Source organism: Sphaerisporangium sp. NPDC005288 (assembly GCF_040607475.1).
In the GTDB taxonomy this organism is placed as follows: domain Bacteria; phylum Actinomycetota; class Actinomycetes; order Streptosporangiales; family Streptosporangiaceae; genus Sphaerisporangium; species Sphaerisporangium rhizosphaerae.
Genome location: NZ_JBEXGT010000031.1, coordinates 1 through 113,723 on the forward strand (window position 1 = coordinate 1; position 113,723 = coordinate 113,723).

General features: G+C 71.6%; 100 protein-coding genes, 1 tRNA gene and 1 riboswitch (1 of these 102 running past the window's edge). Of the genes, 46 read left to right on the top strand and 55 right to left on the bottom strand.

The features are described from left to right. The 3 genes from ABZU32_RS26455 to ABZU32_RS26465 form a co-directional block, all read right to left on the bottom strand. Positions 1 to 605: PHB depolymerase family esterase (locus tag ABZU32_RS26455; RefSeq protein ID WP_354926116.1), on the bottom strand; the 605-nt coding region annotated here is incomplete at its 3' end. Positions 606 to 653: 48 nt separating this feature from the next. Continuing rightward, positions 654 to 1,775, bottom strand: a complete 1,122-nt coding sequence (locus ABZU32_RS26460; RefSeq protein WP_354926118.1) for a cellulose binding domain-containing protein — start codon at positions 1,773 to 1,775, stop codon at positions 654 to 656. A gap of 624 nt (positions 1,776 to 2,399) precedes the next feature. Further along, on the bottom strand, positions 2,400 to 3,473 hold the full coding sequence (locus tag ABZU32_RS26465) for a PLP-dependent cysteine synthase family protein (protein ID WP_354926120.1): 1,074 nt from the start codon (positions 3,471 to 3,473) through the stop codon (positions 2,400 to 2,402). Positions 3,474 to 3,759: 286 nt separating this feature from the next. On the opposite strand from ABZU32_RS26465, the gene ABZU32_RS26470 reads away from it, so the two are divergent. Together ABZU32_RS26470 and ABZU32_RS26475 are read left to right on the top strand one after the other, a co-directional pair. Then, entirely contained in the window at positions 3,760 to 4,356 is a 597-nt protein-coding gene (locus ABZU32_RS26470; RefSeq protein ID WP_354851880.1) for a sigma-70 family RNA polymerase sigma factor, read from the top strand. Positions 4,357 to 4,464: 108 nt separating this feature from the next. Continuing rightward, positions 4,465 to 4,848, top strand: coding sequence for a RidA family protein (locus ABZU32_RS26475; protein ID WP_354926122.1), 384 nt, complete (start codon positions 4,465 to 4,467; stop codon positions 4,846 to 4,848). 125 nt (positions 4,849 to 4,973) lie between these two features. Here the strand turns inward: ABZU32_RS26475 and ABZU32_RS26480 are convergent, their stop codons facing one another. After that, entirely contained in the window at positions 4,974 to 5,810 is an 837-nt protein-coding gene (locus ABZU32_RS26480) for a DMT family transporter (protein WP_354926124.1), read from the bottom strand. A gap of 84 nt (positions 5,811 to 5,894) precedes the next feature. On the opposite strand from ABZU32_RS26480, the gene ABZU32_RS26485 reads away from it, so the two are divergent. The 3 genes from ABZU32_RS26485 (at position 5,895) to ABZU32_RS26495 (ending at position 7,873) form a co-directional block, all read left to right on the top strand. Then, complete coding sequence (locus tag ABZU32_RS26485; RefSeq protein ID WP_354926126.1) at positions 5,895 to 6,476, top strand: XRE family transcriptional regulator; 582 nt, start codon at positions 5,895 to 5,897, stop codon at positions 6,474 to 6,476. Between the two features lie 174 nt (positions 6,477 to 6,650). Further along, positions 6,651 to 6,956, top strand: coding sequence for a hypothetical protein (locus tag ABZU32_RS26490; protein ID WP_354851888.1), 306 nt, complete (start codon positions 6,651 to 6,653; stop codon positions 6,954 to 6,956). Positions 6,957 to 7,108: 152 nt separating this feature from the next. Next, positions 7,109 to 7,873 carry a polysaccharide deacetylase family protein gene (locus tag ABZU32_RS26495; RefSeq protein ID WP_354926128.1) on the top strand — a complete coding sequence of 255 codons (765 nt, stop codon included), beginning with the start codon at positions 7,109 to 7,111 and terminating at the stop codon, positions 7,871 to 7,873. A 6-nt stretch (positions 7,874 to 7,879) separates the two neighbouring features. Here the strand turns inward: ABZU32_RS26495 and typA are convergent, their stop codons facing one another. Next, positions 7,880 to 9,733, bottom strand: coding sequence for a translational GTPase TypA (gene typA, locus ABZU32_RS26500; RefSeq protein ID WP_354851892.1), 1,854 nt, complete (start codon positions 9,731 to 9,733; stop codon positions 7,880 to 7,882). 509 nt (positions 9,734 to 10,242) lie between these two features. Between typA and ABZU32_RS26505 the strand changes: the two genes are divergently transcribed. After that, on the top strand, positions 10,243 to 10,998 hold the full coding sequence (locus ABZU32_RS26505) for an alpha/beta fold hydrolase (protein ID WP_354926130.1): 756 nt from the start codon (positions 10,243 to 10,245) through the stop codon (positions 10,996 to 10,998). Then, positions 10,995 to 12,122, top strand: coding sequence for an acetate kinase (locus ABZU32_RS26510; RefSeq protein WP_354926132.1), 1,128 nt, complete (start codon positions 10,995 to 10,997; stop codon positions 12,120 to 12,122). Before ABZU32_RS26505 ends, ABZU32_RS26510 begins: the two co-directional genes overlap by 4 nt. Positions 12,123 to 12,354: 232 nt before the next feature. Here ABZU32_RS26510 and ABZU32_RS26515 read toward each other — a convergent pair whose 3' ends face one another. After that, the gene (locus ABZU32_RS26515; RefSeq protein WP_354926134.1) at positions 12,355 to 13,791 is read right to left on the bottom strand and encodes an aldehyde dehydrogenase; all 1,437 of its coding nucleotides are present in this window, start codon (positions 13,789 to 13,791) and stop codon (positions 12,355 to 12,357) included. Between the two features lie 421 nt (positions 13,792 to 14,212). Between ABZU32_RS26515 and ABZU32_RS26520 the strand changes: the two genes are divergently transcribed. Further along, a complete protein-coding gene (locus ABZU32_RS26520; RefSeq protein WP_354851899.1) occupies positions 14,213 to 15,112 on the top strand; it encodes a hypothetical protein in 900 nt (299 codons plus the stop codon). A 246-nt stretch (positions 15,113 to 15,358) separates the two neighbouring features. On the opposite strand, the gene ABZU32_RS26525 is transcribed toward ABZU32_RS26520, so the two are convergent. Next, positions 15,359 to 16,696: a GH1 family beta-glucosidase gene (locus ABZU32_RS26525; protein ID WP_354926136.1), complete on the bottom strand. Its 1,338-nt coding sequence runs from the start codon at positions 16,694 to 16,696 to the stop codon at positions 15,359 to 15,361. Between the two features lie 70 nt (positions 16,697 to 16,766). On the opposite strand from ABZU32_RS26525, the gene ABZU32_RS26530 reads away from it, so the two are divergent. Next, entirely contained in the window at positions 16,767 to 17,423 is a 657-nt protein-coding gene (locus ABZU32_RS26530) for a TetR family transcriptional regulator (protein WP_354851902.1), read from the top strand. Positions 17,424 to 17,513: 90 nt separating this feature from the next. Then, complete coding sequence (locus ABZU32_RS26535; RefSeq protein WP_354926138.1) at positions 17,514 to 17,942, top strand: MerR family transcriptional regulator; 429 nt, start codon at positions 17,514 to 17,516, stop codon at positions 17,940 to 17,942. A gap of 233 nt (positions 17,943 to 18,175) precedes the next feature. On the opposite strand, the gene ABZU32_RS26540 is transcribed toward ABZU32_RS26535, so the two are convergent. The 4 genes from ABZU32_RS26540 to ABZU32_RS26555 all read right to left on the bottom strand — a co-directional run bounded on the left by ABZU32_RS26540 (position 18,176) and on the right by ABZU32_RS26555 (position 22,974). Further along, complete coding sequence (locus ABZU32_RS26540; protein ID WP_354926140.1) at positions 18,176 to 18,658, bottom strand: hypothetical protein; 483 nt, start codon at positions 18,656 to 18,658, stop codon at positions 18,176 to 18,178. A gap of 466 nt (positions 18,659 to 19,124) precedes the next feature. Further along, complete coding sequence (locus tag ABZU32_RS26545) at positions 19,125 to 21,275, bottom strand: ATP-binding cassette domain-containing protein (RefSeq protein ID WP_354926142.1); 2,151 nt, start codon at positions 21,273 to 21,275, stop codon at positions 19,125 to 19,127. Positions 21,276 to 21,367: 92 nt separating this feature from the next. After that, complete coding sequence (locus ABZU32_RS26550) at positions 21,368 to 21,547, bottom strand: hypothetical protein (protein WP_354851907.1); 180 nt, start codon at positions 21,545 to 21,547, stop codon at positions 21,368 to 21,370. A gap of 803 nt (positions 21,548 to 22,350) precedes the next feature. Further along, complete coding sequence (locus tag ABZU32_RS26555; protein WP_354926144.1) at positions 22,351 to 22,974, bottom strand: pentapeptide repeat-containing protein; 624 nt, start codon at positions 22,972 to 22,974, stop codon at positions 22,351 to 22,353. A 186-nt stretch (positions 22,975 to 23,160) separates the two neighbouring features. Between ABZU32_RS26555 and ABZU32_RS26560 the strand changes: the two genes are divergently transcribed. From ABZU32_RS26560 to ABZU32_RS26575, 4 genes are all read left to right on the top strand, one after another. Further along, positions 23,161 to 24,453 (top strand): extracellular solute-binding protein, encoded by a 1,293-nt coding sequence (locus tag ABZU32_RS26560; protein ID WP_354926146.1) that lies wholly within the window; start codon positions 23,161 to 23,163, stop codon positions 24,451 to 24,453. Positions 24,454 to 24,525: 72 nt separating this feature from the next. Further along, complete coding sequence (locus ABZU32_RS26565) at positions 24,526 to 25,413, top strand: sugar ABC transporter permease (RefSeq protein WP_354851913.1); 888 nt, start codon at positions 24,526 to 24,528, stop codon at positions 25,411 to 25,413. Continuing rightward, positions 25,410 to 26,285 carry a carbohydrate ABC transporter permease gene (locus ABZU32_RS26570; protein ID WP_354926148.1) on the top strand — a complete coding sequence of 292 codons (876 nt, stop codon included), beginning with the start codon at positions 25,410 to 25,412 and terminating at the stop codon, positions 26,283 to 26,285. Before ABZU32_RS26565 ends, ABZU32_RS26570 begins: the two co-directional genes overlap by 4 nt. A gap of 93 nt (positions 26,286 to 26,378) precedes the next feature. Next, positions 26,379 to 27,695, top strand: coding sequence for an MATE family efflux transporter (locus ABZU32_RS26575; RefSeq protein WP_354926151.1), 1,317 nt, complete (start codon positions 26,379 to 26,381; stop codon positions 27,693 to 27,695). A 67-nt stretch (positions 27,696 to 27,762) separates the two neighbouring features. Here ABZU32_RS26575 and ABZU32_RS26580 read toward each other — a convergent pair whose 3' ends face one another. After that, a complete protein-coding gene (locus ABZU32_RS26580) occupies positions 27,763 to 28,752 on the bottom strand; it encodes an ArsR family transcriptional regulator (protein ID WP_354926153.1) in 990 nt (329 codons plus the stop codon). Positions 28,753 to 28,852: 100 nt separating this feature from the next. On the opposite strand from ABZU32_RS26580, the gene ABZU32_RS26585 reads away from it, so the two are divergent. Beyond that, entirely contained in the window at positions 28,853 to 30,451 is a 1,599-nt protein-coding gene (locus ABZU32_RS26585) for an MFS transporter (RefSeq protein WP_354926155.1), read from the top strand. Here the strand turns inward: ABZU32_RS26585 and ABZU32_RS26590 are convergent. From ABZU32_RS26590 to ABZU32_RS26600, 3 genes are all read right to left on the bottom strand, one after another. Beyond that, the gene (locus tag ABZU32_RS26590) at positions 30,429 to 30,863 is read right to left on the bottom strand and encodes a nuclear transport factor 2 family protein (protein ID WP_354926157.1); all 435 of its coding nucleotides are present in this window, start codon (positions 30,861 to 30,863) and stop codon (positions 30,429 to 30,431) included. The genes ABZU32_RS26585 and ABZU32_RS26590 overlap by 23 nt on opposite strands. Positions 30,864 to 31,006: 143 nt before the next feature. Next, complete coding sequence (locus ABZU32_RS26595) at positions 31,007 to 31,978, bottom strand: zinc-binding dehydrogenase (RefSeq protein ID WP_354926159.1); 972 nt, start codon at positions 31,976 to 31,978, stop codon at positions 31,007 to 31,009. Positions 31,979 to 32,034: 56 nt separating this feature from the next. Next, positions 32,035 to 33,240: an MFS transporter gene (locus ABZU32_RS26600; protein WP_354926161.1), complete on the bottom strand. Its 1,206-nt coding sequence runs from the start codon at positions 33,238 to 33,240 to the stop codon at positions 32,035 to 32,037. Between the two features lie 70 nt (positions 33,241 to 33,310). Between ABZU32_RS26600 and ABZU32_RS26605 the strand changes: the two genes are divergently transcribed. Continuing rightward, the gene (locus ABZU32_RS26605; RefSeq protein WP_354851926.1) at positions 33,311 to 33,802 is read left to right on the top strand and encodes a MarR family transcriptional regulator; all 492 of its coding nucleotides are present in this window, start codon (positions 33,311 to 33,313) and stop codon (positions 33,800 to 33,802) included. 84 nt (positions 33,803 to 33,886) lie between these two features. Here ABZU32_RS26605 and ABZU32_RS26610 read toward each other — a convergent pair whose 3' ends face one another. Continuing rightward, positions 33,887 to 34,144 (bottom strand): ATP-binding protein, encoded by a 258-nt coding sequence (locus tag ABZU32_RS26610; protein WP_354926163.1) that lies wholly within the window; start codon positions 34,142 to 34,144, stop codon positions 33,887 to 33,889. Between the two features lie 18 nt (positions 34,145 to 34,162). Between ABZU32_RS26610 and ABZU32_RS26615 the strand changes: the two genes are divergently transcribed. Beyond that, positions 34,163 to 34,351 (top strand): DUF397 domain-containing protein, encoded by a 189-nt coding sequence (locus ABZU32_RS26615; RefSeq protein ID WP_354926165.1) that lies wholly within the window; start codon positions 34,163 to 34,165, stop codon positions 34,349 to 34,351. Positions 34,352 to 34,581: 230 nt separating this feature from the next. On the opposite strand, the gene ABZU32_RS26620 is transcribed toward ABZU32_RS26615, so the two are convergent. The 3 genes from ABZU32_RS26620 to ABZU32_RS26630 form a co-directional block, all read right to left on the bottom strand. After that, positions 34,582 to 34,941, bottom strand: a complete 360-nt coding sequence (locus tag ABZU32_RS26620; RefSeq protein WP_354926167.1) for a hypothetical protein — start codon at positions 34,939 to 34,941, stop codon at positions 34,582 to 34,584. Between the two features lie 479 nt (positions 34,942 to 35,420). Then, a complete protein-coding gene (locus ABZU32_RS26625; protein ID WP_354926169.1) occupies positions 35,421 to 36,533 on the bottom strand; it encodes a LacI family DNA-binding transcriptional regulator in 1,113 nt (370 codons plus the stop codon). Positions 36,534 to 36,817: 284 nt separating this feature from the next. After that, positions 36,818 to 37,600 carry an IclR family transcriptional regulator gene (locus ABZU32_RS26630; protein WP_354926171.1) on the bottom strand — a complete coding sequence of 261 codons (783 nt, stop codon included), beginning with the start codon at positions 37,598 to 37,600 and terminating at the stop codon, positions 36,818 to 36,820. A gap of 534 nt (positions 37,601 to 38,134) precedes the next feature. On the opposite strand from ABZU32_RS26630, the gene ABZU32_RS26635 reads away from it, so the two are divergent. Together ABZU32_RS26635 and ABZU32_RS26640 are read left to right on the top strand one after the other, a co-directional pair. Next, positions 38,135 to 39,598, top strand: a complete 1,464-nt coding sequence (locus tag ABZU32_RS26635; protein ID WP_354926173.1) for a benzaldehyde dehydrogenase — start codon at positions 38,135 to 38,137, stop codon at positions 39,596 to 39,598. A gap of 361 nt (positions 39,599 to 39,959) precedes the next feature. Next, positions 39,960 to 41,153 (top strand): MFS transporter, encoded by a 1,194-nt coding sequence (locus tag ABZU32_RS26640; protein ID WP_354926175.1) that lies wholly within the window; start codon positions 39,960 to 39,962, stop codon positions 41,151 to 41,153. On the opposite strand, the gene ABZU32_RS26645 is transcribed toward ABZU32_RS26640, so the two are convergent. Then, positions 41,104 to 42,357 (bottom strand): ABC transporter substrate-binding protein, encoded by a 1,254-nt coding sequence (locus ABZU32_RS26645; RefSeq protein ID WP_354926177.1) that lies wholly within the window; start codon positions 42,355 to 42,357, stop codon positions 41,104 to 41,106. The genes ABZU32_RS26640 and ABZU32_RS26645 overlap by 50 nt on opposite strands. Positions 42,358 to 42,618: 261 nt before the next feature. Between ABZU32_RS26645 and ABZU32_RS26650 the strand changes: the two genes are divergently transcribed. Next, a complete protein-coding gene (locus tag ABZU32_RS26650) occupies positions 42,619 to 44,058 on the top strand; it encodes a glycerophosphodiester phosphodiesterase (RefSeq protein WP_354926180.1) in 1,440 nt (479 codons plus the stop codon). On the opposite strand, the gene ABZU32_RS26655 is transcribed toward ABZU32_RS26650, so the two are convergent. Together ABZU32_RS26655 and ABZU32_RS26660 are read right to left on the bottom strand one after the other, a co-directional pair. Next, entirely contained in the window at positions 43,991 to 44,500 is a 510-nt protein-coding gene (locus tag ABZU32_RS26655; protein ID WP_354851953.1) for a cysteine dioxygenase family protein, read from the bottom strand. The two genes, ABZU32_RS26650 and ABZU32_RS26655, sit on opposite strands and share 68 nt — an antisense overlap. Beyond that, a complete protein-coding gene (locus ABZU32_RS26660; RefSeq protein ID WP_354926182.1) occupies positions 44,497 to 45,396 on the bottom strand; it encodes an amidohydrolase in 900 nt (299 codons plus the stop codon). The genes ABZU32_RS26655 and ABZU32_RS26660 overlap by 4 nt, the downstream gene beginning before the upstream one ends. 202 nt (positions 45,397 to 45,598) lie before the next feature. On the opposite strand from ABZU32_RS26660, the gene ABZU32_RS26665 reads away from it, so the two are divergent. Next, positions 45,599 to 46,615 (top strand): LacI family DNA-binding transcriptional regulator, encoded by a 1,017-nt coding sequence (locus tag ABZU32_RS26665; RefSeq protein WP_354851956.1) that lies wholly within the window; start codon positions 45,599 to 45,601, stop codon positions 46,613 to 46,615. Between the two features lie 8 nt (positions 46,616 to 46,623). Here ABZU32_RS26665 and ABZU32_RS26670 read toward each other — a convergent pair whose 3' ends face one another. Continuing rightward, positions 46,624 to 47,001, bottom strand: a complete 378-nt coding sequence (locus tag ABZU32_RS26670) for a phage holin family protein (RefSeq protein WP_354851958.1) — start codon at positions 46,999 to 47,001, stop codon at positions 46,624 to 46,626. Between the two features lie 189 nt (positions 47,002 to 47,190). Between ABZU32_RS26670 and ABZU32_RS26675 the strand changes: the two genes are divergently transcribed. From ABZU32_RS26675 to ABZU32_RS26710, 8 genes are all read left to right on the top strand, one after another. Beyond that, complete coding sequence (locus tag ABZU32_RS26675; protein WP_354851960.1) at positions 47,191 to 47,466, top strand: hypothetical protein; 276 nt, start codon at positions 47,191 to 47,193, stop codon at positions 47,464 to 47,466. A gap of 30 nt (positions 47,467 to 47,496) precedes the next feature. After that, positions 47,497 to 47,895 carry an OsmC family protein gene (locus ABZU32_RS26680; protein ID WP_354851961.1) on the top strand — a complete coding sequence of 133 codons (399 nt, stop codon included), beginning with the start codon at positions 47,497 to 47,499 and terminating at the stop codon, positions 47,893 to 47,895. A 969-nt stretch (positions 47,896 to 48,864) separates the two neighbouring features. Beyond that, a riboswitch (cyclic di-AMP (ydaO/yuaA leader) is annotated at positions 48,865 to 49,012 on the top strand. Between the two features lie 336 nt (positions 49,013 to 49,348). Then, positions 49,349 to 49,924, top strand: coding sequence for a hypothetical protein (locus ABZU32_RS26685; protein ID WP_354851963.1), 576 nt, complete (start codon positions 49,349 to 49,351; stop codon positions 49,922 to 49,924). Between the two features lie 141 nt (positions 49,925 to 50,065). Further along, positions 50,066 to 50,142 (top strand) — tRNA-Lys (locus ABZU32_RS26690). Positions 50,143 to 50,300: 158 nt separating this feature from the next. Then, positions 50,301 to 51,899 (top strand): ABC transporter substrate-binding protein, encoded by a 1,599-nt coding sequence (locus ABZU32_RS26695; RefSeq protein ID WP_354926184.1) that lies wholly within the window; start codon positions 50,301 to 50,303, stop codon positions 51,897 to 51,899. Between the two features lie 11 nt (positions 51,900 to 51,910). Continuing rightward, positions 51,911 to 52,864 carry an ABC transporter permease gene (locus tag ABZU32_RS26700; RefSeq protein ID WP_354926186.1) on the top strand — a complete coding sequence of 318 codons (954 nt, stop codon included), beginning with the start codon at positions 51,911 to 51,913 and terminating at the stop codon, positions 52,862 to 52,864. Next, entirely contained in the window at positions 52,861 to 53,709 is an 849-nt protein-coding gene (locus tag ABZU32_RS26705; RefSeq protein ID WP_354926188.1) for an ABC transporter permease, read from the top strand. The genes ABZU32_RS26700 and ABZU32_RS26705 overlap by 4 nt, the downstream gene beginning before the upstream one ends. Continuing rightward, complete coding sequence (locus tag ABZU32_RS26710; protein WP_354926190.1) at positions 53,706 to 55,730, top strand: ABC transporter ATP-binding protein; 2,025 nt, start codon at positions 53,706 to 53,708, stop codon at positions 55,728 to 55,730. The genes ABZU32_RS26705 and ABZU32_RS26710 overlap by 4 nt, the downstream gene beginning before the upstream one ends. A 138-nt stretch (positions 55,731 to 55,868) precedes the next feature. Here ABZU32_RS26710 and ABZU32_RS26715 read toward each other — a convergent pair whose 3' ends face one another. From ABZU32_RS26715 to ABZU32_RS26745, 7 genes are all read right to left on the bottom strand, one after another. Beyond that, positions 55,869 to 58,943, bottom strand: a complete 3,075-nt coding sequence (locus ABZU32_RS26715; RefSeq protein WP_354926192.1) for a discoidin domain-containing protein — start codon at positions 58,941 to 58,943, stop codon at positions 55,869 to 55,871. A 24-nt stretch (positions 58,944 to 58,967) separates the two neighbouring features. Beyond that, positions 58,968 to 60,323 carry a beta-1,3-glucanase family protein gene (locus ABZU32_RS26720; protein ID WP_354926194.1) on the bottom strand — a complete coding sequence of 452 codons (1,356 nt, stop codon included), beginning with the start codon at positions 60,321 to 60,323 and terminating at the stop codon, positions 58,968 to 58,970. Between the two features lie 182 nt (positions 60,324 to 60,505). Then, on the bottom strand, positions 60,506 to 62,671 hold the full coding sequence (locus ABZU32_RS26725; protein WP_354926196.1) for a discoidin domain-containing protein: 2,166 nt from the start codon (positions 62,669 to 62,671) through the stop codon (positions 60,506 to 60,508). A gap of 114 nt (positions 62,672 to 62,785) precedes the next feature. After that, positions 62,786 to 63,922: an ROK family protein gene (locus tag ABZU32_RS26730; RefSeq protein WP_354851979.1), complete on the bottom strand. Its 1,137-nt coding sequence runs from the start codon at positions 63,920 to 63,922 to the stop codon at positions 62,786 to 62,788. 247 nt (positions 63,923 to 64,169) lie between these two features. After that, positions 64,170 to 67,217 carry a BTAD domain-containing putative transcriptional regulator gene (locus ABZU32_RS26735; protein WP_354926198.1) on the bottom strand — a complete coding sequence of 1,016 codons (3,048 nt, stop codon included), beginning with the start codon at positions 67,215 to 67,217 and terminating at the stop codon, positions 64,170 to 64,172. Positions 67,218 to 67,367: 150 nt separating this feature from the next. Then, positions 67,368 to 67,982: a hypothetical protein gene (locus tag ABZU32_RS26740; protein ID WP_354851983.1), complete on the bottom strand. Its 615-nt coding sequence runs from the start codon at positions 67,980 to 67,982 to the stop codon at positions 67,368 to 67,370. Next, entirely contained in the window at positions 67,979 to 68,257 is a 279-nt protein-coding gene (locus ABZU32_RS26745) for a hypothetical protein (RefSeq protein WP_354851985.1), read from the bottom strand. The genes ABZU32_RS26740 and ABZU32_RS26745 overlap by 4 nt, the downstream gene beginning before the upstream one ends. A 135-nt stretch (positions 68,258 to 68,392) precedes the next feature. Here ABZU32_RS26745 and ABZU32_RS26750 point away from each other — a divergent pair, with 135 nt between their 5' ends. Further along, positions 68,393 to 69,106, top strand: a complete 714-nt coding sequence (locus tag ABZU32_RS26750; RefSeq protein WP_354926200.1) for a hypothetical protein — start codon at positions 68,393 to 68,395, stop codon at positions 69,104 to 69,106. A gap of 112 nt (positions 69,107 to 69,218) precedes the next feature. On the opposite strand, the gene ABZU32_RS26755 is transcribed toward ABZU32_RS26750, so the two are convergent. The 3 genes from ABZU32_RS26755 to ABZU32_RS26765 all read right to left on the bottom strand — a co-directional run bounded on the left by ABZU32_RS26755 (position 69,219) and on the right by ABZU32_RS26765 (position 76,434). After that, positions 69,219 to 73,604, bottom strand: a complete 4,386-nt coding sequence (locus tag ABZU32_RS26755; RefSeq protein WP_354926202.1) for an FtsK/SpoIIIE domain-containing protein — start codon at positions 73,602 to 73,604, stop codon at positions 69,219 to 69,221. Positions 73,605 to 73,700: 96 nt separating this feature from the next. Next, positions 73,701 to 73,994, bottom strand: coding sequence for a WXG100 family type VII secretion target (locus ABZU32_RS26760; protein ID WP_354851990.1), 294 nt, complete (start codon positions 73,992 to 73,994; stop codon positions 73,701 to 73,703). A gap of 88 nt (positions 73,995 to 74,082) precedes the next feature. Continuing rightward, on the bottom strand, positions 74,083 to 76,434 hold the full coding sequence (locus ABZU32_RS26765; RefSeq protein ID WP_354926204.1) for a putative T7SS-secreted protein: 2,352 nt from the start codon (positions 76,432 to 76,434) through the stop codon (positions 74,083 to 74,085). Between the two features lie 194 nt (positions 76,435 to 76,628). Here ABZU32_RS26765 and ABZU32_RS26770 point away from each other — a divergent pair, with 194 nt between their 5' ends. Further along, positions 76,629 to 78,419, top strand: a complete 1,791-nt coding sequence (locus ABZU32_RS26770; RefSeq protein WP_354926206.1) for a hypothetical protein — start codon at positions 76,629 to 76,631, stop codon at positions 78,417 to 78,419. 223 nt (positions 78,420 to 78,642) lie between these two features. Here ABZU32_RS26770 and ABZU32_RS26775 read toward each other — a convergent pair whose 3' ends face one another. Next, the gene (locus ABZU32_RS26775; RefSeq protein WP_354926208.1) at positions 78,643 to 79,203 is read right to left on the bottom strand and encodes a sigma-70 family RNA polymerase sigma factor; all 561 of its coding nucleotides are present in this window, start codon (positions 79,201 to 79,203) and stop codon (positions 78,643 to 78,645) included. 170 nt (positions 79,204 to 79,373) lie between these two features. Here ABZU32_RS26775 and ABZU32_RS26780 point away from each other — a divergent pair, with 170 nt between their 5' ends. From ABZU32_RS26780 to ABZU32_RS26790, 3 genes are all read left to right on the top strand, one after another. Continuing rightward, positions 79,374 to 80,015, top strand: a complete 642-nt coding sequence (locus ABZU32_RS26780) for a class I SAM-dependent methyltransferase (protein ID WP_354926210.1) — start codon at positions 79,374 to 79,376, stop codon at positions 80,013 to 80,015. A gap of 243 nt (positions 80,016 to 80,258) precedes the next feature. Beyond that, positions 80,259 to 80,591, top strand: coding sequence for a PadR family transcriptional regulator (locus tag ABZU32_RS26785; RefSeq protein ID WP_354926212.1), 333 nt, complete (start codon positions 80,259 to 80,261; stop codon positions 80,589 to 80,591). A gap of 4 nt (positions 80,592 to 80,595) precedes the next feature. Further along, complete coding sequence (locus tag ABZU32_RS26790; RefSeq protein WP_354926214.1) at positions 80,596 to 81,165, top strand: DUF5313 family protein; 570 nt, start codon at positions 80,596 to 80,598, stop codon at positions 81,163 to 81,165. A gap of 169 nt (positions 81,166 to 81,334) precedes the next feature. Here the strand turns inward: ABZU32_RS26790 and ABZU32_RS26795 are convergent, their stop codons facing one another. The 4 genes from ABZU32_RS26795 to ABZU32_RS26810 form a co-directional block, all read right to left on the bottom strand. Beyond that, entirely contained in the window at positions 81,335 to 82,222 is an 888-nt protein-coding gene (locus ABZU32_RS26795) for an SAM-dependent methyltransferase (RefSeq protein WP_354926216.1), read from the bottom strand. 342 nt (positions 82,223 to 82,564) lie between these two features. Next, positions 82,565 to 83,134, bottom strand: coding sequence for an NAD(P)H-dependent oxidoreductase (locus tag ABZU32_RS26800; RefSeq protein ID WP_354926218.1), 570 nt, complete (start codon positions 83,132 to 83,134; stop codon positions 82,565 to 82,567). Between the two features lie 446 nt (positions 83,135 to 83,580). Next, complete coding sequence (locus ABZU32_RS26805) at positions 83,581 to 84,417, bottom strand: polysaccharide deacetylase family protein (protein ID WP_354926220.1); 837 nt, start codon at positions 84,415 to 84,417, stop codon at positions 83,581 to 83,583. Positions 84,418 to 84,562: 145 nt separating this feature from the next. Beyond that, positions 84,563 to 84,733, bottom strand: coding sequence for a hypothetical protein (locus ABZU32_RS26810; protein ID WP_354926222.1), 171 nt, complete (start codon positions 84,731 to 84,733; stop codon positions 84,563 to 84,565). A gap of 128 nt (positions 84,734 to 84,861) precedes the next feature. On the opposite strand from ABZU32_RS26810, the gene ABZU32_RS26815 reads away from it, so the two are divergent. After that, positions 84,862 to 85,911, top strand: a complete 1,050-nt coding sequence (locus ABZU32_RS26815) for an alpha/beta hydrolase-fold protein (protein WP_354926224.1) — start codon at positions 84,862 to 84,864, stop codon at positions 85,909 to 85,911. A 35-nt stretch (positions 85,912 to 85,946) separates the two neighbouring features. Here ABZU32_RS26815 and ABZU32_RS26820 read toward each other — a convergent pair whose 3' ends face one another. The 3 genes from ABZU32_RS26820 to ABZU32_RS26830 form a co-directional block, all read right to left on the bottom strand. Next, entirely contained in the window at positions 85,947 to 86,249 is a 303-nt protein-coding gene (locus ABZU32_RS26820) for an antibiotic biosynthesis monooxygenase (RefSeq protein ID WP_354852014.1), read from the bottom strand. A gap of 417 nt (positions 86,250 to 86,666) precedes the next feature. Continuing rightward, positions 86,667 to 87,248: a DinB family protein gene (locus ABZU32_RS26825; protein ID WP_354926225.1), complete on the bottom strand. Its 582-nt coding sequence runs from the start codon at positions 87,246 to 87,248 to the stop codon at positions 86,667 to 86,669. Positions 87,249 to 87,404: 156 nt separating this feature from the next. Beyond that, complete coding sequence (locus ABZU32_RS26830) at positions 87,405 to 88,259, bottom strand: metallophosphoesterase (RefSeq protein WP_354926268.1); 855 nt, start codon at positions 88,257 to 88,259, stop codon at positions 87,405 to 87,407. Between the two features lie 184 nt (positions 88,260 to 88,443). On the opposite strand from ABZU32_RS26830, the gene ABZU32_RS26835 reads away from it, so the two are divergent. The 6 genes from ABZU32_RS26835 to ABZU32_RS26860 all read left to right on the top strand — a co-directional run bounded on the left by ABZU32_RS26835 (position 88,444) and on the right by ABZU32_RS26860 (position 93,051). Beyond that, the gene (locus ABZU32_RS26835; RefSeq protein ID WP_354926227.1) at positions 88,444 to 90,090 is read left to right on the top strand and encodes an ABC-F family ATP-binding cassette domain-containing protein; all 1,647 of its coding nucleotides are present in this window, start codon (positions 88,444 to 88,446) and stop codon (positions 90,088 to 90,090) included. Between the two features lie 139 nt (positions 90,091 to 90,229). Further along, a complete protein-coding gene (locus ABZU32_RS26840; protein WP_354926229.1) occupies positions 90,230 to 91,219 on the top strand; it encodes an NlpC/P60 family protein in 990 nt (329 codons plus the stop codon). Between the two features lie 133 nt (positions 91,220 to 91,352). Further along, entirely contained in the window at positions 91,353 to 91,637 is a 285-nt protein-coding gene (locus ABZU32_RS26845) for a DUF6458 family protein (RefSeq protein ID WP_354852021.1), read from the top strand. 204 nt (positions 91,638 to 91,841) lie between these two features. Beyond that, positions 91,842 to 92,234, top strand: coding sequence for a ChaB family protein (locus ABZU32_RS26850; protein ID WP_354926231.1), 393 nt, complete (start codon positions 91,842 to 91,844; stop codon positions 92,232 to 92,234). A 92-nt stretch (positions 92,235 to 92,326) separates the two neighbouring features. Then, on the top strand, positions 92,327 to 92,785 hold the full coding sequence (locus ABZU32_RS26855) for a hypothetical protein (RefSeq protein ID WP_354926233.1): 459 nt from the start codon (positions 92,327 to 92,329) through the stop codon (positions 92,783 to 92,785). A gap of 2 nt (positions 92,786 to 92,787) precedes the next feature. Further along, positions 92,788 to 93,051: a DUF4235 domain-containing protein gene (locus ABZU32_RS26860; RefSeq protein WP_354926235.1), complete on the top strand. Its 264-nt coding sequence runs from the start codon at positions 92,788 to 92,790 to the stop codon at positions 93,049 to 93,051. A gap of 227 nt (positions 93,052 to 93,278) precedes the next feature. Here ABZU32_RS26860 and ABZU32_RS26865 read toward each other — a convergent pair whose 3' ends face one another. The 4 genes from ABZU32_RS26865 to ABZU32_RS26880 all read right to left on the bottom strand — a co-directional run bounded on the left by ABZU32_RS26865 (position 93,279) and on the right by ABZU32_RS26880 (position 96,863). Further along, on the bottom strand, positions 93,279 to 94,277 hold the full coding sequence (locus tag ABZU32_RS26865) for an SDR family oxidoreductase (protein WP_354926237.1): 999 nt from the start codon (positions 94,275 to 94,277) through the stop codon (positions 93,279 to 93,281). 11 nt (positions 94,278 to 94,288) lie between these two features. Next, complete coding sequence (locus ABZU32_RS26870) at positions 94,289 to 94,543, bottom strand: hypothetical protein (protein WP_354852029.1); 255 nt, start codon at positions 94,541 to 94,543, stop codon at positions 94,289 to 94,291. Between the two features lie 171 nt (positions 94,544 to 94,714). Then, a complete protein-coding gene (locus tag ABZU32_RS26875) occupies positions 94,715 to 95,611 on the bottom strand; it encodes a glycosyltransferase family 9 protein (protein ID WP_354852031.1) in 897 nt (298 codons plus the stop codon). A gap of 34 nt (positions 95,612 to 95,645) precedes the next feature. Next, on the bottom strand, positions 95,646 to 96,863 hold the full coding sequence (locus tag ABZU32_RS26880) for a glycosyltransferase (protein ID WP_354926240.1): 1,218 nt from the start codon (positions 96,861 to 96,863) through the stop codon (positions 95,646 to 95,648). Between the two features lie 411 nt (positions 96,864 to 97,274). Between ABZU32_RS26880 and ABZU32_RS26885 the strand changes: the two genes are divergently transcribed. Then, entirely contained in the window at positions 97,275 to 97,571 is a 297-nt protein-coding gene (locus ABZU32_RS26885; protein ID WP_354852034.1) for a BON domain-containing protein, read from the top strand. Beyond that, positions 97,568 to 98,299, top strand: a complete 732-nt coding sequence (locus tag ABZU32_RS26890) for a metallophosphoesterase (RefSeq protein WP_354926242.1) — start codon at positions 97,568 to 97,570, stop codon at positions 98,297 to 98,299. Before ABZU32_RS26885 ends, ABZU32_RS26890 begins: the two co-directional genes overlap by 4 nt. A gap of 208 nt (positions 98,300 to 98,507) precedes the next feature. Here the strand turns inward: ABZU32_RS26890 and ABZU32_RS26895 are convergent, their stop codons facing one another. The 4 genes from ABZU32_RS26895 to ABZU32_RS26910 form a co-directional block, all read right to left on the bottom strand. After that, positions 98,508 to 98,657: a GPGG-motif small membrane protein gene (locus tag ABZU32_RS26895; RefSeq protein WP_189166679.1), complete on the bottom strand. Its 150-nt coding sequence runs from the start codon at positions 98,655 to 98,657 to the stop codon at positions 98,508 to 98,510. A 176-nt stretch (positions 98,658 to 98,833) separates the two neighbouring features. Beyond that, the gene (locus ABZU32_RS26900; protein ID WP_354852038.1) at positions 98,834 to 99,379 is read right to left on the bottom strand and encodes a DUF6328 family protein; all 546 of its coding nucleotides are present in this window, start codon (positions 99,377 to 99,379) and stop codon (positions 98,834 to 98,836) included. Then, positions 99,376 to 99,624: a hypothetical protein gene (locus ABZU32_RS26905; RefSeq protein ID WP_354852040.1), complete on the bottom strand. Its 249-nt coding sequence runs from the start codon at positions 99,622 to 99,624 to the stop codon at positions 99,376 to 99,378. Before ABZU32_RS26905 ends, ABZU32_RS26900 begins: the two co-directional genes overlap by 4 nt. 32 nt (positions 99,625 to 99,656) lie before the next feature. Next, positions 99,657 to 100,214 (bottom strand): DUF1360 domain-containing protein, encoded by a 558-nt coding sequence (locus ABZU32_RS26910; RefSeq protein ID WP_354852042.1) that lies wholly within the window; start codon positions 100,212 to 100,214, stop codon positions 99,657 to 99,659. A gap of 102 nt (positions 100,215 to 100,316) precedes the next feature. Here ABZU32_RS26910 and ABZU32_RS26915 point away from each other — a divergent pair, with 102 nt between their 5' ends. Beyond that, positions 100,317 to 100,919, top strand: coding sequence for a hypothetical protein (locus ABZU32_RS26915; protein WP_354926244.1), 603 nt, complete (start codon positions 100,317 to 100,319; stop codon positions 100,917 to 100,919). Positions 100,920 to 100,991: 72 nt separating this feature from the next. Here the strand turns inward: ABZU32_RS26915 and ABZU32_RS26920 are convergent, their stop codons facing one another. Both ABZU32_RS26920 and ABZU32_RS26925 read right to left on the bottom strand, forming a co-directional pair. Continuing rightward, positions 100,992 to 102,299 carry an MFS transporter gene (locus ABZU32_RS26920; RefSeq protein WP_354926246.1) on the bottom strand — a complete coding sequence of 436 codons (1,308 nt, stop codon included), beginning with the start codon at positions 102,297 to 102,299 and terminating at the stop codon, positions 100,992 to 100,994. Beyond that, entirely contained in the window at positions 102,296 to 102,904 is a 609-nt protein-coding gene (locus tag ABZU32_RS26925; protein ID WP_354926248.1) for a helix-turn-helix domain-containing protein, read from the bottom strand. Before ABZU32_RS26925 ends, ABZU32_RS26920 begins: the two co-directional genes overlap by 4 nt. 155 nt (positions 102,905 to 103,059) lie before the next feature. Here ABZU32_RS26925 and ABZU32_RS26930 point away from each other — a divergent pair, with 155 nt between their 5' ends. Beyond that, a complete protein-coding gene (locus ABZU32_RS26930) occupies positions 103,060 to 103,551 on the top strand; it encodes a hypothetical protein (protein WP_354926250.1) in 492 nt (163 codons plus the stop codon). 120 nt (positions 103,552 to 103,671) lie between these two features. On the opposite strand, the gene ABZU32_RS26935 is transcribed toward ABZU32_RS26930, so the two are convergent. The 4 genes from ABZU32_RS26935 to ABZU32_RS26950 all read right to left on the bottom strand — a co-directional run bounded on the left by ABZU32_RS26935 (position 103,672) and on the right by ABZU32_RS26950 (position 112,614). Further along, positions 103,672 to 104,250, bottom strand: a complete 579-nt coding sequence (locus ABZU32_RS26935; RefSeq protein ID WP_354926252.1) for a hypothetical protein — start codon at positions 104,248 to 104,250, stop codon at positions 103,672 to 103,674. Next, complete coding sequence (locus ABZU32_RS26940) at positions 104,247 to 104,855, bottom strand: hypothetical protein (RefSeq protein WP_354926254.1); 609 nt, start codon at positions 104,853 to 104,855, stop codon at positions 104,247 to 104,249. The genes ABZU32_RS26935 and ABZU32_RS26940 overlap by 4 nt, the downstream gene beginning before the upstream one ends. A 500-nt stretch (positions 104,856 to 105,355) precedes the next feature. After that, a complete protein-coding gene (locus tag ABZU32_RS26945; protein ID WP_354926256.1) occupies positions 105,356 to 111,118 on the bottom strand; it encodes a ThuA domain-containing protein in 5,763 nt (1,920 codons plus the stop codon). Positions 111,119 to 111,330: 212 nt separating this feature from the next. Further along, complete coding sequence (locus ABZU32_RS26950) at positions 111,331 to 112,614, bottom strand: ROK family transcriptional regulator (RefSeq protein WP_354926258.1); 1,284 nt, start codon at positions 112,612 to 112,614, stop codon at positions 111,331 to 111,333. 238 nt (positions 112,615 to 112,852) lie between these two features. On the opposite strand from ABZU32_RS26950, the gene ABZU32_RS26955 reads away from it, so the two are divergent. Next, on the top strand, positions 112,853 to 113,723 hold the 5' portion of the coding sequence (locus tag ABZU32_RS26955; protein ID WP_354926260.1) for an ROK family protein. 416 nt of this gene lie beyond the right edge of the window; the window shows 871 of its 1,287 coding nt (coding positions 1–871); its start codon is at positions 112,853 to 112,855; its stop codon lies beyond the right edge, outside the window.

The window sequence follows — 113,723 nt, forward strand, 5'->3', positions numbered from 1 at the left end:
TGGGCGGTCTTGATGAGCTGGCCGCCGGAGCACTGGCTGTTCCACAGTGAGCCGTTGGTGGTGGCGAAGCAGCCGGCGGGGACGCCGGAGTAGGCGGAGGCGGCGGTGAAGACGTCGGGGTACTGGGCGGCCAGGACGTTGGTCATCATGGCGCCGGAGGAGAATCCGCTGACCGCGATGCGGCCGGGGTCGATGTTGTAGCGCTGGCGGGCGTAGGCGACCATCGACATGATGCCGGTGGAGTCGCTGCCGCCGTTGCGCTTGAGCGCCGCCGGGGTGGAGACGTCGAAGCACGAGCCGCTACGAGTGGCCTCGGGCAGGACGATGATGTAGCCGTAGCGGTCGGCCGCGGTGACGAAGTCGTGCCCGTTGCCGTTGAAGATGCCGCTGGCCGAGCCGCTGCAGTAGTGCACCAGCACCAGCAGCGCCGGCCGTGCGGCGACGTTGTTGGGCACGTAGATGTACATGTTCAGATTCGTCGGGTTGTCACCGAAACCGGTCACCCGGGTCAGCGACGCGGCCGAGGCGGGCCACATCGCCATGAGCATGCTCGCGAGCGCCAGAGGTAGGGCGGCGGCCAGCATGGCCAAGAGCTTTCGTTTCACGCTGTTCTCCTCCGTCGGAAGACGCCGATGGCTCCGTCGCGGCGTGGGTCAGTTCGCGGTGCAGGTCAGCACGGGCACGCTGTTGGCGCCGTTCCAGGTGCCGAGGAATCCGAACTGCGCGGTGGCGCCGGCGCCCAGCGAGCCGTTGTAGTCCACGTTGCGGGCGGTGACCTGCGATCCGCTGGCGCTGATCGTGGCGCTCCAGCTCTGGGTGACCGTCTGGCCGTTGCCGAACTGCCAGCCGACCGTCCACGACGAGATGGGCGCGCCGCCCGCCGTGACCGTCACCGCCGCCTGGAAGCCGCCGGTCCACTGCCCGGTGATGGAGTACGCGGCCGAACACGACTTCCCGCCCGGAGTCGGGGTGGGAGTGGGCGTCGGAGTCGGCGTCGGGGTCGGGGTCGGGGTCGGCGTGGGGGTCGGCGTGGGAGTGGGGGTCGGCGTCGGCGTCGGGGTGCCCTGGCTGATGCTGCCGGGGACCGACTGCAGCGCCGCGTACCAGGCGGCGGCCATCTTGTCGTAGCCGTTGGCGGTGGGGTGGATGCCGTCGATCAGGTCGCCGGTGGTGAGCTTGCTGTGCATGTCGACCAGGTGGACGTGCTTGCCGCTGCTGACCTTGCTCTGGACGATGCCGGGGATGGCCGCGTTGAAGGTGCGGACGGAGTTCTCCTGGCCGGAGTTCGACAGCGGGATGATCGTCGCGACGAACACCTCCGCGTTCGGCGCCCCCGAGGTGATGTGGTCGATCAGGGTGGACAGCCGCTGCGGGGCGCTGGACACGTTGTAGTTCTGCAGCACGTCGTTGGTGCCGATGTGCAGCAGAACCGTGCGCGGCGAGTAGTTGCGCAGCCAGCCCGCGATGTTGGCGTCGATCTGGTCGATGCGCCAGCCGGGGTGTCCCTCGTGGTCGTGGTCGCCGAGGTTGCCCGGCCCGTTGAACTGGGATCCGACGAAGTCGATCGTGTAGCGGCCGGAGGCCAGGCGCTGCCACAGCCCGATGCGGTATCCGCCCGGCACCTGAGTGCCTTCGGTGATCGAGTCACCCAGCGGCATCACCCGCACTCCGCCGTTGGACTCGGCGCTGGCGACGCCCATCCCGGTCGCCGTTCCCGTCGCCACCACGGCGACGGCCAGCAGCGCGGCGGTCAGCCATCGCTTCCATGCGTACATGCTTCGATCTCCCGACGTCAGCAGGTGAAGGTGGTTTGAGCCGGCAGGCCGTGCCGCCAGGGCGGTGGGTCGTGGTCGCCGCCGAGGCCCATGCCTCGGTAGAGGTGCCGGCCGATCGTCCGTCCGGCGCGGAACGGCCGTCGGGACCTCGGCGGTGCGACGGCCGATGGGTATGAGTCGAACTCAGGCGTTCTGGCCCAGGAGCACAAAGATCGCGAATGCGATGTTAGCGTTAACATCCGCTGGAGCGCGCCCCTTCTTCTCAGCCGGGGTGAGAGGTGTGGTGCGGCGGAGCCAATACGACGGGCCGGGGTCGCGTCAAGTGGCGGTGCCGCCGCCTCCACCCGCTGTGATGAGGCGTCATCGGGGCTTGCTGGCACTTGCCCGCCCGCGGCCGCACCGGCCGGGATGGACGGTGCTGAAAATTTCAGGCATGTGTCGGGCGCTGTCGCCGGCGGCGATCCTGCCCGCCATCCCCGTGAGGACCCGCCGGCGAAGGTCGTCGAAACTCACGGTGGCGCGGCATGGCGTCCGCACCGCACCCGGCTTTCCACGCGGAAGAACGGCCGGGACCATCCGGTCGCGTCCGCGTGACCGGGCGACGTCCGTCGGTGGGCGGTCGGGTCAGTGGGTGAGGAAGGACCGCAGGTCGGCGAGGGCGGGCTCGATGTCGACGCCGCGTTCGGCGAGCCAGTCGTCATCGTCGTAGGTGCACCGGTAGCGCTCGCCGCCGTCGCAGATGAGGGTGACCACGCTGCCCTGCTTGCCGTTCTCGCGCATGCTCCTGATGATCTGGACGGCGGCCGCCACGTTGGTCCCCGTGGACCCGCCGACGTGGCGGCCGGTGACCTCGCGGACCCACCGCATGGCGGCGATGGAGGTGGCGTCGGGCACCTGGATCATGCGGTCGATCACCGAGGGCAGGAACGACGGCTCGACGCGGGGCCGGCCGATGCCCTCGATCCCGGAGCCGGAGGCGATCATCCGGGAGTCGCCGGCGACCCAGGCCGGGTAGAAGGCCGACCCCTCCGGGTCGACGACGGCCAGGCGGGTGGCGTGGCGGCGGTAGCGGATGTAGCGGCCGATCGTGGCCGAGGTGCCGCCGGTGCCGGCGCCGACGACGATCCAGGACGGCTCCGGATGCCGTTCCAGGGACATCTGCTGGAAGATGCTCTCGGCGATGTTGTTGTTGCCCCGCCAGTCCGTGGCGCGCTCGGCGTAGGTGAACTGGTCCATGAAGTGGCCGCCGGTGTCCTGCGCCAGGCGGCGCGACTCCTCGTAGATGGCCCGGGCGTTGTCCACGAGTTGGCACTTGCCGCCGTAGAACTCGATCAGCGCGATCTTCTCGGGGGAGGTCGAGGCGGGCATCACCGCGATGAACGGCAAGCCGAGCATGCGGGAGAAGTACGCTTCGCTCACCGCCGTCGAGCCGCTGGAGGCCTCGATGACGGTGGTGTCCGGCCCGATCCAGCCGTTGGCGAGCCCGTACAGGAACAGCGAGCGGGCCAGACGGTGCTTGAGCGAGCCGGTCGGATGGACCGACTCGTCCTTGAGGTACAGGTCGATGCCCCATTGCGGCGGAAGGGGGAACACGTGCAGGTGGGTGTCGCAGCTGCGGTTGGCGTCGGCCTCGACCGTACGGATCGCTTCGGCCACCCACGCCCGGACTTCCGGATCATGCCTATCCACGTACTTCATGGGCATACGTTAACTTGTGGTGCCTCTATGTGACCCTTACCACACTTTCCCGTGATTTGTCCGTTGTCTGTTACTATAATGAGACTTGTCCGGCCTGGAGGTGTGTCGACGCCACTCCGAGCCAGCTACCGATGAACCCCAGCTGACCTGCTTGGACCCCTAACGTCACCCTTACGAGTGAACCGCAAGCATGTGATCAGCCGTCGTACGGAGTAAAGCGGTTAGAGAGCCTGCATGGGTTCATGTCGGATGGGTAACGGGGGACAGCAGGCATGAGGGGGATGAGATGATCTCGATGACCGAACAGCAGCGTCAGGCATGGTTCGAGCGCGATGTCATGCCCGTGACGAGCCAGCTTTACGCGTCGGCCATGCGCCTCACCCGCAACACGGCCGATGCCGAGGATCTGGTGCAGGAGACCGTCGCCAAGGCCTACACCTCCTACCACCAGTTCCGCCCTGGCACGAACCTGCGGGCGTGGCTGCATCGCATCCTGACCAACAATTTCATCAACGACTACCGCAAGCAGCAGCGCTCTCCCAAGCTGTCCGCGGCCGAGGACATCGAGGACTGGCAGCTCGCCGCCGCCGAGTCGCACATGTCCACCGGTCTGCGCTCGGCGGAGACCGAGGCGCTCGAACTGCTGCCCGACAGTGTCGTGATGAACGCTTTGCGCTCGCTGCCCGACGACTTCAAGGTCGCGGTCTATCTGGCCGACATCGAGGGTTTCGCCTACAAGGAGATCGCCGAGCGGATGGGCACTCCGATCGGCACGGTCATGTCCCGGCTGCACCGCGGACGCCGCCAGCTCAGGACGATGCTGGAGGGCTACGCGCACGAGGAGGGTGCGCTGCGCGCGCCCGCCCAGTTCCAGGCGGCCTGATCCAGGGACGACGTCCGAAGGCCGGCACGGCGTCCGCCGAGGCGGCCTTCACGCGTTTCGCTCCGCCCCTGGTGGACGTACGCCTCGCCGTCTGTCTACGGTCTCGCCATGAAGACTCGCAGATTGATCTCAAGTGGTTCCACGTTCGAGCAGGCGGTCGGGTACTCGCGGGCGGTGGTCGACGGCGACTGGGTGCACGTCGCGGGGACGACGGGGTTCGACTACACGAGCATGACCATCGCCGAGGGCATCGTGGAGCAGGTCGAGCAGTGCATGAAGAACATCGGCGCCGCGCTCGAGGAGGCGGGATGCTCCTTCGCCGACGTGGTCCGCGTCCGGTACATGCTGCCCGACGCGGATGACTTCGAGCCGTGCTGGCCGGTGTTGCAGCGGTACTTCGGCGAGGTGCGGCCCGCCGCGACGATGTTCGTCTGCGGCCTGTCCGATCCGCGGATGCGCATCGAGATCGAGGTGACCGCCCACCGGGTCTGATACGACCGGGACCATGTGCACCGGGCGGGGTGGCCCTCGCCGGGCCGAGGCGCCGAGAGCGTGGCCCTCGAAGGCGCCGGGAGCGTGGCTTCCGCTGGGCCGAGGCCATGAGGGCGTGGTGTTCGCTACGCCGAGGCGATGAGGGCCACCGCGCCGAGGGCCAGACCGACCCCCGCGGCCTGCAGGGCGCTGAGCCGCTCCCCGAGCACGTACCTGGCGAGCAGGAGGGTGCTGGCCGGGTAGAGCGAGGCGAGCACCGCGACGACGGTCAGCAGGCCGCGCTGGACCGCCATCAGATACAGCACGTTGGCGAGCATGTCGAGGATCCCGGCGGTGACGATGGCCGGCAGGGCGCCCTTGCCGGGCCTGACCGTGCGCCCGCTCGCCAGGGCCAGCGCGCCGGCGGCGACCGCGGAGGCGAGGCGGGCGCCGAACAACGGCCACAGGCCGGCCTCGGCGGGCACCTGCTTGAGCAGGACGAAGAAGGCGCCGAACCCCAGGCCGGACACCAGGGCCTGGACGACCGGCGCCAGCGCGGCCCGGCTCCGGCCCGCCCCGGGCTCGCGGCTGACCAGCACCACGGCGGCCAGCGCCAGGGCGACCCCGCACAGGGCGGCCGCCTCGGGACGTTCGCCCATCGCCAGACCGGCCAGGACCGGCAGCGCCGCCGAGGTGGTGGCGGTGGTCGGCGCCACGACCGACATGACCCCGGAGGCCAGGGCGCGGTAGAACAGGACCACGCCCACGCCGCCGCACAGCCCTGCTGCCATGCCCCACCCGAGCGCGGCCGGGCTCGGCGTCCCGGGCAGCAGCGGGAGCAGCGGAAGCACGAAGACCAGGCCGGTGAGCTGGGTGAGCATCACCACGGCCAAGACGCGGGAGCGTCTGGTGGCCAACCCGCCGAAGAAGTCCGCCGTCCCGTAGACCACGGCGCACATCGTCGCGAGCATCACCGCTGCCATGTCCGCTTACCCCCAATGAATTGCACTGTTAGTGCAATATATTGGGGGCAATGCGTTGTTCACAAATGCCACTAGACTGCACCTATGGCTGATCCGGGGACCGTCACGGCGGCGATCGCCAACAACGTCCGCGCTCAGCGCGCCCACCGCGGGCTCACCCTGGACGCGCTCGCCGCGCGGTCCGGCGTGAGCCGCGGGATGCTCGTCCAGATCGAGCAGTGCCGCACCAACCCCAGTGTGACCACGCTCACGCGCATCGCCGACGCCCTCGGGGTCACCGTGGCCCGCCTGGTCGAGGTGTCCGACACCCCGGTCGTCCGGGTGGTGGCCGCCGCCGACGCGGCCACCCTGTGGCGCAGCGACCAGGGCGGCTCGGCCCGCCTGCTGCTCGGCTCCGACGCCCCGGCCATCCTGGAGCTGTGGGACTGGACGCTGCAGCCGGGGGAGTTCCACGACGGGGACGCCCACCCGCCCGGCACGCGCGAGATGCTCACGGTGCTGTCGGGCGAGCTGACCCTGTCGGTTTACGGGAGCAGCCACGTGCTCAAGAAGGACGACGCCGTGCTCTTCAGCGCCGACCGTCCGCATCGTTACGCCAACGAGGGCGGCGGGGCGCTGCGCTTCGTCATGGTCGTCACCGAGCCGCGCGAGGCGCTCGACCAGTGACGACACCGCCGGCCGCTCCGCCGGCCGCGGGGAGATCCGGCTTCTTGACCGGGCTATGTCCACTCCCGTAGGTCACGTCTCGACCACGGGAGTGCAAAGGCGCGCCCATCGGGGGTACATCACCGATGTGTGCTTACCGCTCTGGCCCGCTGTGGCCCTACTGGGGGTGGATGGGTGACTGAGGCCCGCGCGGCTCTGGCGAAGCTCAGAGTGGAGCTCGTCAGCCTGGGGGTGACCGACGCGTACGACGTATGCGATGACGCGATCCTGTCTGTCTGGATTGGCCTGGTAGTGACCTTCCGCGATGGTTTTTACCGTTGGCAGGAGGGTGTGGTGAAACGTCGCCATCTGGGTACGGATCCGGTGGGTTGCGCCATTCGCGTGGCGCGTCGTTACGCCGAGTTGCAGGCCGATGCTCCTCCCTGGTGGGACGAGCTGGCCAAGGCTCTGCGGGGGGAAGCGGCCGATCACTATCCGTGACCCCTGCCGCTGTACGGGGGGAGCGCGCGGTGGCATCGGTGCGGGTGGTTCTGCTGTGGCTGGCATGCTTGTTCGGGCTGGTCGTAGCCTTGCCTGGCTGCGGTCAGGTACGGGCGCCCGTTCGGGGAGGGGCGAAGGATGAGGTCATCCGGGTGCGGTCGTCCGCGCCGGTCAGGGCCGTCTCCGATCCGGCGCTGCTGGCCCTGCGGGTGATCGGCCAGCAGCCCGGCTGGCCGGGCACCCGGCCCGTCGTGGCGCCGGCCGAACGGTCCATCGCCTGCGCGCACGCCAAGTGCGTGGCGCTGACCTTCGACGACGGCCCTTTCGACTACACCGGCGCGGTGCTGGACGCCCTGGCCCGGCACAACGCCAGGGCGACGTTCTTCGTCGTCGGGCAGATGGTGACGCCGGCGACCGCGCCCCTGCTGCGGCGGATGGTCGCGGAGGGCCACCAGCTCGGCAACCACTCGTGGGACCATCCCGCCCTCACGTCGCTGTCCCGCGACGGCCTGCGGGGGCAGCTCGACCGCACCCAGCAGGTGGTCAGGTCGATCACGGGGGTCACCATGCGGCTGATGCGCCCGCCGTACGGGTCGACCGACGGCAAGGTGGCCGAGGAGACCGGCAGGGCCGGCCTCGCGCAGATCCTGTGGGACCTGGACACCCTCGACTGGCGCGACCGCGACAGCGCCCTGGTGGCGCGGCGGGCCTCGGCCGCCCGGCCCGGCTCGGTGGTGCTGCTGCACGACATCCACCGGACCACGATGGAGGCGCTGCCCCACCTGCTGGCCGACCTCAGCGCCAAGGGGTACACCTTCGTGACGGTGTCGGAGCTGTACGGGGCGCGTGAGCTCGTGCCCGGCAAGCGCTACGCCGGCGAGACCGGCGAGCGCCAGGACCAGAGCACGAGCCCGTAGCCGTCGTCAGTTGCCGCGCTTGGCCCGAGCGGCAGAACGGCCGCGGGTGGCCGCGTCCAGGACGACCTTGCGCAGGCGGACGTTCTCGGGAGTGATCTCCACGCACTCGTCCTCGCGGCAGAACTCCAGCGCCTGCTCCAGCGAGAGCACCCGCGGCGGGATGACCTTCTCGGTCTCCTCGCTGGTGGAGGAGCGCATGTTGGTGAGCTTCTTCTCCTTGGTGATGTTGACGTCCATGTCGTCGGAGCGGGAGTTCTCCCCGACGATCATGCCCTCGTAGACCTCGGTGGTCGGCGAGACGAACAGCGTGCCGCGCTCCTGGAGGTTGAGCATGGCGAACGCGGTGACGGCGCCGGCGCGGTCGGCCACCAGCGAGCCGTTGTTGCGGGTGCGCAGCTCGCCGAACCACGGCTCGTAGGCCTCGAAGACGTGGTGCACCAGGCCGGTGCCGCGCGTCTCGGTGAGGAACTCGGTGCGGAAGCCGATCAGGCCGCGGGCCGGGACCACGAACTCCATGCGGATCCAGCCGGTGCCGTGGTTGGTCATGTGCTCCATGCGGCCCTTGCGGACGGCGAGGAGCTGGGTGATCGCGCCGAGGTACTCCTCGGGGGCGTCCACGGTGAGCCGCTCGACCGGCTCGTGCACCTTGCCGTCGACCGTCTTGGTGACGACCTGCGGCTTGCCGACGGTCAGCTCGTAGCCCTCGCGGCGCATCTGCTCGACCAGGATGGCCAGGGCCAGCTCGCCGCGGCCCTGGACCTCCCAGGCGTCGGGCCGGTCGGTGGGCAGCACGCGCAGCGACACGTTGCCGACCAGCTCCTTCTCCAGGCGGTCCTTCACCATGCGGGCGGTGACCTTGGAGCCCTTGACCTTGCCGACCAGCGGGCTGGTGTTGGTGCCGATCGTCATCGAGATGGCGGGCTCGTCGACGGTGATCAGCGGCAGCGGGCGCGGGTCGTCGGGGTCGGCCAGCGTCTCGCCGATCATGATGTCCGGGATGCCGGCGATGGCGATGATGTCGCCGGGGCCGGCCTGCTCGGCGGGCTTGCGCTCGAGGGCGTCGGTCATCAGCAGCTCGCTGATCTTGACCCGCTGGATGGTGCCGTCGGTGCGGCACCAGGCGACCTGCTGGCCCTTCTTGATCGTGCCCTGGTGGACGCGGCACAACGCGATGCGGCCCAGGTAGCTGGAGGCGTCGAGGTTGGTGACGTGCGCCTGCAGCGGTGCGGAGGGGTCGTACACCGGCGCCGGGATGGTGTTGGTGATCGTCTTGAACAGCGGCTCGAGATCCTCGGAGTCGGGCATGCCGCCGTTGTCGGGACGGTTGAGGCTGGCCCGGCCGGCCTTGGCCGAGGCGTAGACGATCGGGAAGTCGATCTGCTCCTCGGTGGCGTCGAGGTCGATGAACAGCTCGTACACCTCGTCGACGACCTCGGCGATGCGGGCGTCGGGGCGGTCGACCTTGTTGATGCACAGGATGACCGGCATCTTGGCGCCGAGCGCCTTGCGCAGGACGAAGCGCGTCTGCGGCAGCGGTCCCTCGGAGGCGTCGACCAGCAGGACGACGCCGTCGACCATCGACAGGCCGCGCTCGACCTCGCCGCCGAAGTCGGCGTGGCCGGGGGTGTCGATGATGTTGAGGGTCATGCCGCCGTGCTTGACCGCGGTGTTCTTGGCGAGAATGGTGATGCCCTTCTCGCGCTCCAGGTCGTTGGAGTCCATGACCCGCTCGTCGACATCCTGGTTGGCGCGGAACGCCCCGGACTGCCACAGCATGGCGTCCACGAGCGTGGTCTTGCCGTGGTCGACGTGCGCGATGATCGCGATGTTCCGCAGGTCGTCGCGGCTGTTCAAAGGCATGATGGAGTCTCGCTCTGGGTCGTGGAGGCCGGCCGCGGACACTGCGGCCTCCACCATTTTAGTTGATCGGGGTTACCACCACGTGCCGCGCCCGCGCAAAGCAAACATTTCTGGCAATGTTCACAAATTCGTGATGCGGTCGTCCACTAGCGCCCGACCAGCGGAGACGACCCGCCGTCCCGTCCGCCGGACCGCCGCCGGCGGGCCGTGCGAGCGGCTCCGGGACTAACAACGGCTCGCCCGGGAAGACATGCCAGCATGGTGGACGAAGGACTCATTCGACCGGCCGCCTCCGTGCACCGGGTCACCGACTCGGCGGTGGACCTTCTGACATGCAGGCGGCGCAAGGGCGAACGGTGCCGCATCGCCGTCTGGGGCCTGGTCATGGGCGCGTTCGTGGTCGCCTGCGTCACGCCGGTGGCCGCCAAGGCACAGGCGCTCGGGGCGCAGGCCCCCACGGCATGGGCCTCCTCCACCTGCGCGCCGGGCGTTCCCCATAAGCTTTTTCCATGCCCCTTGCCGCAGCATTCCCCGCGACGCTGATGACCAAGGACGGCGTACGGATCGACGCCGCGCACACCCCCTCCCGGGGCGACGCCGATCTGGGCATCGTCCTTGCCCACGGGTTCACCGGTTCCTGGCGAGAGAGCGCGACACGGCGCATCGCGCACGTGCTGAGCGGCTACGGCGGGGTGGTGGCCTTCGACTTCCGCGGCCACGGCAGATCGGGCGGCCGCTCCACGGTCGGCGACGTGGAGGTGCTCGACCTGGACGCGGCGGTGGCGCACGCCCGCTCCATCGGATACACGCGGGTCGCGACCGTCGGCTTCTCGATGGGCGCCGCGATCGCCGTCCGGCACGCCGCCCTGCACAGAGGCACCGACGCGGTGGTGGCCGTGAGCGGTCCCGCCCGCTGGTACTACCGCGGCACCCGCCCCATGCGGCAGGTCCACTGGGCCATCGAGCGGCCCTCCGGACGGCTGGCCGCCCGGGTGGCCAAGCGCACGCGCATCCAGTCCGGCACGTGGGACCCGGTGCCGCTCGCGCCGCACGAGGCGGTCGGGCGCATCGCGCCCACGCCGCTGCTGATCGTGCACGGCGACGCCGACTCCTTCTTCCCGCTGGAGCACGCCCACCAGCTCTTCGACGCGGCGCGCGAGCCGAAGGAGCTGTGGATCGAGCCGGGGTACGGCCACGCCGAGTCCGCCGCCACCCCCGGCCTCATCAGGCGCATCGGATCGTGGATCACGGAGGTGCCGCGGTGATCCTCGTGATCAACTCCGGGTCGTCCTCGGTGAAGTACGAGCTCATCGACGCGGAGGGCCCCACCCGGCACCAGGCGGGCAAGATCGAGCGCATCGGCGAGCCGGGGTCGCCGTACCCCGGCCACGCGGCCGCGCTGGAGAAGGTCGCCGAGGAGGTCGCCCCGCACGCGGGCCGGCTCACCGCCGTCGGCCACCGCGTGGTCCACGGCGGGGCCGCCTTCACCGGTCCCGTCCTGATCGACGACGACGTCGTCAAGCAGATCGAGGAGGCCGTGCCGCTGGCCCCGCTGCACAACCCGTCGAACCTGGCGGGCATCGAGGTCATGCGCCGGCTCCACCCCGGCCTGCCGCAGGTGGCCGTCTTCGACACCGCCTTCCACAGCACGCTCCCCCCGGCCGCCCGCACCTACGCGATCGACCGCGAGGTCGCCGAGCGGGCCGGCGTGCGGCGCTACGGGTTCCACGGCACCTCCACGGCCTACGTCTCCCGCGTGGCCGCCGAGATGGTCGGCAAGCCCGACATGGCCAACGTCATCGTGCTGCACCTCGGCAACGGCGCGAGCGCCTCGGCGGTGTCGGCGGGCCGCTGCGTCGACACCTCCATGGGCATGACCCCGCTGGAGGGGCTGGTCATGGGCACCCGCTCCGGCGACGTGGACCCCGGGGTGATCTTCCACCTGATCCGGGGCGGCATGACGCCGGACGAGGTCGAGGAGATGCTCGTCCACCGCAGCGGGCTGTACGGCCTGTGCGGCGACAACGACATGCGGACGGTCCTCGACCGGGTCGCCGCGGGCGACGACGAGGCCGCGCTGGCCTACAACGTGTACTGTCACCGGCTGCGCAAGTACATCGGCGCCTACACCGCGGTGCTCGGCCGGGTGGACGTCATAGCGTTCACCGGCGGGGTCGGCGAGAACTCCGCCCCGGTGCGGCGCAAGGTGCTCTCGGGCCTCGCGCCGATGGGCATCCGCCTCGATCCGACGCGCAACTCCTCGGTGCGCGGCGCCCGGCTGGTCTCCGCCGACGACTCGGCCGTGGCGGTCGCCGTCGTGCCGACCGACGAGGAACTGGAGATCGCCATCGAGACCGCCGCCGTAGTGGCGCGAACCAATTCGGAATAAATGTCGTCTACCTCCTCAGGAGGTATGAGGTCCACCAGGGGACAGCCTTTACCCGGGCAGTACTCCTGACGGGGGCGACCTCGGACATCCTTGTAATGCGGGGCCGTCGCCCAGCGACGCGGGGGCGCGCTGGGCGGCGGTTGCGCACGACGTCGGCCGTGGTGGGCAGGACATCGGCCGGGGGTGGCACGACGTCGGCCGTGGTGGCACGACGTCGGCCGGGGTGGAGGCCTCAGCCCAGGCGGGCGATCGACTTGTACTCCAGGTATCCGGCCAGGCCCTCGGGGCCGAGCTCGCGGCCGACGCCGCTGGCCTTGAACCCGCCGAACGGCGTGGACGGCTCCATGGTGTTCATCATGTTGACGCCGTAGGTGCCGGCGCGGACCCGGCGGGCGACGTCCATGCCGTGGTCGGCGTCGGCGGTCCACACCGTGCCCGACAGCCCGTACTCGCTGTCGTTGGCGATGCGGACGGCGTCCTCCTCGTCCTGGTACTCGATCACCGAGAGCACCGGGCCGAAGATCTCCTCGCGGGCGATGCGCATGTCGTTCGAGACGCCCGCGAAGACGGTCGGCGCGACGTACCAGCCGCGGTCACGGGGCCGGTCCAGGCCGCCGAGCACCGGCTTGGCGCCCTCCTCGATGCCGATCTTGATGTAGCCCTCGACGCGCTCCTGCTGGCGCTTGGCGACCATCGGGCCGATGCCGGTGGCCGGGTCGGCGGGGTCGCCGACCGCCTGCCCGGCGACCATGTCGGCGATCGCCTGGACCACCTCGTCGTAGCGGGAGGCGGAGGCGAGGATGCGGGTCTGCGCCACGCACGCCTGGCCGTTGTTCATCAGCGAGGCGATGGACAGGAACCCCATGGCGGAGGGCAGGTCGCAGTCGTCCAGGATGATCGCCGCCGACTTGCCGCCCAGCTCCAGGCTGCAGCGCTTCAGCTGCTCGCCGCAGATGCCGCCGATGCGCCGGCCGGCGGCGGTGGACCCGGTGAAGGCCACCTTGTCGACGCCCGGGTGCGAGACCAGGTGCTCGCCGGCCTCGCGGCCCGCGGCCACGATGTTGACCACGCCCTCGGGGATGCCGGACTCCTTGACCATTTCGGCCAGGAGGTAGGAGTCGAGCGGGGTCTCGGGGGCGGGCTTGACGACGACCGTGCAGCCGGCGAGGAGGGCGGGGGCCAGCTTGGTCATGATGACGAACTGCGGGACGTTCCACGGCACCACGGCGGCGACGACGCCGACCGGCTCGCGCCGGACGGTCACCGGGCCGAACAAGCCGGGACGTTCCTCCTCGACCGCGAAGCTCTTGCCGAGCTCGCTGTAGTACTGGAGCATGCCGAGCGGCTGCGGGGCCTGGGCGAGCTGGGAGAAGGTGATGGGCGAGCCCATCTCCAGGGTGATCAGCTCGGCCATCTCGGCCTGCCGGGCGGCGTACAGCCCGGCGAGCCTGCCGATCACCTCGGCGCGCTCGGCCATGGACATCCGCGGCCACGGCCCGTGGTCGAAGGCCTGGCGGGCGGCGGCCACGGCGCGGTCCATGTCGGCGGGGGCGCCGTCGGGCACCCGGCCGACGACCTCCTCGGTGTGCGGGGAGACGACGTCGATCGTCGCGGTGCCCGAGGGAGCCACCCAGTCGCCCCCGATGAACAGACGGTCGTGCTGGAGCATGAGACTTGCCTCCTGGTCGGGCGGGGCCTGGTCCGGTCTGACCGGACGCCCGCTGGACGATCATGCCGCGAGGGCGCCCACGGGCGGTCCGCAGTGTCCGGTGGATACGACAGAACCATGTTCTACACAACTCGACAAGAGCCGGGGAGCGGAAGGCCCGGCGCGGCGCCCCTCGCCGGCATCGCCCGGGCCGGTCCGCCGGCCGGGGAGGGCCGTGGTCGCCGGCGGTGGGCGCGGTGGGCATCGTGAGGTGCCGCCGGTCGGCGGCGTGTGACCCGGGGCCCAATTACCGGGATTCCCGCACCCTGCGTAGTCGCGAAGTGGTAGATACTTCGCCAATGGTGTATAGGTTCCTCCGATCGTGTGACAGGCCCGAAGATCGGCTTCTATAGTTTCGGGGCGTCGGGAATGGGGAGGGCTGATGCGATCAGGCCGTGCGGTCGCGCTGGCGGCCGTCCTCCTGGGCCTGTTCACCGCGCTGGTGATCCCGCCCGCCGATGCCAAGCCCACCCCGCAGTCCCAGCTCGACAAGCTGACCAAGCAGGCCGCCGATCTGCAGAAGGCCTACCGCGGTGAGATCCAGAGCCTGCAGGACACCCGCGACGCGGTGCGGAAGGCCGGGCAGCGGGTCAAGAAGCTCCGCGGCGACCTGGTCGACGCCGAGCGCCGCATGGGGCAGTTCTTCGCCACCTCCTACATGGCCGGCTCGGTCGACGGCCCACAGGTGATCAACTACACCGGCGACCCCGACGCGATCCTCGGGCAGGCCGCCACCGTCACCTACCTGGCCGAGGAGAAGAACCAGCGGCTGAACCGCATCTCCGGACTGATCAAGGAGTCCAAGGATGCCAAGAAGCAGGCCGACGGCAAGATCGGCGACCTGAAGAAGGAGATCGCCCGGCTGGAGGACAAGAAGGCCGACGTCGAGCGGCTGCTCAAGAAGTTCGGCTTCCAGACCCCCGACGCCGGCAGCGGCCTGACCTCGCGCATGGTGAGCATCCGCAACGTCATCATGCAGAACTTCCCGATGCCGTTCGGCGTCGGATGCCTGCGCGCGGGCGACCCCGGCGAGCACGGCAAGGGCCGCGCCTGCGACTTCATGATGAGCACCGGCGGCCGCATGCCCGACGCCGCCTCCAAGGCGCGCGGCGACGCCCTGGCCCAGTGGTGCATCGAGAACGGCCGCCAGATCGGGATCATGTACATCATCTGGCAGCAGCGCTACTACGACATCCGCACCGGAGCCGGCTGGCGCATGATGTCCGACCGCGGCGGCATCACCGCCAATCACTACGATCACGTCCACGTCTCGGTCTTCTAGGGCGCTGTCCACGAACGTTCACCGGCTCGGGCGCCGTGGCAGGCGCCGGCATCGCCGTACCACGACCCGCCGACCCGGTGCCGATCACTGCGGCACGTGGCCGGGGGTGGAGATCCGCGCCCGGTGAACGTATGTGGTCACCGCACTGACCTCGACGGCTCGCCTGCCGTACCCTGCTCCGGGCGTCTCGCGTGCGCCGGTGTTCTCCAGACGGGGGTGTCCTGTCGCGGCTCTCGGTGGACGGCTCTAGGCCGGCGTCCCGTGGTGGTGTTCGGCGGCGAGGCGGTTCTTGAGCCAGTGGTAGGACGCCTTCGGCGTGCGCTTCTGGGTGGCGAAGTCGACGTGGACCAGGCCGAACCTCTGGTTGTACCCCTCGGCCCACTCGAAGTTGTCCAGGAGCGACCAGACGTAGTACCCCCGCACGTCCACCCCCTCGGCCATGGCCGCGCGCAGCGCCGCGATGTGGCCGTCCAGGTAGGCGATGCGCCCCTGGTCGTCCACCACCCCGTCCGGGCCGGGCTCGTCGGCCTGCGAGCACCCGTTCTCGGTCACGTACACCGGCGGCAGCGCGTCGCCGTAGCGGGCCCGCAGGCCCGTGAGCAGCTCCCGCAGCCCGTCCGGGACGACCGGCCAGCCGAAGGCGGTCGTCGGGTGGCCGGTGACGCCCGCGTCCACGAACGGCAGCCCACCGGTGTCCGCCCCGGGGGCGGGGGCGGCCACGCGGGTCGGGTTGTAGTAGTTGACCCCGAGGCCGTCCAGCGGCTGGGCGATGACCTCGAGGTCGCCGTCGCGGACGGCGTCGAGCGCCGGCACGCCGAAGGCCGACAGGTCCGGGTAGGAGCCGAGGAGCACCGGGTCGTTGAACAGCCTGTTGTGCAGGGTGTCGTAGGCGTCGGCGGCGCGCGCGTCCCGCTCCGCGTCCGAGGCGGCCCAGACCGGCGTGCAGTTGTTGGTGACCAGCACCCGTCCGGCGCCGTTCGCGCGCAGCGCCTGGGTGGCCAGGCCGTGCCCGAGGAGCTGGTGGTGGGCGGCGGGCAGCGCGTCCAGGAACAGCGCCCGGCCTGGCGCATGTGTGCCAAGGGCGTAGCCGAAGACCATGTGGATGAACGGCTCGTTGAGGGTGATCCAGATGGGCACCCGGTCGGCGAGGCGGGCGGAGACGGTGTGGGCGTAGTCGGCCAGGCGGTGGGCGGTGTCGCGGTTCAGCCAGCCGCCCCGGTCCTCCAGGGCCTGCGGCAGGTCCCAGTGGAAAAGCGTGGCCGCCGGGGTGATGCCCTGGGCGCAGAGCCCGTCGACGAGGCGGTCGTAGAAGTCGAGGCCGGCCTGGTTGACCTCCCGGTCACCGCGCGGGTGGATTCTCGGCCACGATATGGAGAAGCGGTAGGAGTTCACCCCCAGATCCGCCATGAGCGTGACATCCTCTGACCAGCGGTGGTAATGATCGCAGGCGACGTCTCCGGTGTGGCCATCGCGCACGTTGCCGGATTCATGGGCGAAGGTGTCCCAGATGGACGTTCCCCGGCCGTCCTCCGCGGCGGCGCCCTCGATCTGGTAGGAGGCGGTCGCGGTACCCCAAAGGAACATGGTGACCTCCAGCAATATGAGTGATTCTCATGTTAAGCGCAGCAACCGGTTTCGGGAGGATGATGGGGAGATGATGAACGTCTCCGCAGGGACGCTTCGCCGCCGTCCCGCCCAGCGCCGCAGCCTCGAGCGGGTCGAGCGGATGCTGGACGAGTGCGCGCGACTGCTGGACGAGGTGGGCTACGACGGGCTGACCACCAAGGAGGTCGCCCGCAGAGCGGGAGTGCCCATCGGCACCTTCTACCAGTTCTTCCCCGACAAGCAAGGGCTCGTGCGGGCGCTGGCGCTGCGCAACCTCGACGGCTTCCTCGACCGGCTGACCATCCGGCTCGGCTCCGCCGAGATCACCGACTGGACCGACGCGGTCCACCTGGCCGTGGACGAGTTCGTCGCGATGAAGCGCACCACCCCCGGGTTCGCCATCGTCGACTTCGGCGAGATCCTGTTCTCCCCCGGCGGGCCGGCGCTCAAGGGCACCAACCGCCTGCTGGACGCGGCGCTGGAGAACAACGTCATCGTGGCCGACCGGCTCAGGGCGCTCACCATCGACCTGCTCGGCGCGCCCCGCGGGCCGGGTCTCGACCGCGCCCTCGTGGTGGCCGTCGAGGCGGCCGACGCCGTGCTTAAGCTCGCCTTCCGCCTGCACCCCGACGGCGACCCCGACCTGATCGCCGAGTGCAAGAACCTCGTCCGCCGCTACCTGGCCGACCACCTGCCGGAACGCTGAGGCCGCGGGCCGGGCGGGGCCGCCGTACGGGAGAGGGCGGCGCCACCGGAGGCTTGACCTGGAGCCCACTCCAGGTGGCATTCTCGGCGGGTGAGCATCTACACACCGGGACAGGTCGCGGAGGAGACCGGCTTCAGCCTCGACACCCTCCGCTACTACGAGCGCATCGGCCTGCTCGAGCCGATCGAGCGCAACTCCGCCGGGCAGAGGCGGTTCAGCGAGGAGGACGTCGGCTGGCTCGGCATGGTGCGGTGCCTGCGCGACACCGGGATGCCCATCGCCGAGATGCTGCGCTTCACCGCGCTCGTGCGGGGCGGGCGGCAGACCATCGGCGAGCGCATCACCCTGCTCGAGGCCCACGACCGGGAGGTGGAGGAGCAGATCTCCCGGCTCAGGGAGCGGCAGGCCGCCATCCAGCGCAAGATCCACCACTACCGCGACCTCCTCACCGAGCAGGCCGACCCGGCCCCCTGCGCCGAAGATCCCGCGGGCCGCGCCGCCGAGGCCGCCTCGAACTGATCGGGGGCACCGCCTCCAGATCCCTCTTGGGGTAGGCGGCCGCGGTCGCGGGGGCCCCGCGGCCGCCGGCAGTGGTCCGTGACCGCAGTGATGTTCTCGGCAAGATCACTCGAGCTGGAATCGCCAAGCGGGACCAGCTCGACCGGGTGGCTGCGACCGGCCTGTGAAGGTCAAGGACGGCACCGGCAGAACACCGCGTCAATGGTGCATCTCTGAGGCGCCGGTCGGCTCGATCACTCCTCGCGAAGACCCAGATATATCCCGACCCTGCCCCAAAACCCCGGTTGTGGGCGCGCAAGTGGATCTTCTAGTTCGTCTGCAAGGTTGCGTCCAAAATGCTCCAGTGGTGGATGTGAACCGTAGTCTTCTTCAAGAAAGAAATCTTCGTCGAAGCGGGGGTCTTCGCGAAGGCCGAGATAGACCGCCATTCGCGTACCGAACCCTAGGTCCTTGAGCGTGGGCACATGCGCAGGTACGGGCGTCGGGTCCTCGTCATGAAAACCGGGCTCCCTTTGCTGAGGTGGCGGCAGGGATGCAGATGCGTCCTGAGGGAGAGCCCGGGTTCCGTGACCGTCTTGCTCTGGCCGAGATGGCGGGCGTGACTCATCGGATGGGTCAATCGTGCGCACCTGCTTCACCTGTAGGCGTGCGTAGTGCACCTGCATGGCTGCGGCGATCAGGCTGGCGACGGCCACAATCAAGCCGATTAACTCCACAGCCGCACACTATCCAAGTACACATCCTTCGCGAACTCTCTCCTTTCCGCATGCCTTCAGGGAAGGTGGCCGCGTGAGCGATCCGTACGACAGCGCCCCTGGTACACCGCTGACTCCAGGTCGGCCGAGCAGCCCCGAAGAGGGCCGGACAGGCAGCGTTCCATGGTGCAAAAGTGGGTAAATGCCAAAGACGGGTATATTCGCATCTATAGGGAACGAAAGCTGTCTGGCTAGGCATTTATGGGGAAGTCCGAGCATTCTTGGTGGCGCTAACCACTCGTAAGCAGTGCGATATAGGAACGACCCCGCCTTGCGGTTGTCCTTGAGGTCGTCCGCAGGCATATCCGGTCGGTGGCCGTCGCCCTCGTGATCGCTCTGGGATAGGACCTCTTCTGATCACATCGGGGGAACCGGCGGCCGCGGGGCCCGTGGCCGCCGGCTCCCCGCCATGACTTCGCGGAGGAGGTCAGACGGCGCCGGTGGGGGTCTCGCGGTCGCCGTAGGCGCTGGCCTGCAGGGTGTAGAGGTCGGCGTAGATGCCGTCGAGGGCCATCAGGTCTTCGTGGGTGCCCTGTTCGGCGACCTTGCCGTGGTCGAGCACGTAGATGCGGTCGGCGTACCGCACGCTCGCCAGGCGGTGGGTGATCAGCAGGACGGTGCGGCCGTCGGCGTGCCCGCGCATGCGCTCGAACAGCGCGTGCTCGGCGCGGGCGTCCAGGGCGGCCGTCGGCTCGTCGCAGATCAGCAGCGGGGCGTCGCGGTGGAAGCCGCGCGCCACCGCGATGCGCTGCCACTGGCCGCCGGACGGCTCGTGCCCGTCCTTGAAGCGGCGGTCGAGCAGCGTGCGGTAGCCGTGCGGCAACTCGGCGATCACCTGGTCGGCGCCCGCGACCTCGGCGGAGGCGCGCAGGGCCGGCTCGCCCCTCTCAAGGCCCATGCCGATGTTGTCCCGCGCCGTGAGCGGCCAGCGGGTGTGGTCCTGGGCGATCACCGCGATGTCGCGCCGGAGCTCGTCCGGATCGACCTGGGCGATGTCCACGTCGTCCCACAGGACCCGCCCCTCGGCCGGGTCGTACAGACCCGCGATGATCTTGGCCAGCGTGGTCTTGCCCGAGCCGTTCTCGCCCACGAGCGCGACCACCTCGCCCCGGTCGATGTGCACCGAGACGTGGTCGAGCGCGGGCTCCTCCTTGCCCGGATAGGTGAAGGTGACGTCGTCCACGGCGATGCGGTCGAACGAACCTGGCGCGCGGCGCTCGCGCGGCGGCTCCGTGCGCCGGCCGGCCTGCTCGCAGAAGTCGAGGAAGTCGGTGAAGTACAGGCCCTCCTCGTACAGCCGGTTGGTGGCGTACATGAGGTTGGAGAGTGAGCTCTGGCCGGAGCGGATGGCGAGCACGGCCGTGCCGGCCACGGCCAGCGGCACGGCGCCGATGGCGAGCAGAACGCCCAGCGCCACGTAGACCAGGGCGGTGCCGGCGCCGCCCAGGGCCTCGCCGATGACGCGCGCCACCGCCTGGCGCCGGGCCATGCGCAGGATGGCGTCCTGCTCGGCCCCGGCGACCGCGTCGTACAGGCGGGTGAGGAACCGCCGCATGGTGAACGAGCGGACCTCGGCCGCCGTCGGCCGGGCCGCCATGAGGTCGCTGAGGATCCATTTGCGGCGCCGGACCGGGATCAGGGTGTACATCGTCGTGTAACGCATGCGGGCCGCGCGGACGGCCGCCCAGGCGTCGGGCAGGACGGCCAGCAGGAGCAGAGGCAGCAGCACCGGGTGGAGGATGCCGAGCACGCCCGCGGCGGCGGCGAGGCCGATGACGCCGGTGAGCAGGTCGATGGCGGAGTTCACCACGCTGTCCACCATGGACACGCCGCGCTGGCGGGCGCGTTCGAGGGCGTCGTGGAAGTCGGGGTCGTCGTAACGGATGAGGTCGACGCGGCTGGTCAGCTCGTAGAGCTTCCGCTCGGCGATGCGCTCGACCTGCGGTTCGAGCCGGGCCTGCGCCCAGCCGGCGCCGGCCTGCAGGGCGGTGCGCAGCGTCGCGGCGGCCCCGACCAGCAGCAGGCTCGGCACCGCGGCCCTGACCCGCTCGGGCGTCGGCCCCGCGGTGAACAGTGCCTGGAGCACGCCGGTGGTGGCGAGCAGGCCGAAGGCGGTGAACACCCCGCCCAGCACGCTCAGCGCGATGGTGGCCGCCGTGTCGCGGCGGCTGGCCTGCCAGGCCAGGCGGACGGCGTGGCGGATGAGGGCGGGCAGCCGCCGGGCCACGGTGAGGAACCCGACGCCGGTCATCTTGTCGGCGTGGGCGTACCAGTCGCCGAGGGTGACCTCGCCGAGCTCGATCGACGCGTCGCCGGGAGCGAGGGCATCGGCCTGGTGCGGTGCGTCGCCGGAAGCGGGGGGTGCGGTGCGGTGCGGTGCGTCGCCGGAAGCCGGGGGATCGGCCCGGTGCGGCGCGTCGTCGGGGGCCGGGACGTCGGCCTCGTGCGTGGCGCCGGCGGACGGGCAGGCGTCGGGGGGAGCGGTGACAGGGGCGGGGGTGTCGTGGGCGGGCTGGGGCGGGGCGCTCTTCGGCGTGGAGCCGTCCGGAGCGGATGGTTCCTGAGGAAGGTCGGCCATGCTCGCAGTGTGACCGCCGCCACCGACAAATTAAAGCGGCGGTGGTAAAGCATCACTTTTAAGTTGAAAACGCAATTATTGCAGTAGGCGACTTATGTCCGGGCCGAGCGGCCGCGGGGCGAGCGCGGCGGCCCGCCGGGACGCGGCTCGCGCCGGCCGGCCGGACCCGCCGCAGGCCCCGGAAGGTCGGCGGCGAGGCGCTCGGCCTCGTGGTGCAGCGCGGCTATGAGGAGGAGTTCGAGGCTCAGGTCTTCGAGGTCGACGGTTTCCATCTGCGTCTCCCGACGTGAGGTGCCTTGCCGGCCCGGAGGTCGTCCGCGAGGCCGGCGCTCGGGGAATCTTACCTTCCGTGATGGCAGATCGCAGCCGTGGCCAGGGTAGATCACTCTTTGTAGGTAACGGGCGAACCGAAATCGGCGTTTGAGCAGGCAGGTTGCCGAGGGCGCCGGAGGAAGCGCCTGGCCCCGTCGTCGCTTCACCATCGATCTCCTGCCGTCCGGTCGTCCGCCACTGCCCGGCTGATCGTCTCTCGTCCCGGGAACGTGCCAAGCGGAGGTGGCCCGCATCCTGGCCCGGCGTCTTCCCTGTACGTGATCAGAGCAGGGTAACCAATACGGTCACAATTACGGAAGGTGGTATTTCGTGAAAATCTACCTATTCGGCGACGGGTGCCAGGGTGCACGGTGGCCTTGACATGCCTGCATCGGCCCACTGCCAGGAAATCACGATTCTTCCCCCGAAAGCCTGTTGTCCCGAAGCGCGGCGTTCGACAGCCTTCATACATGCGAATCGTGACGGGAAATGAGCGGGACGCGGTGCTTGGTGGAACACTTGCGTGTTGGCCGAGCCCCCTCGCCGGGGAGGCGAGAGCCGCCGGCGGGTGACCGCCGGGCGTGCGGAACGTCCCGGCGGGGCCTCATCGAAGGCCGGCCGCCACGACGGCCCGTGTCCCGCGTGATGGGCGAGGTCACCTCGGAGGGGTGGAGACCGGACCCGGGGACATGCGGCCCGCGAGCTCGGGTCCCGGCGCCTATGGTGCCGACGACCCGGGCTCGCCCCCGCCGTGGACCACGGGTCAGCCGGAGCGCACGTCCAGCCCGAGGGCGGTGGCGATCAGCACCGCCTGCGCGAGGTCGACCACGGCCCCGCGCAGGTTGACGCTCAGCGGGTCGAGCGAGGACAGGTCGCTGCCGCGAAGGTCGCATCGGGACAGGTCGGCGAGCCGCAGCGAGGCGCCCGACAGGTCGGCCCGCTGGAGCGTGGCGCCCTCCAGCCGGGCGCCGGTGAGGTCGGCCTCGCGCATGCGCACGTCCGTGAAGGAGACGCCACGCAGCTCGGCGCCGGACAGGCGGGCGAACGACCAGTCGCCGCCGTCGACCTTCAGCAGGTCGAAGGAGCAGCCGTCGAACTCGCTGCCGACCATCTTGCACCCGGTGAAGGCGGCGTCGAAGAAGTTGCACCGGGTGAAGGTGCAGTTGAGGAAGGCCGCGTCGGTGTGCCGTGAGGCGTTGAACCGCACGCGCCGGAAGGCGCAGCCGGAGAAGACGGCGCCCTGGTCGATCATCTCGGTCATGTCCACGTCGACGAAGGCCACCTGGTCGTGCCGCTCGCCCGTCACGTCCCGCCCGTCCCAGTCGTCGGACTCGATGGAGGTGAGGATCTCGGGCGCGGGACGGTCGCCGGTGGTACGGGAACTCATGGCAGTGCCTTTCCGTGTGGTTCGCGCGGTGGCGGGGCCGCTATATGGAGACGTTATTCGCACACCCTTGACGGTGCGGGTTGTGAGATGGGTTGATTGCGTACTGACAACGTTGTCACCTTGGGCCTGGTACACGGGGGCGGGCTTACGTGCGACAGCTCCTCGAACCGTGAAGGGACCAGAGCAATGCGACGACGCTGGATGTCGGCCGTCGCGGTGACCGTGGCAGGCCTCCTGTCCCTCGCCGCCTGTGGCGGCGGTGGTGACGAGAAGGGCACCGGCGCCGATGGGAAGACCGCGAACAAGCAGGTAGAGGTCTTCTCCTGGTGGACGGGCCCCGGTGAGGCCGACGGCCTGAAGGCCATGCGCGAGATCTTCCAGAGGCAGAACCCGAACCTGTCGTTCTTCGACGCCGCCGTGGCCGGCGGCTCGGGCGACAAGGCCCGGGCGCTGCTGTCCAGCAAGCTGCAGGCCAACCAGCCGCCGGACACCTTCCAGGGACACGCGGGCGCCGAGCTGCAGGGCTACATCAAGGCCGGCAAACTGGAGCCGCTGAACTCCCTCTACGACGAGCTCAAGCTCAAGGACGTCTTCCCGCAGCAGCTCGTGGACCAGATCACCTACGAGGGCAACGTCTACTCGGTCCCGGTCAACATCCACCGCTCGAACGTTCTGTGGTCCAACCCCAAGGTGCTGAAGGACGCGGGCATCTCGGCCGCGCCCAAGACCATCGAGGAGTTCATCGCCGACCTCGAGGCCGTCAAGAAGACCGGCAAGATCCCGCTGTCCATCGGCTCGGAGTGGACCGTCGTCCACCTGATGGAGAGCGTGCTGCTCGGCTCGCTGGGCACCGACGGCTACAACGCGCTGTGGGCCAAGGGCGCCGACTGGTCGGGCCCGAACGTCACCAAGGCGCTCACCGACTTCAAGACGATCCTGTCCTACGCCGGTCCGCCGCAGGACGACTGGCAGCCCGCCGCCAAGCAGGTCGCCGACGGCGCCGCCGCGTTCAACATCATGGGCGACTGGGCCTACGGCTACTTCCACAACGCGCCGGACGGGGGCCTGGGCAAGAAGTCCAAGGAGGACTTCGACTGGGCCGCCTCGCCGGGCACGGACGGCACGTTCATGTGGCTGTCGGACAGCTTCACCCTGCCGAAGGGCGCGCCGAACAAGGACGGCGCCCTCGCCTGGCTCAAGGTCGCGGCGAGCAAGGAGGGCCAGGACGCCTTCAACCCCAAGAAGGGCTCCATCCCGGCCCGCAAGGACGCCGACAAGAGCCTCTACCAGGACTACCTGGAGTGGGACCTCGGCCAGTGGGCGAACGACAAGCTGGCCGGCTCCATCCAGCACGGCGTGGTCGCCAACGACGCCTGGAAGACGGCCATCACCGAGGCGGTCGGCCTGTTCCTGCAGAGCAAGGACCCGGCCAAGCTGCAGCAGGCCCTGGTCGAGGCCGCCAAGACCAACAATCAGTGAGTTGATCTCTTACGGCTCGCGCCCGCGTCGCTCTTCAGGCGCGGCGGGCGCGGGCCTTCGCTGGGGGTAAGTGTGTCGCGCGTCCGCAGATGGCTGCCGGGTCTGCTCCTGGTCACGCCGTCGATCATCGCGATAGCGGTCTTCGTGTACGGAATGCTCGGCTGGAACTTCAAGCTGGCCATGACCGACCGGCACGACGAGATCTCCGCCGGGAAGTTCGTGGGCCTGACGAACTTCGTCTCGCTGTGGGACCAGGAGCGCTGGGGCATCTCGGTCAGGCACGCCATCGTGTTCACCGTCGTGTTCGTGGGCGGCGCCCTGGCGCTCGGCTGGCTCCTGGCGTTCCTGATGGAGAAGGGGATCAGAGGTGAGGGCGGCTTCCGCGCCATCTACCTGTTCCCGATGGCCATCTCGTTCGTCGCCACGGGCGTGGTGTGGCGGTGGCTGATGAACAGCGGCCAGGACGCGCAGGCGGTGGGGCTGAACCGGCTGTTCGACGCCGTCGGGCTGGGGTTCCTGCAGAACGAGTGGTTCCGGGGCCAGGACTGGGGGATGGCGGCGATGGCCATCCCCGCCGTCTGGCAGATGTCCGGATATGTCATGGCATTGTTCTTGGCCGGGTTCCGCGGTGTGCCGGACGAACTGCGCGAGGCCGCGCGGGTGGACGGCTGCAAGGAGTGGCAGGTCTACCGCTACATCGTCTTCCCGTTCCTGCGGCCGGTCACCCTGTCCGCCCTGATCATCCTCGGGCACATCTCGCTCAAGGTCTTCGACCTGATCGTGTCGGTGTCCGGCAAGCAGATCATCACCGACGTGCCCGCCGTCTTCATGTGGGTCGCCGTCTTCGACGCCCACGACCCGGCCAAGGGCGCCACGATCGCCGCCTACATCGTCCTGACCGTCGCGGTCTTCGTCGTGCCCTACCTCGTCTGGAACGCCCGCAGGGAGAAGCGCTCATGAGCACGGCCGTCGCGGCCCCGTCCAAGACCCGGCACCAGGCGCCGCCGGCGGCCCGCCGGGCCCGCTGGCCGCTGTACCTGCGGTTCGCGCTGCTCCTCATCTTCGTCCTGGCCTTCCTGATCCCGATCTACGTCCTGCTGGTCACCAGCTTCAAGCCACTGACCGAGGCCGATCCGAGCCAGGCGTGGAGCCTGCCGAAGGTCTGGACGACCGAGGCGTGGCAGGTGGCCTGGGACAAGCTCAAGCCGGGCATCGCCAACAGCTTCCTGCTGGCGATCCCCGGGTCGCTCATCTCGGCCGCGCTCGGGGCGATGAACGGGTTCGTCCTGTCCAAGTGGCGCTTCCCGGGCGCCGACGTGGTGTTCACGCTGTTCCTGTTCGGCATGTTCATCCCGTACCAGGGGGTGATGATCCCGCTGGTCCAGCTCATGGTGGATCTGGGGGTGTACGGGGGCATCCCCGGGCTCGTGCTGGCCCACGTCGTCTACGGCATCCCGATCTGCACGCTGATCTTCCGCAACTACTACGTGACGATCCCGGACGAGCTCATGGAGGCGGCCAGGGTCGACGGCGCGGGGATGCTGCGCACCTTCTGGTCGATCGTGATCCCCGTCTCCGGGCCCGCGGTCGCCGTGGTGATCATCTGGCAGTTCACCTCGATGTGGAACGACTTCCTGTTCGCGGTGTTCCTCACCGGGCCGACGTCCTGGCCGACGACCGTGATGCTGAACAACATCGCCGGCGCGCAGACCGTCCCCTACAGCCAGCAGATGGCCGCCGCCATCCTCGCCTCGATCCCGACGATGGTCGTCTACGTGCTGCTCGGCCGCTTCTTCATGCGCGGCCTCATGGCCGGCGCCCTGAAGGGCTGACGTGGTGTAAGTGGCGTTGCCGCTCAGAGACCCTTACGGATAGGGTCGGCATGTAAGTGGCGAAAGCCGGTGCCGATCCTTACCGGAGGGCGCATGACCGCGCATGCCGACCCGGCCGGGTCCACGCTGCGGCAGTTGATCACGCTGGCCGTGCCCGCCCTGGGCGTCCTGGCCGCGGAGCCGCTCTATCTGCTCGTCGACACGGCCGTGGTCGGCCATCTCGGCGCGGTGCCGCTCGCGGGACTCTCGGTCGGCGCGATCGTGCTGGCGCAGATCGCCACCCAGATGACGTTCCTGTCCTTCGGCACGACCGCGCGCGCGGCCCGGCTGCACGGAGCGGGCCGCCGGGCCGACGCCGTGGCCATGGGCGTGCAGGCGACGTGGCTCGGCGCGATCACCGGGCTGGCGCTGGTCGTGGCCGGGCAACTGCTCGCCGGCCCGATCGCCCTTCTGCTCGCCGGCGACGACCAGGTGGCCGAGGCCGCGGTGAGCTGGCTGCGCATCGCCCTGTTCGGCGCCCCGATGATCCTGATCACCATGGCCGGAAACGGCTGGATGCGCGGCGTGCAGGACATGCGGCGCCCGCTGCGCTACGTCCTGACGGGCAACGCGATCTCCGCGGTCCTGTGCCCGGTGCTGGTGCACGGGCTGGGGTGGGGGCTCGACGGCTCGGCCGTCGCCAACGTGGTCGCGCAGCTGATCTCCGCGAGCCTGTTCGTGCGGGCGCTGGTGAGCGAGGGCGTGCCGCTCGCGCCGGTGCCCGCCGCGATGCGCGCCCAGCTCGGCATGGCCCGCGACCTGGTGCTGCTCGGGCTGGCCTTCCAGGCGTGCTGGGTGTCCGCCACCGCGGTGGCCGCGCACATCTCCACGGCGGCGGTCGGCGCCCACCAGGTGGTGTTCCAGCTGTGGATGTTCCTGGCCTTCGTGCTCGACGCGCTGGCCATCGCCGCGCAGGCGCTGGTCGGGGCCGCGCTCGGCGCGCGGGACGGGGAGCGGGCGCGCCGGCTGGCCTGGCAGGTGGCCGGCTGCGGGCTCCTGTTCGGGACGGTGCTCGGCGTCGTGTTCGCCGCGCTGGCCGGCACCCTGCCCCACGTGTTCACCGCCGACGCGGCCGTGCTGGCGGAGATGCCGCGCGCGTGGTGGTTCTTCGTCGCGCTGCAACCGGTCGGCGGCGTCGTCTTCGCCCTGGACGGCGTGCTGCTGGGCGCCGGGGACGCGGCGTACATGCGCACCGCGACGCTGTGCGCGGCGGCGCTGGGGTTCCTGCCGGTGGTGTGGGCGTCGCTGAGCCTCGGCTGGGGGCTGGTCGGGATCTGGTCGGGGTTGTCGCTCTTCCTGCTGATCCGGATGACCACCCAGCTGGCCCGTCTCCGATCCGGCCGCTGGGCCGTACTCGGCGCGATCCGCTGACCCGCTCCCGGACGGCGGACGGCGGGGGACGGACGCCGGGGGGACGGGGCCGTGGGATGGGGGCCGGTCAGGCGCCTTCGGACAGCGCGTCGCCCAGCGGGGTGCGGTGGTACAGCACCGAGCGGCCCACCCGCGTGCCGGTGATCAGACCGGCCTCGCGGAGCGCCGCCACATGGTCGCCGGTCCCGCCGACGCTCATGTCGAGCAGGGCGGCGAGCTGCGTCGTGGTGGCGGGCAACCGCAGCAGGATCGCCGTCCGGGTGGCGCCGATGAGCCGGGTGAGCCCCCGCGGCGGAGCGTGCTCCGCCGCGATGCCCCGGGCCTGGTAGACCAGCGCGTACGGCCAGGCGTCCTCCAGGTACGCCCCCACCCCCGGCCCGAAGACGGTGGGGACCAGCAGCAGCCCCCGGCCGCCGAGCCGGTGCCGCTCGTCCTTCCCCGCGGCCTCCATCCGCACCGCGATGTGGCCCGGGCCGTCGGCGGCGCACCAGCGCACCCGCGGGTCGAGGTCGTCGAGCGCCGCCGCCCACCCATAGGCGGCCAGGCGCCCCGCGCGGTAGGCGACGTCGCGTTCGAGGATCGCCTGGAAGCGCGGCCAGCCGGGCGCGAGGATCTCCTCCCACGTGGCCCGCAGCACGTCGGCCAGCAACTGGACGATGTCGGGCCGGTCGAGGACCGCCAGCGCCTCGGGGGAGGGCGCAGGGCCGCCGTGCAGGTTCCTCGCGATCTCCTCGCGCGCCTGGGCGAGGGGCGTGGCCCGCATCACCGCCAGCTCGTCATCGAAGGCGACGTTCACCCCGGCCGGGGGCGGGGCGATGAAGTCGGCGTTGTACTCGCCCCGCCGGAACAGCGGGACCAGCGCTCCGAGCGCGGGCAGTCGCGCCAGCAGCCGCTCGTAAGCAGGCCGGTGCCGCTCCACCCACGGCCGGTGCACCCCCGCCTCGTACCGGCCGGACAGCAGCCACAGGGCGTGCATGGTCTCGATCAGCCGCGAGACCGCGAACCGGCTGGTCATCACATCCTGCGAACTGACCTCGACCCGGATCACCCTCCCCACGTCACGTCCCCCTCCCACGCCCGTTCGATGACCTTTCGGTTATTTCCGAAACCTTAGCCATGGGCTGGCGGAGGCCGCAGCATCGTGGCGGGAGGTGGCGGTGACCGGGACAGACCACACGCGACGGGCGACGTTCGGCCAGGTGTTCGCCGTGCCCGAGTTCCGCGTGCTCTTCGGGAGCTTCGCGTTGCTGGTGGCGGGCGACACGGTCAAGATGCTGGCGTTCGCCGCGCTGGTGTACGGACGGACCGGTTCGGCCGGTCTGTCGGCGCTCGCCTACATGAGCGGGTTCCTGCCGTACGTGCTCGGCGGGACGTTCCTGCTCTCGCTGGCCGACCGGATGCGTCCCCGGCGGCTCATGATCGCGGGCGAACTGGTCCGTGTCGCGGTCTGCCTGGCGCTGGCCTCGGGCGGGATGCCCGTGTGGGCGATGCTGCTGCTGGTCGTGGTCACCGGGACGCTCAACCCGGTGTTCGGCGCCGCGCGCACCGCCACGCTCCCGGAGTTGCTCCCCGGGGACTCCTACGTCCTCGGCCGCTCGGTGCTCACGATCACCTCCGCCGGCGCGCAGATCGGCGGCCTGGCCGCCGGGGGCGCCGTCCTTTCCCTGGCCGGCCCCGGGGGAGCCCTGCTGATCACCGCCGCGCTGTCCGCGGCGGGCGCCGTCCTTCTGCGGCTGGGCCTGCCCGACCACCCGCCGCGCGCGGCCGTCCCCACCGCCGTCCCATCGTCGCCGAGCAGGGCCGAGACCGCGGCGAGCGGCACGGGAAGCGTGCTGGATCGGCCGTCGGCGGAGAGCACGGAGATCAGTGGCGGCGGGGCGGAGGTCGGTGGCGGCGGGGCGGAGACCGGTCGCGGACGGCACGGGGCAGGGCACGCAGGGGCGCAGACCGGTCGCGGACGGCACGGGGCAGGGCACGCAAGGCGGGACCTGGGGGCGGCCGGGGGGAACGCGGTGCGGGCGTCGCTGCGGGTCAACCGCCGGCTGCTGGCCGACCGGCGTGTCCGCGCGCTGATGCTGTGCAACTGGATCCCGGTGATGTTCGTGGCCGGCGCCGAAGCCCTCGTGGTCCCCTATCTCAACGAGCGAGGCGCCCCGTCCCAGGCGGGGTTCGTGCTCGCGGCGTTCGCGGTCGGGATGGCGCTCGGGGACCTGGTCGTCGGCAGGTTCGCCGCGCCGGCCATGCGAGAGCGGCTCTCCTTCCCGCTCGCCGTGGCCTCGGGGGTGCCGCTGGCCGCCTTCGCCGCGCGGCCCTCGCTTCCGTGGTGCCTGGCGCTCGGCGTGCTGACCGGGGCGTGCCTGGCCTACAACCTGGGGCTCCAGCGCCGGTTCGTGGACGCCGCGCCGCCGGACGCCCTCGGCCAGGCGTTCGGCCTGTTCACCTCCGGCCAGATGACCACGCAGGGCCTCGGCGCCGCGCTGGCGGGCGCGATCGCCTCGCTGCTCCCCGCGCACCTCGCCATCGCGGTCATCGGCGGCGCCGCCGTCCTCGCGGCCCTCGCCCTCGCTCGCCACCTCCGCCCCGAGCGCGCAGAGCCGGCAGAGCCCGCGGAACCCGGACAACCCGTGGAGCCTTCAGGACCCGGACGGACCGCGGTGTCCTCACGGCCCGCACGGTCCGATCAACCCGCGGACGCCGCCCCGCCCGTCCAGGCCGGTGAGGGTGGGGCCGCGGTCATCGAGGTTGGGAGAGGCTGAGCCGGGCGCCGAGACAGGTGAGAAGTTCCAGCTGGTCGTAGTAGATGCAGTGCATGGTGATCAGGCCGTTCCGGAAGGCCCGCGTACTGCACCCGCGGATGGTCACTCCCCGCCCGGTGGCTTCGATCACCTCGCCGTCGGGCATGAGGAACGGCCCGTTGTGAGTCCCGGTGAGGATCCATTCCATGATCACGCAGTCACCGCAGAGCATCTTGTTCCACGGGGTCAGCTGGAGATCGGGGAAGGCGTCCAGGAAAAGGGCCCAGAAGGACCCGATCTCGTCGCGGCCCTCGCCCTTGCCGCTGGGCGACATGTAGAACGCGTCCTCGGTGTAGCAGCGGGTCAGCGCGCCGAGGTCGTGCTTGTTGATCGCGTCGACCATCCGGCTGGTGACTTCCTCGGAGTCGGACATCGCGAGCCCCCTTTTCCTCGCGTCACCTGTCACGGTACTCCGCCCGCCCCGGCGCCGCCCGACGGGAAGACCCGCCACCGCCCCCTTGGGCAACCTCATCGTGAACCTCAGGCCACCGGTGGGAAAAGCCGCCCTCGTGAACCTCAGGGCAGCAGCAAAGCCTTGCCGGGGACCTCGCGCGCCTCGATCGCCGCGTGCGCCTCGGCGGCCCGGACGAGGGGGAAGGTGCGGCCGATGACCGGTTCCAGCCGGCCCGCCGCCGCCTCGGCCATGGCCCGCTCGGCCAGCCGGTTCCGCTCGGCGAGACCGAGCTGCACGTCCTGGATGCCGCGAACGGTGATCTGGCGCCGGCCCGCCTCCGCCGGATCGATCGCGCTGAAGCCGCCGCCGGCCGCGCCGTGCGCCGAGAAGCGGGCGCCCGGGGCGGCGATCGCGAACGCCGCCTGCCCGATCCGGCCGCCCGCGCCGTCGAACACCACGTCGGGGCCGCCGCCGGTCACCTCCCGGACGTGCTCGGCCCAGCCGGGCTCGGTGTAGTCGACGACGACGTCGGCGCCCATCCGCTGGGCGAGGTCCAGTTTGCGCTCCCCGCGCGCCGCCGCGGTCACCCGCGCCCCGGCCGCCCGCGCGAGCTGGACGAGCAGGATGCCCATGCCGCCGGCCGCCGCCGTGACCAGCACCCGGTCACCCGGCTCGACCTCGGCCGCGTCGAGGACCGCGAGCCCCGTCACGCCGTCGTGCATGAGGGCCGCCGCCCAACTGAGGTCCAGGCCGTCCGGGACGGAGAGCAGCGCCTCCGCCGGGACGGCCACCCGCTCGGCGTACCCGCCCTGGGAGTCCGGGGTGCAGGCCGCGACCGTCCGGCCGGCCCAGGCGGCGTCCACCCCCCGGCCCGTGGCGCTCACCCGCCCGGCCACCGCCCCGCCCGGCACGTACGGCGGCTCGACCGCGAACCACTGCCGGGCCGTCCCGGAGCGGATCTGCGTCTCGACGAACAGGGTGTCGGCCGCCGCGACGTCGATCACGACCTGTCCCGGCTCCGCCACCGGATCGGGCACATCCGCCGCCACCAGCACCTCGGGGCCGCCGAACCGCTCCACTCGTACAGCGCGCATGCCGCCACTCCCTCTCATGGGACGACCGTCGTCCGAGGGCAGTCTCGAACTTCAACTCAAGGTGAAGTCAACTCCGCCGTCGCCTCGGCGGGCGTTCGGCGCACGTCCGGCAGCGCGAGCACGGCCAGATTGGCGGCGGCGACCAGGACCGCCCCGGCGACCAGCGGCGCCGCCGTGCCGGTCACGGCCGCGACCGGCGCGGCGACGGCCAGGCCGAGTGGCCGGGCGGCGAAGGAGATGAGCCCGTCGAACGCTCCCACGCGGCCCAGGGCCTCCTCCGGGATGCGCTGCTGCAACGACGTCTCCCAGAGGGGGGTCAGCACGCCGAGGCCGAACATGGCGACGCAGTAGGCTCCGGCGACCACCGCCAGCGGCATCGGCGGGCCGAAGGCCGCCAGGGGGAGAGCGTAGGCGGCGGCGCCGACCGCGACGGCCGCGAGCGGGCGGCGGACCGGCAGCCGGGGCGCGGCGTAGACGCCCACCAGCAGGCCGACGGTGCCGAGCTGGGTGATCAGCACCCACGAGGCCTCACCGCCGAGATCGCGCACGGCGATCAGCGGGCCGAGCGTCAGCAGGAAACCGGCGGCCAGGTGCCATACTCCGTGGCCGAGCACGCTGGCCAGGAACCACGGGTGCCGGCGGGTCTCCACCCATCCTTCGCGCAGGTCGGCGAGGAACGACCCGCGCGGGCCCCGCCGGACGGCGCGGGCGGGGCGCAGCCCGCCGAGCGTCAGCGCGGAGACGGCGAACAGTCCGCCGGTGAGCAGCGAGGACCAGCCCGGGCCGAGAGCGAGGACGAGCGCGCCGGCCGTGGCGGGAGCAACCACCTGGGCGAGCCCCTGGGCCACGCCGATGCGCGCGTTCACGCGCAGCCGCTCCTGGTCGGCCACCACGGCCGCCACCAGCGTCCGCACCGCGGGCGTCCCGAGGGCCAGGCCCGCGCCGGTGATCGCCGACAGCACCGCGATGTCGGGGATGCGGACCACGCCCGCGAGCAGTTCCGCCGCGACGCCGAGCTGTGCCGCGCCGCGCACCAGGTCGGCCGCGAGGACGACCCGCTGCGGAGGGAAGCGGTCGGCGACCACCCCGGCGACCGGGAGCATGAGCAGCATCGGGATCATCTCGCAGGCGAGGACGAGCCCGAGGTCGCCGGCGGAGCCGGTGGCGCGGACGACCGCGAGGGTCAGCGTCGTCGGGATCAGCGCGGTCGCCAGGGCCGCGATCGTCCGCCCGACGAGCAGGCGGCGCACAGGTGAGCTCATGGGCCGAGAACATATTTCGCTAGCTAATCTTTTGTCAACGAAATACTTGTCGGCGTAGCATACTTACGGGATGGAGGACTCCGTCGATCGGCATCTGGCGCGGTGGCGCGACAAGGCGCCGTTCGACGAACGGGTCGAGGCGATCATCACGCGCATCCAGCTCCTGGGACGCCACGTCGCGCACGCCAAGGACCGCGCGCTGGCCGAGGTCGGCCTTCAGGGGTTCGAGTTCGAGACCCTGCACCGCCTCGTGGCCCGGGGCGAGCCCTGGCGGGCGACGCCGTCCGAGCTGGCCACCGAGCTGATGGTCTCGCCGGCCGGCATGACCGGGCGCCTCGCGACCCTGGAAAACGCCGGCCTGGTCCGCAGGCTGCGCGGCGTCGAGGACCGCAGGCGCGTCGACGTCGAGCTCACCGAGCAGGGGCACGCCCGGTGGTACGCCGCCATGGAACTGCGCGGCACCGCCGAGGACGGCATGGTCCACCCCCTGACCCAGGCCGAGCAGGACACCCTGATCGCCCTCCTCAAACGCATGCTCATCCAAGCCGAGTCCACCCGCTGACCCACCGCCCCGCCCGCCCGGACCTGCCCCCGACGGGCCCCGCGACTCCGCCCTGACCGCGTCGACGGCTCACCGACGCTGGTATCAGAACTTGACCTCGCACCAGACGGCCCGCCCGTCGGTGTCCTCGTCGACTCCCCAGCAGTGCGAGATCTGCTCCACCAGGAACAGCCCCCGCCCACCCTCGCCAGAGGGGTCGTCGGAGACCCTCGGCCGTGTGCCCGCGCCCGTGTCCCTGACCGTCAGCCGGACTGTCTGATCTCGCTGTGCCAGCGTGATACTGACTCGGTACGACGCCTTGCGGGTGGAGGCGATTCCCCAGCACATGAGCTTGGGAATCATCAAGAGGGAGATGAAGAGATGGACTGGAGCACGGCTGTGTGGCGGAAGTCATCGAAATCCGGGTCGGATGGAGGGTCGTGCGTAGAGGTCGCTGCGGGGCCGACCGGGACGATGGGGGTTCGAGACAGCAAAGTCGCCGGGGGGCCGGTTGTCGTGGTGAACCCTGAGGAGTGGCGAGTGTTCCTCGCCGGGATCAAGTCCCGGTAAGCGAGGTCATGCTAGTGAAGGAGTTCGCCGAAGCCTCGGGGGATTAGGTGGGTGGGGAGGCGGATGCGTTCGACATGGCTGTTCTCGCCGGTCAGGCGGCGGAACAGCGGTTCGGTGGCGGTGCGGCCGGCTCCTGGGCCACCATGGTGATCGCCGGGTTCGGCAGGTCGGGGAGTGCCAAGTCGTCGAAACGTGTGATGGCCGGCCGTGACGCCCCGGCTTGCATGCGATCAGTCCGGGCATGAGACAGGTAGATCGTTATCGTGGCCGCAGAAAGAGTACGCCATGGCGATCCGCAAAGTCCGGTCGCGTTGATCGGTGACATAGTCGACGAGGAAGGCCGAGCTGTGACCACTGACGTCGCCGGTCCGGTGGGAAAGCTGTAGCACCAGTTCGGTTCGTGGCTGTACCTGTGGACGCCCGGACGAACACGTCTGGGTGACTTGACGGTTGCCTTCGGACAGGCCCATGTGCCGGAGGGTCGCGGGATCTCCGCCGTTTCCGAAGAAATCGTCGTTCGATGAGCCGTCGTGCGGAATGAGTGCGAAATCTTCGAGCCGTATCCCTCCTCGGGGATCCTCTAAGCGCACATTTCTCACTTTGATCGGTCCAGGTCGGTCCAGGCACAGACGGAGACCGCCATATAAATAGGGTCGCCCGGGTATGCTCGTGGTCATACCTTCGCCAATGATGATGCCTCCTTCGCCGAGCCATCTGAGCGGAGGTCTTCCCTGAGTGACGTCCGCAGAGCCTGATGCCGCGATCAGTGCGATGCATGCCAGAACCCTGCTGATGTCTCCCATGTTCAGTGACTTCGGTAGCCGCCCCATACGAGTATTGTCCCGGCCAATCGGCCGTCACATCTTGCGTCCTTCGATTCTCGCGGAGTGGGCGACGCCGCTGGCGCGTGGCGTTCGGACTCCAGTGGGCACGTGCGGTCCGCAATGGCAAGGCATCCAGATGGCCGGCCGTGGTGGTGAGCGCCGGGAAGCGGCGGGTCCTATTCAGACCGTGACGCATTCGGCGGTTGATCGCCAGATGAGTCGCGGTCTCATCGCTCGAAGACGGGTCAGGCAGGTGGGGGGAGTTCGCCGGAGCCTCGGGGGATGAGGTGGGTGGGGAGCTGGATGTGCTCGACCGGGCCGTTCTCGCCGGCCAGGCGGCGGAACAGCAGCTCGGCGGCCGTGCGGCCGAGGCCGATCGGGTCCTGGGCCACCACGGTGATCGCGGGGTCCAGCAGGTCGGCCAGCTCGAAGTCGTCGAAGCCCACGATCGCCGGCCGCGGAGTCGGAAGTGAGCGCAGGGCGGCCACCGTGAGCTGGCCGTTTCCGGTGAACAGGGCCGTCGGCGGGTCGCCGAGCGCCAGCGCGTCCGCCACCGCCGCGCTCACCCGGCTCTGCTCGGGAACGCCCATGGAGACCAGCGACGGGTCGTACGGCAGGCCGGCGGCCTCCAGAGCCTGACGGTAGCCGCGCAGCCGTTCTTGGGCGGTGAAGATGGCCGCCTGGTCGCCGAGGAAGGCGATGCGGCGGTGGCCGTGCGCGATGAGGTGGGCCACGCCCGTCGCGGCGCCCCCGGCGTTGTCGCACAGCACCGTGTCCACCTCGACGGCCGGGCCGGTGTGGCGGTCGGCCTCGGCGGTGGGGCCGGTGGGACGGTCGATATCGAAGGCAGGGCCGGTGGGATGGTCGGTCTCGGGGGTGGGGCCGGTGGGACGGTCGGCGAAGACGGCGCGGATGCCCGCGGCCAGCTCGGGGGCGAGGTAGCCGTGGTCGTACCCCGCCGGCACGATGACCAGCCCGTCGACGCGCCGGGCGCAGAAGGCCAGCACCAGCGCGCGCTCGCGCTGCGGGTCCTCGCCTGAGGAGCCGGTGAAGACCAGGGAGCCGTTGCGCAGCGCGACATCCTCCACGGCGCGGCTCAGGCCGGAGTAGAACGGGTCGGCGACGTCCTCGATGATGAGACCGATGCTGGCCGTGCGCCCTCGCCGGAGCACCCGGGCGCCGTCGTTGCGGCGGTAACCGAGCAGCTCGATGGCCTGGCGCACCCGTTCGGCGGTCGCCGCGTTGACGCCCGGCTCGTCGTTGACCACGCGGGACACCGTCTTGAGCGCGACGCCTGCCGTGGCCGCGACGTCGTTCATCGTGGGCCGCCCGCGCCTGGTCTCTGCCACGCTCCGCATCATTCCGTATCGGAGCGCGATGTGACAACGTTGTCACGAGCTCTGACCGGGGCGTCACACCTGGAGGTGACGGCGCCGCAGGGCGATCAGGGTGGGCGGTGCGACGTCCCGGGAGCCGACGCCCGCAGGCACGCCGCCGCTGGGGTCCGGCAGGAGCCGGCACGGTCCGGCGGGACGCCCCCGCACCGGTCCGGGGGGACCCCCGCGCGGGTCCGGCGGGACGCCCCCGCGCGGGTTCGGGGGAGCCGCCGCTGGGGTCCGATGGTGCCGGGATGCGCGGGGGTTCAAAGGGTCGAGGGGTGGGGGCCGGTGGTGGTGTGCAGGTCGGCCTCGACGCGGGCGGCGGTGGCGAGCAACGGGGGAAGCAGGTCGCGGCGGGCGGACTCCACGGTGGTGCGGCTGGCGTGCGAGGAGAGGTTCACGGCCGCGACGACCTGGCCCGCGCGGTCGCGGATGGGCGCGGCGATCGAGCGCAGGCCCTCCTCCAGCTCCTGGTCCACCATGGCCCACCCCTGGGCCCGCACCCGTTCGAGTTCGGCGGCCAGCGCGTCGCGGGAGGTGATCGTGCGGGAGGTGCGCCGTTCGAGGTCGGCGGAGGCGAAGTAGGCGTCGAGGTCGGCGGGCGGCAGCCAGGCGAGCAGAACCCGTCCCATCGAGGTGCAGTGTGCGGGGAAGCGCGTGCCGATGCTGATGGTCACCCGCATGATGCGCGTGGTCGGGACCCGGGCCACGTACACGATGTCGCCGTCGTCGAGCACCGAGACCGAGGCGGACTCGTGGACCTCGGCGACCAGCCGTTCCAGGTGGGGGAGGGCGACCTCGGGCAGCGACAGGCCGGACAGGTAGGCGTACCCGAGCTCCAGCACCCGGGGGGACAGCGCGAACAGCCGGCCGTCGGTGCGGACGTACCCGAGCTCGACCAGCGTGAGCAGGAACCGGCGCGCCGCCGCGCGGGTGAGGCCGGTGGAACGGGCCACTTCACTCAGCGTGAGCTCCGGATGCGCGGCGTCGAAGGCCCGGATGACCGCGAGCCCGCGGGCCAGCGACTGGACGTACTCCTCCGCCATGGTCAGGTCCCCTCTCGCGGTGACCGTTATACCAGCAGGCGTACGCGCGGCCGCTCATACCAGCGGATGTCGGGGCGGCCGCAGGGGATGCGGCGACGGTGTGCGGGGCCGATGGTGGTGCGGGTGGCCGTGGACGGGGTGCGCGGCGGCGTGTGCCAGGTGGGCCGAACGCTGCGCGGTGGTGTGCGGGGCCGATGGCGGTGCGGGTGGCCGTGGACGGGGTGCGCGGTGGCGGGTGCCGGGGTGCGCCGGGTGGCGGGGCAGGGGTTGTGCGTGGTTCGTGGTTCGTCGTTCGGGTGCCGAACGGATGTTCCGCGCTTACGGCGAGCATCTCCGGCGTAGCGACCGAAAGTGCGGTGGCGACAGGTGTTTTCGGACATTGACGCGGTTTGGTCGCAGGGATAGCTTGCACTGACACGTTCGTTGTGCGGAGTTCATGTTCGCAGAGCGAACGAACGTTGACGGCCCCTTGGAGCGCCTGCGGCGGGCGGCGGTGCCGGCTCAGCGACAGAGCACCACGGAAAGGCGTTGACCATGGAATTCCTCGACCCGAAGATCTGGTCCGGATCGGTCTACGGCGGCAGCGGCTGGACGGGCTCCCAGGCCGGCGACGCGGCGGTGATCGAGCCCGCCACCGGCAAGGAGATCGGCCGCGCCGGGATCGCCGGTCCCGCCGACATCGCGACGGCGGCCGGGCAGGCCGCGCGGGCCCAGCGCGCGTGGGCCGCCGCCTCCTTCGAGGAGCGCGCGGCCGTCCTGCGCAGGGCCGGCCGGCTGTTCGAGGACCACGCCGCCGACATCCAGTACTGGCTCGTCCGCGAGTCCGGCTCCATCCCCGGCAAGGCCGCCTTCGAGACCCACGTCGCCGCGCAGGAGTGCTACGAGGCCGCCGCACTGGCCTCCCAGCCGCCCGGCGAGATCCTGCCGACCGCGAAGCAGCGCCTCAGCCTGGCCCGGCGCGTGCCGGTGGGCGTGGTGGGGGTGATCGCGCCGTTCAACGCGCCGCTGATCCTCGGCATCCGGTCGGTCGCCCCGGCGCTCGCGCTCGGCAACGCCGTGGTGTTCAAACCCGACCCGCGCACCGCCGTCTGCGGCGGCGTCGCCATCGCCCGCGTCTTCGAGGAGGCCGGACTGCCGGCGGGCCTGCTGCACATGCTGCCCGGCGGCGTGGACGCCGGCGAGGCGCTGGTCACCGACCCGCGCGTCCGCGTCGTGTCGTTCACCGGCTCGACGGCGGCCGGACGCAAGGTCGGCGAGCTGGCAGCGCGGCACCTCAAGCGCGTCCACCTGGAGCTCGGCGGCAACTCCGCGCTCATCGTCCTGGACGACGCCGACGTGGACCTGGCCGTCTCGGCCGGCGCGTGGGGCTCGTTCTTCCACCAGGGGCAGATCTGCATGACCGCGGGACGGCACCTGGTCCACGCCTCGGTCAAGGACGAGTACGTCGAGCGGCTCGCCGCCAAGGCCGACCACATGCCGGTCGGCGACCCGGCCACCGAGCAGGTCGCCCTCGGCCCGCTCATCGACCGGCGGCAGCGGGACAAGGTCCACGCGCTGGTCACCGGCAGCCTCGACAGCGGGGCCCGCCTCGCGGCCGGCGGCACCTACGAGGAGCTGTTCTACCGCCCGACCGTGCTGACCGACCTGACGACGTCCGCGCCCGCGTACGCCGAGGAGGTCTTCGGCCCGGTCGCTCCGGTGATGCCGTTCTCCTCCCTGGAGGAGGCGGCGTCGCTGGCCGGCGACAGCGAGTACGGGCTGTCGCTCGGCATCCTGACCCGCGACGCGATGAAGGGTCTGGCGCTCGCCGACCTCATCCCCACGGGCATCGTCCACATCAACGACCAGACCGTGGACGACGAGGCGGTGGCGCCGTTCGGCGGCGTCGGATCCTCCGGGACCGGGTCGCGGTTCGGTGGCACCCGGGCGAACATCGAGGCGTTCACCGACACCCAGTGGGTGACCATGCAGGGCGACATCGCGCGCTATCCGTTCTGATGGCCACCGATAGGCTCCGGGGTCTATGAAGCCCCCGGCCGCCCCCGGCCCCGGACCAGAACGCGAGCGGACGCCGGACCCCACCCCGGGCGGCCCCGACGCCGGACAAGAAGGCGAGGGGACGCCGGAGTCCGCCTCGCCCCCCGGTTCCGGTCAAGAACGCGATCGGGGGTCCGAGTCCGCTTCGACGCCCGGTCGCGGACAAGGACGCGACCGGACGTCCGAGTCCGCTTCGACCTCCGAACCCGGACAGGAACGCGGCCGGGGGTCCGAGTCCGCTTCGACGCCCGGTCGCGGACCAGGAGAACGCGAGCGGACGCCCGCCCCGCCGGCCGGGGGCGGGCGTCCGGCGGCGGCGGGTGTGCTGCTGGTGGCGGGTTTCGTGCTCGCCGCGCTGAACCTGCGGCCCGCGCTCGCCGGCGTCTCGCCGCTGCTGAGCGAGATCATGGCCGACCTCGGCCTGACCCCGGCCGCCGGCGGGGGGATCACCACGGTCATGGTGGTCTGCCTCGGCCTGCTGGCTCCGGTCGCCCCCGCCCTGGCGGCCAGGGCCGGGCTCGACCGCACGCTGCTCATCGGGCTGCTCATCCTGGCCGCGGGCACCCTCGTGCGCGGACTCGGCGGCGTCGTGACCCTCTACGCCGGGTCCGCCATCGCCGGCACCGCCATCGCGATCATGAACGTGGTGATGCCCGGGGTGGTCAAACAGCACTTCCCCGACCGCGTCGGCCTGTTCACCGGCGTCTACGTCTCGGGCCTGGTGACCGGCGCCGCGTCGGCCTCGGCGCTGATGGTGCCGATCGAGCAGCGGTACGGCTGGCGCGTGGCGGCCTGCTCGGTGGCCGTCCTGGCGCTGGCGGCGGCACTGCTGTGGGCGCCGCAGGCGTTCGGCCGGCTCGCGCGCGGCGGGCGCGCCGGCGCCGGGCACCGGCCGTACGCCGCGCTGCTGCGCAGCCGCGTGACCTGGTACGTCATGACCTTCATGGGCGTGCAGTCGCTGACCTTCTACATCCTGCTCGCCTGGCTGCCGACGATCTTCCGCGACTCCGGGCTGCCGGCGGACCAGGCCGGCTACCTGCTCGCCCTGACCAACCTCGCACAGCTCGCCGCCACCCTGACGGTGCCCTCGCACGCCGGCCGGGCCCGGTCGCAGGCGCCGCACATCGTGGCCGCCGCGCTGCTGACGGCCGCCGGGTACGTGGGCGTGCTGTTCTGGCCGGCCACGGTGCCGTGGCTGTGGATGATCATTCTCGGGGTGGGGCAGGGAGCGTCGATCGCGCTCGCGCTGCTGATCATCGCGCTGCGGGCGCCCGACCCGGCCTCGGTGACCGCGCTGTCGGCCGTGGCGCAGTCGTCGGGCTACCTGCTCGCCGCGCTCGGCCCCTTCCTGATCGGGCTGCTGCACCAGCTCTCGGGCGGCTGGACGGTGCCGCTGGCCGTCGGGCTGGCGGCGTGCGGGCTGCAACTGGTCTCGGGCGTGCTGGCGGGGCGCCCGCCCGCGCCGCTCACGGATTCGTCGGGGCCAGGTCGGCGCCGAGGGGGACGGCCGGGTTGAGGCTGTTGTCCACGACCATCATCTCGTAGGGGAACCGTCCGACGCCCCTCTTCCACTGCACCCCCACCGGCTGCTGGACGGCGACGCCCGGCACCGGCCCGCGGGAGAAGTCCAGCACGCCGGACATGCCGGAGTAGTTCAGCGTCCTGAGCCGCGCGGCGACGGCCTGGCGGTCCCGCGGCGAGTCGACCTTCGTGAACGCCTGGTGGGCGATCTCGAACAGCGAGTAGACCGAGCCGAGGGTCTGCAGCCACTGCCGGCCGCTGGCCGACTGGTAGGCCTCGGCGAGGCTCTTGGCGCTCTCGCCGTCCAGCGAGGAGGTGTTCGGCATGTAGGGGCCCCACCAGGAGTCGGTGGCGATGTTGTCCACCAGGCCGCCCAGGGGCAGCGTGTCGGAGGGGAACAGCAGGACCTTGGCCACCGTGGCCAGCCGGGGACGGAACCCCTCGCTCGCCGCCTGCCGCCACATGCGGTTGAAGTCGGGGGTCAGCGGGGCGTTGATGAAGATCTCGCACCGCTCGCGCCGGAACTTGGCGATCATCCGGGCGAAGTCGCGGCCGTCGTTGTAGGCGCCGCCGTCCACCCAGGTGTATCCCGCCTTCTCGATGATCGCCGGCCAGGCGCGCCGGAAGGCGTTGCCGTCGGCGTCGTCGGGGAACATGCCGGCCACCACCTTGTTGGTGGGGACCCGGTTCCACATCGGGACGAAGCACCCGCCGAACTGGTCGACGCCGAGGAAGAACATCGTCGTGTACGTGAAGGGGCGGGGGTGGGCGGCGTCGGCCTGGCGGGAGAAGTACCAGGCCTCCCAGGGGACGACGGTCGCGACGCAGGGGATGCCCTGGGCCTCGCACACCGACGCCACCGGGTTGGTCGTCTCGGGGGCGGAGCTGGTGAGGACCATGTCGGCCCGGTGGTGCGCGATGAGCTCACCGGCCGCCCGCGCGGCCAGCCGGGGGTCGGACACGCTGTCCTTCACCACGATCTCCACGTCGTACCTGCGGCCGCCGACGGTGAACCCGTTGGCGTAGGGCGGGGTCTGGCGGACGCGGTCCACGACGAAGTCGTCTCCGGAGGCGAAGCCGGCGAGCGCCCCCGACCGGGGGCTGACGAAGCCGATCACGATCTTTCCGCTGTCGGTCCGGATCTCCTCGCCGGGCGCGCCGCAGGCGGCGCCGGCCGCGGCGAGGGCGCCAAGGCCCACGCCCCTGAGTAAGGCGCGGCGGGGGAGGGACGATCCGTGCATGCATGCCTCCGATATCGGCGCGGCCCGCCCGTCCGTCGCCGGACCCGGCGCGGGACGGCACCCGTCTTTCTGAAATGTCGGGATGATCGCTGTTCTGTGCAGATGATTACCGATAACGGAGCACGGTCGCTGGTGATCCTCCATAGTCGTCGTCCTCCGCCCACCGCGGTGCGCGTGTCATGCGCGAGGGAAATCCTCTGACCAGGCCTAACATCGAGCGTGACCTGCGTTCGATGGCCTGCGGCCGGCGCGCCGGCGGGCCTGCTGGCCCTGCTGTCTCTGCTGTCCCCGCTGCCGGGCGGCACCGCCTCCACCGCCTCCGCCGGCGCCTCGTCCGACATGTCCTCCCTCGCCTCCGTCGCTGTGGCCGCCCCACGGCCGGCGTCGCGCGAGGGGTCGCGGTCGTACCCGGTCGTCATCGCGCACCGGGGCGCCTGCGCGTACCGGCCCGAGCACACCTTGCCGTCCTACCGGATGGCCATCGCCATGGGCGCGGACTTCCTGGAGCCCGACCTGGTGTCCACCAAGGACCATGTGCTGGTCGCCCGGCACGAGAACGAGATCTCCCAGACCACCGACGTCGCCCGCCACCCCGAGTTCGCCGCGCGCAGGACGACCAAGGTGATCGACGGACGCACGCTCACCGGCTGGTTCACCGAGGACTTCACCCTCGCCGAGCTGCGCACCCTGCGCGCCGTCGAACGGCTGCCGGCCCTGCGGCCGGGCAGCGCCGCCTTCGACGGCCTCGCGCCCGTCGCCACCTTCGAGGAGATCGTGGCGCTCGCCAAGCGGTCGGGCGTCGGCGTCTACGCCGAGACCAAGCACCCCGGCTACTTCGCCTCCATCGGGCTGCCCCTGGAAGGGCCGCTGCTCGCGACGCTCGGCCGCTACGGCTGGCGCGAGCGGGCCGACCCGGTGTGGATCGAGTCGTTCGAGACCGCGAACCTGCGGGCGCTGCGCCACCGGACTCGGCTGCGGCTGGTCCAGCTCCTGGAGGCGGCCGGCGCGCCCCGCGACCTGGTGACCAAGGGAGACCCGCGCACCTACCGCGACCTGGCCACCCCCGCAGGGCTGGCCGAGATCGCCACCTACGCCGACGCCGTCGGCGTCCCCACCGATCTGGTGCGGCCGGTCGACCGCCACGGCCGGCTGGGCGCCCCCACCCCGCTGGTCGCCGACGCCCACCGGCACAATCTGGACATCCACGTCTGGACGGTCCGGCCGGAGAACGCCTACCTTCCCGCCCCCTTCCGGCTGGGCGACCCGGCGGCGCCCGGGTACGCGAGCGCGCACGGCGATGTGGCCGGCTGGCTCCGGACGCTGTACGGGCTCGGCGTCGACGGGGTGTTCAGCGACGACCCGGGCGCCGCCCGGCGGGTCCGCGACGAGGTCGTCCGCGGCGCCGGCCTCGTGCACGGGGCGAGCGGCACCGGAGGCTCCCCCGCTGAGACGCCTGACGAGGAAGTGCCCAATGCTCAGGCGTCCGGCGGGGGAGCCCTCTACGCCCGGGCGGCCGGTGAAGGCGGGCCCTCTGCTCAGGCCTCCGGCGAAGGGGGGCCCGTGGCCGGGCGCCCCTGGCAGGCGGCGCCGGTCAGACCAGCGCCTCCGCGTCCGCCGGGCGCAGCTCGTCCGCGTAGCTCACCGAGGCGCGGCGCATGACGCCGTCGTCGCTGATGGAGTACTGACCGAGGCGCCACAGCGGGGGAGAGTAGGCGTGGATCGACACGGTGGCGGGCGCGTGGCCGTTGATCCGGTGGATGTGCTCGGGCCCGAACGACAGCGCCTCGCCTTCGGAGACCAGCGTCTCCAGCGGCTCGCCCCCGATGCGCGGGTTGGACTCCTTCAGCGTGCCCGCGACCACTCGGACGGCGCCGGAGGAGACGTCGTGGTCGTGCCAGCCCGTGTCGTCCTCGGGCCGCCAGCAGATGACCCAGACGTCCACGAAGGAGTCGCGGTGGAGGGAGGCGTAGTGGCGCGCCTCTCCGCTGTCCCCGAAGGCGACGTGCGGCGCCCACACCTCGGGACGCGCCGCGAGGTCTTCGACGAGATCGCGCAGTTCGCGCTTGTCCAGGTATCGGTCGGGCAATGACTCCCAGGTCATCGGTGCACGGCTCCTTCCAGAGAGAGCAGGCGCGTGGGGTTGGTGAGGGATATCTGCTGCTCGATGGCCTCGCCGAGCAGCGTGCGGGCGGGCTCGGCGTAGGGGGCGTCCGAGCCGAGCACCACGACCTCGACGCCGACCACCCGGGTGATCGCGTCGATGGCCTGGTGGCCGTAGGAGGAGGTCTCGAGGTAGGCGTCGGGGTCGACCGAGCCGCGCGCCGAGCCGCCCCGGGCGATGAGGCGCTCCACGTGCAGCGGGGCCAGGCCGGCGAGCAGCGCGAAGCAGACCCGCAGGCGCGGGTGCCGTGGCCGGCCGAACGCGCGGAAGGCGTACCAGGCGGCGTGCATCTGCTGGACGTAGGGCACCAGCGCCGGCCACCACGCGGGCCCCTCGGCGGCGCCCGCCGGGCCCGGATGGACGAACAGGGGCAGGTCGCGGTCGTGGAGCAGGTCGAGCAGTGGCGCGACGCGGGCGAGGCCCTCGGCGTCCAGCAGGGCGGTCGCGGGGAGCTGGAGCCCGGCGAAGCCGCGGTCCAGCGCCTCTGCGGTGCGCGCGGGGTCGACCGCGCTGACGCAGGCGGAGGCCCAGGCCCGGAATGACGGCGGCAGGCTCAGCGCCCCCTCGTGGTAGGCGTCGAGCAGCGGCCAGGCGTCGCCGGGCGGCAGGTGCTCGACGCCGAGCGGGCTGGACAGCGACACCAGCGCCAGGTCGATGCCGTGGTCGCGGTTGAAGCCGAGCCGGTGGCGGAGGTCGTGGTCGCGGGGGTTCACCTCGTACGGCGCCTCGCCGTCGAGGTGCAGCGTCCAGCCCGACAGGAACGGCGGCGTGGCCCGCCGGCGCAGCGCCTCCACGAACCCGGCCGTCCAGATGTGCTGGTGCACGTCGATCCCCATGTCACCTCCTCGCCGACCAGCTCACCCTATATTACCTACTCGCTTTATAGGCTTCTTCTCGGGAATTGCGCTGAATCGATTCACTGATACGTTTCAGTGAAACGCTTCACCTCGGCCTCCGTCAACAGCGGGTCCATGCTGCGAGACGAGGGGGAACGTTCCGGACCCCACCCGTCGCGCGGGTTCGGCATAAGCTGGCGAGATGCCGCGTTCCCAGCCGCGCAAGCGGGCGACGATCCGCGAGGTCGCGCAGGCGACCGGACTGTCGCCGGCGGCCGTCTCCTACGCGCTGCGAGGTATGCAGGTCTCCGAGGAGACCATCGAGCGGGTGCGCCAGGCGGCCGCCGAGCTCGGATACGAGGCCGACCCGATCGCGCGGGCCCTGGCCAGCGGCCGCACCGGGATGATCGGCGTGCTGTGCGGCTCGCTGGAGGACCTGTGGCAGCAGTCGCTCGCCGTCGGGCTCGGGCGGGCCCTGCGCGACAAGGACCGCTACGCGCTGATCCTCGACGCCGCCGGCGACCCGGCCCGCGAGCGCGCGCTGGCGCTCCAGCTCCGCGACCAGCGCGTGGACGGGCTGATCGTGCAGCCGGTCGACCCGGCGGCGCCGTTCTGGGCGCAGCTCGCCGACGGCCTCCCGGTGGTCGCCATCGGCGACGCGCTGCTCGACGCGCGCACGGCGGGCGAGGTCGTCTTCGACAACCGCAACGGGGTCACGCTGGCCCTTGAGTACCTCCGCAACAAAGGCCACGGCCGCATCGCCGTCCTGACCCCCACGCGGCCGAGCACCCCCGACCGGCCGGCCGACGTCCACGTGACCGCCGAGGCCGAACGCCTGAAGCTCGACATCGAGGTGACGACCGCGCCGCACGGGCTGGCCGCCACGACCGCGGCCGCCCGTGAGCTCCTGGCGGACGACGCGCGGCCGAGCGCGGCCTTCTGCTTCTCCGACTCCATCGCCTACGGCGTGTACGCGGCGGCGGCCGAGCTGGGGCTGTCCATCCCCGAGGACATCTCGGTCATGGGCTACGACGACCATCCGATGTCGGGGCTGCTCACTCCCGGCCTCACCACGGTCAACTGGGACATCGGCGGCATCGTCCGCGCGGCCGTCCGCCTGGTCGTCGCGGCGGCGGACGGCCGCAACCGCAGGCGCAGGATCATCCAGGAGCCCGAACTACGCGAACGCGGCTCGGTCGCCGACCTCGGCCTCGGCTGACGCCGGGCTCAGTCTTCGTTCAGGCCCAGCACCATGTCCAGGATCCAGGTGATCACGCCGACGAGGATGGCGCCGAGGAAGGCGGCCCAGAAGCCGTCCACGTGGAAGGGCAGGTCGAGCTGCTCGGCGATCCAGCTGGTCAGCAGCAGGAGCAGGGCGTTCACCACCAGGGCGAACAGTCCGAGCGTGAGCACGTAGAAGGCGCAGCCGAAGGTCTTGATGATCGGCTTGAGCACCGCGTTGACGATGCCGAAAATCAGGGCGACGGCCACGAGCGTGCCGGCGGTGCGCGTGGAGGTCGCCCCGGAGACGGTGATGCCCGGGATCAGTTGTGTCGCCGCCCACAGTGCGCCCGCGACGATAAGGATCTTGATGATGATCTTCACGCTTTCGATGGTCGCACCAGTCACGGGCGGGCGGTAGAGGCTGAGGACCTGGGGCACGCGCTTTTCCGGCTCGCGGGACCGGTCGCCCTGGACGTCCGTGACGGCCGTTCGCACGAACGATCTCCCAGGCGTTCGAACGTGCATATCCCTGTGATCGGGGGGAAAGTGGCTAAAAGGGGGTGAGCCCGTATGGACCGGGACGAGCTGCAGTCGCTGTCGCCCAGGGAACTGCACGACAGGGCGGTGCACTATGCGGTCACGCACGGCGACTTCGGCTTCCTGTGGGACCTGCTCAAGGTGATCCCGGCGGCCGAGGCGGCGAGCGGTCACTCCGAGGAGACGGCCAACGACCTCAGCAGGGTCTCGGCGCTTCTCAGCGACGCCATGGCCTCCGGCGAGGGAGAGCTCGGCGAAGCGCTGCGGCCGGTCTACCTCTCCTACCTGTCCAAGCACCCCGACGCCTGAAGACGCCCCGCCTGCTCCTAGGCTCCAGGCATGGCATCGGTGAATGTTGAGCGTACTGAGAACGGCTTCGTGGCCCGCAACGGGCGCGGAGCGGAGATCGTCATGGGCAGTGGCGACGACGAAGGCGTCTTCACCCCGGTCGAGCTGCTGCTCGCCGCGGTGGGCGGCTGCAACATCGTGACCGTCGAGCCGCTCACCGCCAAGCGCGGCCACCGCCTCGTGCGGCTGGCGATGACGGTCCAGGCCGAGAAGGTCGAGCCCACACTGCTCGGCCCGGTCACGATCACCTACGACGTCGAGCTCCCCGAGGGCGACCCCGAGGCGGACGAGGTCTTCCGCGCCGTCGCCCACCGGGTGCACGAGCGCCACTGCACCGTCAGCCGGTCGCTGCAGAAGGGCACCGAGGTCGTCGTCGAACTCCCCGAATAGCCGCTCGCCCCGCCGGGTCATCCCGTACCCGGTCATGCCCGGGACTTAGACCGAATCTATACCGTGCGATGACGAGCAGCTCAGGCCCCGGTATGTAGTGTTAAGGCAGGTCAAGGGGGATGCGACCAGCGCCCGACGGGCGCAGCGAAGCTTTCACCATAAGGACGCGGTGGGGGACCGTGTCCGAACAGCGGGACCGCCCGATGCGTTTGGGGGAAGGCATCGGCGCTGGACCGTGAAGTGGTCGGGGCCGGACAGGCGGGGGACTGTCCGGCCCCGACTCATGTCCACCCCCACTTCGCGGCCCTCCCTTCGCCCCCGCTCCGTACGGCCGCCCCACCTCAGCCCGCTCCGTCTCGGGCCGCCTGGTCTCGGGCCGCCTGGTCTCGGGCCGCTCTTCCCTTTCGGAGCCTCGGACCGTTCCTCGCCTCTGCCGCACCCTAGGGCCGGGGCGGCCACGCTCTCGCCCCGCCTCGGGCCGCTTCCCCTTCCGCCGCCTTGGGCCGTCTTCATCGGGCGCCGGCACGGCGGGAAGCGGGTCGGTGGCGTCGGCGCCCTGTTACGGCGACGGGCCCGGTCAACTCTCCGGCCGTCGCCGGTCATTGCGGGTGCCTCTGGGGGGCGGCAGCGGGGCGACGCAGCGGGTTCGTCCGGGCTCCGCGGGCGCCCCTTGGCCGTGGGCCATGAGGGGTTGTTTACCTGTGGCGGCTCTGCCGGGAGGGATGGAGCTTGGGGGAAGAAAGGTTTTGCCCAGGCGGTGGTGCCCCTCACAGGTCACAGCAGTAACACGGGTATCGCCTGTCAGCCTCGTCGGCCTTCTCTGACGCATAAAATGCCCGATATATGGGGCTTACGGCCTGATAGGTAGATCTTCTGATGCTTTGTACAAACATCGTTTGCTTTGTCCTGACTTGACCGGTAACGTCTTGTACCAGATCGGACGGTGACCTGGTCTTCAGCCGGAAGGCCGCCGCCCGAACGTCGAGTCCCAAGGGCCTGAACCCGGCCCGCGGGAGCCGGGGACCCACGTTCTTCGGGGTGAATCCGCGTCAGCGGTAGGGCGAACTCCACGCCCGAACCCGTCAGCTAACCCGGTAGACGTCGTTGGAGAGGAGACTCGAGTGGACACACCGCCCCACTCCGTCCTCCGGGCGACCCTAGGCCCGGATCTCGCCGTCAGAAGCGGCACAGCAGTCGGCTTGTAGGAGCCGGCCGGGCGATTCGCAGCCTTGCGACATGGTGGCCGTCCAGCGCCACCGCCCGAAAGACCCACGTAAGAAAAGCGCTCGCGCAGCGATGGACCATGCCCTTGTCCACCCGCTTGTGCCTCAGAGAACGCTTTCCTCTCCCGGCGCCGAACCCTCTTGACCGAAGTCGGAGCCCGGGTCCCTTGTCTTCTGATGAAAGATCCTGACCTCCCATGTCTTTTTTCACGAACACCCCCAAATGTCGTGTGGTTTCGAGCATCATCGGTGCCGCGATGATGTGCACGGCGACGGTCGGCACGGCCACCGCGGCCCACGCCAACTCGCCCGAGCGCAAGGACGGCGTCGCGGCGGCGACCACCCAGCGAGTCATGTTGAAGGGCTCCACCACCGCCTCCTACTTCTGGGACGACGCCTCCGGGCGCGCCGGTGACACGGGAATGCCGGCCATCGGCAAGCCGATGCAGAAGGGGCTGTTCGCCAGCCCGTGCTGGCCGCTCGGCACCGAGGGTTACGTGATGTACAACGGCAAGAAGGCGCCGTTCTTCATCGGCGACCGCGGCCCGGGCATCCCCTCCGAGAGCGGCGTCATGCTCGACATCGACGGCAAGACCTTCGCCGAGCTGACCGGCGGCGACTTCAGCGACTCCAGCCTGATGGTGACCGGCTTCGGCGCCGGCCACATCAAGGTCGACTACGTCATCACCAAGTGGGGCAGCGGCCCGGGCAAGAAGAACGAGCCCGTCCCGTTCTCCGCCGGCGCCTGGGGCGTCTACGACAAGGACCCGGCCGAGCCGACCCTGGCGCTCACCTCCGCGCCCTGACCCGCGCGCACGCACCTGCGGGTTCTTCCACGAGCTTCCCCCGGGAAATAGGCGTGCCGGTGCTTCCCCCTGGCACCGGCACGCCGCCCCGGCGCCGATGTGCGTAGCTTCGCCGGGACTGCTAAAGTCACCGTAGTCAACGCGCCGCTAGCTCAGTTGGTTAGAGCAGCTGACTCTTAATCAGCGGGTCCGGGGTTCGAGTCCCTGGCGGCGCACCACGGTTAACGCCGATGACCTGGGCATCTTCCCCGATGGGGAGGGTGCCCACAGTCGTTTTCCAACCTGTTTCCCCCTCGGTGCGGGCCCCGATCCGTTCGAGGTCGCCAGTTGAACGGCCATTTGACGATCATGATTCCGCCTTCGGATAGTGGTGGACATGGTCAACGACAACCCGTTCGACCGGCGCCGCTTTCTGGCCGGGTCAGGAGCCGCCGGGCTGCTCGCCCTGGTCGCCGCCTGCTCGGGCGGCGCGGGCACGAGCACCGGCGTGAACGCCGGGCCGTCCGGCTCCCTCCCGAGCACGCCCAAGCGCGGCGGAGTGCTGCGCGCGGGGTCCTCTCCGCCGCCGACGGCGGTCGACCCCGTCACCATGTACGACGGAACGGCGATCGCGATCGCCCAGCTCGTCGCCGACTACCTGATCTGGCTGGACAGGGACTACAAGCTGGTCCCGCGCCTGGCGGAGGCGTGGTCCGCCAAGGACGGCGGCAAGATCTGGTCCTTCACCCTGCGCGAAGGCGTGGTCTTCTCCGACGGCACCCCGCTGGACGCCGAGGTCGTCAAGGCGTCCTTCGACCGGTTGCTCGACCCGAAGAGCAAGTCGGCCGCGCTCTCGGCCTTCGACACCGTCCTCGCGCAGGGCGGCGTGCGCGTCAAGGACTCCCGGACGGTCGTCTTCACGCTGGAGCGGCCGTTCTCCGACTTCCCCTATCTGGTGTCGGCCGGCAACTACAACGCCCTGATCCTCAAGAAGGACTACGCGGGCGACTTCACCGCCAAGCCCATCGGCACCGGCCCGTTCGTGCTCGCCTCCTACGACCCGGCCAAGGGCGCCACCTTCACCCGCAATCCGAGGTACTGGGATCGGGGCAAGCCGTACCTGGACGGCGTGGAGGTCAAGTTCTACGCCGATGACCAGGCGGATCTGCTCGCGCTGCAGGGCGGCGACGTCGACGCCCAGCTTCTCAGCATTCCCGCCCTGGTCAACCCGCTGAAGGGTGTCGGGGACATCACCGTCGACCGGGTGGAGGGCACCGGGTTCACCGCCCTGACGCTGCGCGTGGACCAGGCGCCGTTCGACAGGAAGGAGGTCCGCCAGGCCGTCGCGTACGCCCTGGACCGGCCGGGCGTGAACGCCACCACCTACGACGGCATCGGGGCGCTCGCCAACGACCACCTGTTCGCCGCGCTGTTCCCGGCGGCGCCGGCCGACATCCCGCAGCGCGCCAAGGACCCCGCCAAGGTCGCGTCGCTGCTCGCCGCCGCCGGAGTGGCCAAGCTGTCCTTCCCGCTGACCTTCGACCCGCCGAGCAAGGACTACGCCCTGATCATCCAGAACCAGCTCAAGCAGGTGGGCATCGAGGTCACGCTGGACCAGCGCACCTCCGCCGACTTCTACGGCGGCGACCAGGAGAAGGACACGCCCTGGCTGTTCAGCCCGGCCAACCTGGTGCGCTGGGCCGGGCGGGCGGTGCCGAGCCAGTTCATCATCCCGATGGTGAAGAGCGGCGGGGTGTGGAACGGGTCCAAGTACGCCAACCCGGTGCTGGACGCCGCCGCCACCGCCTACGACGGGGCTACCACCGACACCGCGCGCAAGGCCCAGGCCGAGATCATCGCCAGGACGCTGTACGAGGACGTCCCTGTGATCATCAGCGTCTGGGGCGGCAGCGTCCGGGCCTTCAACGGCGGATTCGCCGGGATCCAGGCGCATCCCTCCAGCTACGTCGACTTCACGTCGGTGTCCCGGATCTAGGGCGGCCCGCGATGAGGCGATTCCTGCTGCGGCGGCTCGCGGCGATCCCGCTCACGCTGCTGGTGGTGTCCGTGCTCGTCTTCACGGCCACCGAGCTGATCCCCGGAGACGTGGCCCGCACCATCCTCGGCCGTGAGGCGAGCGAGGCCGCGGTGCGCGACCTGCGCTCCCAGCTCGGGCTCGACCGGCCGCTCCCGGTCCGGTACGCCGACTGGCTGCACGGCTTCCTCACCGGGCAGTGGGGCGACTCCTCCACCCTCCGCGTCCCCGTCCGCGACCTGGTCCTCGGCCGGCTCGGCGCCTCGCTGCTGCTGGCGCTGCTGGCCTTCGCGCTGCTGGTGCCGGTGGCGGTGACGCTCGGCCTGGTCGCGGGGGTTCACCACGACCGCCCGGCGGACCGGGTGATCAGCGTCGCGAGCCTGGCGTTCGGCGCGACGCCGGAGTTCGTCACCGGGGTGGTCCTGCTGGTGGTGTTCGCGGTGAGACTGCGCTGGTTGCCCGCGTCCGCCCAGATACCGCCCGGAGCCACCCCGGTGCAGGCGCTCGGCCACCTGCTCATGCCGGCGCTCTCGCTCGTCCTGCTGTGCACCGGGTACGTCGCCCGCCACGTCCGCGCGAGCACCGTGACGGCCGTGGAGAGCCCGTACGCCCGCGCGGCGGAGTTGCGCGGCCTCACGCGTGTGCAGGTGGTGCGCCGGCACGTGCTGCGCAACGCCACGATTCCGGCGACCAGCGCCCTCGGCGTGCAGCTGCAGTTCCTGCTGGGCAGCCTGGTCACGGTCGAGCTGCTGTTCAACTATCCCGGGATAGGGGCGCTGCTGCTCCGGTCGGCCGTCGACAAGGACCTGCCGACCCTGCAGACCACCGCGATGGTGCTCGGTTGCCTCTACATGCTCATCTTCCTCGGAGCCGACCTGGTCTACCGCCTGCTCGACCCGCGCGTCCGGCTGGGGTCCGCCTCATGACCGGCCTGGTGCTGACGGGCGCCGCGCGCCGTGCCCGGATCGCGGGACGGTCCCGGGTGGCGCTGGCCATCGGCGGGTCGATCATCCTCGCCTGGGTGGCGATCGCGCTGCTCTGGCCGCACCTGGTCCCCTACGACCCCGACCTGCAGGACCCGCTGCGGCGCTTCACGCCGCCGCAGGCCGGGCACTGGCTGGGCACCGACCAGTTCGGCCGCGACACCTTCTCGCGGATGCTCGCCGGGGCGCGTCCGGTGCTTTCCGTGGCGCCGCTCGCGACGGGCCTCGGCACCCTGGCCGGAACGGTGATCGGGCTGGTGGCGGGCACACTGGGCGGGCTGGTCGAGGAGTTCACCATGCGGGCGCTCGACGCGGTCGTGGTGTTCCCGACGATCATCGCGGTCGTGCTGTTCGTGGCGCTGGCGGGCCGGTCGACGACGGTGGTGGTGCTGGTCATCGCCGCGTCGTTCACCACGATCGTGGCCCGCAGCGTGCGGGCCGCGACGCTGGTCGAGCGGGAGAAGGCCTACGTCGAGGCGGCCCGGCTGCGGGGCGAGCGCCGCCGGTCGCTGATGCTCCGCGAGATCCTCCCCAACCTCGCCCCGACGGTGCTGGTGGAGGCGACCTCCCGGTTCGGCGACGCGATCTTCGCGGCGGCGACGCTGTCCTTCCTGGGCCTCGGCCAGCCACCGGGCTCGCCGGAGTGGGGGGCGTCGGTGTCGGACAACCGGACCTGGCTGCAACTGGCCCCCTGGACCGTGCTCGCCCCCGCGCTGGCCATCGCCTCGCTCGTGGTCGCGACGGCGCTGGTCGCCGATGCCCTTCGCCACCGCCGGGAGGCTCGGTGAGACCACAGAGCGGCCTGCGGGTCGAAGGGCTGAGCGTGGCCTACGAGACCGCGCGCGGCCAGGTCGAGGCGGTGTCCGGGGTGTCCTTCGAGGTCGCGGCGGGCGAGACCTACGGATTGGTGGGCGAGTCCGGCTGCGGCAAGACCACGCTGGGCCGCGCTCTGGGCCGCTACCTGCCCCGCGGCGGCTCGATCACCGGCGGCCGGGTGGAGGTGGACGGGACCGACGTGCTCGGCCTGACCGCCGGCGGCTTGCGCCGCTGGCGGGGAAGTTCGCTGGCGGTCGTCCACCAGGAGGCGGGGAGCGCGCTGGACCCCACGATGCGGATCGGCGCGCAGCTCGCCGAGGCGCTCAGGTTGCAGGGGCGCACCCGCGCAGAGGCGAGGCGGGAGGCGACGCGGCTGCTCGAACGGGTCATGCTGCCCGACCCCGCGGCCATCGCCCGGCGCTACCCGCACCAGCTTTCGGGCGGGCAGCAGCAGCGCGTGGTCATCGCGGCCGCCCTGGCGGCCCGGCCCCGCCTGCTGATCCTCGACGAGCCCACCACGGGTCTGGACGCGACGGTGCGGCACGAGATCCTCGGCCTGATCGGGGCGCTACGGGCCGACCTCGCCGCCGCCGTCGTCCTCATCAGCCACGACCTGGCCATGGTCGGGCGGCTGTGCGACCGCGTCGGCGTGCTCTACGCGGGCCGCCTGATCGAGCAGGGCCCCGCCGCGGAGATCCTGGCCACGCCCCGGCACCCCTACACCGCCGCCTTGATCGCCGCGGTCCCCCGATTCGGCCGGACCTGGCGTGATCGCCCGCTCGCCGCCATTCCGGGCCGTCCCCCCGCACCCGGAGAGAACTGTGCCGGGTGCGCCTTCGCCCCCCGCTGCCCGCACGCCGACGAGACATGCCGGGCACGTCGTCCGGCGCTGGAGGCCGCCGGCGTCCACGACGCGCACACAGGGCGCTCCGTCCGCTGCCACCACGCCGCCGAGCTGATCGGCCGGCTGGACCCGGCCGAGGAGGGCCAGGACCCGGCCGGCGACCTCCGAGCACCCGCGCGGCCCGGCGTGGCCGGGCCGTTGCTGGAGATCCGGGCGCTGACCCGCCGCCATGCCGGGATCCCGGTGCTGCGCGACGTCGACCTCACCATCGGGCACGGCGAGGTACTCGGCCTGGTCGGGGAGTCGGGGAGCGGCAAGACGACGCTGGCGCGAGCCGTCGTCGGCCTCGGTCCGGAGGGGAGCGGGACCATCCGGCTCGACGGGCGGGAGCTGCCGGCCGCCGTGGCGCGGCGAGACGCGGGGGCGCTGCGGCGGATCCAGATGGTGTTCCAGAACCCCGACGCGTCGCTGAACCCGAGCCACACGGTGCGGACCGTGCTCGCCAGGGCGCTGCGCAGCCTTCGCGGCGGCCTCACCCCCGAGCGGCTGGCCGTCCGAGCCGGACTCGGGGAGCATCTGCTGGACTCCCGCACCGATCGGCTGTCGGGCGGTCAGAAACAGCGTGTCGCGATCGCCCGCGCCTTCGCGGGCGAGCCTGATCTGGTGGTCTGCGACGAGCCGGTCTCGGCCCTCGACGTGAGCGTGCAGGCGGAGGTGCTGCGGCTGCTCGCCGACCAGCGGCGCCGCACCGGGACGTCGTACCTGTTCATCTCGCACGACCTCGCGGTGGTGGGCTACCTGGCCGACCGGATCGCGGTCATGTACCGCGGGCGGATCCTCGAACAGGGACCGGCCGCGGACGTCCTCGCGGGCCCGCACCACCCCTACACCGCCTCGCTGGTGACGGCGTCGTCGGCGCCGCTCGGCGAGTCCGGCACCGCCGGCGATCCCGCCATGCCGGGGCCGGCCGGTTGCCGGTTCGCGCACCGGTGCCCGCTCCGCGTCGACGGCCTCTGCGAGAAGGAGGAACCGCCCGTGCTCGCCCTCGGCGGCGACCACGCGGTGCGCTGCCACCTCGACGTGGCCGCGCTTCCGCGGTCCGGCGTGCCGGTGGCCGCGGCTCGAGCCGCACCCGCAGAGGGGGGCTGAGCCGTCCAGGCCCCGGTCAACGGCCTGACGCGTGGCCGAACTCAGGCAGGCGGCCACGCCCCGGCCGCCCACCTCGCGGCCTCGCGTGGTGCCCGGCCCTCCGGTCGCCCGTGATCGGCGGCCGGAGGGCCGGGGGGCCTACGACCAGCCTTGCAGGCCGGCGCCGTAGGGGTAGAGGGGGTTGCCGTAGGTGGTGGGGACGGTCTGTCCCGCGTCGATGCGGGACCTGATCTCGGAGCGCTGGGCGGCGGTGGCGCCCAGGTCGTAGGGGAGGTTCCAGTCCTCGGCCGCGTCGGCGACGACGTCGGTGCCGCCCGGCACGAGGATCTGGTCGAGGCTTCGCGGCAACTGCCAGGGCAGCCGGCCGCTCGGGGTGTAGTCGCCGAACAGCAGGGACGCCGTGGCCGGGCCGACCTCTTCGCCGCCGCGGTAGGTGACCACGATGGCGTCGGCCAGGCCGTTCCACTCGCTGATCACCGTGGGGCGGGGCAGGGTCAGCAGCACGACGACCGGAATGCCCTGGTTCTTGAAGTTCTGGATGATCGCGAGCTGGTCGGCGGGCAGTTGGGGCCGCTCCTTCACCCAGGCGGTCGCGTGCGTGTAGGTCGGCTCGCCGACGGCCACGACGGCGAGCTTGGGCGCGGGACCGGTGTCGGGGTAGACGTTGACGCCGGCGGTCGCCGCCCGTGCCTTGATCGCCTCCAGCGTGGTCAGCGAGCCGTACTCCTGGTGGAAGTAGCTCGTCCAGATGCAGCAGGACGTGGCGTCGGTGGCCCGCGGACCGGCGACGACGATGTTGTCGCCCGCCTTGAGCTTGATCGGCAGGACGCCGTTGTTCTTCAGCAGCGTGATGGACTTGCGGGCCGCCTGGTTGGCCAGCGCGACGTAGGACGGCTGGTGGAAGCGGTAGGGACCGTTCACCGGGTCGCCGTAGGGGTGGTCGAACACGCCGAGGGTGAACTTCAGGCGCAGAACGCGGGTCACCGCGTCGTTGATCCGCGCGATCGGGACGCCCGCGAGGAAGCCCGCCATGGTGAACCCGGCCGCGCCGGGGTCGGCGCCGCCCATCACGTCGGAGCCGGCGTTCGCGGCCTTGACCCAGACGCCGGACGGCAGCCAGTCGGTGGTGATGAGCCCGGTGTAGCCCAGGTTGTTGCGCAGGTAGGCGAGGATCGGGGCGCTGTCGCCCGCGCCGGAGCCGCCCGGGTCGAGATAGGAGCTCCCGGCGTAGCCCGGCATGATGTTCACCGCGCCGGCCTCCATCGCGGCCCGGAACGGGATCATGTGGTACTTGATCGTCACCGCGTCGTAGGTGATCCCGGCCTCGCCGCCCGCGCCCTCGCCCGGCCAGTGCTTGACGGTCGCCAGCACCGATCCGGGGTTGAGCTCCGGCCCGCCCTGCAGCCCGGCCACCAGTGCGCGGACCTGCGCGGCGGCGACGTCGGCGTTCTCGCCGTTGCCCTCCTGGATGCGCGGGTACAGCACCTTGGTGCCGACCTCGGCGAGCGGGCCGAGGACGCCGCGCGCCCCGACCTCCAGCTCCTCGCGGCGCTGCATGTCGCCGAGCTTGTAGTCCAGCGCGTAGTCCTTGCCGGCGGCCAGCGTGCTCTGCAGCGGGTAGGTGGTCTGGTACCCGGAGATGGTGTCGCCCGCCGAGACCGGCGGGATGCCGAGCCGGGTGCCGGACGCGCTCAGCAGCACCTGGTGCAGGTCGTTCGGCTGCGCCGGGCCGAAGTGCCAGCCCGAGAGCGGGTAGACCTGGGCGTTGTAGAACATCTGGTACGCCTTCTCCTCGGCGGTCATCCTGCCGAGAAGGTCGCCGACCCGGGTCTCGATCGGCAGCCGCCAGTTCTCGTACGGCTCGATCGTCCCGTTCTTGTTCAGGTCGCGGGCGCCGTTGACGACGTTGACGCCGTCGGCGACCTGCTCGATGTCGGGCAGGTACAGGCTGAAGGTCCGGATGGCGGAGGTCGTCCGCGTGCCCGAGCCGCTCACCGCGACGACGTACCACTTGTAGGTCCACCGGTCGGGGATGTCCCAGGACGGCGTGTAGGAGGTGCCGGTCGGCTCGGCGACCTTGGTGTAGAGGTCGATGAGCCTGCCCGCCGCGGTGAAGTCGTAGTCGGTGCGGCTGACGTTCAGCCAGACCTCGTAGCGCGCCGCGCCGGAGACGGCCGCCCAGGAGAACGCGGGCCGGCGGGTGTCGGTGACCATGGCCTTGTCGGCGGGCGCGGACAGCGCGAACTGCCCGGTGGTCGCCGGTGCCCTGGTCGGCGCGGACAGCAGGGGAGCGGTCGTGGCTCCGGTGTCGACGGTGCCGAACACCTGGAACTCCCACAGCGAGTAGCCGTAGCCGGTCGCCCGGGCGGTCCCGGTGAAGCGCACGTAGCGGCCGTCGCCCGTGAGGTTCAGGTTCTCGACGCCGCCCCTGCCGGTGGTCGTCGCGTACAGAGAGGTCCAGGACGTGCCGTCGGCCGACACCTCGATCCGGTAGGCGGTGGCGTAGGCCGACTCCCAGTTGAGGGTGATCCCGGTGATGTGCCCGGCGCCGCCGAGGTCCACCCGCAGCCACTGGGCGTCGGAGAACTGGCTGGACCAGCGGGTGTTCGTCCGCCCGTCGAGGGCCGCCGCCGGAGCGTTGCCGCCCTCGAAGGAGGAGGCCGTCACCTGCTTGTAGGCCGAGATCGGCGTCCCGCCGGAGGGAGGAGGGTCGGTGGACGTGGTCCCGTAGACCTGGAACTCCCACAGGGAGTAGCCGTAGCCGGTGGCGCGGGCCGTGCCGTACAGCCGCACGTACCGCCCGGACCCGCTGATGGCCAGGTTCTGGACGCCGCCGCCCCCGGTCGTCGTGGAGTAGACGTCGGACCAGGCGGCGCCGTCGGCCGACACCTGGATCTTGAAGGCGGTGCCGTAGGCGGCCTCCCAGTTGAGGGTGACCTGGCTGATCGTCGAGGTGGCGCCGAGGTCGACCTGGAGCCACTGCGGGTCGCCGAACGCGCTGGACCAGCGCGTCCCGGTGTTGCCGTCCACCGCCGCCGAGGCCGGGGTGCCGGCGTTCTCGGCGGAGGAGGCCGTCGCGGGCCTGCCCTGCGAGAGCAGGACGGGCGCGGCGTACGCCGCCCTGGACGGCACCGCCAGGAAGCTCGCGATCACCGCCAGCATCACCGTCAGGACGGTGAGGGGCAGGCGCCGTCGCGGAAGGGAGGGGTTCATGGGCTCTCCTGTGCGGACGGGCGGCTACCAGCCGACGGCGACGAGCAGGTACTGGGGGTTGCCGTGCGAGATGAACGACGACTGGTCGGCGTAGTCGTCGTAGGGGAAGCCGTAGGCGCGCTTGCCGATCGCGTGGTCGTGCCAGAACTTGGAGTAGTAGTTCGCCGGGGCCGTCTTGTAGTACTGGCTCGAGTCGGACTGCTGGGCGTCGGACAGCCCGGCGACGTGCCGGTTCAGCGCCGCGCACAGCTTGGGGTTCTCGGACAGCGGGCCGGCGCAGCCGGTGACCTGCGAGGTGGTGGCGTTGACGCCGTTCTGCGAGGCGTAGCCGGTGAAGTAGTTCGCGTACTGCCCGCCGGGCTGGAAGACCGCCGCGCTGCCCGGAGCCGGGATCCGGTAGGGGGCCTGCACCTGCGCCAGCGGCTTGAACTCGGTCGGCACCTCGTTGGTGAACCGCTGGAACGTCGCCGAACGGGACTCCTGGAAGGTCGCGTAGTCCTCACCCACGGCCACGTCGTAGCCGTCGCGGGCGTGCAGGCGCATGGCGAGCTTCAGGCCGAACGCGTCCACCCGGGTGGTGTTGCCGTTGAACACCGACGGTCCGACGGTGAACTCGATGAAGTCGTAGTACTGGCTGTTGGGCGAGCCGAGGTAGAAGTACATCCGGCCCGCGGTGTTGGCCGGCATGTCGAAGTAGGGCTGCTCGGCGATCGAGTGCGCCTGGCCGTTGTAGCTCCAGTAGACCTGGGAGTCGGGGTACTGGCCGTTGGTCCGGTTGAGGATCTTGACCATCACGACGTTGCGCGGGGCGGGGATGGTGGAGGTGTCACCCCAGAACGCGTCCGGCGCCGTCGGAGTCGGTGTCGGCGTCGGTGTCGTTCCGCCGGCGACGCGGACGGCGAAGCTCCACAGCGAGTAGCCGTAGATCGTCGCGCGCGTGGTGCCGTACACGCGGATGTAGCGGCCGGAGCCGGCGACGTCGAGGGTCTGCGTGCCGCCGGTGCCGGTGGTCGTCGAGTACACCGGCGTCCAGCTCGTCCCGCTGGTGGAGACCTCGACGCGGAAGGCGCGGGCGTAGGCCGCCTCCCAGGTCAGCACGACCTGGCAGACCGACTGGACCGAGCCGAGGTCCACCTGGAGCCACTGCGGGTCGCTGAACGCGCTGGACCAGCGCGTCCCGGGGTTGCCGTCCACGGCCGCCGAGGCGGGGGTCCCGGCGTTCTCGACGGAGGAGGCCGTCGCGGTCCTGCCCTGCGCGGCGTCGGTGGTGCCGCAGGCGGCGGCCGAGCCCGGGGAGGAGGTCAGGCCGACGAGGAAGGCCGCGCACAGCGTCATCGCGGCGAGCAGCGGCGTCAGATGGGTGGATGGACGAAGTCTCATGGGGCGCTCCTGGAAGAGGGGCCTTCGCGAACCTCGCGCACAACGCGCTCGTCGCGGCGAGCTTGTGCTTGCTGGGAGGGGCGGTCGGCGCCGCCCCTCCGCGGGTCCGGCCCGCGGCCCCCGCCGGCGGCGCGCCGGGGCATGGTGTGCCCGCGGCGCGGCGCCGTCCGCGGTGCCGGGGATCAGGGGTAGCTGACCAGGTTGCTCGGGACGGTGGCGGTGCCCTGGGCGGGTCCGCCGGTGTTGTTGATCACGTGGGCGATGGTCCCGTTGCCGCCGAGGGAGACGGTCAGCAGGTCGTGGAACCGCACGCCGGACGTGGTGGGCGCCTCGAAGGCGCGGTCGGCCACGATCGAGGGGTCGACGTTGAAGTAGCAGTAGCTGCCCAGGCCCCAGCCCTCGTGGCTGGTCACCGAGTCGGCCACCTTGTAGGCGGCGTAGCCGCGCGTGCCGCCGTTCATGAACGCCGCCTGGTTCGGCGGGTCGTAGGGCATCTCGTTCTGGAAGAAGATCGTGCGACCGCCCTGGCCGTTCCAGATGACCTCGTACTTCTGGTAGTGCTCGACGAACAGGCCGTAGGCCGTGACGTTGTTGCCGTTGACGATCAAACCGGTGTCGGCGGGGTTGGTGGTCCAGCCGACGCCGGCGCCGTGGTCGGCACGCCAGGCCCAGATGTGGTCGATGATCGTGTTGCTGGTGTTCACCACCAGGCTGGTGGTCGCCCGCCCGGCCCCGGCGCCGCCGATGCGGAAGAAGACGTCCTGGACGGAGGCCGGGTTGGACGCGTGGCCGGCGGCCGAGGAGCCGTTCGGGCCGACCTGCAGCAGCACCGGCGAGTTGACCGTTCCGGCGTCGAACAGCAGCCCTGCGATCTTGACGCCGTCGACGTCGGCGGTCGACATCGCGGTCACGCCGTTGTCGGGGATCAGCGTGGGGTAGCCGATGCCGAGGACGACGGTGTTGGCCCTGGTCACGTTGAGCGTCTGGTTGAGGTGGTACACGCCCGGGGTGAACAGCAGGTTCAGGCCCTGGGTCAGCGCCTGGTTGAGGGTGGCGGCGCTGTCGGACGGCTTGGCGACGTAGAAGGCGCTGAGCGGGAGCGACGAGCCGGGGGTGGACCCGCCCGACCACGAGGCGCCGCTGGTGTTCTGGCGCAGCGAGGGGACGAACACGTTGTAGTTGCCCGCGGAGTCCACGTACAGGTAGGGCTTCTCCCTGGTCACCGGGCTCTGGCCGATGGTGGTGTACGGCGGGTTCGGGAAGCTCTGCGCCGGAGCGCCGACCACGCCGGAGAACACCATGTTCCACACGCCGTTGGTCCAGCCGCCGATCTGGCTGTCACGGGTGAGCCACTGCTGCTGGGAGTACGGGCCCACGGTGCCGTCGATCTTGCTGTCGGAGATGTAGCCGCCGCTGGCCCAGCCGTAGCCCGAGGGCGCGAGGTTGAGGTTGCCCCGCACGTGGATGCGCCGGAACGGCGCCGCCTGCGACACCGCCCAGCGGTTCTCGCCGCCGGTCGGGGTGATCGACAGGTTCTCCGCCGACCGCCAGAAGTTCTGGGTGGCGTTGCCGCCGAACCAGCCGGCGTCGACGGTGACGCCGCCGTTGATCGTGACATCGTCGGGGTTGCGGCCGAGGCCGGCGATGGAGGTGTAGAAGCCGATGTTGGCGTTGACGTTGTAGCTGCCCGGCTTGAACAGCAGCGCGTAGCGCTGGGTGCCGAACTGGTTGGACTCCTGGGTGCTGAAGACGGAGTTCAGCCTGCTCTGGATGGTGGAGCTCGCCATGGACGGGTCGAAGACGATCACATTGGAGCCGAGGTCGCCGCCGCCGGGCAGGTTCGGGCCGCCACCGCCGGTGCTGCCGTACACCTGGAACTCCCACAGTGAGTAGCCGTAGCCGGTGGCCCGGGCGGTGCCGTACATGCGGACGTAGCGCCCGCTGCCGGAGACGGCCAGCGTCTGGGTGCCGCCGGTGCTTGTGGTGGTGGAGTAGACGTCGGTCCAGGAGGACGCGTCGCCGGAGACCTGGATCTTGAAGGCCTTGCCGTACGCCGCCTCCCACCGGAGCACGACCTGGCTGATGGTGGCGGTCGCGCCGAGGTCGACCTGGATCCACTGGGGGTCGCTGAACGCGCTCGACCAGCGCGTCCCGGTGTCGCCGTCGACCGCCGCGGTGGCGGGCGTGCCGGCGTTCTCGGCGGACGAGGCGGTGACCGGCCTGCCTTGCGACAACAGGGTGTCGGCCGCGGCGGCCGGCCCGGTGACCATGAACGACGCCACGAAGGCGACGAGGGCGAGAAACGTCCCCGACAGGACATGCCTGCCGGAGCGCCGGGACAGGTGCACTGCTTCTCCTCACGACATGGGGGGTGCGCCACCGAAGTGGCGGGGGTGCGGAGAGCGCTCTCTCGCAAGAGCGTGCACATGTGCGGGCCGTAGTGTCAATGCTTAATTTAACTTCTATGACATAGTGCCGACAGGAGCGGGAAACCGCGCGTCCTGGAGGAACTGCTCGATGACCAGGGTCGCCGCGCCCATGGCGACGGCCTCAGGGCCGAGGCGTCCCAGCACGATCGAGGTGGTCTTGTAGGGCTGGAGCAGGGTGTTGGCCGCCGTCGCGGCGCGGATGTCCACCAGCAGGCTCTTCCCGAGCATCAGGCCGGCCCAGCCGCCGATCACGATGCGCTCGGGGTTGAACAGGTGGATGAGGTTGGACAGCCCGACGCCGAGCAGTTCGACGGTCTCGTCGAGCACCGGGGAGCGCGACTCGAGCAGCCGGGCCAGCGCGGTCTCCTCCTCGGCCGAGTCGGCCACCACTCCGGCACGGTCCAAGATGGCCTCGGCGCCGACGTAGGCCTCCAGGCAGCCGCGCCCGCCGCACTTGCACAGGCGCCCGCCCGCGACGATCTTCAGGTGCCCGATCTCGCCCGCGGCGTGCCCGGCCCCGCGGTAGATGCCGCCGTCGGTGACGATCGTGCCGCCGACCCGCGAGCCGATCAGCATGACCACCGTGTCCGACGTGCCGCGCCCCGTGCCGAACCACAGCTCGGCCTGGCCCATCGTCTTGGCGCCGTTGTCCACCAGCAGCGGCAGCGACGTGCCCGCCCGCAGCATCGCCCCGAGCGGGACCGCCTGCCAGCCGAAGGTCTCGGCCTGGACGAGCGCGTCCGGCCCCGGCTCGACGATGCCGGGCACGCCGACGCCGACGCCGAGCACCTGGCCGGGGGACACCCCGCCCTCGCTGATCACCGAGTCGATGCCGACCAGGATGTGCCGCGCGACCAGCTCGGGATCGTGCCGCGCCGAGTGGACCGCGTACAGGGCCCGGGCCCGCTCGTTCATGTCCAGATCGAACAGCTCGACCCTGACCTGCGTCTCGCCCACGTCCACGCCGACCACGAAGCCGAACTCGGGGTTGACGCGCAGCAGCACGCGGGGCCGGCCGCCGTCGGAGTCGACCAGCCCGGCCTCGACCAGGACGTTGTCGCCGAGCAGGTCGCCGGTCATCGTGCTGACCGTGGCGCCGCTCAGACCGGTCGCGTCGCACAGGTCGTTGCGGCTCGCGGCCCCGCCGAAATACAGGGCACGCAGGAGCATGGCCCGGTTCCCCCGCCGCACGTCTCGCACGGTTCTGCGCTCCGGCCTGCCCATTGGCCCCGCCTCCCTTGATTCCCGGTCATGTTAATTCAAGGCCCGAAACCCCTGCGTGCGAGCGCCGCGCCGGTCGCGTTACCGAAGCGTGTCCTTCGGTGCGACGACTTTGTTCAAGGCTTAGATTATGCTCCGGGAAATCCCTCCGGGCGAGGAGAGGAGACCGGCCATGGCCGAACCGGTGTCCGGGAGGCTACGACAGGGCGGCGGAGGTGGTCTCCAGAGCGTGGAGCCTGGCCCGGACGTCGTCGGCGCCCCCATGGCCCAGCTCGTCCAGACCGGCCAGCGCCCGCCGCAGGGCGCCGCGCGCCTTCTCCCGGCGGCCGGCCGCCAGGTGGGTCTCGCTCAGGCGGGTCAGCGTGTCGGACTCGGCGTACCGGATGCCGAACCGCCGGTACAGCTCCAGGGCCCGCTCGTAGCTCGCGGTCGCCTCCTCGTAGCGGCCCAGGTGGTGCAGGGCGTAGCCGATGCTGTCCAGCGTGTCGGCCTGGGCGTAGTGGTCGCCGAGACCCTCCAGCAGGGCCAGGGCGCGCCGGCAGTGGATCAGCGCATGCTCGTGGCGGCCCAGCAGGGCGTGGTACCACCCCACCGCGTTCAGCGAGGCGGCCTGGCCTGGACGGTGGCCCGCGACCAGGAACAACTGGTGGGCTCGCTGGGCGTGGATCAGCGCGCTCTCGTACCTGCCGCGCAGTTCGAGCACCCAGCTGAGGATGCGGTGGGTGTGCGCCTGCGCGACGACGTCCCCGGTGTCGGCGAACAGCTCCAGCGCGCGGTCCAGGTGGAGCATCGCCTCGTCGTGGCGGCCGAGGTGGGCCGCCGCGCGGGACAGGCCGCGGTGGGCGTGGGCCATGCCCGTGCGGTCGCCGAGGCGCTGCGCGGCCTTGAGGGCGACGCGGTGCGAGGCGGCGAGATCATGCCAGTGCCCCCGCCGGCCGAGGAAGTGGGCCAACGCCCAGGCCAGCCGCCAGGCCGAGTCGTCCAGACCGGCGTCCGCGGCCGTCGCCACGACGGCGAGCAGCCCGATGTGCTCGATGGTCAGCCAGTCGGACGCCTCCTCCAGATCGGCCGGCTCGTCCGGGTGCACCCCGGGCGCGGGCGGCGGCAACGGGATCGCGTCGCGGTGCGAGGTGAACAGCCGGGCCGCCCGGTGCGCCGAGTGCAGGTAGTGGTCCACCATCCGCCGGACCGCCGCCCGCCGGTCGGCCTCGGTGTCCTCGGTCTCACCCCGCTCGGCGGCGTACGCGCGCAGCAGGTCGTGGCCGGTGTAACGGCCCGGGATGTGCTCGGTGAGCAGGTGCGCGCGGGTCAGCTCCGCCAGCGGCGCACGGGCCCGGCGGACGGGGACCCCCGCGAGCGCGGCGGCGGCCGAGACGCTGACGTCGGGGCCCGGATGCAGGGCCAGCAGGCGGAACAGCCTCGCCGCGGGCGGGGTGAGCGCCTGGTAGGACCAGGAGAACACCGCGCCGACGTCCGCGCCGTCCGCGCCGGTGAAGGCGTCCAGGCTGCCATGGGCCGCGCGCAGCTCGGCCGCGATGGCGGCGAGCGGGAATGCCGGGTTGGTCGCCGCCCGCGCCGCCGCGATGGCCAGCGCGATCGGCAGGCGGGCGCACAGCGCGGTGATCTCCCGCACCGCCGCCGGCTCCGCGCTCACCCGGCCTGGGCTGAGCCGCAGCGCCAGGAACTCGCGGGCCTCGGCGTCCGACAGCGCCTCCAGCGTCAGCGAGCGGGCGCCCTCCCCGGCCACCAGCCCCGAGAGCCGGTGGCGGCTGGTGACGATGGCCAGGCAGCCGGGCGTGCCGGGAAGCAGCGGCCGGACCTGCTCTGAGTCGCGGGCGTTGTCCAGCAGCACGAGCACCCGCCGCTCGGCCAGCAGACTCCGGTACCGTGCCGCGAGGACGTCCAGGCCGCTGGGCATGTCGCGCGCCGAGACGCCGAGCGCCCCGAGGAAGTGGCGAAGCACCTCGGAGGGGTCCTGTGGGCCGCCGGGGCTGAAGCCGCGCAGGTTGACGTAGAGCTGGCCGTCGGGGAACCGGTGCGCGACGCGGTGGGCCCAGTGCACGGCCAGCGTGGTCTTGCCGATGCCGGCCATGCCGCCGATGGTGCTGATCACCGCGGTCGCCGGGGGGCCGTCCCCGCAAGGGAGCAGGTCGTGCACGCCGGCCAGTTCGGCGCGCCGCCCGGCGAACGACGGCAGGTCCGCCGGCAACTGCGCCGGCCGCACCATCTCCCCGGCCTGCCCTGGTTGCCCGGTGGGCCCGGCCTGCCCGGTGTGCCCGGCGTGCTCTGCCTGCCCGGCGTCCCGGCCGGCCACGGACCCGCCGCCCGCGGAGGACGCGGGCCCCTGGTCACCGGCGGACGCGCTCGCGTCCGGCCCGGTCGCGGACGCGGGCCCGGCGGACCCGCCCGGAGCGGCGGACCCGGCCGGCGGGGCAGGTCCGGACGACAGGGGAGAGCGCGCCGAGGCGCCGGGCGAGGGGGCCCGTGTCTCCTGGAGCACCCGCTCGTGGGCCGCGCGCAGGCCGGGGCCCGGGCTGATGCCGAGAGCCTCGTCCAGCCGGGTGTACATCGCCCGGTACACCTCCAGCGCTCCCGCGCGGTGGCCGGTGGCCGCCAGCACGAGCAGCAGCCGCGTGTGCAGGGGCTCGTCGAGCGGGTTGGCCTCGGCCGCCTGCTGGAGCCGCGGGACGAGCCGCGCGACCGAGCCCGTCCGGAGCGCGGTGTCGGCCGCCTCCTTCAGCACCTCCAGGTACTCCTGGTCCAGGGCCGAGAACAGCGGGTGAACCCGTACCTCTTCGGAGACGCCGTCGGCGGCCGGCCCCCGCCACAGGTCGAGCGCCTCGGTCAGCAGGCTCGCCGCGGTCTCGTCGTCGGAGGCCGCGCGCGCCCGGCCGGTCAGGGCGCGGAAACGGAGCAGGTCCAGCGAGCGCTCGTCCAGATCGAGCCGGTAGCCGCCGCCGCTGCGCACCAGCCAGCGTCCGACCGCGCGCCGCGGCAGGCCGGGCTCCAGCAGGCGCCGCAGCGCCCCGATGTGCCGCTGGACGACGTTGACCGCGCTCTCGGGCGGGTCGTGTCTCCAGAGGATGTCGACGATCTCGGCCAGCCCGGTGGGACGGCCCGCCCGGGCGAGCAGGACCGAAAGCACCTCGCGCTGCTTCGGCGGCCCGAGCGCCATCTCTTCGTCACCCCGCCAGGCGAGTACGGGCCCGAGGACCGCGAACCGCACCCGACCGCTGGGCGTCATCTCCGATTCCAATGGCACAGTACCCCTGACCTGCCACGTTCTTGACGATCATCATGGACGCGGCCATGCGCGTCACTTTCGTCAAGTATGGGAGATGCAGGAGTATGGCCGTGCAGAAAGCGATTCGGATTCGGTAGGAGCGGCCCGGCGCTATCCCCCGGCGGGCAGGAACCGGAACGTCCCGCTGATCGCGTCGAACAACGCGTAGACCTCCGCCTCCAGTGGGAGGTTGGGGCTGGCGCAGGTGATGATCAGATAGTCGCGCTCGGCGCCCGGAAGCGGCACCACGGTGTGCATGGTGAGCATCCGTACGGAAAGTTCGGTGGTGAAGGAGGCGTCCTCGGTGCCGGTGATCCTGGCCACCTGTCCGATGTCAGGCAGGGTGACGGTGGACACCTTCCGGTCGGCGGGCGTCCTGTCGGCGCCCGGCCCGGACGCGCCGGGCGCCAACTGGGCGGTCAGCACCGGCAGCGTCAGCTCGCGGCCCGGCGGCACGGTGACGGCGAAGACCATCGTGTACCCCATGAAGAGCCCGTCGTCGAACATCGTCGCCGTGCCGGCGGCGAAGAGCGCGCCGCGGCGGCGCGCGGCCCTGGCGACCTCGCGGGCCTGGCGGAACAGGTCGTTGATCGCCGCCTTCTCCCGCACACCGTTGGTCATGGCGAGGGCGGCGGCGCGGGTCTCGGCGAGCGCGTCGCCCGAGACGTCGAGATCCGCCCAGGAGTCGGGCACGTCGAGGACGAAACGGTCGACGGGGGCGATCATTTGGCGTCCAGGTGGGCCACGGCCTTCTGGTCGGTCTCGTTCATCTGCTGCACGATCTGGTCGACGGCCTTCTTGATCGTCTCGCATTGGTGGTGGAGCTGGATGCGCCCGTCCTTCCAGCGCTTCTCGAAGTGCTCGCCCTGGTCGATCAGCGGGGAGCCCAGGGCGCGATCCAGGTCGATGCCCGACTTGTCGGTGTCGATGTGGTCCAGTACCGAGCCCAGCGCCCGCGACACCTGCTCCAGCTCGTCATCCGGAATATCGATTTTGGCCATCGTGCCCCCCAGGCGGATCTCTTCTCCTCGGTACCGCGTACCGTCTGCTCCACTGCACACGTAGCCAGGCACCCGGAAGGTTCACACTCGGGCACCGTTTTGAACCCTTCGGACCGTTCGCCTCGTGTTCCGCGAGTGAGATTCCAAAGCAACCCCCGCCCGGCCGGCCGGGCGGGCGTCCGCGCGCTGGCCGTGGCCGTCGCCCTGTGCGGCCTTACCGGCGCGGCCGGCTGTGGCAAGGTCATCAGCATCGGCGACGCCCCCGCCTCCTCCGCTCCGGCCCCCGCCCCGCCGGCCTCCTCGGCGCCGCCCGCCGCGGACCCGGCCCCGTCCACTCCCGCGGGCACGGGCGACACCGGAAGCCAGGAGTTCGGCTCCGGCAACCCGCTGCAGCTCGTCAACGGATCGGCCGCGGACAACGGCGCGACCGGTGACGGCGGGACGGTGACCGGGGCCGCGGTCCAGGAGCAGCCCCCGGTCTGGGTCCAGCTCACCGGCGTCCGCTCCCGCACACTGGACGCCCACGTCGTGGACGTCAACCAGTCGACCCTCTACCGGTTCGACAAGGATTCGGCGGACCCGTCCCGCTCCACCTGCGAAGGCGACTGCGCCGTCACCTGGCCGCCCGTCACGATCAAGCTGGGTGGCAAGGTGTACGTCCGAGGCGTCCGGCCGGAGGCCGTCGGGGCGATCCGGCGCGGCGACGGCCGTATCCAGCTCACCATCGGCGGCTGGCCGGTCTACCGCTTCGCCAAGGACCAGCGCCCCGGCGACGAGAAGGGCCAGGGGGTCGGCGGCACCTGGTTCGCCGTCGCCCTCGACGGCTCCAAGGCGATCCCCGTCAAGTGAGACCCCCGGCCGGTGCCGAGAGAACGGGCCGGCCGCGACATGGCGGTGGGGCGGGTCAGGGAGATCGTCCCGGACCCGCCCCACCGCGATCGACGGGCGGTTCGCGCCGCCGTCAGCCGGCGGGCGCCGTATACGGCGCCTGCACGGTGGTCAATGTGCCGTCTCCGAGGTGGAGCAGGCCGCGCCCCGGCTGCGGCGCGCGGCCGACCAGGCCGCGGGTGAGCCGCACCCCGATCACCTCGCCGTCGCTGAGGCCCTGCGGGGACAGCAGCATCCCGGACCGGTTCCGCTTGACCTGCCCCACCCAGCCGGCGAGCCCGAGTGACAGCGCCTCGGCGTTGCCCGCCAGCACCAGACCCCAGCCGTTCCCCGCGCCGCCGCGGGCGAGCAGCGACAGGTCGGCGTCGATCTCCGACTGCATGAACAGCTCCGCGTCGTCCACGATGATCACCGCGTTGTCCTCCGGGACGTCGCCGAGCGCCGCGCGGAAGTCCGCGACCGTGACCTCCGCGTCGGTGAAGACGGCCCGCACGCCCGGCGTCCCCGCGAGGTCGCGCAGCGGCGAACGGCGCGGCGCGAGGATGATCACGCCCGTCCCCTGTTCCAGCAGCGACCGCGCCACGGTGAGCAGCGCGGTGCTGCGGCCGGTCCGGGGCGGCCCGGCGATGACGAACGTCGGGACGTCGGCCAGGTCGGGGCCGAGGGCGGTCAGCGTGTCCCCGCCGATGGCGACGAGCGGGCGCATCGGCCCCGGGGCGGCGCGCAGCGCCGAGGCGCTCTCGTAGGTGATCCGGTCGGGCAGCAGGTCCAGCCGGATCGGCCGCCGCGACCACGGGACGTCGGCCTCGCGGGCGGTCAGCTCCCCGCCGAGGGCCGTGAGGATGGACGCCTGGGCGGTTCCCGACAGGTCGGGCCCGAGGACGGCGATCTGCACCTCGCTGGTGTCCCGCACCCGGATGCCGCGGCCCGGAGGCGGGTCGGAGGGCGCCGACCGGGAGCTGAGGCCGACCGAGGAGTAGTCGGCGCGGTCGTTCAGCCGCAGGACGATCTTGTCCTCGGTGGTGCCCGCGTACCGGCCCGAGCCGAGGACACGGTCGCCGGCCAGCACGACGTGCAGCCCCACCCCGGCGCCGTCGCGCAGCAGACGCAGCATGCGCTCCAGGTAGCTGCCGTTGTCGTAGCTGTTGAACTCCCGCTCGAACACCTCGAACCGGTCGACCATGAGCACGATGTGCGGCGGCCGTTCGCCGGGGGGCGCCATCCGCCGGTACTCCGCCAGGTCGGCCGTGCCGCGGGCGCCGAGCAGCGACTGGCGGGCGGTCAGCTCCGCGGTGAGCCGGTCCAGCAGGCGCCCGAGACGCTCGATCTGGTTGCGGTCCACGACCGCTCCGCAGTGCGGCAGCGCGGTGAGCGCGTTCAGGGCGCCGTTGCCGCAGTCGATGCCGTACATGTGCACGTCGTCGGCCCCGTGGGCGGAGGCCAGCCCGGCGGCCAGCGTGCGCAGGGTCTGGGAGCGCCCGCTGCGCGGGGAGCCGATGATGTGCAGGTGCCCGGAACGGTCGAGGTCCAGCACCAGCGGGCGCCGCGCCTGGTCGGCGGGCAGGTCGATCAGGCCGTAGTTGACCGGCGGCAGCACCGCGTCCCGGTCGTCGCGCGGCTTGGGCCCGGCGGGCGGCGCCCACTCCAGCACCTCGGGCAGCGGCGGCAGCCACGGGCTGGGCTGGGCGGGCACACCCGTCGCCCGCGCGGCGTCCGCGATGGTCCTCACCAGCACGGCGAGGTCGGTGATGGCCTCCTGCGCGTCCGCCGCGTTCTTGGCGCGGACGGCCGGCGGCAGCGGGCCGCCGAGCTCCGGCCAGCCGACGCCCCGCGCGCGCACCCTCACCTCGGTGGAGGCCACCACCGAGCCGGCCGGCCGGCGCCCGCCCACCCGTCCCGCCTGGAACGGCAGCAGCGCCGAGGGCCCGAGCCGCGCGAACGCGCGGCCGGGCGTGCCGGGGGAGATGGCGCCGGAGTCGGGCGCGTCGATGATGTCGCGGCTCTCGGTGCCGTCGGTCGTGCGCAGCGCGATCCGCAGGTTGGTGTTGGCGCGGATGTCGGCCGTCACCGCCCCGCTCGGCCGCTGGGTGGCGAGCACCAGGTGGATGCCGAGCGATCGTCCGCGCTGGGCGATGTTGACCAGGCCGGAGACGAAGTCCGGCAGTTCCCTGGCCATCGAGGCGAACTCGTCGATCACCAGGAGCAGGCGGGGCAGCGCGGCCAGGACATCGCCGCCACGGGTCCGCTTGTCCAGATAGTCCTCGATGTCCTTCGCGCCCGCCTCGGCCAGCAGATGCTCCCGGCGGCGCAGCTCCGCGCCCAGGGAGACCAGAGCGCGTTCCACCAGGTGGGTGTCCAGGTCGGTGACCAGGCCGACGGTGTGCGGCAGGTCGGCGCACTCGGCGAAGGCGCTGCCGCCCTTGTAGTCGACCAGCACGAACGTCATCTCGTCCGGGCGGTTGACGACGGCGAGGGTGGCCACCAGGGTCTGCAGCAGCTCGGACTTGCCGGCGCCGGTCGTCCCGGCTATCAGCGCGTGCGGGCCGTCCCGCACCAGGTCTACCGAGAAGTCTCCGTCGTAGCCGGCGCCCAGGACGGCCCGCGTGCTCCGCCCCGCCAGCGCCCACCCGGCCGAGATCGCCTCGGACGTGGGCGGCTCGATGCCCAGCAGGTCCAGCAGCCGCACCGAGCCGGGAAGGGCGCTCTCGTCGGTGTCGCCGACGCCCCGCAACGGCGCGAGCGCGCGGGCGAGCCGCTCGTACCAGCCACGCTCGGGAAAGTCCACGCGCACGTTCTCCGGCGCCGCGCCCTGCGCGGTCCGCACCCGGACGCCGTCCTCCTCGACGGCGACCACCGCCGCGCACTCCTCCGGCAGCGACCGCTCCTCGCGGTCCACACAGATCGTGTAGACGCCGACGGCGGGGCCGTCACGCAGCAGGCCTACCACTCCGGGAAGCGAACGCGCCCGGCGGGCCTGGTTGAGGACGACGAGGATGTCGGGCGAGCCCGCCGCCCCGCCGCGCTGCGCGTCCGCCCCGGCCGCCGCGCGCGAGGCCACGAGCTGCCCGAGCTCGCCGATGCGGCGGGCCATCGAATCGCTGGTGGTGCCCACCAGCGCGTAGGCGTCCTCGCCCTGCGGCTGGCAGTGCGGCAGCCAGCGCACCCACGACCAGGCGTCCTCGCCGTCCGGGCCGGCCAGCACGACGATGCGCAGGTCGGACGGGCTGTGCAGGGCCGCGGCCTGCGCGGTCATCCAGCCCGCGAGGTTCGCCGCGTCCTGGCCGGCGACGCCCGTCACCCCGGAACCGCGCAACGGGATCGCCACGGGCACCTGGGTCAGCCAGGGCGTCGTGGTGCGGCGGTACTCCTCCAGGGTCGGGTCCTCGACGCTCAGCGAAGACGGCAGATCGGCGGTGCCCACCCGCACGTCCAGGAAGTCGGGGTCGCGCCATCTGCGCTCCCACAGCCGCTCGGACGGCGACGAGGCCGTCTGCAGCAGCGACGCCGGGTCGGGCAGCGACAGGCGCAGCGCGTTCTGCTCGCGCAGCACCGCGTCGTCCACGGCGGCGCGCACGCGCGCCATGGACGCCTCGTGCTCGCGCAGCTTCTCCTGATAGCTCGCCTGCGTCTGCTTGCGCCCGCCGAACTGGGTCAGCAGCGCGCCGAGCGGCGACAGCAGGGCGAGGAACACGAACGACCAGCGGCCGGTCGTCAGGATGGCGACCAGCGCGCCGCCCACCGGCACCAGCAGGATCGGCAGCAGCGGGATCGGCCGCTTCTCCGGCTTGGTCGGCGCGGTGGGCAGCCGGAACCGGCCGCCGCCTCCGGACGGCCGGAACCGCGGCGGCCGGTTGAACTCAAGGCCCAGGCCGTCCGCCGCCGGGGTCAGCGGCACCCGCCTGCTCACCGGGACGGCGAGCTCCAGCAGGCTGTCGCCCGCGGTGAGCTGACTGCCCTCCGGCCAGGTCGCCGTCCCCGACAGCTCCTTGCCGTCGAGCGACGCCCGGCCGTGCGCCGTCACCTCCACGGTGCCGTCCACCCGCACCCGCGCCCGGGCCGCGATCGGCGGCGCCCCGGCCGACAGCCGGACGCGGCAGGCGGCCCCGCCGCCGATCTCGTAGTCGCCGGGCGGCAGCCGGAAGGACGTCCCGGCCGCCGGCCCGCTGACCACGCGCAACTCGGCCAGGCCCTCGGGCTCCCGCTCCCCGGGAACGGGGACGTCGAGCCCGAGGTCCATGCCGTCACGGACACCGGCCGCGTACAGGGTGGCCGCCGGATCGACCGGCTCGCCACCGATGTAGAGCACCGGACCCGCCGTCCTGGCGTGGCCGCCGAGGTCGACGGCGTTCGCCAGTTCCGCGGCCAGTCGCCCCACCGGAGCGGAGGGGTCGGTGTCCACGGTGACGGCCGTGGAGACCTCCATGTCCAGTGGGGTCCGGACGCTTACGTTCAGACGCACGGTGATCGAGTCCCTTGTGCGAAGCGGACGGGTGAGGGCCGGCGGTGGCCGGCCCGGGGCGGGGCCGCCGCGGCATGGCGCCGTGGCGGCCGGCCGTCAGGACAGGTTCGAGCCGAGCTGGTCGTCGGTCTGCGAGAACGCCTCGCCGACGGCCTTCACGTACTGGCCGATGCCCTGGAGCGACTGGTTCACCGAGTCGAAGCCCTTGGCGAACTCGTCGAAGAAGGGCTGGAACTTCTGCTGCGCGGCCGGGGTGCTGTACCCCTGCGCCAGCAGGTTCTGAATCTTGCCGCGGACCTCGCTGAGCTTGTCCTGGAGCTGCGAGAAGTCGTTGAGCAGCGCCGCCGAGGTGGAGGCGGTCTCGTCGGAGTTGACGGTGAAGTTGGGCATGGTCTCTCTCCTGAACGGTCGTTGTCATCCATCCACCGAAAGGTGGCGGTCTCGTGGGGCCCGTCCGAGGCCGGCCGGGCCGATGGGGTCAGGGGGTGGCCGGTGGCGGCGGGAGGGTGTCCGGGGTCTCGGACACCGTGGGAGACGGCGGAAGCGGCGTGCTCCGCGCCTGCGTGCTCGGCGACGGCGGGGGCGCGTCACCGGACGACGAGGCGGTGGCACTGCTCGGGGAGGCGGTGGCGCCGGTGGGCGACGGCGGAGGTGTGCCGCCGCCCGTCCCAGAGGCGCCGCCCGTCCCGGACGCGCTGCCGGTCGCGGACGTGCCGGACGTCGGCGTGGCCGCAGTGTCCGCGGCGGCCGGGGCCGGACCGGTCGCGGAACTCGGCGCGGACCCCGAGCCCGCCGCCGTCCCGGCGGAGGTGGGGCCCGCGCCGCCCGCGGAATCCGGACCCTGAGCCGCCACCGGAGAGGCGGGGGCGGAAGCGGGGCCCGCGGCCGGTGATGACGGCGCCGCGTCGGGACCGGCGGCCGGTGATGAGGCCGCCGAGCCGGTGGCGGCGGTCGGAGAGGACGGCGCGGCATCGGGACCCGCGGCGGGCGAGGAGGGGCCGGTGCCGGTCGTCGTGGTCGGTGATGCCGGCGGGGAACTCGGAGTGGTGGTGGGCGAGGGGGGCGCGGCGCCGGCACCCGTGGTGGGGGAACCGGGTGCGGCGGCAGGGCCCGCGGCCGGCGATGACGGGGCGGCATCGGGGCCCGTGGTGGGGGAGGGGCCGGTACCGGTGGTCGGAGAGGCCGGCGGGGTGGCGGGGGTGGCGTCGGGGCCCGTGGTGGGGGAGGAGGGGCCGGTGCCGGTGGTCGGTGACGCTGGTGGGGAGGCCGGAGCGGTGGTGGGGGAGGCCGGAGCGGCGTCGGGACCCGTGGTGGGTGTGGAGGGAGTGGTGTCGGGGGGATTGGTGGACGGCGTGGTGCCGGGGGCGTTGTCGCCGGTGGTCGGGCGGGGAGTGCCCTTGGTCGGGAAGATCGAGTCGATCTTGTCGGCGATCGGGCGCTTGCCGACCGAGCCGACGGTCTTCGGCAGGACGTTGCCCGCCTCGCCGGCTATCGCCTCCTTGGGATCCGCTCCCTCGCTGATCGCGACGCCGACCTTGACGGCGGCGGACGCGCCTTCCGGGATCAGCTCCTCGGCCTGCTGGATGGCATTGTCCTTGAACGTGGGCTTGGGCGCGGCGGCGCCGGAACCGGCCGCGCCGGCGGCCGCCGGAGCGGGGGTGCCGGGGGCGTCCGGCCGGGGGGTGAAGGCGCCCCCGCCGAAGTCGCCGCCGCGGCCGGCCTTGACGCCCTTGAAGATCCCGCCGCCGACGGCGGCGGCGGCCGCGCCTCCCAGCAGGTTGCCCGCGGTGATCTCGTCGCCGTTGAGCTTCTTGACCACCGCCTCTTCGCCGACGCCCTTGCCGAACTGGCCGATCGTCCCGGTGATGAGCTTGCCGCCTGGGCTGTCGAAGGCGATGGTGAACGGCTTGCTGGTGGTGAAGGTCTCGCTGATCTTGCTGATGTTGCCGGAGACCGTCTGGAAGAATCCGCCGGACTCCGCGCCGCCCTTGAACAGCCCTGGCGCGATCTTCGTGCCGACGGCGCTGATCCCCCGCCCACCGGCACGGAGTACGGATCCGCCGGGCACCAGGGCGATCAGACCCGCGGCGAAGTCGCCGAGTTTGAAGTCGCCTGTCGCTAATTGCTGGATCGTCTGGAATGCGAACAGCGCCGCGCCGAGGACGAACCCGATCACCGGGAAGAAGATCGTGACGACCGCCACGAGGATGTCGAGAAGGATCTTCACGAACGGGAAGTCCTTGAAGAAGTCCGCGATCTTCTGGAAGAAGTTGCGTTCGGGGATCGCCTTCGCCGCGGCGTCGTCCAGCTCCCGGCCGGCCCGGCTGGAGGCCTGCTCACGCAGGCTCCTGGCCTGCTCGGCGAGGCTCCGGGCGGCGGACATGGTCTGGTTGGCGGCGTTGATGCCGTCTTCCTGCTTGCGGGCCGCGTCCTTCTGCTCGTCGCTCGCGTCCGGGGGCAGGGACGGCGCGCTCTGCCCGGCCGTGCCGGCGACGGGCCCGGCCTGGTCCATCGCGCGGTCCACCTGCGACTGCGCCTCCTGGAGCTGAGAGGCATAGGTCTTGTAGGCGGTCGCGGCCGACTCGAAGGAGTCGCGAGTCTTGGCCAGCTTGTCCGGGAGGGACTTGAGCTGGGCGCGCAGGGCGTCCATCGCCTTGCCGGTTCCCCGCTCGACGGCGCCGCCCTTGCCGAGGATCTGCGCGGCGGTGCTCGCCTGGTCCGCGATCTCCTGGTAGCGGTCGGCGAGTCGCCGGATCTCGTCCGGGTCACCAGGTGTCGGATCAGCCGACATCCCGAGCACGTCGAAGCCCGAGGTATGCCGTCGTGCCACGTGATCCCCCCGAAGTGATGGCTCCTGTCGCCCGATACACGGGGACGGCGGACCGAAGGGTTCATGGTCGGTTGGAAGAAATTCAGGTCGAACTTTCTCCCCTTCCATCACGTGTGCCGGGAAGAGGCGTAGGTCCGAGTGGACCCCGCATGACGTGAGGCCGGCGGGTGCCGTGCCGGGAATGGGTGGGCCACATGGTGAGCGGTCGGTGGGAGAGGGCGCGGCGGGCGGCCATCGTGATCCCGGCTCTGTGGGCGATCGTCTTCTCGGCGTGGACGCCGGTCGCGGCGAACGCCTCCACCGCGACCGCGGTCCCGCCCCCGGGGACGGTCCCCCCGACCGCGGTCTTGTCCGCGAGGATGGTCGCCGCGACCGCAGTCCTGCCCGCGGGGACGGTGCCCGGATTGCGGGCGATGGGCGCCGTCGTCAGCGCGAGGAGCCTCCCTTCCCGCGCGATCTTCTCCGCGACCTCCGCGCGGGACGGCGACGACCTGATCAAGGTGTACGTGGTGCGGACGGCGGAGCGGAACGGCGGGCGACCGGACTCGCTCACCGCCATCGCGGCGCGCACGCTGGGCGACGCCAACAGGGCCGGTGAGATCTTCCAGCTCAACGCCGGGCGCCCCCAGTCCGACGGATCGTCGTTGCGGGATCCGCGCGAACTGCGGCCGGGCTGGATCCTGCGGCTGCCCGCCGACGCCAACGGCCCCGACGTCCAACTCGCCCGCGAGACGGGCACCGGCTCCGGCCAGGGGAACGATTCCGGCCAGGGGAACGATTCCGGCCAGGGGAACGATTCCGGCCAGGGGAACGGCTCCGGCCAAGGGAACGATTCAGGTCAGGGCACCGGCTCTGGCCAGGGTGACGGCTCCGGCCAAGGGAACGGTTCTGGCCAGGGTGACGGCTCCGGTCAGGGGAACGGCTCTGGCCAAGGGGACGGTGCCGGTCAGGGGAATGGTTTCAGCCAGGGGAACGGTGCCGACCAGGGTGGCAGTTCCGCTCAGGGGGACGAGTCCGCTCCCGTGGGCGGCTCGCCCGCCGCGAACGCCGTCGTGCTGCCGCTGCCCGTCGTGCTCTCCGTGCTGGGCGCGCTGCTCCTCGGGCTGCTGACCGCGGCGATCGTGGCCAGGCGGCGGCTCCGGCGGGCGTTCGCCTGGGTTCCGCGACTGATCCGCCGCCTCGGCGAGCCGGCCCGCCGTGCGCGCCGGCTGGCCTACCGCAGGTCGCTGGCCCAGGCCTTCGCCGGGGACGCGGAGGCGCCGCGCCGCGCCTACGCGGCGCTCTCCGAGCTGACCGGCCCGGAAGGGTACCCGGTGCACGCGATGTCGGTGGACGACGCGGGCGTCACCGCGTGGGTGGCGACACGGGACGAACCGCCGGCGCCGTGGCGTGACCTGGGCGGGGCGCGGTGGCGGCGTCCGGCCGACGCCCCCACGCCCGCCGCCCGCCGCGCCCACCCCGCCCCCGGAACCCCGACGCCGTTGCTCGTGCGGGTCGGGGTGGACGACCAGGGCGGCAAGGTGTTCGTGGACCTCAGCCGGCTCGACGGGGTGCTCAGCGTGACCGGCGACCGTGCCGTGGCCGGCGACGTGGTGCGGGGACTGCTCGCCGAGGTGGCGCGGACCGCGCCGGCCACGCCGGTCGCCGTGCTGCCGCGGCCGGGGGCCGAGGCGGTGGCGGTGCCGGCCGGCCTGCCGCGGGTCGAGGCGCCGAGGCCCGGCTCGGCGCCCGTCCTCGCGGGCGCGCGCGGCACGGGGACGCTGCGCGCGGCGGCTCAGCGCCGCCTCCTGCGGGCGTTGCTGGTGGTCCCCGGGCCGCCGACGGGGGAGGAGGCCGCGGACCTGGCCGCGTTCTGCGACCCGGCCACCGGATGGACCGCCCTGGTGAGCGGGGACGCCGACGGCGCCCACTGGCGCTGGCAGGCCCTGCCGGACGGCTCGGTCGAGATCCCCGTGCTGAACCTCACCGTGTCGGCCCCCGCGTGAGCCTCCGGCCGCGTGAGCCCCTGGCCGTGCGAGTGCGGCGGGTCAGGCCATGCCGGACGGCTTGGCGGAGACCCCGTGCCGAGTTCGAGCGCGCCGGCTTCCGCGTGAGCCCCCGGCCGTGCGAGTGCGGCGGGTCAGGCCATGCCGGACGGCTTGGCGGAGACCCTGTGCCTGGTTCGGCCGCGCCGGCTTCCGCGTGAGCCCTCGGCGGTGTGAGCCCGGGTCAGGTCAGGGCGGGGGAGGGCGTGGAGCGCTCGCGTCTTCTGAGGTGGTCCAGGGCGTAGTGCTGCCGGGACTTGGCGGTGCCGACGGGGATGCCGAGGTCGTCGGCCGCCTCCCGGAGGGTGCGTCCGCGCAGGTAGGTGTGCACCAGCACCTCCCGGTGCTCCGCCGACAGCGAGCCGAGCATCTCCGCGACCGCCACCGAGGCCACCACGGCGTCCGCGTGGTCGCGCTGGGTGGGGTCGAACATGTCGGCGCCGGTCACCTCGTGCCGGTGGAACCCGCTCCTGGACCGGTCGATCACGAGGTTGCGGGCGACCGTGAGCAACCAGCCGCGGACCGACCCCTCGCCGTCGCGCAGCCGCTCGGCGTTGTGCCAGGCGCGGACCATGGTCTCCTGCACGATGTCCTCCGCCAGATGGCGGTCGTTCAGGAGCTTCTCGGTGTAGGCCAGCAGGGCCTTCTCGTGCTCTCGCACGAGGGTGCCGAGATGGCGTTCCCGTGTGCCCTCCGCATTCTCCTGCGGCGCGGCCGACGGGGTGCGCGATTGGGACGTTCTCATATTCCCTTCCAGAGGGACCACAGGCCGATCCGTGGCGGATGATCGCGCCGCCACGTGGGGGCGCGCGACCGGGGCCGTGAGCCGGGCAGAGCTTAGGTCGACGCCACTGCCGAAAAAGTGCTGAAATCGGTCATAGGGACGTTCCGCCGTGTCGGTCGGGTGGTGAGGCCATGGATTGGCGTGACGCCGGGCTGATCGGAGTCCTGTACGACGTCGGGATCGAGCACAGGTGGCTGGGCCTGATCGGCGGGCGTGCGGTGTGGGGCGCGGACCTGCGGCGCCACTACCGCGACATCGCCACGCTCGGCTCGTCGGCGGGCCGCGGAGTGCGGGTGCTCGACGTCCCGTGCGGGGGAGGCGTCGCCTTCCGGGGCATCCCCCGGGACGGCTCGTGGCGGTACGTCGCGGTGGACCTCGCGCCGGTGATGCTGCGACGCGCGCGGGCCGTCGCGGAGCGTCACGAACTCGCGAACCTCGTCCTCACGCAGGCGAGCGTGACGGCGCTGCCCTTCGCCGGCGCGACCTTCGACCTGTGCCTGAGCTACTTCGGCCTGCACTGCTTCTCCGACCCGGCCGCGGCGCTCGCGGACATGGCGAGGGTGCTGCGGCCGGGCGGGCTGCTGAGGGGGACGTCGGTGGTGCGCGGTGGCGGTCGGCGGCAGGACGCGGCGATCGCGGTCCTCCGGCGCTTCGGCGTCTTCGGCGAGGTGGGGACGGCGGCGGACCTGGCGTCCTGGCTCGAAGCGGCGGGACTCGGCGAGATCGCCGTCGACCGCGGCGGCGCCGTCGCGTACTTCACCGCCCGCCGCTGACCGTCCTCGCGTGCCGGAGGCCGCACCTGATCGCCCGTGCCGTCACCCTCGCACCCCGTCCCGGCACCCGCTCGCCTTCGTGAGCCGCCGCCGCACCCACCGCCGATCGTCCCCGCGTGCTTCGCCGGCCCCGCGTGCGGCCGACCCGTTGGGGCCGTGTCGTGTGGAGGCCGACCCGTGTGGAGGCCGTGCCGTAGGTGCCGGCCTCTTGTGGGATACATCGTTTGGCGATATATATCGGATATGGCGTTGCGTGAACAGAGCTATCTGATCCTGCTGGCTCTCGCCGAGGGGCCTTCGCACGGGTACGGGGTGATCAAGACCGTGCGCGAGGTGTCGGAGGGGCGCGTCCGCCTTGGGCCGGGCACGCTCTACGGCGCCCTCGACCGCCTCGCGACCGAAGGGCTGGTGCGCGTGAGCGGCGAAGAGGTCGTCGACGGCAGGCACCGGCGCTACTACGAGCTCACCGGTCCGGGCGAGGAGCTCCTCACCGAGGAGACCGCGCGCCTGGTCCGCCTGGCCGCCGGCGCACAGCGGCGGCTCAACCTGCGTGCCCAACCAGGGATGGGGGTGTGACCGAGTGGACGCCTACGAGCGCGCCGCCAGGCGGCTCATGTTGGCCTACCCTCAGCGTTTCCGCGAGTACCGCGGCGACGAACTGCTCGCGACGCTGCAGGACCTGGCCGAGCCCGGTCAGAGTCGGCCGACTTTGCGCGACTCGCTCGACACGGTCCGTGGAGGGATCGCGCTGCGCTTTCGTGAGCATCCACGGCTCGTCGCCTGGCTGCGCTATCGCCTGCTCGACCAGCGACTGCCCTACGAATACCGGTGGTGGGCACGCGACGACCTGCTGAGAGGGCGCCGCGCGTGGCGTGCCACCGTGCGGACCGCTCTGTCGCCGGTCGTGGTGCTCGTGCTGCTGTGGATGACCGACGGGCCGCGGCCCTGGGGCTTGCTGCCGGCGGTACTGGTGGGACCGGTGGCGGTGTGGGTCATCAGCTGGCTGGAGGACGAGCGGCGGCGGCGCAAACTGATGGCCCTGCACGAGTTCCGTGCGGACGGCACGCCCATGCCGCCCGTGTCGCCCGGCCGGACCGGCGGGTGCTCGGGATACCCGCGCCCGACGAGAGGCCGGCGGGCCGGGGCGTGACCGCTGGGAGATGGGGCCGGCGTCGACCCGGCCGGTGACCTCGTTCCGCGTGGCCCGTCCGAGCCGCGTGGCCTGTCCGAGCCGTGTGGCCTGTCCGAGCCGTGTGACGACGCGGACGGGCCACGCGACGGGTCATGCGGAGGGTGGCCGGAGGAGGAGGTCCGGCGGGTCAGGACTTGTGGGCCACGCCGCCGACGCAGGCGACCTCGGCCGCCTGGTTCCACAGGCCCGGGTCGACGCGCCACCGGGACACCGAGACGATGCCGGGTTCGAGCACGGTGAACCCCTCGAAGTAGCCGGCGATCTGCTCGGGGCTGCGCGGGGTGTAGCCCACGACGTCGGGCCCGGCGTTGTGGCGCCGCAGCGCCTCGACGTACGACGGATCGGTGTCGGCGCCGTCGTAGAGCGCCAGGTAGCTGCCCGGCGGCAGGGCGTCCATCAGCCGGTTCACGATCGAGCGGGCCTCGTCGTAGTCGGGGACCAGGCCGAGGATGCCCATCAGCATGAGCGCTGTGGGCTTGGTGAAGTCGAGCGTCTTGGCCGCCTCCGCCAAGATGAACTCAGGGTCGCGCACGTCCGCCTCGATGTAGTCGGTCGCCCCCTCCGGCGTGCTGGTCAGCAGGGCTTGGGCGTGCACCAGCACCAGGGGGTCGTTGTCGACGTAGACGATGCGCGACTCCGGGGCCAGGCGCTGGGCGACCTCATGGGTGTTGTCCACCGTGGGCAGGCCGGTGCCGATGTCCAGGAACTGCCGGATGCCGGCCTCGTCGGCGAGGAAGCGCACCGCGCGGGTGAGCATGTGACGGGAATGTCGGGCGATGTCTACCATGCCAGGGAAGACTTCGCGGATCTTGTCGCCGGCCATCCGGTCGACCGGGTAGTTGTCCTTCCCCCCCAGCAGGTAGTTCCAGATGCGGGCGGAGTGCGGGACCGAGGTGTTGATGCGCGGCGGCGCCGGACGCTCCAGGTCGTCCGGCGCGTTGGCCGGGACCTCCGTCTCGGCTGCCGGGAGCTCTGTCTCGGACGCGGGATTCGAGGGGGTGCGGTCCTCGGCCATGGGGAAGCCTCCTGCATTGCGTTGGTTCTGCTCGGAGGGTACGCCGGTCGGAGCGCGGCGGCGTACGGCCCGGACGGGCCCGTGCGACCCGTACGGGACGACCCCCAGGTCAGCGCGGCAGAAGGAGGAACAAGCCCGGAAACGCGAGATCCCCGGGCCAGGGCCCGGGGATCCGGCGAGGCGGCGACCGGGCCGCCTCGCCGATGTCCGTCCCCGGTCCGGGTGACGTCCGTCGCGGCTGAGGCGATGTCCGTCCCCGGTCGGGGTGACGTCGTCGCGGTCAGAACGGCGTTCGTCCCGGGTTGCGGGTGACGTCGTCGCGATGGGGGCGGTGCGGCCCGTTCAGGCGGCGACCGGCCGGCGCAGCGAGGACAGCGCCTTGCTCCAGGCGACGACCTGGTCGAGCATGGTGTCCACGGCCGCGGTGTGGTACGAGGCGGGCGCGAACTGGCTGTAGTTGACGAAGTCGGTGATCAGCGACAGGGCCACCTGGGCGCGGACGTCGGCCACCTGCAGTTCGCCCATGATCAGGCGCAGGTGCTCGACCGCGCGGGTGCCGCCCGCGCCGCCGTAGCTGACGAACCCGGCCGCCTTGTTGTTCCACTCGGCGTAGAGGAAGTCGATGGCGTTCTTAAGCGCACCCGACGTGGAGTGGTTGTACTCCGGCGTGACGAAGACGTAGCCGTCGAAGGAAGCGATCTTGGCCGCCCACGCCTTGGTGTGCGCGTTGGCGTACTGGCCCATGGAGGGCGGAATCGCCTCGTCGAGGTGCGGCAGGTTGTACTCGGCGATGTCGACCAGCTCGTACTCGGCGTCGCCGCGGTGCTTGGCGATGTCGTAGACCCAGTTGGCGACGGCTTCACCGTTACGGCCCGGGCGGGTGCTGCCGAGGATGATGGCGATCTTGGTCATGGTGGTCCGAATCCCTTGTCTGTCTGCTTCGTGGCCCATCGGCCCGTGGTTGCCACAGGGCGCTCTGAGGCGGCTGATCCGCACATCATTGACGTGTCAGAAGTTGCTGCGAGGAATAAGCTACCCAGCAAATGATGTCACGTCAACAAACGATGGCCGAAGCCTATCGTGCCTGGTGGACAGCATGAAGACGACCATGGTGCGGCGTGAGACGGCATCCAGGAGGCGGCTGGGGCGGACGTCGATCGCTTGGCGAGCGAAGAAGGGAATCCCGAGCCGGCACCCGCCGCTTGGGCGGGACGACCGAAAGGGGCGCAGGGGCCGCCCTTGCCGGAGCGGGCGGCCGGAGGGCGGAGATCCAGGGCGCCGACCGTCGCCGGAGCGGCGGGAGGGGGGAGGAGATCTCAGCGGCGCCCGCCGCGGGCGCGGACGGACGGGAGAACCGCCTACCGGGTGACGGTGTCGGCGAAGGTGCCCTCGCGGCGGATGGTCTGCCAGCGCAGCCGTACGCCGAGCACGGCGGTCGCCACCGACTGGATGACCACCACGTACATCAGCTGCCGGTAGACGAACTGCTGAAGTGGCAGTACGGCGACGGTCTGGGCGCGGTCGCCGCCTGAGTCGTGCAGCATGACCACGGCGCCCCTGCCGTGCTTGGGCAGGGCGGCCCGCACGATGCGGTCAGTGCCCGGGCGGGCCCAGTCCTTGGTGTCCAGGTCGGTCAGCGCCACCAGGTATCCCTCGGCGCCGAGGGCGCGCAACGCGCGCAGCTGGGGCTCGGTGACCGCGTCCGGCCGCGAGGAGTACGGCGGGCGCACCAGGCGGGTGTGCAGGCCGCTGACGCCGGCCAGCACCTTCTGGGTGAGCGACACCTCCAGACGCAGCCGCCACTGCGGGATCTGCGAGAGTTCGGCGTGCGCGTAGGTGTGGTCGCCGATCTTGTGGCCCTCGGCCACGACACGCCTGACCAGATCGGGGTTCTCGGCGATCCTGGCGCCCACCATGAAGAAGGTCGCCTTGACGTGGTGCCGCCGCAGGACGTCGAGCAGCCGCGGCGTCCACCGGGGGTCGGGGCCGTCGTCGAAGGTCAGGGCCACCGTGCGGTCGGGCAGCCGAGCGCTGTCGGGTTCGGGGCCGGTCAGGTTGGGCACCGGGCCGCCCCGCTGCACGCGCGCCAGGCCGGCGGACCGGTCGGCCGCGGCCGGCGAGGCGGCGTGGGTCTCGCCGCCGACGCCGTGGACGTAACCGTTGAAGACCAGAGCGCCACTGATCAGCAACATCATGACCACGACGATGAACCAGTGGCCGCGCGGGTCCGCGCGCCGCGCCCGCTGTTCGGCGTTCTCGCCCGGCGACCGGGGGACGCTCGCGCCGGGCGGCGGAGCAGGTGACGAGCGGCGCGTCGGAGGGGCTGGGCCCGTTCCCCGGTCAGCCGATGGCGGTGATCGAGGTGCCGGTGAACGCTCCTCCGATCAGGATCGCCATGCACCCGATCAGCAGCGTGCCGGCGACGATGCCGACCACCATCAGCAACCGGGCGCGGCGGCCGCTGTGGTCGACGAACACCGCCGTGTCGGAGGGAGAATGCGCTCCGCTCACCGGGGAGATGGCAGTGACATATGTCCACTTCTGTGGTCATGCAGCGCCGATGTTACCGAGTTCAGAAAGCGGGGGAGGCGTGCCAGGGAGGTTCGTGATACGCATGTGAGGGCCTAAGGAGGATGCCGATGTTGCCCTGGCAGGCTGACCTTGCGGGACGGCTCGACGAGCACGTGTTCGACAGCGAGCTGTTGCGCGGGAACCCGCTGAAGGACCCCCACCAGCGACCCCTGTGGGTCTACGTGCCGCCGGGCTACGACGACGAGCCGGAGCGGCGCTACCCCACGGTGTACGTCATCCAGGGCTACACCGGTCACGTGGCCATGTGGCGCAACCGCACGCCGTTCCGGCTGCCGTTCCCCGAGGCGGCCGACCATGTCTTCGCCATGGAGCAGGCCCCGCCGGTGATCATTGTCTACGTGGACGCCTGGACGGGTTATGGGGGCAGCCAGTTCGTCGACTCGCCGGGCACCGGCCGCTACCACTCCTACCTCTGCGACGAGATCGTGCCGTGGGTGGACGCGCACTACCGCACCCTCGCCGGCCGCGACCATCGCGCGATCACCGGCAAGTCCAGCGGCGGCTTCGGCGCGATGATCACCCCGATGCTGCGCCCCGACCTGTTCGGCGCCTTCGCCACCCACGCGGGCGACACCCTCTATGAGTTCTGCTACCTGCCCGAGTTCGCGGACGCCGTGCGCCACCTGCGGGCCTACGACGGCGACATCGGGCGATGGTTCGACGCCTTCCTCGACCGCACCGCCTTCACCGACCCGGCGGACGGCACGCTGCTCGGCGTCCTCGGCTGTTCGTCGGCGTTCTCGGCCGCCGAGGACGGCACACCCGAGCTGCCGTTCGACCCGCGCACCGGGGTGCTGCGGCCGCAGGTCTGGCAGCGCTGGCTCGACTGGGACCCCGTGCGCATGGTCCCGAAGTACGCCGAGGCCATGCGCTCGATGCGCGCGGTGTGGATCGACGCGGGAACCCGGGACGAGTTCAAGCTCGACATCGGCGCGCAGGCGTTCCGGGAGGCGCTGCTCGTCCACGGCGTCTCCGAGGAGATCATCCGCTTCGAGCTGTTCGACGCCGGCCACGGCGGCATCGACTACCGCTACACGCTGTCACTGGCCTGGCTGGCCGAGCGCCTCCAACCCGGAACCACCCCGCCTGCCCCGTAACGGCACACCCCTGAGCCGAAGCGGCACTTCGGCGGTCAGGTCGGCAGTTTGGCGGCGAGGACGTCGACCCGTTCGACGGTCGGCGGCCGGACGAAGAGCTCGTCCGCCCTTTCCATCAGGGTCGCCGCCACCTTGCCGCTCAGGTGCGCCTGCCGCCCGGTGTCCTCGGTGAAGGCGTTGAAGATGCCGTACGTCGCGCAGTTGATGCGCAGCGCGAACCACATCGGCGGGTCGGAGTCGTCCTCGATGCGGCCGAGGCTCTCGCGCAGGAAGCTCTCGATCTCCGCCTCTTTGCCCGGCCGCGCGTGGACGCGCACCAGCAGGCCGACGGTCAACATCGGGCATCCCTCCTCCCGCTGGCCCGTGCTCCGGAACGCCTTCTCCGTCTTAAGGTCCTACCCGGCGTAGGAATACGACGAACAACCATAAACCGGAAGTTGCCCGCCCTTGGTGGACTCCGGGACGAGCAGGGGAACCCCCGGCCGGGTCACCCGGACGCCGGGCATCAGGCCGGGCACCAAGCCGGGGGCCAGAGCGGGCGGTGACGGCGCAAGGCAGGGAGCCGGGCGCGACATGCCGGCGTGCCGAGTGCGCGACCAGGTCCGCTGGTGCGCTGTCCACGAACGTTCACCGGCTCGGGCGCCGTAGCGGGCGCCGGCATCGCCGTACCACGACCCGCCGACCCGGCGCCGATCACCTCCAGCACGTGGCCGGGGATGGAGAGCCGCGCCCGGTGAACGTCTGTGGTCACCGCACTAGGCGTGGTCGGTCGGGGGTTTCCAGGGCTGGAGCCAGGGGGTGGCGGGCCAGCCCTCGGCGGCGGCCATGAGCGGGAACGCGGCGGCCCCGTCGATCGACTCGCGCACGATGTCGGCGTGGCCCGCGTGCCGTGCCGTCTCGGTGATCAGGTGGAGCAGGACCCAGCGGACCGACCATGCCTCGACGTCGTCGGGGAACCACGGCACCCCCTTGGGCACCGGGACGGCCTGCCCGAGATCGGGGATGCCGGCGATGGCGGCCTCGGTCTCCTTGGCCACCTGGTCGTACAGGTCGAGGACCTCCGCCAGCGTCTCGCCGGGCGCCAGGCGGAAGTTGGCGTCGTACTCCTCCTCGGAGTCGCCGCCCGGCCGTTGGAGCACCATGGCGACCCAGCCGCGCTCGACGGTGGCGGCGTGCTTGATCAGGCCGCCGACGCTGAGGGAGGAGGCCGACGGGGTGGCCCGCGCCTGCTCCTCGGTGAGGCCGTGGGCGGCGAGGCGCAGCACGTACCTGTGCTGGGCGAGGAAGGCGAGCAGCCCCTCGCGCTCGTCCGCGATGGGAGGAACCTGTCCGGGCATGAGAAGCACACCTCTCGGCAGAGCGGCGGATGGGAACGTCGCGCGCGCGACACTCGCATCATCGCAGCCAGGTCCGACAGAATTCGGGGTCCGGCGGCGGAGACCCAGAGGTGGGACTGGGTTCGGAGACGGGGGAGTGCCGGGAGAGGCCGGGGCTCAGGCGTGGGACAGGTCGGGGAAGACGTGGCGGAGGGAGTCCATCCCCGGGACGTTGTACATGTGGCGCTCGCGCGGGTAGCCCAGGGAGACCTCCTGGAAGCGGACGCCGTCGTACCAGGTCGTGCGCGGGATGTGCAGGTGCCCGTAGATCACCGTCGCGGCGTTGTAGCGCAGGTGCCAGTCGGCGGTCTCGACCGTGCCGCACCACTGCGCGAACTCGGGGTGCCGCAGGACGTCGGTGGGCTCGCGCACCAGCGGGAAATGGTTGACCAGGACGGTCGGGATCGACGGGTCGCGTGACAGGAGGCGCCGCTCGGTCTCGCGCAGCCGGGCCCGGCACCAGGCGTCGCGGCTCGGATACGGGTCGGGGTGGAGCATGAACTCGTCGGTGCACACCACCCCCGCCTGGTACGCCCCCGCGAGCGCCTCCTCCTTGGTGGTGCCGGGCGCGCGGAAGGTGTAGTCGTACAGCAGGAACAACGGTACGATGGTCACCGGGCCACCGGGGCCCGTCCACACGGCGTACGGGTCCTCCGGGGTGAGTACGCCGAGGCGGCGGCAGATGCCGACCAGGTGGCGGTACCGCGTCTCGCCGCGCAACTGCACGGGGTCGTCCTTCGGCGTCCAGAGCTCGTGGTTGCCCGGGGTCCAGATGACGGTGGCGAAGCGCCGCGCCAGCACGGTGAGCGCCCATTCGATGTCGGCGACGAACTCGCCCACGTCGCCGGCGATGACGAGCCAGTCGTCGTCGGACTGCGGCCGCAGGCGTTCGACGATCTCGCGGTTCTCGGCGTAGGCGACATGCAGGTCGCTTATCGCCATCAGGTTGCCGCCGTCCGCGCCTCCGATCATCACACGGCGATCGTAGCCGGGATCTCCCTGACCGGTCATGCCGCGACGGGCGGCGCACCCGCCTTCCCATGGCGGGTAGGGGTGGGCAAGGGGGAGGGGCGGCCGGGCCGTCGCCGCGGAACCGCCGTGCGGGGTGGCGGGCGGGTTGTGCCACGGTGTGGTCCGGGCCGGATAGCGTTTGGGCATGAGCGCCACCATCGTCGCCAAAGATCTCGCCGCCGGGCACGGCGACCGGGCCCTGTTCTCCGGGCTGAACCTGGTCGTCGCCCCCGAGGATGTGATCGGCCTGGTCGGGGTGAACGGCGCGGGCAAGTCGTCGCTGCTGCGCATCCTCGCCGGCATCGCCGCCCCTGAGCAGGGGTCGGTGCAGCTCAGCCCGCCCTCCGCGGTGGTCGGCTACCTGCCGCAGGAGCCCGAGCGCAGGCCGGGGGAGACCGTCGCGGCGTTCCTCGCCCGCCGCACGGGCGTCGCCGCCGCGCAGCGCGACCTCGACGCTGCCACCGAGGGCCTGGTGGAGGGCCGTCCCGGCGCGGACGACGCCTACTCGGCCGGCCTGGAACGCTGGCTCGCCCTCGGCGGCGCCGACCTGACCGAGCGCGCGGAGGAGGTCGCCGCCGAGCTCGGCCTGGCCGTGCGGCTCGACCAGCCGATGACCTCGTTGTCCGGCGGCCAGGCCGCCCGCGCGGGCATGGCGTCCCTGCTGCTCAGCCGGTACGACGTCTTCCTGCTCGACGAGCCGACCAACGACCTCGACCTGGACGGCCTCGACCGGCTCGAGCGCTTCGTCAACGGGCTGCGCGCGGGCACCGTGGTGGTCAGCCACGACCGCGAGTTCCTCGCCAGGACGGTGACCAAGGTCGTCGAGCTCGACCTTCCCCAGCAGCAGGTGCACGTCTACGGCGGCGGGTACGAGGCCTACCTCGCCGAGCGGGAGGTCGCCCGCCGGCACGCGCGCGCCGAGTACGAGGAGTTCGCCGACACGCGGGCGGCGCTGCAGTCCAGGGCGCTGACGCAGCGGGCGTGGATGGAGAAGGGCGTGAAGAACGCCCGCCGCAAGGCCACCGACAACGACAAGATCGGCCGCAAGTTCCGCAGCGAGGCGACCGAGAAGCAGGCGGCGAAGGCCCGCCAGACCGAGCGCATGATCGAGCGGCTGGAGGTCGTCGAGGAGCCCCGCAAGGAGTGGGAGCTGCGCATGGAGATCGCCGTCGCGCCCCGGGCCGGTGCGGTCGTCGCCACTCTGCGCGGCGCCGTCGTCAGGCGCGGCGCGTTCGCCCTCGGGCCGGTCGACCTGGAGATCGGCTGGGCCGAGCGCGTGGCGATCACCGGGGCCAACGGAGCGGGCAAGACGACGCTGCTCGCGGCCCTGCTCGGCCGGGTGCCCCTCGATGAGGGCCACGCCGCTCTCGGCCCCGGCGTGGTGGTCGGCGAGGTCGACCAGGCGCGCGGCATGTTCTTCGGGGACGAGCCGCTCATGTCGGCCTTCGGTGCCGCCGTGCCCGACATGGCGCCGGCCGACGCGCGGACGCTGCTGGCGAAGTTCGGGCTGAGGGCCGCGCACGTGCTGCGGCCGGCGGCCACCCTGTCGCCCGGCGAGCGCACCCGGGCGGCGCTCGCCCTGCTCCAGGCGCGCGGGGTGAACCTGCTGGTGCTGGACGAGCCCACCAACCACCTCGACCTGCCGGCCATCGAGCAGCTCGAGTCCGCGCTGGACTCCTACCCCGGCACGCTGCTGCTGGTCACCCACGACCGGCGGATGCTGAAGGCCGTGCACACCACGCGCCACCTGCGGGTGGACGGCGGCAAGGTGCGCGAGGCCGCCCAGACCTGACGCCCGCGCTCGCGGATCCCGATCGGTGTGAACCGGTGGGGCCGGTCCCGCGTACCTCCTGGCGCGAATCGCCGTGCCCTGGCTTCCGCGTGCCGTGGCGGCCCCGGGCACGGCGCGGGTCGATCGGGAAGGGGTCTCCGTGCCGGTGCGCAGCATCCGCAAGGGGCTGGTCCCGGCGGCGGCCGCGCTGGCCGCCGCCGTGCTGCTCACGTCTCAGGGAAGCGCCGCCGCCGAGCCGCGCCCCACCATCGCCCAGGCGAAGGCGCGCCTGACGAAGCTGCAGGACCAGGCGGACGCGATGGTCGAGCGCTACAACACCGTCAACGAGCGCTACAAGGCCGCCAGGAAGAAGTACCGGCAGCTCGACGGCGAGCTGGGCCGCGAGCGGGGCAAGGTCGAGGACCTGCGCCGGAGCGTCGTGTCGGCGGCCTCGAACCTGTACCAGTACGGAGAGATGACCAGCGTGTCCGGCATCATCAGCCAGGACGACCCGTCGGGGCTGCTGTCCGCGCTCGCCGTGGCCAACCAGGTGTCGGAGGGCCAGGCGCGCACGCTGGAGGAGTTCGACGTCGCCACGCGCGGGCTCCAGGCCAGGCGCGGCAAGGCCAAGACCGCCTACGACGACATGGCCCAGACCCTCGCCGAGGTGGGCAAGGAGAAGAAGAAGGTCGAGAAGCTCGTCGGTGAGCAGGAGAGGCTGCTGCGGCGGCTCAACCAGTTCAACGCGGGCAACCCCGACAGCCGGGGCATCCGCTACGACGGCCCGGCGTCGGGCAATGCCAGGGTGGCGCTGCAGTTCGCCTTCGCCCAGGTGGGCAAGCCGTATCGCTGGGGGGCGACGGGGCCGGGCGCGTACGACTGCTCCGGTTTCGCCCAGGCGTCGTGGGCCAAGGCGGGGGTGAGGCTGCCGCGCACCACCTACCAGCAGTGGGCGTGGGGGGCCGGCCGCCGGGTCTCGCTGAACGACCTGCAAGCCGGCGACCTGCTGTTCAGCAACGGCCTGGGACACATGGGCATCTACGCGGGCGACGGCAAGATGGTGCACGCCCCGCACACCGGTGACGTGGTGAAGGTGGTGGCGCTGGACTCCTACTGGCGTGGCCGCCTGATGGGCGCCGTCCGCCCCTGACACCCGCGCGGGCCTCCGTGCGCGCCTCCGTGCGCGCCGGCTTTTTGCGGAGTTCTCCGAGCTTGAGGCGGGTTCGACGTTTGAGATTCGTGTGCGGGAAAGAAGGGGGGCGAGGAGCGAAGGAGGCTTTTCCATGACCATAGCCGGAAGCATCTTCCTGATCATGCTCGGCGCCATTCTCACATGGGCCGTCGAGTTCGACCTCGCGGGCGTCGACATCAACGTCGTCGGTGTGATCCTGATGCTCGGAGGCATCGCCGGACTGCTGTTCGGCATCTGGCGTCTGACGAACGTGCGCCGCACCGCCGTGACCCGGACGACCCCCGTCAGCACGGTGCCGGTCAACCCCGTGACCCCGGTCGACAGCACGCGCACCCAGGTGTACGAGGAGCGGCGCTACGACGACCCCATGATCTGACCTCGGACGTGGCCGCTGGGACGGCGGCGGAGGCCGCGGCAGGTGCCGTCCAGTACGGACGTGTCATGAAATGTCATGGCCTGCTCCACACGTGTGCCGGGTTGCGCAAAGTTCGTGACCCGGCACGCGCGAGCACCGCGCCGCCGGGAACGTCAACCGTCGTCCCAGCGAGCGGGTCCGTCGAGTCACAAGGAGGCACACGCCATGCCGGGAAAGCAGGAACTTCCGTCCACGATCGAGCGCTCGCCGAAGAAGGCGCAGGAGACCTGGATCAAGGCCCACGACTCGGCCGTCGAGACCTACGGTGAGGGGGAGCGGGCGCACCGCACCGCCTTCTCCGCCCTGAAGCACTCGTTCGAGAAGGTCGGCGACCACTGGGAGCCCAAGAGCAAGAAGGGTCCCTCCGACGCGCAGGCCGCTCGGAGCACCCCCGAGCAGGGCAAGACCGCCGAAGGCGTCGACGCGAACGCCAGCAAGAAGCACCTCGCCGAGGTCGCCGCACGTCTTGGCATTCCAGGCCGCTCCAAGATGGACAAAGAGGAGCTGGTCGAAGCCATCAAGAAGGCCAACCGCCGGGCCACCGCCAAGGCGCGCTGACCGGTGCGCCAGTGTCCCCTGCCGGTGCGGGGATCCCACGTTAGAGCCCTCTTCCGGCGGGTAGCGGGGGGTCCACGGCAAAGGAGGACACGATGGCGGACACCACGGGCCGCGCGCACGACGCGCTGGTCGATGTGAAGAAGAACGCGGGCGACCTCGCGGTCAAGGCCGGCGACAAGGCCGGCGTGCTGGCTTCCAAAGCCGGCGACGTGGCGGGGGACCTGGCGGCCAAGGCGGGGGACAAGGCCGGCGACCTGGCGGCCAAGGCCGGCGACAAGGCCGGCGACCTGGCCGCCCGAGCGGGGGACAAGGCCGGCGAGTTCGCGGTGATGGCGGGGGACAAGGCCGGCGAACTGGCCGCCAAGGCCAAGAACAGCGACCTGGCGGGCAAGGCCGGGGAACTCGCCGACAGGGCGCGCTCCACCATGCCCGACGAGGTGAAGGACGCCGCCGACAAGGTGGTCACCCAGGCGAAGAACCGGCCGTGGGTGACCGCGGCCGTGGCGGCCGGCGCCCTGCTCCTGTGGAGGATGCTGCGGAGGAAGAAGTAACCGTGAAGAAGCTCGCCTACAGGTCCGTGGGAGCGCTGTCCGGCATGGCCGGCGGCTTCGTGTCCAGCTTGATCTTCAAGCAGGTCTGGAAGCTGGTGGCCGGCAAGGACGACGCTCCCCAGGCAACCTCCAAGCAGTACGGCTGGGGCGAGGTCCTGGTCGCCGCGGCCATCCAGGGAGCCATCTTCGGCCTGGTCAAGGCCGCGATCGACCGTGCCAGCGCCGAAGGCGTCCAGAACGCCACCGGCGAATGGCCCGGCGACTGACACCTCGGCCGCACAGCGGTTCCCCCACTCCGACCGAAAGAAGCGCCGGCGCCCCACAGGGCCCGGCGCTCTTTCGTGGGATCTGCCGGGGAAGAGCTTCGTGGGATCTGCCGGGGAAGAGCTTCGTGGGATCTGCCGGGGAAGAGCTTCGTGGGATCTGCCGGGAAAGGGCGCATGAGAAAGGCCGGCCCTTCGGGGCCGGCCTTCGGGGCCGGGTGAGGGTCGGGTCAGCGGCGGGTGGCGAGTCTGGCGGCGGTCGCGGCGGCGGCGGTGGCCAGGGCGGTCAGGACGAGGGTGCGGTGCTGGGAGAGCCACACCTGGACGCTGTGGTCCTTCGAGCGCCCGTCGAAGCTACCGTGGGCGCCGTAGTCGCGGCCGTCGTCGGCGGGTTCCCACAGGTTGGCGACGCCGGTCGGCCGCTTGTCGTCGGTCTGCTGCGACTTGACGCCCGTCCTGCCGAGGTAGCGGTCGATCAGGCCGGGGGCGATCCGCTCGCCGATGATGGTGGCCGCGGTGCTGCCGCCCACCCAGTACTCGCGCCGGGCGGGGTGCTCGGCCGCGAACACGACGGCCTGGGCGGCGACCTCCGGCTGGAAGATCGGCGGGACGGGCTGCGGGTGGCGGCGCAGCCGCGAGAGCACCCAGTCGAACTGCGGCGTGTTGACCGCCGGCAGCTGGACCATGGTGATCTGGACGTCGCTGCCCTCGTTGAACAGCTCGGTGCGGACCGACTCGGTGAACCCCTTGATGGCGTGCTTGGCGCCGCAGTAGGCGGCCTGCAGGGGAATGCCGCGGTAGGCCAGGGCTGAGCCGACCTGGACGATGGTGCCCTGGTTGCGTGGGCGCATCCGGCGCAGCGCGGCGCGGGTGCCCCACACGTACCCGAGGTAGGTCACCGCCGTGGTGCGCTCGTACTCGGCCGGCTCGACCTCGGTGAACGGCGCGAACACCGAGGAGAAGGCGACGTTGATCCACACGTCGATGGGGCCGAGGTCCTTCTCGATCTCGTCGGCGACGGCCTCGACCTGCTCGTGGTCGGCCATGTCGGCCGGGTAGACCTTGGCGGTGCCGCCCTCGGTGCCGGCCTCGACGGCGGCGTTCGCGAGGCCGGTCTCACCGCGCGCGATGAGGGCGATCTTCGCGCCCCTCTCGCCGAGCATTCGCACCACCGCGCGGCCGACGCCGCCGCTGGCGCCGGTCACCACGACGACCTTGTCCTTCAGCACGTCTGGTCCTCTCATCCGGTGGAGCGCGGTCCGAGGCCGAGGCGGCGCTGGCGCCGTACGGCGAAGATGATGTCCACGACGGCGATCAGGGCGATCACGCCGAGGACGACGGCCACGATGGTCGCCTTGGCCACCAGCGCGAGCGCGCCGAGGGCCAGCGCGAGGAAGATCGCGAACGAGGCCAGGCGGATGTGGATGACATCGCGAGGTGTCGCGGTCACCATCGGCTTGCCCGTCTCCGATCGCTGTTCCGGTGTTTCACTCATCGTGGCCACCCCTTTCCGGTGAACATTTCCCATACCCGACAAATCCGACGTCATGTGCGCTCCTGCCAGGTGGCGGCGGAGCCGACCGGCGCATCCGCATCCCCTCCCACCGCCGTCGTGCCGACCCCGTCCAGCTACCGTCGAGCGGTCGCTCCAAACCTCCCGCCCTGGTCAGTGGCACGTGACCGACAGCACTCTGCGGGCGGCCGACAGGACGTCCTCCACGGTCACCGCCCCGGTGTCGCCGCCCCCCGCGAGCGCCCGATGGAACGGGCGGTCCGCCGGCGGCCCCCAGCGGGCGGGGGAGTCCGGGCCGAAGACGGTCACCGACGGCACGCCGTACGCGGTCGCGAGGTGCGCCGTCCCGGTGTGCGTGCTCACCACCAGGCGCGCGCCCGCGACCAGCGCGCACTGTTCGCGCAGGGACGTGCGCCCGGCGAGCACGCGGTGCGGGGCCAGCCCGGCCTGCGCCGCCACCAGCAAGGCCAGCGGGCGCTCCCGCCGCGTGCCGGTGACCACGACCCGCATCCCCTCGGCGGTCAGGGCCCTCGCGACCTCCGCGAACCGCTCCGGCGGCCAGCGCCGCGCCACGTCCCGCGCCCCCGGGTGGACCACGACCGAACCCGGCGCCGGATTGGCCACCAGCGGCACGGGAAGCGCCAGGTCGCCGGGGTCCACGCGCGAGCCGTACCAGCGCACGAGCCTGCACCACCGCTCGACCTCGTGCTCGCCGTCCTCCCAGTCGGGGCCCTTCAGCCGGGGAAAGGCGGGGTCGGCGAACCCCCACAGCCGCCGGGGCCGCACGTCCATCAGCAGCCGGGTGCTGCGCGGCCCGGGCCCGTGCATGTTGACCGCGACGTCGGGCCGGCGGGCGCTCCACGTCAGGCCCTCCAGCCCGCGCACGGGGACGAACCCCTCGACGGCGCCGGTCAGCACGGCCAGGTCGCGCAGTTCGCCGGGCGCGGCGAGCACCACGTTCAACCCTCCCTGGCGCAGCGCGCGCAGGGCCGGCACGGCGGTCAGCAGCCCGCCGACGCCGAGCGCGCGCAACACCAGGGCGATGCTCATGGTTCCGGCACCCCGGGGATCAGCGGCGAAGAGGTCATGACGCCTTCCTCTCGCCGGACGCGCCCACCCCGCCCGCGACGACCTCCTCGTAGACCGAACGCGTCCGCGCGCAGACCCGCTCCCAGCCGTAGAGCGCGCGGGCCCGCTCGGCGCTCGCCCTGCCGTACGCCGCCCGCAGCCGCGGCTCGGCCAGCAGGGTGTTGACGGCCACGGCCAGCGTGCGCGGGTCGCGCGGCGGCACCAGCAGGCCGGTCCGGCCGTGGGCGACCGTCTCTCGCTGCCCGCCGACCGCGGAGGCGACCACGGGCACCCCGCACGCCATGGCCTCCAGGGCGACCATGCCGAACGGCTCGTACCACGGCACGCAGACGGCCACGTCGGCCGAGCGCATGAGCGCGGGGACCTCGTCGTGGGAGACGCCGCCCACGAACCGGACCCGCCCGGCCACCCCCGCCTCGGACGCGGCGCGGCGAAGGCGGCGCACCTCGGGGTCGTCGTCCAGCCGGTCCGCGGACGGGCCTCCGGCCACGATCAGCTCCGCGTCCGGGATCATCCGCATCGCCTCGATCAGCGTGCCGACGCCCTTGCGCGGCACGAGCCGTCCGATGGACAGCAGCCGGGCCCGGCGGGGGCGTGGCATGACGGGCCCGTCCGGGCGGAAGACCGCGGTGTCGACGCCGCAGGGCACCGTCCGGATCGACGGCGGCGGCGCGTTCATCCGCGTCAGCTCCTGCACTTCGTCGCGGCAGGTGGCGATGATCCGGTCCACCCGGCGGGCGACCAGGCCCTCGGCCTGCGGGCGCTCGCGCGGGCTGGTGTCCTCGGCCCCCTGGTGCCGCTGCTTGACGACACCGAGTGCGTGGAAGGTCTGGACGACGGGGACGCCGAGGCCGCGGGTCGCGGCCAGGGCCGCCAGGCCGCTCATCCAGTAGTGCGCGTGCACCACGTCCGGGGGCTGGAACGTCCAGCGCTGCCGCAGCCAGTGCCCGAAATCGGGGATGCAGGGCAGGATGTCGTCCTTGGAGACGCACTGGGGCGGCCCGGCGGGCACGTGGACGACGCTCACCCCCTCGGCCAGCTCGACCTGCTCGGGGACGTGCGCGCTTTCCCTGCGGGTGTACACCGTCACCTCGTGGCCCTGCGCGGCCAGGCCGCGGGCGAGCGCCGCGACGTGGACGTTCTGTCCTCCCGAGTCGGCGCCGCCGGCCGAGGCCAGAGGGCTGGCGTGTTCGGACACCATGGCGATCTTCACCGTGTCTCCTCCAAGTCCGGCGGACGCGCCACGGCGAGATCGCCGGGTCGAGAAAGCCCGGGCGACCGGGGATGGGCGGATCCGCATCGGTGACCTCGCTCGGCGAGCGCCGTCCGGCAAGGGCGCGAACAGGAACGTCCGCGGCGCCGCCGGAGCGGCGCCCGATCACTGAGGTGCACGGGGGCAGGGTGCACGGTTGTCACGATCGATCGCCGGCCGAGCCTTCGTGCGGTGCGTGTCGGCGATGTTCCGTTGTCCGGAAGACGGGCTTGGCGTCCGGAGGCTTGAGTTCTCCCGACTTGCTGTTAGGGCACCCTTCTATCCTGAAAGCAGAGGACCAAACCTCCCCGGTTTCGCGGCCTGAACGGCGGGCATGCGAATCCTGATTGGCCGATCCAAGGGGGGTAGACGATGTCCTACGAGGCCCCGCATCACGTCGTCCCGCATCACGACGCTCCGCACTATGACGCTCCGCACTACCTGGCGGCCCGTGTGCAACGGGCGCTGGCGGAGGATGAGCGCACCTACGAGCTGGGGATCCGTGTGCTCATCAGAGGCGACCAGCTCTTCCTGCGCGGCCAGGTGGAGTGCGACGAACGGCGCCGGCTCGTGGCCGCGGTGGCAGGAGACACCGCGCCAGGCCTGACGGTCCACAACGAGGTCACGGTGGTCGAGATCAGAGGGCCGGGAGAGGAGGAGACCCTGTGAAGATCAGAGTCGCGGCCGTCGGAGACGTCCACCTCGGCGAGGATCTGCGCGGGCACTACCGAAGAAGGCTCGACGGCATCGAGGAACACGCCGACGTCCTGATGCTCGCGGGTGACCTGACCCGGCACGGCACGCCGGAGGAGGGCAGAGTCGTGGCCGAGGAGTTCCGCGACCTGCCGATTCCGGTCGTCACCGTCCTGGGCAACCACGACTACCAGTCCGACGCCGAGGACGAGATCGTGGCGTTGTTGCGCGACGCCGGCATCCAGGTGCTCCAGGACGAGTCCACGATCATCGAGTGCGGCGACCTGCGGCTCGGGGTGGTGGGCGGCAAGGGCTTCGGCGGAGGGTTCGCCGGCAAGTGCGCGAGCGAGTTCGGCGAGCCGCAGATGAAGGCGTTCGTCCGGCACACCAGAGAGATCTCCGAGCTCTGGCACAAGGCGCTCAAGAGCCTGGACACCGACCACCGGGTCGTGCTCAGCCACTACTCCCCGGTCAAGGACACCCTCGCGGGCGAGCCGCTGGAGATCTATCCCTTCCTCGGCAGCTACCTGCTCGCCGAGGCGGTCGACGCCGAAGGGGCCGACCTGTTCATCCACGGGCACGCCCACTCGGGCGTGGAGAAGGGCCTCACCCCGGGCGGCGTCCGCGTCCGCAACGTGGCGCTCCCGGTGCTGCGCCGGGCGTACGCGGTGTACGGCCTGGGCGGCGAGGACCCCGAGCGCTGACCGCCGCGCCCGGGGGCGGCGCTACCCACCGCCCCCGGCGGGCCCGGACGGGGAGATCCCGAGACGGCGGGCACGACGGGGAACGGCGAGGATCGACGTGAACGGGGAACGAGGAACGAGGACGGGCAATGGGCAACGGGGAACGGCGGACCGGATGACCGGTCCGCCGTTTCCGCGTCTCACACGCCCCGCGATGTGCGGGGCGTGCCTAAGGATGAAAGATGCTTACGCCACCCGGGCCGACGAGCAACCCGACGACGATGAGGACGATCCCCCAGAGGAGATCGCGACGGGCCAGGATGACGTAGATCCCGGCGATGACCAGAACGACGGCGATGAGCCAGAGAAGTGTACCCATGGGCATCCCACTGCCCTGACAAATGCCCTATTAACGTGTTAGCGGATCAACTTCTCTCAAGGCTTGGTCAAGACGCCGCCGCAGGTGCCGGGCCGATTCCGCCGGCCCCGTCCCTTCGCTGGTCGCACACGGTGCACCGACCGGGCCCGGCGCGCCGGCCACGTCCGAGCCGCCGATCATGAGGTCTCCGGCCGGACGGCGGACGCGCGGCCCTCGCGCCTTCTGGCGAGGGACACCAGCGGCTGCACGAACCACAGCCAGGCGCTCAGCCCCGCCACCCCGCCCGCCAGCAGCGCCGCGGGCAGCACGCCGAGGAACGCCTCCACGACCAGCCCGGTCGAGCAGGTCATGGACAGGGCCAGCGCGATGCCGCCCACCACGCCGAGCCGGTTGGCCCGGTGCAGCATCATCTCCTTCAGCGTGCTGCGGAACAGGATGCGGTGTTGCGTCGCCGGGGCGATGAAGCAGACCGACGCGATCGCGGCGCTGAGCATCGCCACGTAAAACAGCCAGCGGCCCGCCTCGTCGACCTTGCCGAAGCCCGCGGAGAAGGGAAGGGTCAGCAGGAAGGCGAACAGCACCTGCACGCCCGTGGCCGCCACCCGCAGCCCCTGCAGCAGCTCGCCGAGCTCGCGGTCCACCCGTTCCTTGTGGGTCTCGTCCGACTCCTGCCGCGCGCCGTCCCCGGTGGGGTCGTGCCCGGTCACCTCACCCAAGGTCATCGGCGTGCCCTGTACCCTTCGCGGCGGTGCGCCCGTGCGGCCCGCCGCCCATAGAGCAGGGCGGCCCCGAGCGAGGCGTAGGCCAGCAGCCCCATCATGATCGTCAGCCACATGACGCCGGCCGCGCTCGCCACCACTGTGAGAAGGGTGGAGGCCGCCAGGGCGATCAGCGCGTAGCCGAACCATCTGCCGTACGGGTTGTCCTGGAACACCTTCAGCGACGTGCCGAAGGGGATCTCCGTCATCACTCCTCCTCTTCTTCTTATCTCTGTCCTTCTTATTTCTGCTCGCCGTCCCCGTTGTTCCCGCCCCGCCCGCCGGGGTTCTCCGCCGCCTGCATCAGCCGCGAGTACGCGAGCTGGAGCCAGTCGGAGATCGCGACGGCGGTCATGGTCGCTCCGGCCAGGCGGGTGAAGCGCGGCGCCCAGACCATGCCTGCGGCGTAGCCGGTCGCGATCCACTGCGCGATGCAGAAGGGGCAGGTCACCAGCTCCCCGACGGCGTGCCTGACGCCGTGGCCGCGGACCTCCTCCCTCAGTTCGGCGGGTCCGCTGAGTCCGGCGTACCGTGTGAAAGGTGCCCGGAGCGGGCTCGTGACCGGGTCCTTGGTGATCGTTCGGGAGAGCCGATGCGTGCTCACACCCATCAGCAGCAGGTCGAGAACGGCGATCCGCTCAGGCGGCCGTACGCCCGTCGCCCTTCCCAAAGCCACCAGGCCCGCCACCGCGCCGCCGTATACGCCAAGGACGCGCAGGTAGGAGCCGAGCGGCCGGTCTGCGCCGTTCTCGTAGGCCCGTTCCTCCTTACGCAGCGTCTTGGTCAGATTGTTCGCCATAGCTCGCCGCCTACCCCCGGCCGCGGTGACCATGCCCGGCGTTTCGCCTGGGACGAGACGGGTACGGAAGATCTCCAGCCATCGCTCGTATGGGGGTGAGCCTTGGGAAGTCACACGCATGAGGTCACCGACGCGATCATCGACACGTTGAAGCGCGCCGGGTCGGTTCTCAAAGCCGAGGGGGTGCGGTTCGCCCTCGCCGGAGGATGCGCGGCGTACGCGCGCGGAGCGGCGCCGTCGCTGCACGACGTCGACTTCGTCCTGGTCGAGGAGGACGTGCCGCGCGCCCTGGAGATGCTCAGAGGGGTCGGTTTCCGCACCGCGAAGCCCCCGGAGGACTGGCTGGTCAAGGCGTTCGACGAGGGCGACCGGCTCGTCGACCTCATCTTCCGCATCGAGGAGCGCCCGATCACCCCCGAGATGATCGCCCGGTCGATCATGATCAACGTCGCGGCGCTGAACCTACCGGTGCTGGACGCCACCGACCTGGTGATCTCATGGATCCTGCCCATGTCGGAGCACAGCTGCGACTACGGGTCGATCCTGCCGCAGGTGCGCGCGCTCAGGGAGCAGGTCGACTGGGACCGGGTCGCGGTCGCCGCCTCCACCTCGCCGTACGCCTCGACGTTCCTCACCCTCCTGGACCGCCTGGGCGTCGCCTGCCCCAAACCACCCCCCGACCACGCCGACACCACCTGGCCCTGACCCGCCCCCCGGTGGCTCGACCCCATACGGGCCGCCGGGTCCCTTGTATGTGATCGAGGGCATCGGTCTAGGTCAGCGCGGCGATGATCGCATGTCGGCACCGCTGTCCTCAGCCGTCTGACGGTCCTGGGTCAGGGAGCGGATGCGGGGGATCGGGGAGGGCAGCAGCCAGAGCAGGGACAGTGCCCCGCCGATGGCGGCGATGAGGAGGGTTCCCCGCAGGCCGATGTTGGTGGCGAGGAGGCCGCCCAGGACGGCGCCCACCGGGCGTGCGCCGTAGTTGATGGTGCTGAACGCGCCGGCGACCCGGCTGCGCATGCCGTCGGGGATCACGTTGGTCTGCAGGGAGTTGAGGTTGACGTCGAAGAGCATGACGCCGACGCCGGAGAGGAACTCGGCCAGGGCCAGGGCTCCGGCGCGGGCCCAGAGGGGGCCGTCCGCGGCGGCGGCGATGGCGATCGGCGCCGGGAACAACACGGCGCCGACGACGATGCTGCGGCCCACGCCGATTCCTCGCGAGATCCTGGGGGCGATCACCGCGCCGAGGAGCGAGCCGGTGGCGCCGATCCCGAACGCCATGCCGATGACTCCGGCGGTCAGTCCGAGGTCCCGGCTGGCGTACAGCACGAGCAGCCCGCTGCCCGCGACGAAGGTGAAGAAGTTGACGGTCGCGGCGCATCCGAGGCTCGCCCGCAGCACGGGGTGGCGGACGACGAACGCCAGTCCCTCCCTGGCACGCCGCAGCAGTGAGGGCGCCGCGTGGTCATGGGCGGCCGGCGGTTCGCCGATAGAGACCCGGCCGATCAGGACCGCTGACGCCAGGAAGGTCAGCGCGTCGACGACGACGGCGAGGGGAGCGGTCAACGCCTGGACCAGAGCGCCGCCGATCGCCGGTCCGGCGACGTACGAGGCGGACCGGCTGGCGCTGAGCTTGCTGTTCGCGTCGACGTAGGACGACCTCGCCACCAGGTGGGCGAAGAAGGGCGGATAGGCGGTGTTGAACAGCACTCCGGCCGCGCCCGTCAGCAGGGCCACGGCGTACAACTGGACCAGTGTCACCGCTCCCATGAGGTAGGCGGCCGGGAGGGAGAGCAGCACGGCCGCGCGCACCAGGTCGGCGAGAACCATCAGGCGCCGCTTGTCGGCGCGCTGGTCGACCCAGGCGCCGAGGACGATCGCGAGCAGGTTGGGGGTCCAGATGAGCGCTGTCAGCCACGCCACCTGATCGGCCGAAGCGTGCAGCGCCCCCACGGCGATGAGCGGCAGGGCCAGCTCGGTGATCCGGTCGCCGAACTGCGAGACCGACTGGCCGGCCCAGAAACGGCGGAACCGCCGATCACGCCACAGCGATACGGCTACGGCCTGGTCCACGGCGCTCATGACGGCCCGCTGGTCTGCTCCTCGGCACCCTCCGGCAGGACGTAGCGCAGCAGCCGGACGCCACGGCCGTCGGCCGGACGCGCGGCCTGCTCACGCGTCACGTAGGGCGCGAGAACACCCTCGATCGCGTCCTCGATGGCGGCGAGTTCGTCAGGGGAGACGACGACGCGGGTGTTGGCCAGACCCGCGTGCCTCAGCCACTCCGGTTCCAGCTCGGGCTCGACCTCGGCGGCCCACCGGCTCGCCAGGTCCGCCGAGCGCAGGAACATCTCCCGGGACAGCACCCGCGCGGCCGCCCTGCCCTCCGCATCGTCGGGATCCTCCGGCGCCTCGAACCGGAAGCCGCGCGCCGCCGCCTCCCATCGCCGCTGCCGGCGATCAGGGCCGGGCTCGGCATCGCGGACCAGCCCGAACCCCGCCAGGTGCCGCAGATGCCAGCTCGTCACCGACGGCGTCGCTCCCACGTACGGCGACAGCTCCGTCGCCGTCGCAGCCCCGTACCGCTGCAGCCGCTCAAGGACCGCCAGCCGCACCGGATGCGCCAACGCCCGCATCGCCTGCGGATCAGTGATCTCGATATCGCCCAGACGATTCCCAGAGTCCATAACGTGAGAGTCTCCTCTCACATATCCTGAGAGTCAACTCTCACATCTCCAGCGCCGGGCCACCAAGGATCTGACAGCCGAATGAACGAACCGGCAGGTATTGTTCTCGACCGCGCCGGGCTCGAATGCCCTGGAATGGCGGGAAGGACGTGTCCGTGGCTGTGTTGATGTCGTCGGCGACCGACTTGTTCAAGCCTCTGTACGGCCACTTCATTCTGGCCGACCAGGATGGCCTCACCGATGACAGCGAACAGCCGTGGGAGCTCGGCGGCGACTGGTTCGAGACCACACCCAATGTCATGGTCATCAGAACCGCCGCGAGTGAGGACCCGCTCGGACTGCACACCGCCGGCTTCGCATTCGAGACGTGGAACGGCAGTCCACCACCGTCGTCGGCAGAAGCGTGGGACACGTACGTGAGCGATCAGGTTCTGTTGACCTCGGGCCGGATCAACCTGACCGACATCGAAGGCGGGACATCGCCCGTAACGATCGACCTGGGCGCAAGCGGTCAAGTCTGGTATGTCAGAGCCCATGTCCGTGTGCGGCGCCTGACCGATGACGAGATCGCGGAGTACGAACTGGACGCCGAGGACTACGAGGCGGAGTCCTTTCTCCTGCGATTCTGGCCTGCCACCGGTCAGTGACGCCCAGGAGCACGCTCGGGCGTGCCTTCCGCCGCGATCTCCCCGGCACCCGTCCAAAAGGGGGTGCCGGGGCCGTGGCGCCGGGCCCGTGGGGCTCGCCGGGGGCGGGCGTGGCGGGGGTCAGGGGTGGGAGCGGGGGCGGCGGAGCCAGAGGATGGCGGCGGTGGCGGCGGCGAGGGTGAGGGCGCCGATGATGAGCAGGGTGCCGAGCGGGCTGTCGTCGCCGGGCTCGGAGGCGGCCGCCGCGGCGTTGTCCAGGGCGGGGGCCTTCGGCGCCGCGTTGTTCAGCGGTGCGGGGGAGGCGGCCGCCTGCTCGGCGGGGGCGGTGGGGTCCTGAGCGGTCACCTTGACCGTCTTGTGTGCCTTGCCGGGGTCGGTGGCGGTCACCGTGACCTTCCACTCGCCGCTCGGCAGCGGCTCGGCGGCGTGGTAGAGGTTCTGGCCCTCGGATGAGGATCTGAGGGGGATCGGACCGAAGGAGCGGCCGTCGGTGGAGGTGGCGAGCAGTGTCGCGGTGACGGTCTCCGTGACGGGGTGGTTGTCCTCCTTGTAGGTCACCAGGACGTTGATGTTGTGGGCGCCGTCCCCGATCACCTCCAGCTTGATCGGCCCGCCGTGGGCGGAGGCCGCCGATGCGCCGAGCAGCAGCGCGAGTCCGGACAGCAGGACGGTCATGGCGTATCTGAGTGTCATGTTCACGGGTGGTGCCCCTCGGGTTCGGTGTCGGGGGTGAGCGCCCCGTCGCCGGGTGGTGCCTGCAGGAAGACGTGCTGGTGTCCGTAGCCGGCCTCGACGTTCACGGCGTCCAGTGCGGTGGCTCCGACCGACCAGGTGAACAGCGCGTCGGAGCGTTGCCGGGCGGCCCGTTCCAGCGCGCTCGCGGCGGACGGTCCGCGCAGGTCGCGCGCCGCGGCGTAGGCGTCGACGGTGGTGGCGAGCTGCCGGACGGCGGAGGCGAGACTCGACCTGGCCACGTTGGTCGCGGTCTCGCCCGAGGGCGGGTCGGCGAAGCTCGCGACGGCCGCGGTGGCCGCCTCGCGCCACTCGCCGACGTCCGCGGAGGTCACCGCGGCGGGGCCGGCGGCGGCGTCGCCGTCGGGCATGGCCAGGGCCAGTCCCTCCAGCACGGGAGCGAGCCAGTCGCGGGTGGTGCGCGCCAGCGCGGTGAGGTCCTTGATCTGCGTCTTGTCGCGGAGGGCGGCCTGGGTCCGAAGCTGGTCGGCCATCCGCTCGGTGGAGTCCGGCCCGGTCACCGCGAAGACCAGGCCGCCGGACAGGAGCACCCCGAGCGCGAACGCGGCCACGAGCGTCCAGACCCGGGACGCGTTCCAGGTCCGGGGTGTGTTCCCGGGCCGAGGCGCGTTCCAGGCCCGAGGTGCGCTTCCGGTCCGGGGCGCGTTCCAAGTCCGGGACGCGCTTCCGGCTCGGGGCGCGTTGCCGGCGCGGGGTGTGCTTGCGGTCCGGGGCGCGTTCTCGGTCCGGGGTGTGCTTGCGGTCCGGGACGCGTTCTCGGTTCGAGACGTGTTTCCGGTTCGAGACGCGTTCTCGGTGCGAGGTGCGTTCTTGGTCCGGGACGGAGTGCGGACGGGTGAACCGCCGGCCGGGGGGTTCTGGGACGCTGACGAGTTCCGGACCGGCGTCGCTTTCCTGTTCTGGCCGATGACCGCCACCTCCTCAGGGCGCTTTCGGGGGATAGTGGGGCGGGTGCCCCGTGACGCGTGTCACGGGGCACCCTGGGTTCAGCGGGGCGCCGGGTCTCCTTCCGGTGGCCCGGCGCCCCTGGGGGCCTAGGCCCCGCTGGTGATCAGTTCTTCGGCGTGCCGCCGTACCGGACGATCAGCGTGTCCGCGTCACGCACGAGCGTGGTGCGGACCTGCGCGTCCTTGACGATCTTCTTGTCGTTGACGACCTTCTTGAAGTCCTCCAGAGCCTTGACGATCTTCTTGTCGTTGTTCTGGTCCTTGCCCTTGCCCTTGTCGCCGTGACCGTGGCCGTGGCCGTTGTCGTCCTCGGCCTTGCGGACCTCGGCGATCGCCTTCTGCAGCTTCTCGGCGGCCTTGCGGTCGAGCTTCTTCTCCTTCTCGAAGCGGTCGATCAGCCGGCCGATCTCGGCGGTAGAGGTGGCGATGGTGAACTTCACCGTCTGCGCCGTGGTGTTGCCCGCCTTGTTGACGGCGGTGACGGTGAGCGTGTGCTCGGCCAGCGACAGCGGGTACAGCGCGACGACGGTCCCGGAGGTGATCGTCTGGCCGTCCAGCGTGCCGGTGACCGACTTGAGGCCGGACCCGTTGTCGATGGCCTGCCAGGCGACCTTCAGGTCCTGGCTGTCGCCGTACTGGGCGCCGTTGGCGACCCCGGTGACCATGACGGTCGGGGCCTTGGTGTCGATCTTGACCGTCACGGCCTTGACGTCCTCGACGTTGCCGGCCTTGTCAGTCGAGCGGTACTGCAGCTGGTGCTGTCCCTCGCCCGTGATGTCGACGACCGCGGTGTACGGCGTCCAGGCGCCCCCGTCCAGCGAGTACTCGATGGAGGCCACGCCGGACGCCTGGTCCGCCGCGGTCAGGGTCACCGGCACGGCGCCGTTGTGCCAGCCGTCGTCGTTCGCCGGAGCGGACGCCGCGGTGGTCGTCGGAGCCGTCGTGTCCACCTTGACCTCGAGGGTCTTGGCGTCCTCGACGTTGCCCGCCTTGTCGGCGGAGCGGTAGGCGAGGGTGTGCGCGCCGTCACCGGAGACGACGATCGCCTCGGTGTAGGCGGTCCAGGCGCCGCCGTCCAGCTGGTACTCCGTGCGGTCGACCCCGCTGCCCTTCTCCTCGTCGGCGGCGGTCAGCGTGACCTGCGCCGGCGCGGTGAACCAGCCGCTGTCCGGCTGCGCCGGGTCGGTCGTGGCGCTCGTCACCGGAGCCGTCTTGTCGGACTGCTCGACCACCTTGGAGAGGTGGAAGTAGTCGAACTTGACGGTCGCGGACTTGGTCTGGCTCGCGCCGAAGGCGAACAGGCCGATCTTGCCGCCGTTGGCCACCACGCTGTTGCGCACCGGGGTGTTCGCGGCGATCTCGGTCCAGGTGGTGCCGTCGGCGGAGTAGAACCCGCTGAAGGCGTCACCCTTCTTCACCAGGCGCAGCCACCACACGCCGCTGGTGACGTTGCCCACCTGCGGCTGCGGGTCCTGCACGGCGCCGCCGACCTCGCTGCGCAACTCCAGACGACGGGCGACCGTCGAGCCGGGGGTGCTGTCGGCGACCAGGTCCAGCTTCACGTAGTCGTCGTCACCGGTGTAGACGATCAGACCACCCTGGTGGTACTGCTCGCTGATCGCAGATCCGTCGAGCTTGGTCTCCAGCGTCCAGTCGCCCTCCGGCGCCGGCTGCAGGATGAAGTTCTTCGGAGAGCTGTTGCCGGTCCCGTAGATGTCACCCGCCTGGGTGTCGATCTCCAGGTTGCCGCCCGTCACCCGCGAGGCGGTGGGGTCGGGGCGCACCGAGGCGTCCCAGCGGCAGCCGTCGAGGGAGGTCCCGTCGAACTCGTCGTCCGTGCCCGGCCTGGTGGCCTTGTCGTCCGGCGTGATCTGGAACCAGTCGAACGCCGCGTCCACCACAGGGTGGTTGGCGCCGGCCAGCGAGAGGAAACCGATCTTCGGGTTGGTCATCCCGGCGAGCGGCTTGGTCTGCGACATGGCGGTGAAGGTGACACCGTCGGAGGAGTAGTGAGCGGTGATGTTGGTGCCGTCGCTGACGAACCGCACGTACACCGTGTCGGGGTAGGTGTCCCCGAGCTGGGCGGAGTTGCTCGCCGTGACCTCGTTGGGAGTGCCCTTCTCCTCCCGGATGAACTGGAAGACGCGGTTGGCGTGGGAGTTGCTCCCCCGCGCCTGCAGCACCATCTTGGCGTAGTTGTCGTCGTCGCCGTAGATGATCAGGCCCGCCTGCTGGTACTGGTCGCGGGCGTTCATCGTCAGCTTGGTGGTGGCCGTCCAGGCCCCCGACGGCGCCGGCTGCACGACGATGTTGGTCGTGTTGCCGCCCGCGCTGTAGATGTCGGTGGTGGACGTCGGGATGATGAGCTTGCCGTCCACGACCTTGAGGTCCTGGTTCTCCCGGATGACCGACCAGCGGTCACGGTCGAGCGTGGTCCCCAGGAAGTCGTCGGAACGGCCGGTGAAGCACTGCGTGGCCGGCGCGTCCACCTTGACCGTGACCTTGGCGGTGGCCACCGCACCCTTGGCGTCGGTCACCGACACCGTCGCGGTGTAGGTGCCCGGCGCGTTGTAGGTGTAGCTCGCCGCGGCGGTCGTCGGCTCCGGAGCCCCGGCCACGCCGAAGTTCCACTTGTAGGTGAGCGGCTCGTCCCCGTCGGGGTCGGTCGCCGTCGCGGTGAAGTCGACCTTCAGCGGAGAGGTTCCCGTCGTGGGCTTCGCCGACGCGGTGACCAGCGGGCGCTGGTTCTCGGTGACGCCCTTGCCGATGAAGTCGACCCAGTTGGCGTTGATCAGGAAGGCGTCGTTGGCGGCGCTCGCCGGCTTGCGCACGACGAAGTACAGCGTCCCCGTCTGCGCCGGGGCGTCGGTCAGGTTGATCGTGACGTCGGTGAACGTCTGCCAGCCTCCGGTGCCCTGCACGTCGGCCGATCCGATCAGCTGCCCGTTCACCGGGTCGCCCAGCCGCACCTGGACGGTGCCGCCGGAGGTGGCCGACGAGACGCGCAGCCGGACCGCGCTGATGTTCCCCAGGTAAACCGGGGAGTAGGACCACCAGTCGCCGTCCTGGATGTTGCCGATGTTCTTGGTGCCGCCCTGCGGGTCGGTGGTGTCCTCCACCTGGACGCCCGGGGCGTCGGTGCCCGTGCCGCCCGCGGCGCGGCCGGTCTGGGTGAAGTGCTCGGCCTGCTTGCGCTTGGGCTGCAGGATGACCTGGCCGCGTCCGGTGAGGGACTTGGCCGCGCCGCTGGCGCCGCCCTTGTCGGCGTAGGTGGCCTCGATCACGTAGAAGAGGTTGTCGTCGATTCCGTGACCGTTGTCGGTGAGCGTCTGCAGCACACCCTCGCAACCGGTGTGCTGGTCGAGGGGGTGGGAGTGGCTGTCGTGACCGAGGAACGCCTGGACCTGGACCTTGTCACAGTCGATGTCCCCGTCCTCGGGGTCGGTGACGGCGACCTTGTACTTCACCTGGTCACCGAACTCGAAGAAGCCTCCGTCCGGCGGCGGGAGCAGGGTGACGGTCGGGCGGGTGTTGCCCGCGACGATCGGCACGCTGGCATTGGCGGTGACGCCGTCGGGGTTGGTGATCGTCAGGACCGCGCTGTAGTTGCCCGCCTTGGTGTAGGTGTACGACGGGTTGGGGTCGGTCGAGTCGGTCGTGCCGTCGGCGTCGAAGTCCCACGCGTAGGTGATGGTCTTGCCGTCCGGGTCCCGTGAGCCCTCGCTGGAGAACTGCACGGTCAGCGGCGCCGGGCCGTCGGTCTTGTCGGCCGAGACGCGGGCGACCGGCGGGCGCACGCCCTTGGTGTAGTCGACGCGGTAGACCCCCGAGTCGGCGTTGTCGCCGCCGAAGCCCGATCCCCACTCGATGAGGTACAGCGCACCGTCGGGGCCGAACTTCATGTCCATGGGCTTCTTGAAGCTCAGGGTCTTGAGGATCTGGTTGATCTTGACGAGCTTGGCGCCGTTCTCGTCGAGCTGGAACGAGAACATCTGGTTGTTGTTCCACTCACCGAAGATCGCCTTGCCGTCCCAGTACGCCGGCCACTTGGTGGCCGACTGCAGGTCGGGGTTGTACCGGTAGACCGGTCCGCCCATCGGCGCCCCGCCGTGCAGCTCGGGGAAGTTCTGCGCGTCGGTGTTGTAGTGGTACCAGACCGTCGCCGGGATCACCGGCGGCAGGTTGGTCAGGCCGTCGTTGTTGGGCGAGTCGTTGACCGGCGCGTCGCAGTTGAACGGCGCTCCGGAGGTCTTGGTCGCGAAGTTGTAGTCGACGAACGGCTTGTTGTTGCCGTTGCAGTACGGCCAGCCGTAGTTGCCCGGCTTGGCGACCAGGTTCCACTCGACGGTGTTCTCCGGACCGCGGTTGGCGTTCGCGGAGTTGGCGTCCGGGCCGTACTCGGCGACCATGGGACGGCCCGTCTTCGGGTCCAGGCCCATACGGAACGGGTTGCGGAAGCCCATGCCGTAGATCTCGGGCTTGGTCTTCGCCGTGCCGGCGGGGAACAGGTTGCCCGAGGGGACGGTGTAGGTGCCGTTCGTCTCGGGGTGGATGCGCAGCAGCTTGCCGCTCAGGCTGTTGGTGTTGCCCGCGCTGCGCTGGGAGTCCCAGGACGACCGGCCCGCCTGCTCGTCGAGCGGCGCGTAGCCGTCCGAGGCGAACGGGTTGGTGTTGTCACCGGTGGCGAGCCACAGGTCGCCGGTCTTGGCGTCGATCACCATGCCGCCGCCGTGGTGGCAGCACTCGGCCCGCTGCACCGGCACGTCCATGATCTTCTTCTCGCTGGACATGTCGAGGGTGTCCCCGGTGACCGTGAACCGGCTGAGCCGGTCGACGTTCTCACCCGCCGGCGAGTGGTACAGGTACAGCCAGTGGTTGGTGTCGAACGCCGGGTCCAGCGCCAGTCCGAGCAGGCCGCTCTCGTTGGCGGTGAAGACGTTCAGGTGACCGGCGGTGACGGAGCCGCCGCTGGTCTTGATGATCTTGACGTCGCCCAGCCGGTCGATGTAGAAGACCCGGCCGTCCTTGGCCACGTCCAGCATCATCGGGTTGGAGGTGTTCTCGTCGAGGCTGACCTTGTCGAAGCTGTCGCTCTGCGAGGCCGAGCAGTCGGCCTTCACGGCGCCCGCGGCGGTCTCGATGCCGCCGAGCAGCATCTTCAGGAAGTTCGGCTCGGCGTAGCTCTCCTTGGTGTGGCCAAGGCCGGTGTACCAGGAGCGGCCGCCGTCGTAGTCCTGGCACCACACCGTCGGGTGGTCGATGCCCATGGTGGCGCCGGTGTAGGACTTCTCGTCCATCGACGCCAGCACGTGCACGGTGCCGCGGGGGTTGGACTGGTAGTCGTACCACTCGTCGGTGCGGGTCCACGACGTCGGCAGCCCCTGGGTGGAGGGGTGAGCCGGGTCCTCGACCTTGACGGTGGCCTGCTGGATGGCCGGGTGCTGCTTGAAGTACGCGCCGACCAGCTTGCCGTACCACGCCCAGTTGTAGCCGCTGTCGGAGGCGGCGTGGACACCGGCGTAACCGCCGCCGGCCTCGATGTAGCGCTGGAAGGCGTCCTTCTGGTCCTGCGTGCCCAGCGGGTCGCCGGTCGTGGACATGAAGATGACGGCCTGGTACTGCTTCAGGTTCTCGTCGGTGAAGGTGGTGCTGTCCTCGGTCGTGTCGACCGCGAAGTTGTTCTCCTGGCCGAGCTTCTGGACGGCCGCGATGCCCTCGGGAATCGCGTCGTGCCGGAAGCCGGTGGTCTTGGAGAAGACCAGGACCTTGAAGTCGGGGGCCGCGGCGCTCGCCGTGCTCTCGGCGTTCGCGGCGCTCGGCGAGGACACCAGGAAGGTGAGGATGGGGAGGACGAGGGCGAGGGCCATCGTCGCCGCCGTCGCCCGTAGAAGGCGAAGGTGATCTGCTGGCAGGACCGCGGTGAACGGCCTGGCCCACGTTCGAGAACGTGGTGACATGGGAAACCCTTTCCTGACCGGGGGGACGTCAGGCAAGGCGCGCGCCGCCGCGCTTGTTGCCGCTTGTTGAGATGGACACTGCGGTGACTGGAGATGTGCCGTCTCCAGGTACTGGGAGGCCGTCAGGGAACCGTCGGCCTGGGTAAGGAACTCATGATCGTTGTCGGGTCGTCGATGAGGTGGTTGACCACCATGCTCGCGGCGCCGCGGGACGCGGCGCCGAAACCTAGATCAGAGGCGGTGAATCTGCATTGGGGGGCGGGGCCGGCCACGACGAGCCGCTCCAGCTCCGCCTGGGCGTGCGGCAGCAGCCACTCGGCCAGCGTGGCGAAGTAGCCGCCGACGACGATCACGCGCGGGTTGAACAGGTTGGCCACGATCGAGCCGCCGAGCCCGAGCCACCGTCCGACCTGCGTGACCGCCTCCAGCATGCCGCGGTCGCCCGCGGCCAGCCTTCGGGCGATCTCCGTCGCCCGTTCCTCCGGGTCGGACACCGGGAGACCGGGCAGCGTGTACGCCTGCTCGGGCATCGCCGCGCGCGCCAGCGCCGCGAGGCCCACCTTGGTCTCCCAGCAGCCGTGCCGGCCGCATCCGCAGCGGGCGCCGGCCGGGTCGACGGGCAGGTGCCCCACCTCCCCGGAGAAGCCGTCCGCGCCGCGCAGCAGCCTGCCGTCGACGATGATCCCGCCGCCCACGCCGACCTCGCCGGTGAGGTAGACCATGTGCGGCGTGCCGGCGGCGACGCCCGAGGTGTACTCGGCCAGAGCCGCCAGGTTGGCGTCGTTGTCCACCATCACCGGCACGCTGAGCGGGCCGAGCGCGGAGGACAGCCGATCGGCCAGCGGCAGGTCGTGCCAGTCGAGGTTGGGCGCGAACCTCACGACGCCGCACGCGACGTCGACCAGGGCCGGGATCGCCACCGCGACGCCGGCCGGGACGGCCCCGGCGCGCTTCATCGCCTCGATGGCCTCCCGGGCCACCAGGCCGAGCCGGCGCAGTGACCTGTCGGTGCCGCTGCCCACCGCGTCGAAGCTGACCCGGCGCTCCACCAGGACATGGCCGCTGAGGTCGCGGCCGTGGACCGAGATGTAGTCGACGTTGATCTCCAGTCCCAGCGCGCCGACGTGGGCGCCGTGCAGCGCCACGGCCCGCCGGGGACGGCCGACCGCGCCGACGTGCTCGATGCCCACCTCCCGCACCAGGTCCCATTCGAGGAGCTCGGCCACGAGGTTGGAGACCGTGGCCCGGTGCAGGCCGGTCGCCTCGGCGATGTCGGCCCTGGAACGTGACACATGGTCGCGAAGCTGACGAAGCACCGATGACAGGTTGGCCCTGCGCAGAGCGGTGGCACTGGTGGGCGGGGCGGTGCCGCTCGCCGCGCGGATAAGGCGGGGGTCCTGGGTCACGCGGTCACCGCCCTTCGTTTATCTCCGTGATCAATTAATGAGGTTTGTAACACGGAGATGTCCGGTATGCACTCCATTGCGAGGTAACGAGTTGGCATCGCGCCGGAGAACGGCAGGTCAGCAGCAAAAAACCTCTCGTTACGGGAAAGTTACACAGCTCGTCGCCCCTCGCCGCTTGTCTCATCCGTGTGTGTATGTCTTTAATTCGGCGAGCCATGCGAATCAATTAAGGAGGGCCGTGGAGCACAACCAGCCCGACGGCCGCCTCGTCGAACCGAGGGGTCTCGGCCGACCGGCGGGGCTTCCCGCCGACCAGACCACGGTTCGCCGTTCCAACCTCTCCCTGGTGCTTCGCCATGTCAGCGAACGCGGGCAGTGCTCCCGGTCGGCGGTCGCCATCGAGACCGGCCTGAACAAGACCACCATCACCAGCCTGGTGGGGGAGTTGCAGGCGCGGGGACTGCTCAAGGAGATCGGGCCGCAGCACGCGGGCTCCGTCGGGCGGCCGAGCCTCGCGCTCACCCTCGACGGCGCGAGGGTCGGCGCCCTCGGAGTGGAGGTGAACGTCGACTACGTCGCCGCGTTCGCCACCGACCTGGCGGGACGGGTGCTCATCGACCGCAGGATCGGCTTCGACGCGATGGGAGCCGGCCCCGGCCGCTCCCTCGGCAAGCTCTCCCAGGTGATCGACAAGGCCGTCACGGACCTCGACCGGCTCGGAGTCGCGCTGGCGGGGATCACCGTGGCCATCCCCGGACTGGTCAACGCCGCCACGGGCACCGTCGTCGTCGCCCCCAACCTCGGCTGGCACCAGGTGCCGCTGGTCGACCGGCTGAAGTCCGCCGGCATCTCCGCGCGGGTGCCCGTCACCATCGACAACGACGCCAACCTCGCCGCGCTGGCCGAGTACACCTCAGGGGTCGCCATGGGCACGCCCGACCTGGTCTACCTCACCGGGGAGGTCGGCGTGGGCTGCGGCATCATCTCCGGCGGCCGCCCTCTGAGCGGGGCGGACGGGTTCGCGGGCGAGGTCGGCCACGTCGTGGTCGACCCGTCGGGCGAGCGGTGCGGTTGCGGCAGGACCGGCTGCTGGGAGACCAAGGTGGGGT

Coding starts and splice junctions, on each gene's coding strand:
- ABZU32_RS26785 (WP_354926212.1), top strand. CDS start 80,259: ATGGCGTTGCGTGAACAGAGCTATCTGATCCTGCTGGCTCTCGCCGAG.
- ABZU32_RS26660 (WP_354926182.1), bottom strand. CDS start 45,396: ATGGGGATCGACGTGCACCAGCACATCTGGACGGCCGGGTTCGTGGAG.
- ABZU32_RS26550 (WP_354851907.1), bottom strand. CDS start 21,547: ATGGAAACCGTCGACCTCGAAGACCTGAGCCTCGAACTCCTCCTCATA.
- typA (WP_354851892.1), bottom strand. CDS start 9,733: ATGCCTTTGAACAGCCGCGACGACCTGCGGAACATCGCGATCATCGCG.
- ABZU32_RS26740 (WP_354851983.1), bottom strand. CDS start 67,982: ATGATCGCCCCCGTCGACCGTTTCGTCCTCGACGTGCCCGACTCCTGG.
- ABZU32_RS26520 (WP_354851899.1), top strand. CDS start 14,213: ATGCGATCAGGCCGTGCGGTCGCGCTGGCGGCCGTCCTCCTGGGCCTG.
- ABZU32_RS26805 (WP_354926220.1), bottom strand. CDS start 84,417: ATGATGTTGCTGATCAGTGGCGCTCTGGTCTTCAACGGTTACGTCCAC.
- ABZU32_RS26655 (WP_354851953.1), bottom strand. CDS start 44,500: ATGACCTGGGAGTCATTGCCCGACCGATACCTGGACAAGCGCGAACTG.
- ABZU32_RS26460 (WP_354926118.1), bottom strand. CDS start 1,775: ATGTACGCATGGAAGCGATGGCTGACCGCCGCGCTGCTGGCCGTCGCC.
- ABZU32_RS26735 (WP_354926198.1), bottom strand. CDS start 67,217: ATGACGCCCAGCGGTCGGGTGCGGTTCGCGGTCCTCGGGCCCGTACTC.
- ABZU32_RS26745 (WP_354851985.1), bottom strand. CDS start 68,257: ATGGCCAAAATCGATATTCCGGATGACGAGCTGGAGCAGGTGTCGCGG.
- ABZU32_RS26895 (WP_189166679.1), bottom strand. CDS start 98,657: ATGGGTACACTTCTCTGGCTCATCGCCGTCGTTCTGGTCATCGCCGGG.
- ABZU32_RS26730 (WP_354851979.1), bottom strand. CDS start 63,922: ATGCTCCTGCGTGCCCTGTATTTCGGCGGGGCCGCGAGCCGCAACGAC.
- ABZU32_RS26485 (WP_354926126.1), top strand. CDS start 5,895: ATGGCTGATCCGGGGACCGTCACGGCGGCGATCGCCAACAACGTCCGC.
- ABZU32_RS26475 (WP_354926122.1), top strand. CDS start 4,465: ATGAAGACTCGCAGATTGATCTCAAGTGGTTCCACGTTCGAGCAGGCG.
- ABZU32_RS26910 (WP_354852042.1), bottom strand. CDS start 100,214: ATGGCGAACAATCTGACCAAGACGCTGCGTAAGGAGGAACGGGCCTAC.
- ABZU32_RS26680 (WP_354851961.1), top strand. CDS start 47,497: ATGGCATCGGTGAATGTTGAGCGTACTGAGAACGGCTTCGTGGCCCGC.
- ABZU32_RS26675 (WP_354851960.1), top strand. CDS start 47,191: ATGGACCGGGACGAGCTGCAGTCGCTGTCGCCCAGGGAACTGCACGAC.
- ABZU32_RS26505 (WP_354926130.1), top strand. CDS start 10,243: ATGCCCCTTGCCGCAGCATTCCCCGCGACGCTGATGACCAAGGACGGC.
- ABZU32_RS26800 (WP_354926218.1), bottom strand. CDS start 83,134: ATGACCAAGATCGCCATCATCCTCGGCAGCACCCGCCCGGGCCGTAAC.
- ABZU32_RS26545 (WP_354926142.1), bottom strand. CDS start 21,275: ATGGCCGACCTTCCTCAGGAACCATCCGCTCCGGACGGCTCCACGCCG.
- ABZU32_RS26920 (WP_354926246.1), bottom strand. CDS start 102,299: ATGAGCGCCGTGGACCAGGCCGTAGCCGTATCGCTGTGGCGTGATCGG.
- ABZU32_RS26595 (WP_354926159.1), bottom strand. CDS start 31,978: ATGCGCGCTGTACGAGTGGAGCGGTTCGGCGGCCCCGAGGTGCTGGTG.
- ABZU32_RS26700 (WP_354926186.1), top strand. CDS start 51,911: ATGAGGCGATTCCTGCTGCGGCGGCTCGCGGCGATCCCGCTCACGCTG.
- ABZU32_RS26900 (WP_354852038.1), bottom strand. CDS start 99,379: ATGACCTTGGGTGAGGTGACCGGGCACGACCCCACCGGGGACGGCGCG.
- ABZU32_RS26795 (WP_354926216.1), bottom strand. CDS start 82,222: ATGGCCGAGGACCGCACCCCCTCGAATCCCGCGTCCGAGACAGAGCTC.
- ABZU32_RS26695 (WP_354926184.1), top strand. CDS start 50,301: ATGGTCAACGACAACCCGTTCGACCGGCGCCGCTTTCTGGCCGGGTCA.
- ABZU32_RS26555 (WP_354926144.1), bottom strand. CDS start 22,974: ATGAGTTCCCGTACCACCGGCGACCGTCCCGCGCCCGAGATCCTCACC.
- ABZU32_RS26770 (WP_354926206.1), top strand. CDS start 76,629: ATGGTGAGCGGTCGGTGGGAGAGGGCGCGGCGGGCGGCCATCGTGATC.
- ABZU32_RS26780 (WP_354926210.1), top strand. CDS start 79,374: ATGGATTGGCGTGACGCCGGGCTGATCGGAGTCCTGTACGACGTCGGG.
- ABZU32_RS26845 (WP_354852021.1), top strand. CDS start 91,353: ATGACCATAGCCGGAAGCATCTTCCTGATCATGCTCGGCGCCATTCTC.
- ABZU32_RS26775 (WP_354926208.1), bottom strand. CDS start 79,203: ATGAGAACGTCCCAATCGCGCACCCCGTCGGCCGCGCCGCAGGAGAAT.
- ABZU32_RS26835 (WP_354926227.1), top strand. CDS start 88,444: ATGAGCGCCACCATCGTCGCCAAAGATCTCGCCGCCGGGCACGGCGAC.
- ABZU32_RS26945 (WP_354926256.1), bottom strand. CDS start 111,118: ATGGCCCTCGCCCTCGTCCTCCCCATCCTCACCTTCCTGGTGTCCTCG.
- ABZU32_RS26885 (WP_354852034.1), top strand. CDS start 97,275: ATGTCCTACGAGGCCCCGCATCACGTCGTCCCGCATCACGACGCTCCG.
- ABZU32_RS26760 (WP_354851990.1), bottom strand. CDS start 73,994: ATGCCCAACTTCACCGTCAACTCCGACGAGACCGCCTCCACCTCGGCG.
- ABZU32_RS26905 (WP_354852040.1), bottom strand. CDS start 99,624: ATGACGGAGATCCCCTTCGGCACGTCGCTGAAGGTGTTCCAGGACAAC.
- ABZU32_RS26830 (WP_354926268.1), bottom strand. CDS start 88,259: ATGATCGGAGGCGCGGACGGCGGCAACCTGATGGCGATAAGCGACCTG.
- ABZU32_RS26665 (WP_354851956.1), top strand. CDS start 45,599: ATGCCGCGTTCCCAGCCGCGCAAGCGGGCGACGATCCGCGAGGTCGCG.
- ABZU32_RS26635 (WP_354926173.1), top strand. CDS start 38,135: ATGGAATTCCTCGACCCGAAGATCTGGTCCGGATCGGTCTACGGCGGC.
- ABZU32_RS26925 (WP_354926248.1), bottom strand. CDS start 102,904: ATGGACTCTGGGAATCGTCTGGGCGATATCGAGATCACTGATCCGCAG.
- ABZU32_RS26570 (WP_354926148.1), top strand. CDS start 25,410: ATGAGCACGGCCGTCGCGGCCCCGTCCAAGACCCGGCACCAGGCGCCG.
- ABZU32_RS26825 (WP_354926225.1), bottom strand. CDS start 87,248: ATGCCCGGACAGGTTCCTCCCATCGCGGACGAGCGCGAGGGGCTGCTC.
- ABZU32_RS26870 (WP_354852029.1), bottom strand. CDS start 94,543: ATGAGTGAAACACCGGAACAGCGATCGGAGACGGGCAAGCCGATGGTG.
- ABZU32_RS26590 (WP_354926157.1), bottom strand. CDS start 30,863: ATGTCCGACTCCGAGGAAGTCACCAGCCGGATGGTCGACGCGATCAAC.
- ABZU32_RS26850 (WP_354926231.1), top strand. CDS start 91,842: ATGCCGGGAAAGCAGGAACTTCCGTCCACGATCGAGCGCTCGCCGAAG.
- ABZU32_RS26875 (WP_354852031.1), bottom strand. CDS start 95,611: ATGAGCATCGCCCTGGTGTTGCGCGCGCTCGGCGTCGGCGGGCTGCTG.
- ABZU32_RS26600 (WP_354926161.1), bottom strand. CDS start 33,240: ATGAGCTCACCTGTGCGCCGCCTGCTCGTCGGGCGGACGATCGCGGCC.
- ABZU32_RS26630 (WP_354926171.1), bottom strand. CDS start 37,600: ATGGCGGAGGAGTACGTCCAGTCGCTGGCCCGCGGGCTCGCGGTCATC.
- ABZU32_RS26470 (WP_354851880.1), top strand. CDS start 3,760: ATGATCTCGATGACCGAACAGCAGCGTCAGGCATGGTTCGAGCGCGAT.
- ABZU32_RS26480 (WP_354926124.1), bottom strand. CDS start 5,810: ATGGCAGCGGTGATGCTCGCGACGATGTGCGCCGTGGTCTACGGGACG.
- ABZU32_RS26720 (WP_354926194.1), bottom strand. CDS start 60,323: ATGAGACTTCGTCCATCCACCCATCTGACGCCGCTGCTCGCCGCGATG.
- ABZU32_RS26560 (WP_354926146.1), top strand. CDS start 23,161: ATGCGACGACGCTGGATGTCGGCCGTCGCGGTGACCGTGGCAGGCCTC.
- ABZU32_RS26530 (WP_354851902.1), top strand. CDS start 16,767: ATGATGAACGTCTCCGCAGGGACGCTTCGCCGCCGTCCCGCCCAGCGC.
- ABZU32_RS26575 (WP_354926151.1), top strand. CDS start 26,379: ATGACCGCGCATGCCGACCCGGCCGGGTCCACGCTGCGGCAGTTGATC.
- ABZU32_RS26855 (WP_354926233.1), top strand. CDS start 92,327: ATGGCGGACACCACGGGCCGCGCGCACGACGCGCTGGTCGATGTGAAG.
- ABZU32_RS26465 (WP_354926120.1), bottom strand. CDS start 3,473: ATGAAGTACGTGGATAGGCATGATCCGGAAGTCCGGGCGTGGGTGGCC.
- ABZU32_RS26605 (WP_354851926.1), top strand. CDS start 33,311: ATGGAGGACTCCGTCGATCGGCATCTGGCGCGGTGGCGCGACAAGGCG.
- ABZU32_RS26705 (WP_354926188.1), top strand. CDS start 52,861: ATGACCGGCCTGGTGCTGACGGGCGCCGCGCGCCGTGCCCGGATCGCG.
- ABZU32_RS26715 (WP_354926192.1), bottom strand. CDS start 58,943: ATGAACCCCTCCCTTCCGCGACGGCGCCTGCCCCTCACCGTCCTGACG.
- ABZU32_RS26615 (WP_354926165.1), top strand. CDS start 34,163: ATGGACTGGAGCACGGCTGTGTGGCGGAAGTCATCGAAATCCGGGTCG.
- ABZU32_RS26625 (WP_354926169.1), bottom strand. CDS start 36,533: ATGCGGAGCGTGGCAGAGACCAGGCGCGGGCGGCCCACGATGAACGAC.
- ABZU32_RS26815 (WP_354926224.1), top strand. CDS start 84,862: ATGTTGCCCTGGCAGGCTGACCTTGCGGGACGGCTCGACGAGCACGTG.
- ABZU32_RS26820 (WP_354852014.1), bottom strand. CDS start 86,249: ATGTTGACCGTCGGCCTGCTGGTGCGCGTCCACGCGCGGCCGGGCAAA.
- ABZU32_RS26610 (WP_354926163.1), bottom strand. CDS start 34,144: ATGATTCCCAAGCTCATGTGCTGGGGAATCGCCTCCACCCGCAAGGCG.
- ABZU32_RS26515 (WP_354926134.1), bottom strand. CDS start 13,791: ATGCTCCAGCACGACCGTCTGTTCATCGGGGGCGACTGGGTGGCTCCC.
- ABZU32_RS26525 (WP_354926136.1), bottom strand. CDS start 16,696: ATGTTCCTTTGGGGTACCGCGACCGCCTCCTACCAGATCGAGGGCGCC.